Below are 106,571 nucleotides of genomic sequence, written 5' to 3' on the forward strand. Positions count from 1 at the left end.
AACGTCAACGGTGGTAGTGATCAGGTCACAAGCAAGTTCCTCGGCTACAACAGCGTCGTAAGAAGGTACTTCCATACAGTCACCGGACTCATCGGTCGGGAAAGTGATGCGGTAGTCGTGGATACCGATCACGTCGATGATCTGGCTACATACGTTGGTGTTGGTGAAACCAGCTCCGTCGGTAGAAGTGAAGCGACGTGTGATGCGGCCTACGCCACAACTGTTGATCGTTCCGGATACCGTCTGAGTGATGGTTGTACCACAGTTGTCTACACCCGCAGCCTGACCAAACAGTGCGTCGAGTTGAGCGAAAGATGCGTCGGTGATGTCGTTGGGCAGGCTTGCGTTGTAGTCAACACAAGTGATGGTGGTGTTACCAGGAGCAACACAGGTAGGCGCAAGCTTGTCCTCAACGAGAACGTCTAGCCAGCAGAAGTTGCTGTTACCAAGAGCGTCAGTCACTTTGAGGCCAACGCGAACAGTACCAAGATCGTCACAGGTAAGGGTGATCTGAGGACCGTAAAGGCCGATCGGAAGGTCGCTGTCGTTCACACGGGCGATCTCGAGGGTCACACCGGAACAGTCATCGTAAGAACCATTGTCGATGTTCTCAGGCGTCAGTACAGCGAAACCGTTGTTCGCACCGCTGCCAGCGATAGAGATGTTCAGGCCATCCTCACAGATAGCAACAGGAGGAGTAAGATCTTCCACGCGGAAGTCGTAGTCGGTTACACCGGTGTTACCACAAACGTCAGAGTAAGTGTAACGGAGGATGTGAGTACCGGCAGGGATCGCAGAGCTGAGCTCAGGGTTGCCGCCAGGAACTACGGTGAAAGCACCGATTGGAGAAGCAGTGAGGTCGCCGTTGGGGAAGATCTCGGCAGAAACAGTAACGTCACCGTTACAGTTGTCAGACACGCTCACGTCGTCAAGGCGGATGTAAGCAGCACAGATGTTACCGGCGTTGGTGCCGTAAACGAGGGTACCGTCAGCATCAGCTGGAACGTTAGGACCAACGAAGGTCGGAGCGGTAGTATCGCCTACTTTCACCACCTGGGTGAAGGTGCGGATGTCGCCCGGCTCACACCAGTCGATGACAGTGTAGGTACGAACGAATTTGTACGTGTTCGGGCAGGTAACGATGCTCGGTCCGTCGGAGTAAGTAACGCCGATGTTGCATACAGCGGTACCGCTGGAGAGGTTGAAGGTACGGTCACCAATCGCCAGGAATGGGTAGTCGCTGGCACGTGGAGCAGGACGTACTGATGGGTCAGCGCCACAGCTCTCGATCTCAACAACGTCTTCGATGTTGTCACCGTCCAGATCGTCAAGGGTCGGACGATCGAAGGTGATGGTGTAAGAAGCAGTAACTGATGGGTTTTCTTCGCCGGAAGCAGAAGCACAAACAGCGATCTCAGTAGCAACGAAGGTGCGCGTGATTACCACGTCGTCACAGTCAGCGTCATCACCATATGCGACAGCGTCGCTTACACATACTTCAATTTCTTCAGAACATGCATCGGTGAAGGTTGGTACAACCGGAGCGGTAGTACGAGCCAGCAGGCGTGCGCGGAGCGCAGGAGCCATGGTGCCGGGAACGGTGGCGCCGGTAGAGGCGTCAACAGTGTAGCAGCGGCTAACGCTGGTAGGCAGAGTAGCGAGGTTGTTGCCGTCGAGGTCAACACAAAGCAGGTCGATGTTGGCCGGAGTAGTAACTACTGCAGGTGGTGTCTTGTCTTCAGCGCGAACAACACCCCAACAAGTCTCGAAGTCAAGACCAACAGAGCTGCCGCCAGAGAAAACAAAGTCGCTGACAGTCACGAAGCTCTGCTGACCATCGGTAGCGAAGCCATCACCCTGAAGGGTGATCATCAATGTGTTACCAGGCATTACAGCCTCTTCGATGTCGATAGTACCAGCGTTGGTTACAACTTCATCATCGCTTGTTTCGAAAACAACGTTGCCATCGAAGTCGATGATCAGGAGGTCAACGATGATGTCAGCGTCAAGGCTGTATTCGGTGGTGAAGGAAACAGTACCTTCTTCAGAGAACTGGTAAGAAACTGAAGCAACGTCGTCGAGGCCAGTACCAGAGGTTACGTTAGGAGAAACCATGTTGATTTCGTCATCAGTGAAGATAACGTCAGCATCGTCACCGGATGTTACTGTCCAGTTGCCTTCGGAGAAATCTCCGGTAAAACCGTTAGTAGTAGTACCAGAAGAAGTGGTAGAAGTGATCATGTAGTTGAACTCACCACAACCGTCGATGATAGGACCGTTAGAAGGGTCGCTGTCCTGAACTACGATGTCGAAGTCGAATGCGTCAAGAAGGCCTACGTTACCAACCAGTACCATTTCAGGAATCACAAGGCCCTGACACTGGTCGTTGAGTGTAAGGTTGATCTCACCGATACAAGCAAGGTTTGGCTGATCGAAAGTAACAACAACAGATGCAGTTACCTCAATTTCGTTGCCGTTGGCGTCAGTGATAGTGAAAGTTACAGTGTTGTTACCGATGTCATCGCCGTCGAAAGTAAGCGGACGATCAGATACAATAGAGATCATGTCGTCGCCACAGTTGTCGGTTACAGTTACGAGGTCTTCAGCAACCAGTGTCTGGCTGACGTTACCGTCGTTAAGTACAATAACCTGACCGGTTACAACTACATCAGGAGCGATGTTGTCCTCTACTGTTACAGTTGAAGTACAGGTAGAAGTGTTACCAGCAGCGTCAGTTACTGTAAGGGTAACGGTGTTTTCGCCAATATCAGCACAAGTGAAGTCAGTAATGTCTTCAGAGAAAGTCACGTCGCCGCAGTTGTCGGTAGAACCACCGTCAAGTACAGAACTCGTTGCATCTTCTTCATCGTCATCCTCTCCTTCAAGAATGGCCATGCCGCCATTTTCGCCGGAAATAGAGATTTCGTAAGATCCGACAGCCAAACCACCGGCAAAGGTGGTGGTAACCAGGCTGTAATCACCAGGAACGAGAGTAAGTTGGATCATCAACTCAGGATCGAGTGAGCCAGAAGCATCATCATCACCTTCGAGGAAGTTGTCACAAGGGGCAGCAGCATCGAAACCTCCTTCGTAAAGTACGAAGAAGAAATCACCATTGGAGTTCGGAGTCATGCTGATAGTGTACATGTCTTCTGAATCGATAGTGAAGTTGAGCACGTCGTAGTAGTGGTCATCTCCAACTGAAGTGGTACAAGTAGTTCCGTTAGCATTGGGGCGGGCGAACTGAGGATCAGTATCGTCCAGTGAACCGGTTACAACCACAGCGGCAGTTCCGGTACCAGCACCTACACCGTCGAGTGAACCAAGACCCATAGCGTCGAGCTCAACAGTTACATCCGCACAAACAGCGGTAGGAGCAACTGCGTCAACAGCAGTAAGTCCAACCATACAAGTAGCAGTGTTACCGGAAGCGTCAGCAACGGTCACAGTAGCAGTACCTGTCTCGTCGCAACCGAGAACCGGAGCGTCAAGAGAAACTACAATAGCAGCAGAATCTGTGCAGTTGTCAGAAAAGGTAAGGAGCAGAGCAGCGGTGTCAGTAACACTAGCATTGCCCATCTCGTCAACCAAAACTTCAATCTCAGACTCACAAGTGAGTACTGGGTCGATGTCATCAACAAGAATAATGGTAGCAGTGTCCTGAATGCTTTCGTTACCTGCAGCATCAACCAAAACACCGTAGACAACGATACTGTCGTTGCCATTTTCAAGTGGGAAGTGGTTTACTTCAGTAACACGAACAATGATGTCCTCATCTGCCGTACAGTTATCTTCGAAGATACCGAGGAAGAAGGGAGCAAGGTCCGGGAAGAAAACATTACCGAAATCAATGATGTCGCTTACCAGGAGATCCTGACCAAGCGCGTTGTCTTCAAGGAAGGTGCTTCCGGGACAAGGGCAGGCTGGGTTCTGGCTGGAAGAAACAGATACATTGATAAAGTTGGTCTGCATAATGGCCGGGGCTTCGGTGTCCATTAGGCAAGGGTCCTGTCCAAACAGGTTAAACCCGCTGCAAAGCAGCAAGCATAACAGGCCTATTCGGCCCGTAAAGAAGTAGAAATTTTTCATAAAGTCGTCAGTCTGAGATTAAAAACGAAAATACCAGTTTATGGGAAAGTCTGGTAGTTGCCGTAAAGGTACTAAGTCTTTTTCTAAAGTTTAGCTGCTTTTGCACAAGAAATATCACACTTTTTTGTGATTCTCCTCAATTTAACACTTTATCTCTTCTCTTCAGCAACCTGCCAATTACGTTCTTCTGCCGGCCAACTGATTTTTGCACCCGCGTGGCAGCGCCCCAAAAAAATCAGGCAGGTATATGTGTAACTGTAATTTCGCATCAGAAAAACAACATTTCATCCTCTACATACTGATGCCTAGCCAGTTCGGGAACAAGACCACTACGATGAGCAAAAAGACCTGAATCACCAGGAAAGGAATAATCCCCTTGTAAAGATGTACGGTTTTCACTTCCGGAGGGGCAACTCCCTTGAGGTAAAAAAGAGCGAAACCAAAAGGTGGAGAAAGAAAGCTGGTTTGCAGATTAATGCCCAAAAGGATGCCTAACCACACCAAATCTGTACCATAACCGATGAAAATCGGCGTCACGACGGGAACAATGATGAAGACAATCTCTATGAAGTCGATGAAAAAACCGGCAACGAAGACTACAATCATTACAAACGCCAGAAACTGATACTCCGATAAACCTCCCTGATTTATCAGCCTGACCAGAAACTGGTCTCCGCCCAGTTCCCGGAACACCAGCGAAAAGGTTGTGGCCCCCAGAAGAATCATGAAGACCATTGCCGTCAGGTGTGTCGTGTCCTGGCAGACGTCCCTGACCGTTGCCCATTTCAGTTTCCCCTGAGTCAGGGTAAGCAGAACAGCGCCGAAGGCCCCGATGGCAGATGCTTCAGTAGGAGACGCCTTACCTGCGAGGATAGAGCCAAGCACAGCAACAATCAGCAGTAAGGGCAGCAAAAGGCTTTGCAGCAAATCCTTGAAGAATGCCGGGGTCCAGCCTTTAAGATCATTGTCTCCCCGCGGGAAGAGTTGAGGTTTTAAAATTCCAAGACCTATTATATATAGTACATAAGCTCCAACGAGCAATAAACTTGGCCAAAGAGCAGCAGAAAACAGCTTGCCCACCGAAACGCCCAGCACGCTGCCCAGTAACACGAGCACCACCGACGGAGGTATGATTTGCCCAAGCGTCCCCGAAGCGGCAATCACTCCGGTCGATACCGTAGCTGGATAGCCTCGTTTGAGCATCGGAGGTAAACTGATGAGCCCCATCGTAATTACCGTTGCACCGACGATCCCTGTACTTGCCGCCAGAAGAGCCCCGACGATGATGACCGAAATCGCCATGCCGCCTCTGACACGACCGAACAACTCGGTCATCGTTCGTAACATACGCTCCGCGAGGCCGCTTTTTTCCAGCATGATCCCCATAAAGACAAAAAGAGGTACCGCAAGCAATACAGAATTATCCATCACGCCCATTACCCGGTTCGGCAGCAGCGTCAGCACGACCGGATCAAGGAAACAAAAAGCGTACAGGAGAGACAGGCCTCCGAGCGTGAATGCAACCGGGTACCCATACAGGACAAGCAGAAAAATACTTACGAAGAGGATAAGGGCAAGAATGGCCAGGCTCATAGACGATTGCGTTCGGGAAGGAGGAAAGAGTCAATGCGTTTAACAGAGGCTCCCGATTCCGGGGGTTAATCAATTACAATAAGCTTATTCTTCAGGTGGCTGGCCGGAGTAGGCGCGAACGCAGGATGCAATACCCTGCAGAATGAGCAAGGCAGCGGTAAGCGGGATCATTGCTTTAATCGGGAAGAAACTGGTAATACCGTTTGGGTTAGGACTCCCCTCTCCACTAGCCAGTGCTTCAGCCGCAAAGTTCCAACCCGTAAAAAGCAAAACAATCGCCCAGGGGAGCAAAAACAAAAGGGTGCCGACGAGGTTAACAAGCCGCTGGTTGGCAGGGCTGAATTTCTCGTAAAACAAATCGACCCGCACGTGCCGGTCCTGTTGAAGCGTATAGGGAATCCCCAAAAGAAAAATCATCGCGAAAAGGTGCCAGGAGAGCTCTCCTACCCAAGCCGCAGTCTGGTTAAAAATTGCGCGGAGACTGACGTCGACCACTATCACGAAAATGAGGAGTAGATTCAGGTAGCCTGCGGCCTTCCCGATGGTGGCGACAATGGATTCTATCAGAGCTACTGCTTTCATGAAGGCGGAGTATACGTGATCGAGCGGGTGAATTCAGTTCGTGTCCGCAAACCACAGGCCAACTCATGGGTTAGTGAAGTGTAATGATTGCGTGACCGACTCACAGTCGCCAAAATACCAAATCAGCAACGAATCAAAGTACCATTTCTCATGCACCACGCAATTACCGGAAATATCGGCTCTGGCAAAACCACCGTTTGCCGCATCTTCGAACGTATGGGCATCCCTGTGTACTACGCCGATGCAGCCGCAAAGCGGCTGATGCTGGAAGACGGACAACTAAAGGACAACCTGATTGCAACCTTCGGTGCAGAAACCTACCTGCCCGATGGGAACCTCAACCGGAAATGGTTGGCCGAAAAAGCTTTCTCCAACGATGAAGCGCTGGCCACTCTTAACGGATTTGTCCACCCCGCAGTCCATCAGGACGCCGAACGCTGGAAGGTGGAGCACGCTGCTGCTCCTTATACCCTCTACGAGGCCGCTATTGTTTTTGAGATCGGCGCTATGAGTCGCTTCGATCAGGTGATCGTAATCGCAGCCCCGGAGGCTACCCGTCGTGAGCGCGTCATCGCTCGTGACCAAACAACTCCTGAGGCATTCGCGGCCCGTGCCGCGAAGCAGTGGTCCGATAAAAAAAAGGAAGCCGCCGCCGACCATATTATCATAAATGACGGTCAGCGGTTACTTTTGCCGCAGGTGCTCCGCTTGCACCGTATTTTAAGTCAGGGTTTCAACGGTCATGCAGTACACCCGTAACTACAGATCGTACAACTACCTGGTTACTTAATCACCTGATTATTTCCCCTTGCCTTCTAAATTTAAACAAGACGCTTGTCCTATCCTCCGAACGATTGACGAGGAATGGCTCCTTTCCGGAACGAAAGATCTGAAAAACACTACGCTGGTTGACATCGACCTGCGTGCTGTAACCGTAAAATGGGACAAATACGAAGTCGATGATTCCACCCTCTTCATCGGGTGCGAATTACCGCTGGAAACTGAGATCGAGCTGCGCCGCCGTGGAGCAAATTTTCTGCACGCTCCGGCCAATCTTCCTTACCGGCCGCTGCGCCGAAACCTTTACACCTGCCTGGAACTCATGGTTGGCTATTCGGTCGAGGAAGACAATAGCAAGGATCTTGAGATTTACCGCCATTTCGAGTTCGGTAAGCAATGCCCGAGCATCAACGAGGCGCTCTGGCAACGAATCCATGACTTCAGCATCGACGAGGGACTGCGGCGCTTACTGAGCTTTGGGAAAGATGGCCTGCCAAAACGCAAAGCCGTAGGCTTTATGGGCGGGCACGGTACCGGCCGGGATACGGAAGATTACCGCATGAGCCTTCTTACTGCGAAAAAACTGGCCGAAGCAGGCTATTTCGTAGTCTCAGGCGGTGGCCCCGGGATAATGGAAGCAGCCAACCTGGGGGCTTACCTCGCCGGCCGAACAGACGAAGAACTTACATGGGTGTTCGAAACCCTGAAAACAGCCCCGACCTACAGAGATAAGGGCTTTCAGGATGCCGCAATGAAGATTTTGAAAAGGTTCCCGGAGGGAACCGAAAGCCTGGCCATACCGACCTGGTTTTACGGCCATGAGCCGAGCAACCTTTTTGCGACTTACATCGCTAAATACTTCAGTAACAGCATCAGGGAAGACACCCTGCTGGCCATCGCGGTCTACGGCATCGTCTATGCGCCTGGAAGTGCAGGAACTACCCAGGAAATATTTATGGACGCCACCCAAAACCACTATGTTACCTTCGACTACGTAAGCCCGATGGTATTTTTGGGGAAGCACCGGTACAGTGTAGAAACCCAGCTTTATCCGGTACTGACCCAGCTCGCGGAAGGAAAAGAATACGCTGACTACCTGCATTTAACGGATGATCCCGCCGAAGTTGTTACATTTATTGACAAACACCCACCGCTGCTCGTCCGTTAAAGCAGCAGACTGTTAGTTCGTTAGGCTTTCAGACCTTAGTGCTGGCCCCAAAAAACAACCAACTATGCGTTACACATTCTTGCTCCTGATCTTTGCCCTGTTTGCTTCCTGCAACGTATTCAAGTCGGGAAACAGCACCGAAACCGCGGCGATACAGGCTCCACCAACGGGGCTTGAAGGCCCTGCATATGACCCAAGTACAAGTCCGCAACCAGTAAGTATGGCGCCGCCGATGACAACGTCTCCACAGCCGATTCAGGCGGGGACGCAGGTGCAAAGATCCGTTCCCGCAGGCACGGATCAGCCCCAGGCTTATGGCTCCGTACCAATGAATCCGCAACAAACCGGTAAGGGTACAGATGTTGCTCCTTCAACCTATTCAGCACCTGCGGCCGCGCAAGCTGCGCCCCAGGCTTATAATTCTACTGCAGCAGCTCCTTCAACGTACGCAGCTCCGGCTCCCAACACAGCGGAAGCAGCTCTGGCTGAGGTACTTAACGGCGCCTGGGTGAACAGCACCGACTCCGACGAAATAGTGGCTTTCACCCCGGATCACTACCAAACTTACTACCGCGGTGAACTGCTCGTCGAGGAAGATATGACGTACCACGCTGCCTGCCCCGGCGATTGCAATGGAGGAGAACCTATGGAGATTGCCTGCTTTACCATTTCCGGCCCCGCCGGAACAGACTGCTATGGCATCATCCGTCTCACTCCCGAAGTATTGGAGTTGAGTTTGCTCGGTATTTCTACCGAGCCTATCGTTTATTATAAGCAGCAATAAAGCGTTGTTCCCGAATCTACTACCTGATCTGCAGTAAGCTCCATACCAGCTTGCTGCAGATTTTTTATTGTACAATTAATCTTAGGAAATTTAAGGATGAGTAAAAACTGATGTATTTTGATGATCGAAGTTGTGCCTGAAATGTCGTGTGGCCGCTTAAGGGTGGGAAAACAGTACACTAATTTGAGGGTCTTACGGATAAAGGGTGACCTTACAGTGTTAAATCACAAGACATTTTCGCTCTCCGCTGGATGACAACTACTTAAGCTATCTTTGCGGGCCCAAACCAATTCACACCAATGAAGCACTTTTTGCTCCTTAACCTTCTGGCCCTGTCCACCACATTATTTTCACAACTGAACAGCACACTTCGTTCTCAACTCGACTATGATGTAGCCGTGAACGACGTGTGGGGCTACGTTGCTCCGGACGGAACAGAATACGCCATCATCGGACTCGACAATGGTATTTCGTTTGTAAGCCTTGCGGACCCCGACAATGCCGTTGAAGTGGCAAGAATCAACGGTGATAATTCTATCTGGCGGGACATGAAAACCTACGGCGAATACGCTTACAACGTTGCCGACCAGGGCTCCGAAGGAATATCCGCTTTCGACCTGCGTTTCCTCCCGGACAGTGTCCCTTTCAAGAAAACCACGTACCCTGACATCATCGGTAACGGGCGGGAATTCATCCAGGCCCACAACCTGTACATCGACACCAATCGCGGACGGTTATACACTGCCGGTGGCAGCCGCCAGATCAACGATGGCGGCATCCTCATTTTTGACCTCACTGCCGACCCGATGACTCCGACGTACATCGGTAAGGGGCCAGCTACGTACAGTCACGACGTTTACGTTGTAGAAGACACCCTCTATTGCTCCGAGATTTACGACGGAGAACTTGCGCTCTACGACATTTCTGACCTCGACAACCCGATCACTCTCGGTACCACCCGTACCCCTTTCAACTTCACCCACAACGCCTGGACGACCGACGACCAGCAGTACATCTTCACTACCGATGAGAAGGCGAATGCTCCCGTAGCAGCCTATGACATCCGTGACAAATCCGACATCAAGGAAACCTTCCAGTTCCGGCCCCTGGGCTCCATCAATACAGGGACCATCCCCCACAACGTGCACGTCATCGATGATTACCTCTCCATCAGCTACTATACTGACGGACTGGTTGTTGCGGACGCGAGCAAGCCCGACAACATCATCGAGATAGCCAATTACGATACCTGGCTGGGAAGCAACGGTGGCTTCAACGGAGATTGGGGTGCTTACCCTTTCCTCCCTTCGGGCCTCACCCTGGTTTCTGACCGGGCCACCGGACTATACGTTGTTGATGTTGACTACAAACGCGCAGCGCGTCTGGAAGGAATCATTACCGACCTCGACCTCGGCACCCCCATCAACGGTGTAAGCGTGAGCATCAACTCCACGCAGCCAAACGGAACAACAACCAGTGCAATCGGCGAATACAAAACAGGTATTGCCGACGGAGGCAGCTTTGAAGTGACCTTTACGGCCGAAAACTACCTTCCCCTGACGGTACCGGTAGACATGGCTAACGATGTTTGCCTGCGCCTCGACACTACCCTCACACCGGCCGTTCGCCGGTACGATATCAGCGTCACGGTAGTAGACGATGAGACCGGAGAGGCTATCCCTAACGCAAGCTTCGTATTCAAAAACGAAGAGGAAGACACGTCGGTCGACATGCTCACCAATGCTGACGGTCAGGTTATCATCGACAATGTATTTGAAGGTGATTACGACCTCTACGTTGCGGAGTGGGGCTACCTCACCATCGGCGAAGAAACGATCAGTCCTTCAACCCTCGAAAACCGCGTTTACCGCCTCACCAGAGGGTACATGGATGACTTCGTTTCCGACGAAGGATGGACGGCTTCCGACGAAGGTGCCACATCAGGATTTTGGGTGCGTGGAATTCCCGTCGGGACTTTCTTTGGTAATATACCCGGCAGCCCCGGTTTCGACGCTGCGGGAGACTTCGGCAGCGAAGCCTACGTGACCGGAAATGGCGGCGGTGGCGGCGGAGACGATGACGTCGATGGCGGTACGGTTACCCTTACCTCCCCGATGTTTCAGGACCTCGGCCTTGCTGACCTTAAGGTCAGTTACCAGTACTGGTTTGCCAACGATGGCGGAGATACTACGCCCGATGATAACCTGACCATCAAGATCAGCAACGGGCGTGAAACAGTAGTAGCCAGGGTATACGAAGCCGACGGTGATGCCAGTTGGACTGCGGACTCATTCCTAATTTCCGATTTCGTAGAAATCACTGACTCTCTGCAGATTATCGTCGAAACTGATGATTCTGCCCCCAACGGACACATTGTTGAAGCAGCCTTCGACAACTTCCTTGTGTATGGCCGTACCATCCCGGTAGGAACAGACGATTATGACGCGGCAGGATTCACCGCTTCGGTGTTTCCCAACCCTGCCAGCGAAAGCTTCCAGCTTACCTTCGATGGCCGTACGTTGAACCAGGCAACGCTCCGCGTTACGGACGTCAACGGTCGCCTCGTATCAGAACAAAAGGTGGACGGAGAAAGCGTTGTATTTGGTCAGGCGCTGCCCGCCGGAGTTTACTTCGCAGAAGTGTTGGAAGGCACCCGACGGATTTACACCACCAAACTCGTGAAAGAGTAGTAACGCCCGTAAGAAGTAGTTACATTCCAGGCCTGCAGCCTGGTGGAGGAGTTGCCCTCCGGGATGACCAATAGTTAGGCAATCCCGGGAGGCAACTCCTTTTTCATTTATCCTAACTCCATCAACTGGCGGGCGACCTCGGCGGGGTCCTTACTTACCGCCTGAACGGTGGCCACGACCCTGGCTTGTCGTCGTTCTCCGTAGTGGTGATAGGCTTTATCGTAGTACACCAGTGCGATGCGTGCAGCAGCGGCAAAATCGTTTTCTTCCAGGTATTCGATTGCAGCTTTCAGGTGTTGGCCTCCAAGTTTTTTCCGGATACGGCTGAAAGAATCCATCAGGTCTTCTTTGGGGTACCGGGCGTAACTTTTAACGAGGTGGTTCACCCGCCATTCCAGCGGTTGATCGAGGGAGTAAACCGGTGCGGCGCAGAGTCGTTCGTAGAACTCATCGGGCATGTACACGTGGCCGATCATCCGGCTTTCATCTTCCATCCAAACGACCTCGCCCGGAGGGATGGCCTTCAGCGCGGCGTAGAGCTGATTCTCGAACTCTTCCGAGCTCGGCTGGGGGGCTTCTCCCAGGGCGCCGAACGCAGAACCTTTGTGGTTGGCCAGGCCTTCCAGATCGACTACAAAAGCTCCCTGCTGCTGCATGGCAAGGAGCACGGGTGTTTTACCCGAGCCGGTGGGGCCGCTCAGTACCCGTAGCTGGTGGTTATTTTGGGCCAGATACTTACGAATATGATGACGGGCGGCTTTGTAACCTCCCGTAAGCTGGGCTACCTCAAAGCCCGCCCGCTCCAACAACCAGGCGACACTGCCACTGCGCTGTCCGCCACGCCAGCAATGGACAACCACCTTATTTCCGGGAGCCAGGCGGCGGGCTTCCTCTACGAGCCAACGCATCTTCCCTCCGGCTATTTCGAGGCCGGAGAGCAGCGCGGCATCCGGGCTGGTTTGTTTGTACAGCGTGCCTACCACGGCTCTTTCCTCGTCCGTAAAAAGTGGAAGGCTCTTTGCCGCAGGCAGCTTCCCGACAGTATGCTCTCCGGGGGAACGGACATCCAACAGTACATGGTTCGTCCAGTAGGGGTTGGTAAAATATTCTTGAGGAGTAAGGGTTTGCATCAGGGCGAAGATAGAACAACAGAGGTGGAGTTTCCTTCCGTACCAGCCCTGGTGATCCTGATACTTACGACATCAGGGTCGTAGAAAAGGTCGGTGAAGCTACTCTTGCGGGGCCGCAGGTGCCAGGCAGGTTGGAAGAGCAACGGCCCTTAAATAAGCCTTGCCCTGCACCTGCGTGTGCGCCTGAAAAACATTGATTTTACGCAATATTCTTTACGGTCAACGGATCTGATTTTCGATAAAGAACAGGTCCGGAGCCTTGTGATTGGGATGTCGGAAAATGTCATAGTCGCCATCCCCCTCGAAATCGGCAACCCTACCGTTGTAAATCCCATCGGTTTCGATAAGCTTACGTTTCCAAACACCATCGCCTTTATTCAACATCACCAGAAGAGGGAAGCTTGTGACCTCAGGATTCAATTCTGCCGCCCCGGAAGGATTAACTCCTGTCACAACATCCATCCGTCCGTCCAGATCCATGTCGACAACCTGAAGGGTGTGTACCGCCGGGAGGGCCTCAGCAATTACATGCTTCTCCCAACTGTTTCCAGGCTGTTGCTGATAGTAACTTAACGGGTGACCAGCCTGGTCACTTCGGGTAATGAAGACCTCCGCTTTGCCGTCTCCATCCACATCTGCGACGGTCACCCGGGTTCCTTCCTCCCCCTCCTGGCCATTCCATTCATCATCGATGATCGCAGAGGACCATTCCTCCCGCAAACCGGCTCCGGGGTTCGTGAATACGAAACCGTTTGCAACGATATCCGGCCGGCCGTCCCCGTCGATATCACCAACATCCATTCCTTCCAGCAAGGTTTTCAGCTTTATATCAGCAACCATTGCAAAGCCCCCGTTTTCGTCCTGGCGGTAAACCTTCAGTGCCTTTCCGTTCATGGCCCGAACGGCCAGATCGGGGCGACCGTCACCGTCAAAATCTGCAACGGAAAAGTTCGTAGCGTTACCGCTCATTTTTGCGATAGAACGCGGATTCCATTCAGGGTTTTCGTACCATATGAGTTCGGATTCATCACGCGAATTCAAGTACCTGACCGCCACAATGTCGACGTTACCATCCCCGTTGATATCACTTGCTTCCGGGCTTTGAGCTATGAAATTCCCACTTCCCGCAGGTATTCTGGCAACAATGGTCTCTTCCCATAGTTTTCCTTCATTACTTCCCGTTCGGAACGCCAGGTAATTACCGCCGGGGTCCTCACAACTATAAATCAGGTCCTGCATACCGTCGTTGGTGACATCCGAGACCGTAAAGCCCTGCCAGCCCTGGGCGTTGTCTACCACGCGGTGAGCGACAAAATTGAGACGCCTGTTTTTCTTTTGTTCCGGAAGAACTTCCTTTCCGGCATCCGGATCGGAATGCACGTTCTGATCGCTGCCGCAAGAGACAACCAGTAGAAAGAGGGATGCAAACAGTAACGATTTATAGATCATAGTAGCCGGGAAATTTGAATAAGAATGGAAAGATAGAAAGTTTGCAAGCTATCAGCCCGTTAGCCGAACAATGAGGTACATTCAGTAATACCCGTAATGGCCGACGGTATAAAGACGCTGAGAAAGTGCTTATTCTTTTACTCGCTGTGCTTCGTAACTTTTCGCCTTCTAAAACGTCCTATTTCCGGATGCAGCATCAAAAGCACAACATGACTACCTGGGCACTGCGCCTGAACGAACTTGGTACGAACAGGCACCCCTTTTTTTTTGTGGTCGACTTCGAGCAGAACGATCCCCGCGTCTGGGCTGAAGGTTCGGATGCAGAGGACGTCCCCCGTTTTTCATTCCGGGACTACCCCGATCCCGGGCCTGCACCTCAGGGCATGCTCCCTCCAAAATTATCAGCGGATCACATAGCAGAAGCCCGGTTCCGAAAAGCCTTTGACACCGTGCAGGCCGGGCTTCACCGGGGTGATAGCTTTTTGACCAATTTAACCTTTCCGGTACCCGTAGACATCAACTGCACCCTGGAAGATATTTACTGGCAAAGTGAAGCTAAATACCGCATTTTATGGCCGGGTAAATTTGTTTGTTTCAGCCCTGAGACCTTCGTCACCATCAATGCCAGTGGTTACATCGAGAGCCGGCCCATGAAAGGTACAGCGCTCGACACCGATAAGGCCCGTGCGGCCCTGCTCAACAGCCGCAAAGAAATCGCTGAACATGCTACCATTGTCGATTTGATCCGCAACGACCTCAGTCAGGTTGCGAAGAAAGTCAGGGTAACCGATTATCGCTATTTCCATAAAATAGCCACCAGCCGCCGGGGACTGGTGCAAACGAGCAGTAAAATTGGCGGTCAATTGCCCGCAGCATGGCAAAACCAACTGGGTGATATTCTGGCTACGCTGCTTCCGGCAGGCTCGGTATCCGGAGCGCCAAAGGCAGCCACTTTAGACATCATCAGGCGGGCCGAAGGCCAGCCGCGGGGCTATTATTGCGGCATCGGCGGGTATTTTGACGGCACAACATTAGACACCTGCGTACTGATTCGATTGATCGAAGAGCGCCCCGACGGAAGCCACTTTTTCCGCTCCGGAGGAGGCATTACGGCTCGTAGTAAATGGGAAGAAGAATACACTGAACTCAAGGCAAAAGTGCGAATTCCATTGTCTGTTAGCCAATTTTCCCTACATTAGAGTCAACAAGCCGGTACTAACGTGCTGGTAAATCGTTGTTATAAGGGCTCCAAATCCATTATAAACGCTGAGAGACACACTCATTGGCAAAAAATAAAGTCACTCCCCCAATCCTTCTGGAGTCGATCCGTATTATGGATGGGCAAATCAATCTGTTGCCTTATCACCAGCGGCGCGTAGACCGGTCGCGGAGAACGTATTACGCTAAATCCCCCGCTCTGAAACTCGACAAGGTCATAGAAGGGTTGGATCTTCCAGGCAAGGGACTCTACAAATTGAGAATCGAATACGGAGCAGAGCTGGTAAAGCATGAAATCCTGCCCTATCACCCCAGGAAAGTAGAAAGCCTCAAGCTCGTAAATGCCGAGAATGTCGCCTATGGCCGTAAATACGCCGACAGAAGCAGTATCCGTAAATGCCTCGAGAAAAAAGGTCATTGCGACGATATACTTATGGTTCAGCGCGGCCACCTGACCGATTCGAGCTACGCAAATATTGCGCTCTACGACGGTAGCCACTGGTATACTCCATCGTGGCCGCTGCTACGGGGTACCCGGCGGGAAATGTTACTGGAGAAAGGAATCATCCGCCCCTCCGTTATTCGTGTTCGAGACCTCAGGTCGTTCCAGTCAATTCGCCTGATGAACGCAATGCTACTATGGGACGAAGGGCCAGTTATGGACGTTAAAAGCATAATTGGGCAGGACGGAAAGTGGTGACAGAGAAATAACGGACCTTATTAACCCTCTTTGCACCTGCGTTCCCGCTACTTTATTCCGAAAACGAGAATAATAACTCGTTTTTAAAAGTATCAGGACAGTACATGACAGCATAATTCTAAAGGTTTCTTACCTTTTCGCAAAATTCGACGCATGCAAAAACTTACTTTAATCTGTTTAACTTTTTTTTTCAGCACACATCTGTGTGCACAAGACACAGATTTCAAACCATTGTTTAATGGTAAAGACCTTTCCGGATGGGAACAGTACGGCGGGACGGCGACCTACGAAGCCGTTGACGGCGTACTGGTAGGGACAGCAACCAAAAAGACCCCAAATTCGTTTCTGTGCACCGACCGCCCCTACGGTGACTTCGTTCTCACCTTCGAATTCGAAGACAATCCCAACCTGAATTCAGGGGTGATGTTTCGTGGCCAATGGCGCCAGGAAGAGGACATTCGCCGTATTTACGGTTACCAGATGGAAATTGACCCCAGCCCCAGAGCATACACCGGCGGTATATACGACGAGCGCCGCCGGGGTTGGCTCTACCCTCTTCACTACAATCCCCCGGCGCGGAAAGCCTATCGTCAGGCAGGCTGGAATACGGCCAGAATTGAGGCCATCGGCAATGAATTACGCACCTTCATCAACGGCGTTCCTGCGGCCAATATGGTCGATGATTTTGATGAATCAGGCATGATTTGCCTGCAGGTACACAGCATCCCCGACAAGCTGGCGGGAACGCAGGTACGGTGGAAAAATCTCAAGATCAAGGAAGGTGCGACCAAAGCGGATCAATTGCCGGGCGCTAAATACGCTATGCAGGTAAACAACCTCCCCAATACACTCAGTGAATACGAAAAGCGCCACGGATGGCGCTTGCTGTGGGACGGAAAAACCAGCAAAGGATGGCGAGGAGCCAAACTCGACGAATTCCCCCAAAAGGGTTGGAAAATTGAAAACGGAGAGTTGAGTGTGCTCGCCAGCGACGGAGGTGAAAGCACCAACGGCGGAGATATCATCACTACCGATCACTTCAGTGATTTCGAGTTGCAATTCGAATTCAAACCCACTAAGGGCGCTAACTCAGGAGTGAAATATTTCGTAGACCCCACGCTCAACAAAGGAGCAGGATCGGCCATCGGCCTTGAATTCCAGATCCTTGACGACAAAGTACATCCCGACGCGAAAAAAGGAACCAACGGCAACCGCACCGCCGGTTCCCTTTACGACCTGATCACCGCTCAGACGCTTGATACTCCGCGCAATAAGGAAATCAGGATTGGAGACTGGAACCGTGGCCGGATAGTTGTGAAAGGCGGCCACGTCGAGCACTGGCTCAACGGCTATAAGGTAGTAGAATTCGACCGTTTCAGCCAGATGTTTCGCGCGCTTGTAGCGTACAGCAAGTACAAATACTGGGAGAACTTCGGCCAGTGGCCCGCAGGGCCGATCTTACTGCAAGACCACGGAGACCTCGTCTCGTTCCGGTCCATCAAGATCAGAGAGTTCTAGCTTTTATCCTTAAGCTGCCCGCGGGCTGAGGACGATATACGGGCACAGGCCCGAAAAAATCCGTAAGCCTGTGCCCATCAGAATTATTTCAACAGAAAAGCGCAGCGCCGCTGCGCTTTAGATAGCAAGATCATGTCAACAAGAAGAAAATTTTTAAAAACGGCCGCCCTCACCGGGGCGGGGCTCACCATTGGAGCTCCGGCGATAGGTAAAAACATTCTCGGCGCCAACCGCCGCGTCAATGTGGCGATGTTTGGTGTCAACGGCCGTGGAGGTGCCCTCACTAAGACCTTCGCCAAGGCCACCGATTCGTGGATTCACGGGATCGGAGATGTCGATTCCAGAGCAGTGGAGAAAACCCAGAAGGCTGTATACGACCTCAAAGGCCACCGCCCTACGGGCAATCAGGACTTTCGCCGGTTCCTCGACGACCGCGATGTAGATGCCGTAGTAATTGCAACCCCCGATCACTGGCACGCTCCGATGGCCATTATGGCCCTCGAAGCCGGAAAGGATGTTTACCTCGAAAAACCCTGCAGCCACAACCCTCAGGAGGGTGAATGGCTGGTAGCCAAGCAAAAAAAGACCGGAAAACTGGTACAAATGGGTAACCAGACCCGCAGCTCCGTAACCCTGAATAAGATCGTCAAAGAAATCAAGGAAGGCCTGATTGGCGAAGCTTACGCGGGCAAAGCGTGGTACGCCAACACCCGGGGAGGAATTGGGTCCCCTAAGAAAACGTACCGCCCGGAATGGCTGAACTGGGAGCTTTGGCAGGGCCCTGCCCCCCGAAAAGACTACCATGAAGGCTATGTTCACTACAACTGGCACTGGTACTGGGATTACGGTACCGGAGAAATCCTGAACAACGGCACCCACGAAATAGACATGTGCCGCTGGGCCCTTGGCGTGGACTACCCCACCCGGGTGACCAGTTCAGGAGGTCGCTTTCACTTCAATGACGGATGGGAAGCCTTCGATACGCAGAACGTTGGCTATGAGTTTGCCGACAAGAAAACCATCAACTGGGAAGGCCGCAGCTGCAACGGGATGCCGTTCTGGAACCGGGGCCGGGGTTCATTGATTCACGGTACCGAAGGTACCGTTCTGATGGATCGCCAGGGGTACTGGGTTTATGACCTGAAGGGCAAAGAGATCCGTAAAGAGATGGAAGCTGCGAAATCGGTCAGTATGGATGTACGCGGTGGCGGTGGACTCGATGACCTGCATATTCGCAATTTCATATCTGCTATAAACAGCGGCGAGGCCCTCAACAGCCCCATCGACGACGCAAATACCAGCGTCACGATCTGCCACCTCGGCAACATTGCTCAACGAACGACCGGATCACTCGATCTGGATCCCAAAACAGGAAAGCCTCTCAATAACCCCGCAGCCCTGGAACTCTGGGGACGGGAGTACGAAAAAGGATGGACGCCTAAAGTGTAATGCTGCACTTTCCGCACAAAAAAATGCCCCGGAGTATCGCTCCGGGGCATTTTTTATGAACCTCCGCCCGTACCGGATCCAGGCGCGGACGCAGGTGCATGGTCCGGATGCTGTGCTTAGTCGCACCAATCCCCCACAAAGTCGAGAACCATACCGGTGTACTCCTCTCTGCGCCAGATGATGTTATGGGCGTGCCAGGCTCCCCAGTCCAGTTTACGCGCAGTAACCACTCCTGGTTTGAAAGCCTTTGCCAGCTCGTCGAACTGCACCGGATACGTCAGCGTATCGGCAGCGGAGTGCACAAGTAACACGGGAACGTCGATCTTCGGTGCTGCAAGCACAGGACTGACTTCATCGAAGTCAACTCCCGCCCGCAAGCTGGTCCAGGCAAATGCGCCGGGCGTTAGTGCATTCAGGCCGGCTCCGTACTCTTTGAGGCCGCGTTCCATCACGGCGCTTTCCCAGTCGGCAAACGAGCTTTCGCTGACTACCCATGCTGGCCGTGGAGCTCCCTGGCGGGCAGCAGCCAGTAAAACGGTTGCTCCGCCCCAACTTTCGCCAAACCAACCGATACGCTCCTGGGCCAGTCCCGTCGTCTGCCGCAGCCAGTCGTTCGCAGCGATCAGGTCGGTAGCTTCGTGGTACCCGCCGGAGCCGAAGGCCTCCGGTGCCGACTCTCCGTGCCCACGGTGATCGTAGAGCAGCAAAGCACAACCGCAGCTGTCGAATACCGGAGCGTACTTGAGCATATTGGCCCGGTTGACACTATACCCGTGAGCCATCACAACCCCGCAACGTACGGTATCGGGCCGGTAGAGCCATCCCTTCAGCGTAATTCCGTCTACAGGGCTGGCAAAGCTCATCTCCTCCCGTGGAGGTAAATTACGCTGCAAACTGTCCAGGTCCAATTGCCAGCGGTCCTGGTTCATTCGGTAAACCGTAGCGATGTCGCGATCGGGAGTATTGAGAATAAGGCCGCTGAAAAACCAGGTAATGCCAAGGTATACTACCAGTAGCGCGGCGAGGGAGAACAGTAATTTTCGCATGACTTAACTTAAGCGGGTAAGTTAGAATATTCAGCGCACCCAATCATCATCTCAGCAACATTACAGCGCCCGCAAGGAACCTTTCTTTGCCGTCGTCCATGACAACGACGACCGTGTAAACATACAGACCCGGCGCAGCGGCTTCCGTTCCGTGGCGCCCGTCCCAGTCGGTGCCGGTGGCGAGAAGACTGCCCCAGCGGTCGTAGACCCTGAGGTCGCGGACTTCGACCAGATCTGCTCCTCCGGCGATCATGAAGCGATCGTTGATTCCGTCTCCATTCGGTGAAAACGCCGTAGGCTGATACACCTCGTAGTAACTGAGGTTCAACATAACGATGCTGTCGCAGCCCAGACCAGAAACCAGAGGTAAATCATAGGTTCCGGCCACGCTTACCGAATGATAATCAATCGCGTAAGTTTCGTCAGGAAAGATTCTGGCGTCGACCGTATCCCGAAGTTCCTCCAGAACGGTCAGCTCCAGCCGTACAATACTGTCACACCCCTGAAACGAGGATAGCGTATCCACGTAACTCCCGGATTCATAAATTTCCCGGTCGCCTAATCTGAAGAAATCTCCCGGGCAGAGGGTGGCGCTGACGGGAGCGTCGATAACGGGGATTACGTAAGTAAACTCATCAGACTTCCGGCATCCTGTTCCATCATCGATGACTGCCTGGTAGGTTCCTTCTCCGTAATTTTGGCTGAGGCGAAAACCCGTTTCTCCTGGCAGCGCAATTCCTTCTTTATACCACTGGCAGGTGAAATTTTCGCGAGCGGGCACCTCGAGTCGGTAATTCGGTGAGCAGGGGTGGTCCGTCCCGTTAATGCTGAAGTTGAACGACTCCAGTTCATCCAAAAGCAAGTTGTCGAAAAAATAGTAATAGTGCACGTTACTGGGTCGGAGCTGGCAATCGGGGCCGATAGCGATGGCCGCAATGTTTTCGGTGGGTGTTACTTCGATGAACGCTTTTCTCCAGCCTCCGCCAAAGACAGTAATCACCTTGCGGGAGCCCAGCCTCACCCAGCCGGGCCCGTTGGTTGGGCAACCGAGCTCTTCGTTGTCCTGCCCGAAGGGCAGGTTATTGCAGTCCGTAGTACCGAAAAAGGAGATGTTGATGTCTGGAGAGTTTTCGGCTCCCACAAAGCCCAGGTCGAACTCAAAGCGGTAGGTTGTACCAGCCTGGAGAGGTCTCAGCAGGCAGGCTCCGGCGTATTCCTTCCACGTTGCGCGCGGTTCCGTCTCATCCATGCCGGCGGGGCGGCCGTCGCGGAAGCCTAAGATTCCTTCTCCGTCGGGAAAAGGCCGGGGCGGAGGCAGGTTGTCCCAGCCCGTCCATCCGCAATCATGGATAAAGTCAGTGGTGGGTTGCGACGCCTGAATCCAAACGTCAGCGCAGTACAGTTCACTCCGCCCGCCGGGGCAACACTCGATGTCTTCGAAGGAAGGATTGGGGATCAGAGACACCGGTTCGATAACCGCGCAATCGCAATCGGAGTCATTCAGGTCAATTAGTCCGTCCTGGTCATCATCGATTCCGTTCGCACACTGCTCAGGAGATGCGGTTTGGGCGATTGCCCTCCCTGCGGTGCCAAAGAGCAGCAGAGCGGCGAAGAAAAGTATTGCTTTGAGGTTCACCCGAGTAAGGTAAGTATGATTTTTAAATTCTTCCGGCGCGGTCGCAGGTACACTGAAGGCTTTACGAAATGCGGACAATCGATCCCTGCTGTGCCCCTTCGGAGCGCCCTCCTTGAACCGCTCCCCTGCACCTGCGACCGCGCCGCGTGATTAACCCGACACCCCGATTATTTTTTGCGCTGCTCCCCTCCGAAAAAGCCATCCGCCCGTCAAAACCCGGTTTAAGGTTCGTTGGGGTAATCCCTGTTTGTATCTTCGCGTTCTCTTAGAACTTATGGCTCAACTCGAACACAAACATCGTACGCAATCATTATTGCAATTCGGACTGGCGCTTGCTCTGCTTGTCATCGTTAATGTACTCGCCAACGCCCGTTTTGGCGACACGCCTCTGTACGGCGCGCTCGACCTGACGGAAGACAAGCGTTTCACGCTGACCGATAACACCATTGAGCAACTCAATGCCCTGCAAGAGCCCCTTTTTGTGCGGGTCTTACTGACCGGTAATTTACCTGTGGATTTTCAGCGGTTGGCCGATAAAGCCGAGGAAACACTTATCGATTTTGCTGGCCACAACGATCTGCTGGAATATGAATTTGCCGATCCGCTGTCCGGCACACCGGAGCAACGCACCGAGCGGCAGAAGAACCTCGCTGAAGAAGGAATTGTCCCCGAAACCGTGTATTCCGCCGAAAGCGCCGCAGAACGCTCGGCAACCGTCGTCTACCCCTACGCGATCTTCTATTACGGTGGCCGCACCCGCATCGTGCCGCTTCTTCAGCCTTCACCCCGCGGATTCAATCAGGTTCGCAGATTGAACAAGGCAGAAGCACTCATGGAGTACAATTTCAGCCGCGCCATCGAAAGCCTTACCAATAACGATAAGCCGCTCATTGGCTTTACGGTAGCCAACGGAGAAATCCCCCCAGCCAACACCGGAGATTTGGTAAGCGTGCTCCGCAAAGATTATGAAATCGGTCCGGTTGTTCTCGACAGTTTCGTTTCGATTCCGCAGGACATCAAACTGCTCATCGTTGCCAAACCTACCGTTCCGTTTGAAGATTTCGAGGTATTCAAACTCGATCAGTACGTGATGAACGGTGGCAAAATCCTGTGGGCTATCGACAACATCGGGATGGACTACGACTCCCTGCAGGGCCGCAACGAATTCTACCCTTTACCACGTGAACTGGGCCTCGATGAGCTCTTCTTCAAATACGGCATCCGGATGACACCGGTGCTAGGGCTCGATCTCAGCAACACCCAGATCCCGATCCGGACGGGCACACCCGGAGGTCAGCCTAAAATTGAGATGACCCCTTTCCCCTACCACGTTCTGGCCGTGCCGCAGGGCGAACACCCGATCATAAAAAACCTCGACCCGGTCGATCTCCGTTTCCCAACCGTAATCGAAACGGTTAACGACGAAGATCCGGACATCACGAAAACGCTGTTGCTTAAGTCCAGCCCACGGTCGCGCCGCAAGCGCCTCCCCTCTTCGATTGACCTCGATGCACAGAAGTACCAATTAGATCTGGACCGATTCAACGAAGACGGCCTGCCGTTCGCTTACCTTCTGGAAGGCCGCTTCAAAAGCCCCTACGCCAACCGGCTCAGCAAGGCCAACGAGGAGGCCCTGCGCCAGGGAGGTCTTCCTTTCCGGAAAGAATCCGACCCGACCCGGATGGTAGTGATTGCCGACGGAGACATCCTGTCTAACCCCGTCATAAAAAACCAGACTTATTCGATGGGCTACAACATCTGGCAGCGGTTCACCTACGCTAATAAGCCCTTTATTCTTAACGCAATCGAATACCTACTTGACCCTGAAGGTGTTATCAGCGCCCGGGGGAAAGACGTTAAACTTCGCTTACTCGACCGCGAGGCGGCCCTGGCTGACAGCTTTAAATGGCAAACCATCAACATCCTCGTTCCATTGTTTATTCTGGCTCTTTTCGGGCTGATATTCAACCTGCTTCGCCGCCGCAAATACGCGAGAAAATAATCTTACCAAATGAACAGAACTCTGATCCTTCTCCTGGCTGTCCTTCTCCTCGGAGGCATTGCCTGGTGGGCAACCTCCTCCGCCCAAAAACCTGCCTCTGCCGAAGAACGGGCCGAAATCCGTCGCTTTGGTTACCAGAACTTCGACGAGGTCCACAAGATTTTCGTCGCCGACCGTAAGGGGCACAACGTCACCCTGGTTCGGGGAGGCATCAGTGGTTGGCTTGCCGACGGCAAGCCCGCCAACGACAACATCATGAAAAACCTGAGTGATGCGGTACAGAACATGGACATTCGCAGCCTTCCTACCGAAAAGGCCAAGCCAAACATGGTCAAAGACCTCGCCACCAACGGCATCCTGGTACAGTTATTCGATAAAGAAGGAAAGAAACTACGGGGCTACTACCTCGGCAGCGGAACTTACGACGAGCTTGGCACAAACGCCATCGTAGAGGGCAGTGAGGAGCCCTACGTGGTGCACCTGCCTCACTTTACCGGCAACATCCGCCAGCGTTTTACGCACTGGGACGATGAATGGCGCGACAAGGTATATTTCCGTGTTGACCCGGAAAACATCGAGTTGTTCAGCATCGAGTACCCCCGCCAGAGAAACAAGAGTTTTAAAATTACCCGCGACGGAGACAAATACGTTGCAGCTCCGTTTTACGAGACCGGCCAACCGGTACGGGAGGTTTCCCGTGCTGCCGTGGAAAGCGCTCTTGTCCGCTACGAAAAATACTACATCAACCGGTATCAGAACAACGACAAAGAAGGAATTGAAGCGGTGAAAGGCATCCTCCCCTTTGCAACTATTACCGTGAAACAAGCCGGCTCTGAAGCTCAGGAAATGCGGGTTTTCCCCAAGTACACCAACCATACCTTCACGCAGGACCCCAAAACAGGAGCAGTAACTGAACAAAACGGATTGGAGTCTTACAACGCATACATCAACAACGGGGAAGACTGGGTGCTGCTAAATGTCGAAACGGCCCAGCAACTGTTTATCGGCTTTGATTCCTTTCAGTAGGCAGAGCACTATTCTGATAGAAAAAACGACATTTGCTACCTTTGCATTGACAACCTGTTAACAAGAATTCAGTATCCATTGGGCGAGTTCTCACGTTTGTAGGTTGATCTTTGCATCGACGACAACGAAAATACCCGTACTTTCGCAGTCTCAAAATTAACTAACGGATCAAATAACTATCCACTATGCTTAAGCAATTCCTTTCCATCACTGCCGTGTGCGCGCTTGCTTTTACCACTTTCAGCTGCCAGTCCGGTGGTAACGACGCTGTTCGCGACGCTGCCCGCCAGACCGTTGAGACGGTAACTCCTCCTGCTGCACCAACTGCTCCTCAGCCGAACGTAGCTGTGCCATCCGGCCCCGTTACTACTGTTGCTTTCGCAGACAACGGCACGTTCGATTTCGGTACAGTAACTGAAGGTGAGATCGTATCTCATACTTTCAGCTTCACCAACACCGGTTCCGAGCCCCTGATCATCTCCGACGCTAAAGGTAGCTGTGGTTGTACAGTACCTTCTAAGCCAACCGCTCCTATCGCTCCGGGCGAGGATGGCGAAATCACCGTTCAGTTCAACTCTAAGAACAAGAAAGGTGCACGTAACCAGAAAGTTACTGTAACTGCCAACACCAACCCTGCGCAGAGCTTCATCTACCTGACTGGTACCGTGAACCCCGACCCCAACGCCGGCACCCAGAAGTAATTCTTCCGGGCCACAAGGCTAACGACTGAAAAGCGCTCCGTTCGGAATTTCCGGGCGGAGCGCTTTCTTTTACCCGGCACAGTACAGAGGCAACAAGTTCTTTTATTTGGCAACTCCCGTCCAAAACCGTACGTTACAACCCAACAATACTCCGTTCATGAAAAAACCAATCAAAACCGGCACCATGCTTTTGGCGGAACCATTTATGTTGGACCCCAATTTTAAGCGCGCCGCTATCCTCCTAGTTGATCACGGCGAAGACGGAAGCATTGGCTTCATTCTGAACCGTGAGAGCGAGGTGAGAATTGATCATCTCGTTGATGACTTCCCTGAGTTTGAAGCACCGGTTTACATCGGCGGCCCGGTGGGCCGCGATACGGTACATTACCTGCACCGCAGAGGTGACCTGATTGAAGGTAGTGACCCCGTTGCGCGGGGGATTTGGTGGGGTGGAGATTACGAACGCCTGAAGTTCCTAATCCGGCAAGGGCTGATGACTCCCTCCGACGTGAGGTTTTTCGTCGGCTATAGTGGCTGGTCTGAAAACCAACTGGAACAGGAGATGGTTAACGGAAGCTGGGTTCCGGCGGCAATGGACCCTAACTACGTTTTCAGGTCTCCCCCAGACACCCTCTGGAGCCAGGTGATGCACCACAAGGGAAACGCCTTTTCAGTAATTGCTGATATGAAAGACGAAGCGAAATTCAACTGATTTACTGAGATTGGCTCTCAAATCGTGTCAGCCAGAACATCCTTTACCGTCTTCTTTTTTTCTGCCGGAACTTTGGCTTAGTCCATTCTTCTTTTTGTGCGAACTCTACAATCGCCTTCATGAAGGCGGCCATAGATAAAAACACGAGGTACCCAAAAGTGATGACGAAGTAAATCCACTGGTAGCTGCCTGCTTCCCTGATGCTCATTCCGCTGAACGCCCAGGCCAGTAGCCCGGAACCCAGCGCAAGCCCCAGAAACGAGTAAATGCTCCGCCCCCAGTATTTCATCAGGTTCTCCGCTGATGCACTCATGATAGCATTCAGAAGGGAAAAAAACAGGAGAAAACTCGCGGCACACATCCACGGCCATTTACTCGTAATCGCATCCTCGGCGGCCAGAGAAAAGACAGAGCCGAGGAGAATGAATACGAAAACGGCAGCCAGCGCACCGCCTGCCTGATATAAAGGATCTATTTTTCTCTCGAAGATCGACGTGTTGTCCGTCATAACTTATTTTTGCCCACCTAACACGGAAGGTCGATTATTGTTATGAAAAAACCAACTCCACTGCTCACCACCACTGCTTATTTCCCTCCGGCTCATTGGCTTACCGGGGCGCGGGACGCAGGTGCATGGTTGGTTGAAGGGCACGAGAACTACCAGAAAGGCGGCCAACGTAACCGTTGTCTTATCGCCGGCCCAAACGGCACTCAAACTCTGAGTGTTCCGCTTGAGAAAGGCAAACATAACCGCAAACCAGTCCGGGAAGTCCGCATCAGTTACCGCAATGACTGGTGGCGCGAGCACGAGCAAAGCATCCGTACCGCCTACGGTCGTTCACCTTTTTACGAGTATTACGCCGAAGAGATATTTGCCGTCCCCCGGAGTCATCCGGAGACGCTATGGGAGCTCAATCAGCAAATCACCAGCACCATTGTGCGCCTGTTACAATGGCCGGTCCTTCCGGAAACGACCGAAGACTTCATCTTCCCCGATACTCCGGGATACCAACGCCCCGGGGAATTACCCGCCGGGCTCTCCCCCTACCCCCAGGTATTTACCGACCGGCACGGGTACCTGGCCCGGTTATCGGTGCTTGACGCATTGTTCTGCCTCGGCCCGGGGCTCACCACGAAGGTGTAAATAGCAAATTGCACGAACGAAAACACAGGAGCCCCTGTGCTACGAGAGATGGACCTCCGACCCTGGACACTCGCCACATTTGCGTCGATTCCTGCAATTTGTTGTTCATACATCACGAAGTAAGGTCCGATCGTTGTGTCCGGAAATAATTACCTTACCCTCCAACAACGACCACTGTATGCGCTTACTTCTCATTTGTCTGCTTTCTTTCGGCCTCCTTACCACTTGCCGGGAAGTACCTCAACTCGATTACACCGCCGAGAAAACCGGAACGTTTGCTCAGGCGGCCATTGCCGGCCCTCACCCCAAAGCAACCGAAGTAGGTCTCGAAGTCCTTAAGAACGGAGGAAATGCAATCGATGCAGCAGTAGCCGCGCAGTTCGCTATGGCCGTTGTGTACCCCAGGGCAGGCAACATCGGGGGCGGTGGTTTCCTGGTGTACCGCGACAAAGACGGCAACTCAGAAACGCTTGATTACAGAGAACGTGCTCCCGCTGCCGCTGATCGTGATATGTACCTCGACGAGGAAGGCAACGTCATTCCAGGCCTCAGCACTCTTGGCCACCGGGCCGTCGGCGTCCCCGGAACCGTAGCAGGAATCGAAGCGATGCACCAAAAGCACGGCTCCAAACCATGGGGAGAGCTCGTCTCCTATGCCATTGATCTGGCCGAAAACGGATTCCGGCTCAGCCAGGCTGAGGTAGACCGCCTGAAGCGCTACCACGACGACTTTGTGAAATTCAACGACAACAGTCCGTTTCTTGACACGCTTTCGGTGGAAGGGACTCTTGTTCAGCAACCTGAGCTTGCCGCTACCCTTTCCCGTATTCGTGATAACGGTGCAAAAGGCTTCTACACTGGTAAGACCGCCGACCTCCTCGTTGCCGAAATGAAATCGGGCGGCGGGTTGATCACCCACGAAGACCTGGTAAACTACGAAGCCACCTGGCGAACGCCCATCCGCAAAGCCTACAAAGACTACGAGATCATCTCCATGCCGCCCAGCAGCAGCGGCGGAGTTGCCCTGGCCCAAATGGTCGAGATGCTCGAAGCCTATCCGCTCGCTGAATATGGATTCCAGTCAGCCAAAGCGGTACAGGTGACCGCCGAAGCAATGCGCCGTGCTTACGCCGACCGCGCCGAATACCTTGGCGACAGCGATTACTACCACGTACCAATCGACTCCCTGCTCAACGACGAGTACCTCGCCGGCAGAATGGCCGACTTCAGAACGGATTCCGCCGGCTCGTCTGACTTCATCGGTGCTGGCCTGAACGCGGTTCGGGAGACCTACGAGACAACCCACATCAGCATTATCGACGCCCAGGGCAACGCCGTATCGATCACGACTACCCTGAACGGTAATTTTGGCAGCAAAGTAATCGTTGATGGTGCCGGTTTTTTCCTCAACAACGAAATGGACGACTTCAGCGCAAAGCCCGGCGTGCCAAATATGTTTGGCCTCGTGGGCAAAGAAGCAAATGCCATTCAGCCTGGCAAACGCATGCTTTCCAGCATGACCCCCACCATCGTCGAGAAAGACGGTGAATTATTTATGGTTCTCGGTGCTCCCGGCGGGTCCACCATCATTACCGCAGTCCTGCAAACCTTGCTTAACGTGGTAGAGTTCGAAATGCCGCTTGCCGAAGCAGTCGATGCTCCCCGGTTTCATCACCAGTGGCTACCTGACGTGATTCTCCACGAGAAGACAGCACTCGGCAACGGCGTCAAAGAAGAACTGGCGGATATGGGCTACGAGTTCCGCGAAGTAAAGTACATGGCAGTCATTAAAGCACTCCAGCGGATGCAAGACGGCTCCATCTCCGCAGCGGCAGATAAGCGTAATCCCGACGACGACGTAGCAGGCTATTAAAAGCATCGTCGGGCTCAGGTGATCGCCACAGCCACAACAGGAAAGCAAGGACTTCAACGCCGCAAAGACAATCGCCATTTCCCAAAGAACCATCACTCCTCTCCTGCACTTCAGGGATCTTTCCCTGGCCCGGAACAATACCACTGTCCTTCATCAGATCAACTGGACGGTACGGCCAGGCGAACACTGGCTCGTTTCCGGAGGAAACGGAGCAGGTAAAAGTACCCTCGCGGAAGCCATCACGGGCAAGCACCGGATACGCTCAGGTATCCGGACCTGGCCCGCCATTCAAAACCGATACTCCGGGGCAATCCGCCTTATCTCCTTTACCGACTCTTCCCGCTTGTTCAGCAACGCCAACGCCGTTCATTATTACCAACAAAGATTCAACGCTTTCGACTCCGATGGCCACCTGACCGTGCGCGACTATCTCCTGGCTAACGGGCACGACGACAATTCCGCCCGTGCCACCCTCGCCAGTCTTGGCGCTGAGCATTTACTGAACCTGGAACGGATCAAACTCTCCAGCGGGCAAACCAGAAAATTGCTACTCGCTAAAGCGCTTGCCGGCCAACCTGAGCTCCTCATCATCGACAACCCCTACCTCGGTCTCGATGCGCCCAGCCGGCATCAGCTCAATGAGATTCTGACTGCACTCACCGCAAAGAACAAGACCAGTCTCATCCTGATTGCCAATTCCGAAAATCCCCCTGCCTGCATCTCGCATCGCCTTCATCTGCATAAAGGACGGGTAATCAGTTCAGGTCCGGAATCAAGTTCTCCCGGGCAAGCGCCTTCTCCGGATAAAGACATCTTCATCGACGAAGCGATACTTCGTCGTTTCAGCAAGGAACCAACTTCGCCGCCGTATGATTCAGTGATAAAACTGCAGGACGTCAGCGTCAGCTACGGCGACAAACCGGTGCTCGATAAGCTCAACTGGGTCGTCGGCACCGGAGAAAAATGGCTCGTATCGGGCAACAACGGCAGTGGTAAGTCGACTTTGCTCAGCCTCATTTATGCGGATCATCCGCAGGCGTACGCCAACCAAATATACCTTTTCGACCATCGCAGGGGACGAGGAGAAAGCATCTGGGACATTAAGCGGCGAATCGGATTTACATCTCCGGAGTTACACAGTTTCTTCGACGGCAGCCTTACGGCCCGTCAAGTGATCCTCAGCGGCTTAAATGATAATTTCCGTCCGCCCGCACGGGTAACGCCCCAACAATCTGAACTGCTGCAGGGTCTCCTCGACTTCTCCCGGCTCGATGACACCGATACCAAAACCTTCCGCCAGTTCTCCACCGGTGAGCAGCGCCTCCTGCTCCTGCTGAGAGCTTTGATAAAGGTCCCACCCGTGTTACTGCTGGATGAGCCCTTCCAGGGGCTCGACCCGGCAACCATACAACGCTGCCGCCACCTGTTGGATGCAGTGCTCACCCCCCAACAAACACTCATCTTCATTTCGCATTTTCGCGAGGAAGTTCCGGAAACGGTCACGAAAGAATTAAAACTGTAACCGCAGTCCGGGAACGATTCAACATTTACCTCAAAAAAAAAGTCATCCCGGGTGGCTTGTGCCAGACCGGGATGACTCATCTTTATCTACGTTGCCCTTAGAACCAAGGCCTCGTTTTGCGGGCTCGGTTTAAGACAGTGCTTCAAGTGCCTTCTTGATCCGGGCAACAGCTTCCGTCAACTGCTCTTCAGAAGCAGCGTAGCTGATCCGGATACAGGTAGGAGCTCCGAAGGAGCTACCGCCTACGGTCGCAACGTGCGCTTCCATCAGAAGGTACTCGCTGAGATCATCGGAGTTGGAAATGGTAAATTCTCCGTTAGACTTACCGAAGAAGGCAGCGACGTCGGGAAATATGTAGAAAGCCCCTTGTGGGCGGTTAACTTTCAGACCTTCGATGGCGCTCAGTCCTTCGATGATGAGCTCGCGGCGCTTTTCGAAAGCGGCACGCATATCTTCGGTTGGCTTCAGGCTCGAGTTCAAAGCGTGGGCACCGGCGGCCTGCGCAATACTGTTTGCTCCGGAAGTATTCTGTCCCTGGAGCTTGGAGCAGGCTTTGGCGATCTCGAGTGGAGCACCGATGTAACCAAGTCTCCAGCCGGTCATTGCGAAGCCTTTGGAGAAACCGTTTACGGTGATGGTACGGTCTTTAACTTCTGGCATAGTGCCGATGCTGGCATGCTTACCGGTGAAGTTGATGTGCTCGTAGATTTCGTCAGCCACCACGTAAACGTGGGGGTACTTACCGAGCATGGTTGCGATGGCGGCGAGTTCGTCTTTGGTGTAGACCGAACCGGTCGGGTTACACGGAGAAGAGAACAGGATGAATTTGGTCTTGTCGGTAATGGCCGCCTCAATCGCTTCGGCGCTCACTTTGTAGTCGTCTTCGATGCCTGCGCCTACGACGAGGGGAACACCTCCGGCCACCTTCACGATAGCAGAGTAGCTCACCCAGTACGGGGCCAGGATGACAACTTCGTCGCCTTCGTTGAGCATAGCCATCGCTACGTTGGCCAGCGATTGCTTGGCACCCGTGGAAACTACGATCTGGGCCGGAGCATAGTCCAAACCGTTTTCCCGTTTGAACTTGTCGGAGACAGCCTGACGCAACTCGGCTGTACCGGGTACTGGGGTGTACTTTGTGTCTCCGGCATCAAGTGCTGCTTTGGCAGCATCTTTGATGTGTACGGGTGTATCAAAATCGGGTTCTCCGAGACTGAGACTAATCACGTCGTGCCCCTGGGCCTTAACCTCACGACCCAGCTGAGCCATTTTCAGGGTAGCGGATTCTTTCATGCGCAAAACGCGGTCGCTCAGAGGAGAAGTTTTTGTAGTAGACATTTTTATTTCTTGGGGGGAGTGTGGTAAGATTTTAAAACTGTGCGAAGTTAGTGTTTCTGACTCCACATTTACGCACCACTATTTCAATATTTGTACGGTGGCTAATTGTTTTTTTGGCGCGGCCGCGGGTGCAAAGAAGGTTGAGAGCAACCTCTCCCCTGCCCACGTGTCGTTTCAGGATATCCACCCAAACCGGAGTGTTTCAGGACAATTAGCGCGAAACTAGCGCGGTTTCCGGCGAGGCAAAAAACGCAGGTGAAGCCTTAGCTTCGGCGAGGCTTTTCAACGAAGTCAGGAGCAGCGCTGGCAAGTTTTGAAGTCCCCCTCGAAGGAGCAACGAAGTTAAACCACTCTGACTTGGGAATCACTGGCTGAGCGCTCCTGCCCGATCATCCTTGTGGGTCAAAATGGATGTTCTGCTAGCGCAGCAGCACGAAGTCTCCCAATTTGCGCATTACCGTACCGTCTACCAGCTCCAGTTCCAGTTCCCAGATGAAAACCTGAGGATTCATCAGCCGGCCATCGAGCCGGCCATCCCAACCAAAGTTGTCGGTCTCCCGCAGGGGGTCGGTGTTGAGGTCGTACATCAACTCTCCCCACCGGTCGTAGACCTTGAAATTCAACAAACCCTGCACCTGCGATCCCGCATAAGGCCGAAACAGTTCGTTGCTCGTATCTCCATTGGGGCTGAAGGCCGTTGGTACGTAAACGTCTACCTGGCCATCGACCGTAATGACTACGAAGTCCGTTGCCGAGCACCCTTCTTCATCGAGAATCTGCAACCGGTAAGTCTGAGACTCCAACGGGCTCACACGGATGAAACTATCATTCGTAGTTGGGGGCAGCGGACCGCTGCTGGTCCAGAGCAAGGTGTCCCAGTTCTGGAACGTAGTGATAAAACTGAGGTCGATACTGTCGCCAAGATTGATGGTGGTGTCTTCCCTCAGATTCACTTCAGGGTCAGGGCCCATCAGCACCTCGAATGTTTCCAGAAATGAGCAGCCATCGGCACCTATAACTTCTAACGTATAACTCCCTACGGGCAAGCCTTCGTAATTGGTTCGTTCCGTAAGCAGTCCACTGTCCAGCCGGTACCGGAAAGGTCCGGTTCCGTTCTGAACCCCGGTAATTTCAACCGCTCCGTCCCGGTCCTGTTCGCAGGCGGGCTGGTCTACCTCCAGCGAGAGTCCTGCTATCTGAACCGCCTCCCGCTGCAACTCTATGCTGTCCAGGGTTTCACAACCGTTCACTTCATCGGTGACTTTAAGGTAGTAATACCCCGGCTCCCGGCCTCTGACCAGATAAGGATCATTGGTTGTGATGATGTCACCAGCTTCGCTGGTCCAGACAGGATCGAACCGCGGTCCGTTGCTGCTTCCCCGGCCATCAATTGCAGCCTGCACCCGGTCACAATTCAACACCTCCGGCTCCCGCAGGATCACAACCGGCTCCGCAAAATCAGACCCGACCAGAGTAAAGGTCGTATCCTGGCAACCGTTGCCCAGGTCTACTGTAATCAGGGTATATTCTCCATCGGCGAAGATGACCTGTTCGGTTTCTCTGCCCAATAAACTATCCGCCGCGTTGAACCATCGGTAGCGATAATTGATTGCCAACGAGGCCGGGTTTAATTCCAACGCGAAACTGTCGCGCAGGCAGGTAAACTCAAGCGGAGGCTCGATAACGGGCGACGGAACGGTAAAGTCTTCACTGACAACTGCCACCAAAGTATCGCGGCAGCCGTTGCGCTGCTGAGTCACGACCAGTTGATAAGGCCCCGAAACAGTTACGGGCAGATCATCAGGTCTCGTCTGGGGTTCGAGTGTAAGGTCGCCCGGCCCTGTCCACTGGAAATCGACCGTACTTACAGCCTGATTTGTCCGGCCATCCAGTAATACTTCCTCGCGGTTACAATCGAGTCGGGTGCCCAGAGGGGCAGACACCGTAGCCACGGGAGCGATGGTGTCTGCAGTAACGAGGAGAATGTCGGCGCCGGTACAGCCGCTTACAGGATCGGTAACGGTGAGCAGGTAGCGCCCCGTAGCGGCCACCACGGGCGTTTGGTTGAACGTGCCGGATACGATCCGGCCATCCATTGTGGTCCATTCGTAAGTGCTCAGCCCGCTGATGGTTGTTCCCTCGCCAAAGAGTTCTACCTGGCTGCGCGAGCAGGTCAGCGTCGTATCGTTACCAGCGGTAACGATGGGTGCTGACACGTCGCGGAAGATGATAACACTGTCGGTAGCTGAGCAGGAGTTTCCGGGATCCGTTACGGTAAACAGGTAGGTATCCGGTTGGAAGATCGTTGCTACCATCGAATCGGCATTGCCGATAAAAAAGCCCGTCCTCGACATCCATTCAACCTGAGGCTCGCGGCCGTTTACAAGGTCTGCTTCTCCGGTTACAAGCAAAGAATCCAGTTCGCAGAAAAAAGTATCCGCAGCGCTGATGGTCAACGTGGGCACATCGAGGTCTGCGGTCACGTCAACCGTAAAGTCGTTTTCACAGCCGTTCAGCGTATCCTGAATGTAGAAGCGGAATGTTCCGCTCCCGGTAACTTCCAGGATTCCTGGCCCTACTTCGGGTAGGGATTCGTTGCCGGTAGCAAGCACTTCTTCCCAACCGTAGTTGATGTTTGGCCGGGTGATGTCCTCGCCGTAAAGCAACAGTGTATCCCGGGCGCAATTGACGCTTGTGTCGGGATACGGAATTACCACCGGTAGCGCTTCGTCTACTTCTACCCGGACATCAGCAACCGAGCGGCATCCATTCACGGTATCCATTACCATAAGCTGGTAATCTCCGCCACACCGGACGATGGGATTGAGTACGTTTGTCCCCTCCAGGCACGCAACGGAAGGGCCACCGCTCCAGCGGTAAACGTACCGGTTGCCGAGGCTGGAGTTGATGCCATCCAGCACCCTGCGCTTATTGTCGCAGTCCAGCAATCTTTCGGGTCCGGCATCAGCGATTGGGACAATGGTATCGTAGCGTACCATAACGCTATCGATCACCACGCACGAGCTGAGGGTGTTCGTGGTCTCAAGCTGGTACAAGCCTCCGATCGAGACCCGTAAGCTGTCGCGGTCAGCTCCCACCAGTGTATTCCCGTTGGGGCCGATCCAGCGGTAGGTAAAAGGGAAGGGAGGCTCGGGAGCAGGTTCCCAAAGCAGGACATCGGTGATTTTACAACTAAGTTCCTGGTCGGGGCCGGCGTTGTCGGCTGGTACCTGTCGGCTGTCCGTTACGGTTGCCGTCGCCCGGCCCTGCAGGCCAAACTGATTGATCACCACGATGGTGTAGTCTCCGGTTTCAGTTACGGGCAGGCGCGTTTCTGTTTCCCCGGGCACAACCGATTCGTTGCGGCGCCAGGTGTAGGTACACCCCTGGCATGGGTCCCGGAAAGTGGCTTCTAAAAACACGGTGTCCTGAACACAGCTCAGGCTCGTATCCCTCAGACGAGGAAAGGGCGGACAGGGCAAGCGCGTGGCCTCCACCGAATCAGTCACACTGCAACCGTTACCTGTATTGGTTACCTCTACATTGTATACGCCCTGGTGTCCGATCCTGACGGTATCGTAGTCTGCATCCGCCACCAGAGCGGGACCCATCCACGCGAAGGTGTAATCACCGGGAATGTCCGGAATAACGGCGAGCTTGAAGTCCGTCGTATCGCAGGGGATAACGGCTGAAGTAAAGTCTAAACCAGGAACTGTCAAGTCGTTGACTATCCGAACATTACTCACACTGGAGCAACCGGTTTCACGCTGGGTAACGCGTAGCAGATAAATCCCACCACTGGTTACCTCGGCGGTAATCGATTGGCTGAGGGTATCATCGGCCGTATTGGTCCAGACATAGTCGAACAGCGGGCCGGAAGAGCTGCCCGCTCCGTCCAGGGTTACACTCGGGAAATAACAACTTACCGTATCGCGGTCTCCGGCTTCGGATACAGGACTGATCAGGTTCCGCGTCACCTCTACGAATGCGGTATCGGTTTGACCAGAGACGAGATTATTCACCACAAAAGCGTATTGCCCCGGGGTAAATACCGTGAGTTCCCGATCGGTAGCTCCGGGCTGAGTTGTTGCTCCTGCGGGGATGATCCATTCCGTCATCACATTCGGCCCGGGCACCGGGAATGATACAGTGGCATCCAGTTCGACCAACGATCTTGCACAAGTGATACTATCGGGTGGAACGACGATGGCCAGCGCGGGGCAATCGGCGGAGACAACAATGCGGGCAGTATCGAGGCAACTTTCGTTGAAATTACCCAGCACAAGCGTGTACTCTCCGGGCAGGCTGACGGTCGGTCGCATCCCGACCAGGCCGACGGGTTCCCCGTCCCGAAACCAGCGCACGACCGGAGCATCGGTACCTGCGCTTCGGTCGAGGCGGGTGAGCCCCGTCTCGCAGTCCAGAAAGGCAGAGTCCGGCAAGAGAGCGACCACGCTGTTGTCGGCGAGTTCAATCGTGACCGAATCCCGCGTCTGGCACCCTGTTTCCAGGTTGACGACCGAGTAATAGTAGGTTCCCGGACAGTAAGCCCACGTCAAATTGGTGTCCCGGGCCGGAGAGAGACAGGGCCCGGACCAATTTTGCAGGTTATCGTAACTCAGGTTAGTGGCCCTTGCGTCCAGGGCCACCGAATCGACGAAGCAGTCGAAGTCGAGCGGCAGCTCGATCCGGATACGCGGTGTATCGAGACGGGAGAGCACCCTTGTCCGGTCGGTTGATACACATCCGTTGTCGGTGTCCGTCACTGTGAATTCAAAATAACCACCGGGGTCTTCTACGAAAAAGCTGACCAGGCGGCCCAGGGTGTCATTCGGTTCGCTGAGGCGAACCCAACTGTAGCGCATTTCCGGTCCGATGCTGGAGGAGCCTCCTCCCAGCAGGAATTCGTTGTTATAGCAGTTTATTTCGAGGGTGTCCGGGCCCGCTGCGGCCACCGGCCGCAGTGTATCGGCGGGCGCAATTATCGTTCGCGTTGCTGCGCAACGACTGATGGTATCCACCGCCGTAAGGGTATAGCTTCCCGCCCGGGTGGCCACGTACGTACTGGCCGTTCCGATCGTATCCGCGGCATTCTCATAGGTCCAGTAAAATTCCTGGCCGTTAGCGGAGGAGCTGCCAGAAGCATCGAGCAGTCGTTCCGGGAAATAACACGACAGGGGCGCGGTCGCAGGTGCAAGGGAGAGGTTGGAAGGAGAAATATCCTGAACCACGGTAAACATTGTATCGTTGCTGCAACCGCTACGGCGGTTCGTAACCGTCAGCGTATAGGTTCCCGGGCAATCGGTCACAAACACCGGACCGGAAGCTTCGCCCGGTAAGCATCCGCCCGACCAACGGTAATCCAGGAAGCTATTGTTCGGTTGCAGCGTATCACCCACCAGGGTAATTTCGGTCGTTTCGCAGTTGAGCAATTCGTTACCGCCGAAGAAGGTTACTGGTGTCAGGGTGTCGATTCCCATTGCGAAGAAGGTATCCAGCCGGCAACCGGAAAAGGCGTTCTCGATGGTGAGGTTGTACACGCCCGGGGCATCGACGGTGATTCCGGGCCCATCGGCTGCGCCGATGATGTTACCGCCGGCCGGGCTAACCCAGGTGTAGTCATACAGCGGCCCCAGCGAATCCGGCGTAGCAAGGATGCCCGGTGTCGGGTTCCGGCAGGAGATGAAGTTACACGGCTCGTTCAATCCGTCGCATTGCACCTGCGTCAGCGCCAGTTCTGCCTCTACCTCGAAACGAAAGTCTTCCACCAGGATGCTGTCTTTAACCGTACACCCCACCCCGCGGGTCTGATTGGACAACTCGTAGAAGTACAACCCGGCGGTATCTGCGGTGAAACTGCGTAGAAAACTCAGGTCGTTGCCTTCCACATCCGTCCATACTCCCCGGTTCAGGTATTCAAAAGTGCTCTGCGAGGCATCCATCAAAAGCGTCGGGCTGTCACAGGTAAGGCCAGGGCCAACCGGTTGAAAAACGATTTCAGGGTTGAGCACTACGAGGTCGAGCATCACCGTAGAATCGCAGCCGTTGGCTGCGGGTATGGTGCGGGTGTAGTTGCCCGTTGTGGTAAAAGCCTCCGCTCCGATCATAAAAGCGTCGCCTGCGCAAACGGCAGCCAAGGTATCCTTTTCGATGGGCGGAGCAACGCTCAGGTTTAGTGTAACCACGCTGTCACACCCCAGAAACGAAGGGATCGTGTCGATGTAAGTTCCCGGAGAGTTGTAAACGTTGCTCCCCTGAACGTACACGGCTTCGGCGCAAATAGTCGTGTCTTTGGTTTCGAACAGGGTTTCGACGATCTCAAGGTCAAGTACGACAACGCTGTCGCAACCGGCCCGACCGGCAAGTTCGATGGTACGTACTCCGGTGGTAAAATAATCCGTATCACCAACGCGGTAAACACCTCCCTGGCAAAGTTTCACTTCCAGCATGGTGGGCTCCGGAATCGGGTAAAGGTTCACCTCCTGGCAAACAGGAGTAAGGTCTCCGCAAAATGCCGGTTGCACGCTTGCAAAATCAGCCCGCAATTCATCAAAAGTCAGGCTTCCGTCCAGGGTAACCTGGTCCAGTTCACCGAGTCGGTAACTTAACCCGCAGATTTCATAGCTCCCAGCCGGGAGGTTGCCCAGGTTGACGTTGTCTTGCAGCATGAACACCGAATCGTTACGCGCAACCGCAAAAGTGTATCCGTACAACGCGGCGTCGGGTCGGGGCTGGCGGTAACGAGGGGTAAGGCCCAGCGGTATACTCATCGATTCTTCGCAAAATTCGAGATTAGGGATGGGTTCCAGTTCTCCGGCATTGGCAAAACAACACGGCCCTTCACTGTTGAGGTCGTCGCAAAACTCCAGCAAAATATAGGTAATCCTCCCCTCCTGCCCGGTCCGGGCGGTATTGAAGCTGAAGGTCCAGTCACCGTTTACCGGACCGTTGTTAAAGTCTTCGAAACAGCCCGTTGCCGGGAGGTAACTTCCCTGCGACAGCCCGAAGGCCGGCCAGTTGTAAGGATCGTTGTTGTTCCATTGGCCGGGGGCACTGCCATCCGGGTCTGCGCCTTCGGCGCAGGTGTTGAAGTCTATGAACCAGCGTGCCAGGTTGGTAGGTGGTCGTGTCTGACTATTCACCGGCCCAACCAGCTCGACTGACTGCCCGGCAGGACTCGTTACCGTCATCGTGAAGTCGTACACGTAGCTGTGCTGGAAGTAAACCGTGATGCCGCAAAGCCCCTGCGCGGGGTCGGCCAGATCATTGTTCAGGTAATTTTCGATCGAGACGGCTACCTCCGTTAATCCCTGGTTACCAATCGCGATGGTATCGGTGTAGCCACACCGCTGCCCCCAGGCAAAAGAGGACAGCCCGCAGAGCAGGAGGAGGTGTAGTAGTTTATGGGGCAACATTGGCGGTAAAACGCTTAGGATAAGGGATTGATTGTAAAGGTAGAGGTTAGATCTTTAGCTGATGAATGGCTTTGGTTATTTCACCGGGCTCACCTTTATACGTCCAGTTTTCAGCCTTACTTCCAGTTCTCCGTCCCTGACGTCGTCGGGGTCGACAATCAGGCGTCCTTCCTGGCTCACGAGAGCGTACCCACGGGCAAGCGTGGTTTCCGGTCTGAGAGCGGTCAGGAGTTGCTCGAGGTGATTGAGTTGGTCGCTGGCCGAGGCAAGAGCGGCCGGGGGAATCCGCTTCAGGTCTGCTTCCAACCGGTCTGTCCTGAAAGTTTCGGCGGTCAGCGCAGACCGGGCGGCCTGGTGGTTGGCCTGCGCAAGCCGGTCGAGCCGGGGCGACTCCCAACCAGTAATCTGGTGGCCCGACTGCGCAATGCGCCGCCCCAGTTGCAGAACCCTGCCCTCGGTCGCTACCAGTCGTTCGATCAGGAATACGGCCGCAGCAGTTGGTGTTTTCAGGCTCCGGTGAGCGATGCGGTCCAGCACGCTTTCATCGGTTTCGTGGCCGATTCCTACGATTACGGGCAGGCCGTGTTCCGCTACTGCCCGGCAGAGTTGTTCTTCGTCGAAAGCGGCGAGATCGGTACGTCCGCCGCCACCACGGACAATCACTACGGCATCAAAGCGATCAGACCAGTTTCTTCCAATTTCCCGGAGGCGACGGATAATTTCGGGGCTGGCCTGAACGCCCTGCATCGCGGCGGTGAATACTTTTAGTTTGAACTGATAGCCGTACGGGTTGGCTTCCAGCTGCTGGCGGAAGTCGGCGAGGCCCGCGGCCGTATCCGAAGAGATGATCGCCAGGCGCTGCGGAGCCAGCGCCAGAGGTAAACGTCCGTTACGCTCCAGCAGGTCTTCGGCCGAAAGGCGCTCAAGGGTCAGTTGCCGGCGGCGCTCAAGTTCGCCGATGGTGAAGGCCGGGTCGACATCCTCAACGGAGAGGCGCAGCCCGAACCGCTCGTGGAAAGTGGCGTTTACGCGTATCCTGACCGACATTCCTTGCTGGAAGAGCCCATCGACGAGCGGCTTGCCGTAGTTGAGGCGGAGGTCCCGGACTTTCGTGGCCCACACCACGCCTTCCATCTGGGCGACGATCTGATCGGTATCCGGGTCTTTTTGTACCAAACTCAACCACTGATGGCCACGCGACTCATTTACCTGCGCCAGCTCTGCGGCCACCCACACCGGCTCGGGCATATTCAGAGCAAATACCCTGCGGATGAAGTTAGTTAAGTCGGCTAGCTGGTAAGTTTCGGGAGTCAATTTGATGTTTTGAGAGGCAAACGCCACAGGTTAGTTCCGGCCGCCAAAGATAATCACCGAAGCAACTTTTAGCTAAACACGCTCACGTTGGTTTTCTCCTCCCCCACCGCATAAGGGTGAAATGTTCCTGTATGGGGTAAAAAAAAGGAAGCCCGGGCTCAACGCCCAGGCTTTCCTGTAAAACACCTAAAACCCATATTCATATCATGAAAAACCTAATTCTTTGTGTACTTCCCGGCAGATAGTTTGCTAAATAAGCTTTCTTCCTCCGGGAGACGCTGTTATGACGGCAGGTTTGAAAAAAGGTAACAGGTATTTTAATTTTTTTTTCCGGGCGGGGCCGCAGGTGCCGGGTAAAAGGATGAGAAGCAGAGCTTTTATAAGAGGCAAAAATGGCTCTTCCAACCTTTTCTGCACCTGCGTTGAGCGCCGTCGGTCGATACAATGCGGACCTTTATCGGATAAGCAGAAATATGTTTAAACCACATGGCCTCAGGAAACCTTATATTGCCACATCATTAAAACAATAAAGACCCATGGATTTACCCATTGCAGTACTTGGCTTTCTTGCCTTCTTTGCCTTCCTTATCTTTAACGGTGCATTTTTCACCGTCAAGCAACAGTCAATGGCTGTGCTCGAGCGACTTGGTAAGTTTCAAAGTATCAAAGGGCCCGGCCTTCATTTTAAAATTCCGTTTGTAGACAAAGTCGCGGGAAAAATGAGCCTCAAAGTTCGCCAGCTCGACGTAAACGTAGAGACAAAAACGAAGGACAATGTATTTGTAAAACTCAAAGTAGGCGTTCAGTATGTAGTTGGTGAAGACAGTGTGTTCGATGCCTTTTACAAACTAGCCAACCCAGACGAGCAAATCAACTCTTACATCTTTGATGTTGTACGGGCAGAAGTGCCGAAAATGAAACTCGACGATGTTTTCGAGCGTAAAGACGACATCGCCAACGCGATCAAATCCGAATTGCAAGACGCCATGGAGAGTTATGGCTACAATATTGTAAGAGCTCTCGTAACCGATATCGACCCGGACGCGACCGTTAAATCAGCAATGAACCGGATCAACGCTGCAGAACGCGAGAAACTCGCCGCTGAGTACGAAGCAGAAGCCGATCGCATCCGCATCGTTGCCAAGGCCAAGGCCGAAGCCGAATCCAAGCGCCTTCAGGGTCAGGGTATCGCCGATCAGCGTCGTGAGATCGCAAAAGGTCTTGAGGAATCGGTAGACATTCTTAACTCCGTAGGCATCAACAGCCAGGAAGCCTCAGCACTGATCGTCGTTACCCAGCACTACGATACGTTGCAGAGCATGGGCGAGAACGTGAACTCTAACCTCATCATGCTGCCCAACTCTCCGAACGCCGGCTCCGACATGCTGAGCCAGATGACGGCCAGTTTCATCGCCAGCCAGCAGATGGGCGAAGAGATGAAGACCGCTACCGATGCTATCAAAGCAAAAAAGGTGAAAGAGAAGATCGAACTTAAGCGATAGTACCTCAAAGCCACTTTACGAGCTCGAATGACCATTTTAGTTACCGGTCCTGAATCTTCAGGCAAAACCACCCTTGCCAGGGACCTTGCCTGGGCACTCGACGGAACCTATGTAGCCGAAGCCGCCCGGGACTATCTGGAAGAACGCGACGGTAAGTATTCCGAAACCGATCTGCCCGCAATATGGGACAGACAGAAGAAAGCCGAAGACGCAGCACGTGCGTCTTCGGCTTCTTTTGTGGTTTGTGACACCGGGCCGGAAGTGATCCGCATCTGGGCCGAGGTGAAGTATGGCCTTTGTCCTCATGACGTGCTGGAAGCATCCCTCAACCGGCATTATGACCTGATTCTGCTCTGTCGCCCTGATCTGCCCTGGGAACCAGATCCGCTGCGGGAAGCCCGGGACCAACAGGAACGCGAAGACCTGTTAGAACGTTACCGGAAAGTACTGGCCGACCGGCCATATCAGGAAATTTACGGCAAAGCACGGCTCTTCAGGGCGCTCCGAATTACACAAGAAATGAACGCCCGGATTTAGAAGCCTAACTTCATCACCTCGCCGTGGTACTCTCCGCGCAGGTTTGCCCCACGGAAGGACTCAAAATCGAAGCGGATACTGAACTCGTCTCCTTCGATGTACACAAGAGTTTCTCCGGTATCCATTGGTTCGTCGTCGAGAGCTGTTCCCGTCCTGAAGTCCATCTGGCGGCAAAAGTAAGAGCCAGTTACCTGCCCTGTGTTTATCTCTCTGAAATAACCGTTAAAGGTTTCAAACGTGTTGCTGATCTTATGTCGGCCGGATTCTAAATCTCCTCCGCTACTATTGGCAAGGGCCAACAGCATTACGTCACTCTCTCCCAAAAGATCTTCGGCATTGTGAACAGGTTCTTCCGTCAAATAGAGGCGGTAATAATTGCTGTATGGAACCAGGTATGCGTTTGTTAAAGCAAAAGATTCTTCGTCACGCAGCATATAATTCTCTCCGGAAAAATCTTCCGGGCTGACCTCCTCTGCTTCGGGGCTGACGGGGTTAACCGGTACCAGAGGTCCCGTGAAGGTTCCGCGAAAAGTATGCCGTGGATTCGCATTATGCAGAATATCTACCTCAACGAGGTATTCCCCATCCTGAGCGGAAATTGTGACGGTACTGCCGCTATCGAACCTCAGGTCGCGCAGCAAATAACTTCCGGCGGATACGATGTAACTGGTTTCGGTACCGGCATCAAGCAAAGAGCCATCGCTGACCCGGAACTCCCCTACCGGTACAGGGTTATCTGATTGCAACAGAATTGCTGCGGTAGGCTCGGGGACCTCGTTGCGGAGATTGTCGTTATCCAGAACATCGCTTTCGGTTAGTACGAGGTGATGCTGGAAAGTTTGCCCGTCGGGCATAGCAGTTGTGCGGACATAGGCATAAAATAAGTCTACTTCTATGTAGCCGAATTTGAAGTTGGTGGAAGCGGACGGTTCGTCGGGTTCTGTGATTTGCCCGGCGTCGCCGGGCGTTCGGATGATGAAATCTTCAGATTCCTCAATACAGGAAAAGGATGAGATGCAGAGTAGTGAGAACAGGATGGTCCGGGTAAAAAACGACATAAAACTGGGGTTTAGGTTTCTGAAAAAACTCAAGCCTGAAGCAGCAAGAGTGGTTTAGGATCAGGAAGTTAGTGGTTTTCGGTCTTTACACACAAGCACAAACCATGAATTTTCAATCATTTAAATAAATTTTAAGGCTACAGTCCTGATAATCTTTTCATTGATCGGAGCGGCGCGGGCGCAGGATGCAAACAAGGTTTCTCGAACAGGGTACTGATCAGATTATCGCTCAACCCCCACCCCAACCCGTGAGCTTCGCTGCTGCCTTCGGCGGTCCCACGGGGGATGGGCTAGTGAAAACGCTACGCGTTTTGGGTTGCAAGCTCTTAGGCGGTGACTATGATCTCGAGCTAAAAGCTTAAAATCGAATCCTATGCGTCAGCCCTGCCCCTCCCGGCCTCCCCACACCGCTGCGCTGGGGAGGAGCAATCTCGACAATCTGGTTTGCGCCCTTCTGAACAGGGTACTGATCAAGTGTAAAAACCGTGCCGTTCAACCAAGCCTGTACCTGCGATTGCGCCAAAAAATCCTCTTATTGGGAGGGGGGATAAAACAGGTTAGCGGGGTATACTCCATGTTTAGTTTAAGTTAATTTTTCTCATCTGCAACCAATCCGCTTTTTATCTCGTAAGTAAATGCAACAAATTTGCAACGCGGCTGCTCCTTGTGGAGAGCTGATGTTGACACACCCACACAATTACCTCATTTGATGCACCAATACATTATCCTCTCCCTTTCTTTTTTCGCCTGTTTGCCGCTCTTCGGTCAATCCGTTAACGGTGTTGTAACCGACGAAGCAGGCAACAGCCTGCCCGGAGCCTACGTTTTCTGGCACGCAGGTGACGCACATACCCATACCGACAATGCTGGTCGTTTTGACCTCCCCGGGGTGAGTACGGGAGATACGCTGCACATCAGTTTTATCGGCCATACGGGACGCGACCTTATCGTTCCCGAAAACGCAAACGATCTGGCTATCGTCCTGCAGTCCGGGAGCCTTGACTTACGGGAAATTGTGGTCGGCAGCTCTGACCGCCCGCAGCGTATAATATCCGGCATCGATCTGGCCGTGAGGCCTGTTAATTCCAGTCAGGAAATTTTGAGAAGCGTTCCCGGCTTATTCATCGGTCAGCACGCCGGAGGAGGAAAAGCAGAGCAGATTTTTCTGCGTGGCTTCGATATCGATCACGGTACGGACATCGCGATTTCGGTGGACGGGATGCCGGTAAATATGGTATCCCACGCTCATGGTCAGGGTTACGCAGACCTTCACTTTCTTATCCCCGAAGCTATTGGAGCCGTGGACTTCGAAAAAGGGCTTTACGATGCGAATCAGGGCAATTTTGCTACCGCAGGCCACGTAGACTTTCAGACAAAAGATCGTTCCGGTGGCAGTTTCGTGAAGTTGGAAGCCGGAAGCTTCGGCAACCTGAGGACCGTAGCGCAGCTCGATATCCTGTCCGGCAAGAATCACAATGCTTATGTGCTCGGAGAATACAAAGTGGCCGACGGCCCGTTTGAGTCTCCTCAGAATTTCAGCCGTGGCAACCTTTTTGCCAAATACACCGGTTTGCTGCGGGATGCAGATAAACTGAGTGTTTCCCTGAGCCACTTTTCCAGCAACTGGGACGCCAGCGGCCAGATACCAGAACGTGCCGTTGCCTCTGGACTGATCGGTCGGTTCGGTGCTATCGATGATACCGAAGGAGGCGAAACCAGCCGTAGTAACCTGATTGTGGGATACACCCGCGAAATTGACGGCGCAACGTTCATCAAAAATACTTTCTCGTACACCCGGTATGATTTCGAGCTGTTCAGCAACTTCACCTTCTTTCTGGATGATCCGGAGTTCGGCGATCAGATTCGACAGCAGGAGAGCCGTGATATAATTTACGCACAATCCGTCCTCCACCATAACACCAACCTTGGGGGAACGACCGTTGAAACCAGAATCGGCGCGGGGCTGAGAAGTGACCGTACCGACGACAGTTCGCTGGCCAACACCATTAACCGCACAACCGTACAGAACTACATCCAACGGGGCGACGTAAGCGAAGACAACTTCAACCTATTCGCAGATGCACGCTTTGAATTCGGAAGGCTCAGCTTACAGCCCGGGGTTCGGCTCGACCACTTCCGGTTTGGATACCGCGACTTGCTGGCGACAGAATACACCAACGCTTCGGTCAACAAAACGCGCGTTTCTCCCAAACTCAAAACCACTTACAGGTTGTCCCCGGACAGTCGTTTGTTTCTCAACGCCGGTACGGGCTTCCACTCCAACGATAGCCGCCTGGCCAACACCAGCCAGATAAGCGGCATGACGCCTCCTGCATACGGAGTGGACCTCGGTCTGGAAACCAAGCTGCTGCCCCGCCTGATCATGAACACCGCGCTTTGGTACCTTTTCCTCGAGCAGGAGTTTGTCTATGTCGGCGATGCCGGAATTGTTGAACCCTCAGGGAGAACCAGGCGCTTTGGAGCAGACATGAGCCTTCGGTACCAGATGACCGATTGGTTATTCGGAGACCTCGACGCGACCTACTCGCACGCCCGCTCGATAGACGATGAAGAAGGAGAGAACCTCATTCCTCTTGCGCCCCGGTTGACACTTGCCGGCGGTTTAAGCGTAAAAGCCCAAAACCTTACCAGTGGACTCCGTTTCCGCTTCCTCGGCGACCGCCCCGCAAACGAAGACTACAGCCTTACGGCGGAGGGTTATCTGGTCGCCGACGCAAACATTGCTTATACCCTGGGCAGGTTCACGTTTGGTGTTCTGGTAGAAAATATCGGCAACGAAAAATGGAACGAGGCTCAATTCGCTACAGAGTCAAGACTGTTTGACGAAGCTGTGCCGGTAGAGGAAATCCACTTTACCCCCGGAGCTCCCCGCTCGGTGCTAACCACCTTAAAATTGAGCTTTTAACAATTCATACATCATTGGAAAATAATTTTTTATAAAAAACACCGATTAGTAAAACCGGCCACTGCGGTCTTTACGTACCTGAACGAGCTACAGCTCTGGTTGTACGAATTACTCAAATAATTTACTAATCGCTTTAATCCAAATTCATGAGATTACCCATACAATTCAAATGGGTGTTGTCCGCAGTGGTCTTATCGCTCTCTTTCAGCCTGATGGCTTCTTCCCACCGGGAAGCTCCGCTGATTGCCGACGATCCGCTTGCCGACAATACCGACGTTTACGCCTTCCGCAGCCCTGATGACCCCAACACCATCACGATTCTGGCCAATTACATTCCGATGCAATTGCCCCAGGGAGGCCCGAACTACTACACTTTTGGCGAAGACATCCGCTACGAGATTCACATCGACAACGACGCCAGTACTCCTGGCGATGACGTTACTTACCGCCTGACCTTTACCCGGACAAACCAGGACCCGACGACATTCTTCAACATTCGTCTCGGAGCGCAGAACATCCGTGCTACCTACACGCTTGAGCGTAGCATAGCGGGAGGAGCCTTTACGACAATCTTTGAAGACGGTGTTGTACCGGCTTACAACATCGGCCCACGTTCGATCGAGAGCGCGGTTGGCCTTGACAGCACCTACGCTGAATTAATGGCGAATGCCATTGGCACAGCAACTACGGGTGAAACCGTATTTGCAGGCCCGGTAGACGATCCTTTCTACGTAGACCTTGGCGGCATCTTTGACCTGGGCGACAGCCCTCGCCAGGGAGACGACATCAACAGCCGTGATGGTTTGGCTCAGTTCAACTGTCATACTATTGCGCTCCAGATTCCGATCAGCACACTGCTGAAAACCGGCGCTGCTGCGCAGCCCGCCAACATTCTTGACGGCGATTACGTGATCGGTGTGTGGGCATCTGCCAGCCGCCCGGCAACAAAGACCCTCGTTGCTGCTACGGCAAACGTGCCCGGCAGTTCTTCCGTCGAAGGTGAGTGGGTTCAGGTATCCCGTCTCGGTATGCCGCTGACTAACGAAGCCGTAATTCCGGTAGGCATGAAAGATTACTGGAATTCCCTTTCACCTTATGATGAAATCAGTGACACTCTGCTCGATCAGTACTTCTACAACCCTGAGCTAGCGCTGTACATGGATGACGATCAGTTTGGCGGAGCCGTACCTGCTTTCGGCCCTCTGCGCATCCAGACAGCCAGCCCAACGGCTGTTGGAAACATTGACTTCACAAATGGTGCGGATGGTCTCTTCGCCCTTACTGACCCGGCATTTGCAGACCTCATCGCCGGCTCTGCTTTCGACCCTGCCGTTGGCTTCCAGTCACTGCTTCTTCCCGGCCCGGGTAAACCGCGTTCGGTTGATCTTTGGCCGATCTTCCACACAGGTGCTCCGAACCTTGCTCCGTACCAACTTGCCACGGGCAAGACCCCGGGCAACCCCTTCACACCCGGTAAGCCATTCATCAACAATTTCCTGCCTAACGGTGGCGACATGCTTCGCCTGAACATGGCAACGCCGGTTACCCCGCGCGACGATGAGAACTTCTCCAGTCTTGGCCTCGTACAAGCAGCTGCTATTGGCCTCACCGTAGCTCCGTTCAACACTACTACCGACCTGGAAATGATTCCGAACATGGACGGATTCCCCAACGGCCGTCGCCTTGAGGATGATGTAACCCGCATTGAGTTGCAGGCAGTTTCGGGAGTAGTGCTCGCGGCAGTAGGTCTGTTCTACGACGATTACGATCTGGCCGGAGGCGGAAGCCCCGTTACCGACAACCTCGTGGGTGTACTTGGTTACACTACAGAAGTTGAGGAGAACGACAAGCCCTTTACCGCTACGTTCCCCTACGTTGCTGCGCCATGGCGTGGAACCGTCGTTAACCACACCAATATCGGCAACTAGTAATAACCGTTTTGGGTCATTAAACTCCGGTTTCTGCAGTTTTTAATCGCTGCGGGCTGAAGTACAATTATCCTCACAGTGCATGAGGCCAGCCCTCAGGTTGCCGACCAAACCATAACATTGACCGCCCGGGCGCAAGTTTGCTTCCGCCCGGGCTCATCATAAAGAATAAATGAAAAACAATTATATCCACAAATGCGCATTCGCGCTGCTGGGGATGCTGATGAGCGTATCGCTCTTCGCCTCCAGCCACCGGGAAGCCCCCCTCATTGCGGACGATCCCGTTGCCGACAACGTTGACGTCTACGCCTTTCGTAGCCCCGATGATCCTGGCACCGTAACCCTGATCGCGACTTATATTCCCGGTCAGTTGCCTCACGGCGGCCCCAACTATTACCACTTCGGAGAAGATATCCGTTACGAGATCCACATCGACAACGACGTCTCCACCCCGGGAGATGATGTTCTTTACCGCTTCACCTTTACCAGAACGAACGAAGATCCAAGCACCTTCTTCAACATTCGTTTGGGTAAGGAAAACCTGAAGACGACTTACCGTCTCGAACGCATTACCAACGGCGGCAACAACGTCGATGTAATCGTAGAGAATGGTGTTGTCCCTGCTCCGAACATCGGCCCGCGCTCCATCGAAAGTGAAGTCGGTTTGAATCAGGACAGCTACGAAGCATACTCCAACAGCGCAATTACCACCGCGACTACGGGAGAAACCGTGTTCGCCGGCCCTGTAGACGATCCTTTCTTCGTTGATCTGGGAGGCATCTTCGACCTCGGCGATGCGCCACGTCAGGATGGTGACCCGATCGACGGGTTGGCTTGCTTCAATACCAGCGCCCTGGTACTGAAAGTTCCAATTCAGGCACTGCTGCCAGGCGAGGCTAACTTCCCGGCAGAGAGCATTCTTGACCCTACCCACGTAATCGGAGTTTGGGCTTCTTCCAGTCGCCCGGCCATTCGCACCCTGCAAACTGATGGTTCCAAGCCTGCCGTAGACGGCGACTTTGTGCAGGTATCTCGCTTGGGTATGCCGCTCACCAACGAAGCTGTCATACCGATTGGGATGAAGGATTACTGGAATGCTATTACGCCATACGACGAACTGGCCGACACCTTACTGGACCGCTACTTCTACAACCCAGAGCTTGCGCTCTATATGGACGACGATCAGTTTGGTGGTGCCGTACCGGCATTTGCCCCACTGCGCGTGCAGACAGCAAGCCCGACGGCGGTTGGCGACATTGACTTCTCCAACGGAGCTGATGGCCTCTTCGCCCTTACCGACCCTGCGTTTGAAGACCTCATTGCAGGCTCCGCATTTGACGCAGCGGTTGGCTTCCAGTCGCTTCTTCTTCCTGGCCCGGGCAAGCCCCGTTCCGTAGACCTTTGGCCGATCTTCCACACGGGTGCTCCTAACCTCGCTCCGTACCAACTGGCTACCGGCAAAACTGCTGGCAATCCGTTTACCGCTGGTAAACCTTTCATCCACAACTTCCTGCCCAACGGCGGCGATATGTTGCGCTTGAATATGGCCGTTCCCCCTACCCCACGTGACGATCCTAATTTCTCCAGCCTCGGTCTGGTACAAGCGGCGGCCATCGGTTTGACCGTAGCACCGTTCAATACCACCACCGACCTGGAAATGATCCCTAATATGGACGGTTTCCCCAACGGCCGTCGTCTTGAAGACGACGTGACCCGGATCGAGCTGCAGGCAGTTGCGGGGGTAGTACTTGCTGCCGTCGGCCTGTTCTACGACGACTACGATTTGGAGAACGGTGGCAGCCCGGTTACCCCCGGCCTTACCAACGTACTCGGTTACACCACCGGTGTTGAAGCCAACGACAAACCGTTCCGCAGCGACTTCCCTTACCTGGCCCTTCCGGCAAGTGGCAAAGGAGAATGTTCCGGTGCGATATCTACCGTTTCCAACGATTTTTTCGAAACCGGCATGGGAGCAAGTGCGCCTAACGTGGTGGGCGTAAACTTCCCCAACCCGTTCCAGTCTCAGACTACGATCAAGCTCCGGGTTCGTGAAACAACCGCTGTTTCCATTGAGATGTACGACATCAACGGTCGGATGCTGAAACAACTTGCCCGGGAAAGCTTCCCGGCTGGTGAGCACCTCATCCCCGTCAATGTTTCCGGTGTACCGCAGGGCACCTACCTGGCTGTGGTGAAGAGTGGTTCGGGTCGAATTCTTCAGACAATCCGAATGATCAAATCCAACTAGTACAGTTTTCCCGTATCTGAATCACCACCATAATGATTCAGGTATCACTACCAATTACAGAGGGGTACCAGGATACGATCTCCTCCCCCTCTGTTTTCAAAAACGACAACCTACTCAATTAGGCAGCGTGGCTAAATCTTTCAGATATGACTGATTTACCACGCTGTTATTTTTTGAGACAAGCAGTACCAAAATCACTAACATTTAAAATTGAGTAGAAAATGAAAAAAGTAAGTTTATCCTCCCTCTTCTTCCTCCTTTTGCTTGCCATCAGCCTGTCCTCATGCGGTGATGGCCAGGACGCGACAAATGGCAAATCCGCCGTTAACGACGTAGAGATCCCCGCTTTGCTCCCGCGCCCCGTCGCCCTTCAAAATGCCGTGGAATGGGACAAAACCCAGAGCAGTTACATGCAACTCAGCAGTGATCTGCGCCTGAAAGACGAATATGCCATCGAGCCCCGGATCACGCTGGCACAGATTTTTGCCAACGAAGCACGGGTGACCGGAGAACACGGGCACTACTACCCCGCCGCCCTGAAAATGGTGAATGAAGCCCTGGAAATCAACAAAGGCCTGAACCCCGATCAGGAATTTCTGGCCCTATCGACCAAAGCAAGCGTACAGCTTTCACAGCATGACTTTAAAGATGCACTCGAAACGGCGAAGCGCGCCATCGCCCTCAACCCTTACAACGCACAGATTTACGGTGCATTGATTGACGCAAACGTGGAACTGGGCAATTACGAAGATGCCGTTGCGGCATCCGACAAAATGGTCAAAACGCGCCCCGACCTTCGTTCATACTCCCGGGTTTCTTACCTCCGTGAAATCCATGGTGATATTCCCGGAGCGATCAAAGCCATGCAGATGGCCGTAAATGCTGGTGCGCCAGGTTACGAATCTACCGCATGGGCCCGACTGACCCTTGGCGAACTTTACCACCGCTACGGAGAGCCGGAAAAGGCTAAAAAACAATACCAGTCTATTCTGGTAGAACGCCCAAAGTACCCATTCGCCATCGCTGCACTTGCAGAGCTGGAAATGGACAATAAGAACTACGACGAGGCCGAAAAGCTGCTCGACGAAGCAGCTGGCATCATCCCTGAGGTTGGTTACTATATCCAGCTCGCTGAACTGTACAAAGCCACCGGACGGGAGGAAGAAATGAAAACCAAGGAAGAAGAGATCTTCGAGATGCTACAGGATGATGTAGACTCCGGCCATAACATGGATCTCGAATACGCTTTCTTTTACCGTGATCACTTTGGAGATTACGACAAAGCGCTCGACTATACTAAAAAAGAGTACGAAAAGCGCCCCGCGAATATTGACGTGAACCGAATGATGGCCAGCCTGTACCTGAAAAAAGGTATGGATTCCGAAGCCGCATCATTTCTTGAAAAAGCCAACGCCACACAGTCCAAGCACCCTGAACTCCAGGAATTACTGGCGGCCAGATAGTTTTCCCTATATTTATTTTTAAACAACACTTTTGGAGCACCGGAGCAATGACTACCTCATTATCCGGTGCTTTTCTTTATCCCTGTTACAATGTAACAGATAAGCACGAGCCTCGTAACCTTTCCCCAGGCTTTGTGCACCGGGGTGCAATTGTTTGTCTACTGTAGTTTTTGTTCCACCACCGCCCAGATCGCATCCGAAATATCGATCGGATCGCCGCTGGCATCGATGATGTGAATGTTCTCTCCTTCTCCAAAATGCTCAAAGGCAAGGTGAAAAGACTCCCGGACATGGGTTAGCTTTTCCCTGGTCTCAAAGAGTTCATGCTCTTCGCCTCTGGCGGCAATCCGCTGCATGCTTATTTCCGGGTCCAGGTCGAGAAATATGGTGATATCTGCGGGCAGTGTCCGCTTCGCAAGCATATTGAGAGAGGCGATCCATCCCGGATCGGCAAACTCACTCTGGTAGGCGAGCGAACTGAAATAATAGCGGCTGGCGATCACCTGATAACCTTCTTCGAGTTTCCGCAAAAGCCCTTCCTCCGGATGGTAAAGGTGTTCGATGCGGTCAGCGGCAAAAAGCGCAGCGACGGTTTTGGGGTCGGCTGCTACCTTTTTTTGAAGGATAGAACGGAGAAATTTCCCGGTCGGCAATTCAGTTGGTTCGGCAGTAAGGTAGCAGGCAGCTCCCCCACTCTGCAACCGGTCTTTCAGCATCTCGATCTGGGTTGTCTTACCTGAGCCATCGAGGCCTTCAATTACAATAAAGAGTGGTTGCATCAGCTGTCCTTGTAGTATAGAAAATTCCCTGCCGGCTTAGCGGGGGGGGGGGTATTTGCGAAATTATTCCTCTTCGGCAAATCGGTTCCGGCCCGAGCGGTCGACAAGAGTAGAACTGGCCTGCTGCGTTCCCTGAATGACCATATCAAGGATGTTGACGTGAGCTGGCTGGGTGATCATAAATTCGATAGCCCGGGCTACATCAGGGGAACGGAGAGGTTGAAAATCCTCATAGATTTTGGCCCGTTCCGCATCGCCGTCGTAGCGCACTACGGAGAACTCAGTTTCTTCCACCATCGCAGGACAAATCTGACCTACCCTGATGCCGTGTTTAACCAGATCGATACGCATCGCCCGGGTGAGGGCATCGACGGCGTGTTTGGTGGCGCAATAAACGTTTCCGTTGGGATAGACTTCCTTGCCCGCCGTACTGCACACATTGATGATCATTCCGGAGCGGCGTTCCACCATTACCGGGCTGATGGCCCGGGTGAGGTACAGTAATCCCTTCAGGTTTACGTCGATCATCTCGTCCCAATGATCAAGTTGCCCCTCATGAATCGGGTCTACGCCCTTGGCCTTGCCGGCGTTATTGACGAGCACATCGATGTTTTGCCACGCTCCGGCAAGGCGGGCCGGCAGGCTGCTCACAGCTTCCCGGTCGGTAACGTCAAGCGGAATCAGTAGCGTTTCCGTTTGGTGTGCGTTGAGGAGTTCTTCCCCTAGTTCTTCGAGCCGCTCGTTGCGGCGGCCGATCAGGATCAGACGAAAGCCCTCGACAGCCAGGCACCTTGCGGTGGCCCTGCCGATACCACTGGTTGCGCCCGTGATTAGAACGGTTTTGCCGGCTCCTTTAGGTGGCGCGGGCGCAGGTGCAGGGGTGGGTTCAGGAACCCGGTCCCGTTCGGCGATCATTGCTTCCAGGGAAGCGATGTTTTGTTTCAGGGCCGCGAGCGCATCTTCTTCAGCCGGGGTTGCAGCAGTAACCAGCGAAATAGCCGCAAATGCTTTGCGGTTAGCAGCCGTGTTGAATGCCGAATTGATGGCCGTAGCGGTTTTAAAAGCAATTCTCGCCCCCTCGTACTCTCCGCGCTGGTGCAACAAAACTGCGAGCTCGTACTGCGCGTAGGCGTGAGAAGGGTCGATCGCCAGGCCCTTGCGCAGCACCTTGATGGCTTTCCCCTGCCGGCCCACCGGGCCGGCGAGCAGGAGCGCGTAGCGATAGAATGCATCGGGGTTGGGCTCTTTGTCTTTTGTGGCGCGACGCAGGTAGGCTGCGGCTTCGAGGAAGTCTTCGGCGAAGTGATCCGCCAGCAGAATACCCAGGCGGTAGTTCAGGTCGGGGTAAAAGGGCTCGATGTCTGAGAGTTGCTCCCAGTTTTCGCGGGCGCTCTGGTAGTCTCCCGCACTGAGGTAAAGCTCTCCGTTGAGGTAAAGCGCATCCGGATGATCAGGGTGTTTGGCCAGCAACGCTTCAGTTTCGCGGCGGGCAGCCGCTGCGTCTTCGGTGGAAGTGGCCAACAGGAGAGCGTAGTGGTAATGCAGCTTGTGATGATCGGGCAGGGCGTCACGCCCTGCATTGAGCAGTTCGAGCGCTGAGGTGGCGTCACCTTCGTCGTGCATACTCCAGGCGCGCTCTATCCAGATGTTGGCCTGCTCGGCAGGCGACATCTCCTGAGCGGAAGCATCCGTTCCTTCCTGCTTTGCGGGCTCGCCGGTAATGCCGGAGGTTATTTCCGGTGCTTCAGCATCTAAGTTGTCGGAGGTCATGGGGTAGTTGGTTTGGGGCTGATCTGTAGGTTCGGGGATGTCCGCTTCGTCATCCTCACTTTGCACCTGCGGTTGCGCCTCATCATCCTGCCCGGCCATGCCCAGCATTTCCAGCCCGGGAATACCCGAGAGGTCCATCGGAGCTGCGTTTTCAAAGTCTTTCAATTCTTCCCACAACTTTGGTCGTTCCGCGAAGATGAAGAGCTGGTGGTAATGATCGGCTGCAAACTGAGCTTCGGTAAGGGCCCAGCCATCTTTGATCTGGCGCAGCAGTTCTTCCATCTGAACGCTGGTTTCCCTGATTTTGCGTTTGTACTTTACGAAAGCTTCGCCTCCTCCGAGGTCGTCGTCCGGCTTACGGAGTTTGATATAGCGGTCTTCCCAGTAATTAACGTAGTACATCAGTTCCTGCTGACTGGCCAGGCTCGTCTGGGTGGAAATAACTTCGTCCTGCAGTTCATCGTAGGCATGAGAACGGATGAAGACGGGCAAAACTTCACGGTCGGAGCCAAAAATCTCCTGTCCCCTCAACATGCAGTTCGAGTTGGTCAGGAAATCACTGGAGATAAGGACCACCACCGGCCCCTCGGTATCTTTCAACAAATCGGCCAGGACCGGGCCTTCGTTGGACTTGCCGACACTTACATGGACGAAACTGACATGACTAGCCAGATCCGCCGCAATTCGGTGAGCAGTTGTCTGGTTATCGGTAACGTAAGCGAGGGTGATGGTAAGCATGGGGCGCAAGATAGAATACGGGCGGGCATTATTGAAGATTTTAGGGCGACAATCGTGGCGGAACGATCAGGATTCCCCGGCAGACCACCGAGCGCTACCGGCAACCTGAATAAGGGATTTCATCAAACCGCACCGTCTCAAAGACTATACAAGCGATGAAAAAATCACGCTATCCACCAACGTTAGCTGAGTACAGTCCGTCTACCCCATCAAAGCCCGGACTTACACCAACCTACCAATCTAAAAAATCACCAATGAATCGACTATTTACCCTGGCCCTTCTGGCCTTACTCGCCATCACCCTTTCCGGTTGTATCGAAGAGACCTGTAACGAACGCCGCTCCGTCAGCAGCTTCGAACCGGTAACTACTACTTCGGGAGAATGGCGCAACAACTCAACCTTTGGTTGCTTCGCACCGCAGCCCGTTTGCAACACCTCCGGGTTCTACGTTTACGGCGATTACCTCTTCATGGTAGAGCAAAACGAAGGGCTGCACATCTATGACAATTCCGACTCCGACAACCCACGCCCGATAACCTTCATGGACGCCCCCGGAGGCCAGGGCATAGCTGTACGGAACGACATTCTGTACATCAATCAGTACACTGACCTTGTGGCCTTCAGCCTAGACAATCCCGAAAAACCCGAATTGGTAGGTCGTACCGAAGATGTGTTCGAGCCTTATAGTGTATTCGCTCAGGTTTTGCCGGACGGAGACTTCGTAATTGACTGGATCCCGACCGGTGAGCGCCGCACGATCGACTGCGACAACTTCAATTTCAGTCAGAATGTGTTCTGGGAAGATGACGTTGCATGGGGTGCGAACGTGGAAGCTGTTCGGGCTGACTTCAGCAATAGCGCCTTCGCTAACACCAGTACGGGTAGCCCCAGCCCGGATGTTGTCGGCCAAGGTGGTAGTCTTGCCCGCTTCACAATCAGCAACGGAACCCTCTACGCAGTGGATGATTCCCGCCTGAAAGTTTTCGATCTCTCCGACGCCGAAAACCCGGTGTACGCAGATCAGGTAAACCTCGGCTGGGGTATCGAGACCATCTTCCCTTACGAAGACAAACTCTTCATCGGGTCTACCACCGGAATGCATATCTACGATGCCTCCAACCCGACTGCGCCTGAGCACCTTTCCACCTTCGAGCACGTACTCAGCTGCGACCCCGTGGTTGTAGCCAATGACCTGGCCTACGTCACCCTCTGGGGCGGCCGCGACTGTGGCAGTGTTGGTGACCAACTGGAAATCATCGACGTCAGCGACGCCCGCAACCCGCGCTCCTTGCAGATTACACCTATGAGCAGCAGCCACGGCCTCGGCGTTGCCGAGGGCAAACTCTTCCTCTGCGCCCAGTGGGAAGGCCTCAAGGTATTCGACCTCACCGACGAGGGGCTGCTCGGAGAGCAACTCTCCGTTATAGACAACATCAACGCACGCGACGTCATCGTCCTGCCGGCCAATAACGAACTGATCGTCCTCGGCTACGCATCCGACGGTGTACAGCAGTACGACTACACCGATCAGGGACAGCTGACTCCGACAAGCAGAATAAACCTCTGCGATTAAACTCACCCGGAGGCGAGCTTCAGTCACTTCCATGTAGTGTTTCTCTCTCCTCCCAAAACAGTATTCAGCGTTCAGGCCGAGCAATAACCCGCCGCCTGAACGCTGAATGTTTAACTTGCCAGTCGAACTCAATTCTGTATGCGCACTCTCCTACTTATTTTCGTCCTTGGTCTGGTTTGCCCGACAGCCTCCGCACAACCTGCGGCAGAGCAGTATATCGATATCGTCCAACTTTTTAAGGGCGATCCGGTAGAAGGTACAATTCTTACGTACGAATACAACACAAAAGTGATCATCGTAACGGAAAACGGAACGGTACGTGAGCTGCCGTGGGAAAACGTAAAGCGGGTACAGTTCAGGCAGGACCACAGCCGAAAATCCGCCATCCGACAGAAAAGGGAGGAATATCTACCCGAAAAGGAACCGCTCAGCACGCCCTCCCGAAAGCTCAGGCACCAGATCACAAGTGCAGTCACTTTTGGCAGAGTTACCAACCCCAATCTGAATTTTGGTTTACCGTCAACTACGATCGGTGGCGGAGTTGCTTATCATCTGCTTTACGATATACCCGTTGCCACCCTAGGGTTTGGCCTGGACCTGAACCTGATGAACCACCAGCGGAGGGAGAACGTACTGGCGGCCACCCTACTTGCTGAAAGAGCACTGGGGCAAGGGCGCTTCCGCCCTCTCATCCGTATGGAGACAGGTCCCTCTTTCCCCTTCGGAGGAAGTGAAGAGGGAGGCGAAGAGATCACTTCACGATCAATCTCGATCCTCTACCATCCCGCGGTTGGCGTCGAGATCACCCCCCGCAACGGTGGTTGGGGTAAAATGACCATCGACGTGGGCTACCGGTTCCTCAACAGTAAGTTCGAACTTACCACCGCGAGCCTCGACGTGGTGGAGCGAAACGTGAACTACCGCAGGCTCACCCTTAGGGGAGGCATGCGGTTTTGACCTCGTAACGCTGGCACTGGCCAGCAATTTCATTAGCTCACTCCGAAGTCTACAATAACCATTCCGATTTGCTTTTCCCCGACGAAAAATCACTGGTAACAGCCTGTCTGGCCGGAGACCGCAGGGCCCAGGAGGCTTTTTACCGGCGGTTCGCGCCGGCAGCCCTGGTCGTTTGCCGCCGGTACGCAAACGGCCGGGACGAAGCAATGGAACTTCTCAACGGAGGGATGATGAAGGTCTTTCAGAAACTCGACAAATTCCGTTGGGAAGGAAGCCTCGAAGGCTGGGTGAAGCGCCTTGTATTCCGAAGCACCATCGATCAGTTCCGGGCGGGCAAACAACGGCCAACGTTGGAGATTGCTGACTGGGACACCCCTTCGGAGGCCACCGTCACTCAGTCGCTCTACGCCGAGGACCTCTGCCGGATCATTGATCTCCTGCCTGAAACGAGCAAAGAAGTTTTCTGGCTCTTTGCCGTAGAGGGCTATAACCATGCCGAGATCGCCAACCAACTAAATTTCAGTGAAGGCAATAGCCGCTGGCACCTGAACAAAGCACGACAAATTTTGCGCAAGAAACTGCAATCTCAATCATTTAAACCCAACCGCTATGCAGGCTAAAAAGGAACAGCAATGGACCGACGACGCCGCCTTCTGGGATGAAGCGTGGGCGGACATGAACGGACGGCTCGACGCCGCGCCGCCCTCACGCGAACGCAGCTTCGTCTGGTGGCCCTTCTTCCTCGTCTTTTCTGCAGCAATTGCGCTTGCGGTTTACTTGGCGGCCTTCCCTAGCGATGATCAGGATCAGCCGCTTAGCCCCACAACCAACACAGGGCCGGAGGTTGTGAATACCGATGGAGAAAATACCGTCGCAACAAAGCCCCTCAAGAAAACAATCGTCCGCAATGAGGAATTGAAGGAAAGAAGTTCAGAGGCAAGTATGAAGCCAGGTGAAAGCCAGGCCCTTGCCAGTTCGTCTTCGCCGGATCGCCCGGTCTTTTCAGCGCCTGAGCCCGCTGCGGCTTCCGCCCCGTCTTCGCCGGATGTTCTCCCTCAGCCAGGCCAGCCGGAAACCTTAAGGCTCCCTGCCACACGGGTAGCCTCCACCACCGAAACTGCGAACGGCGACAAGCCCGCACCACCGAATAGCAATGACGTGCAGGAGCAACGCAAGCCCATCGCGGCAAGCCCCGCTCTCCCTTCATCCGGGATGGTAGTGGAGCCAACCAAACAGGATCAAAAAGCATTGCTGCCCTTCAAAAGCGAACCGCATCGTTACCGTAATCCGCTGACATTTGCCATCGCCGGCACCACTGGTCTGAACCCAGTACCACCTGGTATTTCATTAGGGTTTGGTTACCGCATTAAGAACGGCGGAAGGGTTTCTTTTCCCCTCTCCGTACGGTACCGTTTCGATGAGATTGAGGTTAAGGACTCCCCCCTCAATGCACTTCTTGAGAGTGATTTATCGGTAGGAAGCCCGGTGAACGGAAGTTCTGATTTATTGCTGATTCCAGAGACGATCAGTTCGCATGCGCTGGAAATCAGCGCCGGAGCCGCCTGGGAGGCCACCCCACGCCTGCGATTCGTTTCTGGTCTTGCAGCGGCTTACCACATGGAGAGCTTTATCAACTTCGCGGGAAATACCAATTCATCCTTCAACGGCCAGTTGGTCTCGTTCGAAAATTATGATGTTTACAGCCTGAATTCATCCCGCAGTGCTGACCTGTTGGAATCCCTGACGCAAGACGGCGTAGCACCCGATTTCAGCCGGTGGGCCTTTCGGGCCCACCTTGGCGTAGCTTACGACCTTACGCCCCGGTTCGGGGCGCAACTGAAGCTGACCCGGCTGATCGCACAACCCGACCGTACAGGAATCATTCAACTGCAGAACAACCAGCTTGAATTCGGGGTGAGCTACCGGTTCAGGTAGTCAGGTAAACCGGTTTACCGGCACTGAGCCAAGCCGTTCAACCACCCCTGCATCCTGCGTTCGCGCCGCCTTCTTATTCGGGCGCGTACGCAGGATGCAAAGATTGTTTTTGGAGGAGCAAAGTTCGGCAGGCCCGGCAGGAAAGTCCCATCTTCGCGTCCATGCCGATTGATCATAACGCCACACCGGCCACCCGGGCCTTGTACGACTTCCTGCTTCGCAACGCCAAAGGCCCTACCCTTTTCGGGCATCAGGACGCACTGGCTTACGGCGTAAACTGGAAAGACTTTCATGAGTTCCGAACCGACGTTCACGACGTATCGGGCAAACATCCTGCGGTTTTCGGGTGGGACATCGGCAAGATTGGCCCCCGGCCCAGCAACCTCGACCTTGTCGACTTCAGGCAGATGCGTTTCTGGATGCGCGAAGTTTACCGCAGGGGCGGCATCAATACGGTAAGCTGGCACGCCAACAATTTCCTGGGCGGAGACGCCTGGGCGGTGGGTACGCCCACCGTTGCGGCCATCCTTCCCGGAGGAAGCCATCATCAAGCATACCGGGACAAACTTGAATTGATCGCCGGGTTTCTCCGCAAGGTCTCCTCGGGGCCACCGGATTACCTGCCTGTACCCATCATTTTCCGACCGTTCCACGAGCATACGGGCCACTGGTTTTGGTGGGGAAAACCGCACGCCTCTTCAGCTGAGTACATCAGGCTCTGGAGGTTCACTGTCCGGTTTTTACGCGACGAGCAGCAGCTTCATCACCTCCTCTGGTGCTACTCTACGGACATTGTCGACAACGAAACTGAATACCTCGAGTACTACCCCGGAGACGACTTCGTCGATATCCTTGGCCTCGATGATTACCACGACGTCGGGGAAAAAGAAGACACCAAAAGACTCACCGCCCGCCTCAATATGCTCGTCGGTCTGGCAGAACGAAAAGGGAAAGTAGCCGCACTCACCGAAACGGGCTACGAGGCAACCCCGAAGCCCGACTGGTGGACGCAGAGCCTCCTAAAAAGCATCGTAGCCGATCCGGTCGCCTCCCGGATCGCATGGGCCCTCGTCTGGCGCAACGATAACAAACAGCACCATTACGCGCCCTACCCTGAGCACCTCAGCGCCGAAGATTTCAAGGTTTTTGCCGCCAATGAAGAAGTAATGATGCTGGATGAACTGCCAGTAATTTATCCGCAGGATAAACCAGTGTGAGATTCGTCTCCAGGCCAGTTGGCACCATCAGGCTCAACGCTCGTATATGCTGGCCCAATCAGGGCTTCAGGCTTTAATTCAGAGGGTTGTCGATTCAGCTGTCCAGGAGATCATCGTAGAGATCGACCTTCACTTCGCGGGATGTCCCGAATTGGTAGAGCCCCATGATGAAGAGCAGTTGACCGACAAAACTCGTGAGCCCCGTGAGGCTGAACAACCAGGTGACCGGGGAAATGTCGAGACTTCCATTCATCATCATCACCCTGATCATTGCGTTGACCAGCGAGCCTACCATCAGCAGTGCTGATCCCGCCACCAGAATCGAAACACCTTTTTTGCCTTTATGGCGCCCCTGAACTTGTGTGCACACCACGAAGGTTGCGATTGACAGCACCGGCCAGAGAAACTGCATGGCGGATGACAGAATATTCAGGGAGTCCATAGTATTGGGTTTATGTAGTTTGTCAACTGTGTGTCAGGGTGTCGGCAATGTCCGTCCGGGCGGCCTGCACCGCAGGAATGACGGCGGCGAGAAAACCGATGAAGAGCGCTGCGGCGAATAACCAAACTTCCTCGGTCAGAAAGCGGGTTGCAGAAACAGTGTACCTGAAATCATCCTGCACGTTGGCGGCCAGCAGGGCCATAATGGCATGGCTCAGCAGAATGCCGAGCACGTAACCGATCACAGCGACCATCAGTCCCTCCATTACGATGAGGAAGAAGAGCTTTTTACGTCCTGCGCCCATCGTTCGCATCAAAGCAAGTTCGTAGCGTCGCTCGCGGAGAGAGGTGAACAAGGCGATGAAAATGCTAAGCGCTGAAACTACCGTTATGGCGAGCACCAGAATACCGAGGATGCGTTGCCCGGAGTCGAATTGCCGGCGTACTTCGCTGATTTCGTAGGCGGGGTTGGCGGCCAGCAATTCGGTATTCTCGTTCAGGTTACGCGGGAAGTTCAGGGCCTGAAAACTGCTGGCATTGCGGTACCTGACCAGCAGGCTGGTAATTTCCTGCTCGGGGTCTTCCTCCGTCAGCGGCGTGGGTGCGTGGTCGTGGGTATGATCGTGCCCGGCGTGGTCATGGTTCTCGTGGTCTGCATCATCTCCGTTGTGTGTCTCGTGAGAATGCCAGTAAGTTTGGTTCGTTGTCAGCACAAGCTGGTCCATTACCGTACCGCTGGGAGCCAGGATTCCCACGACGGTGAAATCATCGTCGTGTTCGATGTTGTTCTCATCGCCTTCATCGATGATGCCGTGATTCGATTTGAACTTACTGCCCAGGGTAAGCCCGTTGACCCGGGCAACTTCCTCTCCTACCACGACTTCGAAATCGTGCTGCCAGAGCCCGCCTTCGGCCAGTTCGGCGCCGTACCAATCGAGTATCTTGGGGATCGTTCCTACAATGCGGTAGCCACGGTAGCTGTCTCCGACGGAGAGAGGAACAACGTCTTCAACGATCGGATGTTTGGGATTGAAAAAGGCCTTTACCTGGCCGAGTTTGATGTTACCGGTTGCGTAACCGACGTGGTACATACTGTTCAGGGTGAGCTCGAGTGGACTCCCTTTGGCACCCACGACAAGGTCGATACCTGCGAGGTTGTTATCGAACTGTTCATCGGCTTGTTCCCGCAGGGAAAGGAGCAGAGAAATCAGCCCGATACTGAGGGCGAAGAGCAGCACACTCAATAGTGCGTTGAGGGGCTTGAAGGTGAGATTTTTCCAGCTGAGGCGTAGCAGGTTCATAGTTTCGTCTGTTGGGGGATGATGCCCGTTAGGCGATTATCATGAGTAACGATGAGCAAAGTGGCCTTAACCGCTTCGGCCTGCCGCTGCAACAGCTGAATAACTTGCCGGGTGTTGTCATCATCAAGGGCAGAGGTAGGTTCATCGGCAAAAATGACGGCAGGCTGGTTAATAATTGCCCGGGCAATGGCTGCCCGCTGCTGCTGACCAACGCTGAGCTTGCCGGGCAAAGCGTTTCCTTTGCCGCCCAGATCCAGCTCTTCCAGTAGCCCATCGATGCGCGGCCGGTCGATGGGTTTACCGGCAAGTTGCTGCGCGATGGCCAGGTTCTCCCTAACGCTGAGTGCGCGGATAAAATGAGCCGTCTGAAAAATCATCCCGACGTTCTGGCCGCGGAAGTAATCCAGCTCAGCGCCCGATAGTTCGTTGAGATTCTGGCCATTGATGACAACGGAGCCCGTTGCGGGCTTCCGCAAACCGGCAAGCAACTGAAGCATGGTGGTTTTTCCGCTTCCCGACTTACCAAGCAGCAGACGAGTCTCTCCGGCCGGGCAAACCAGGTCGGGAAATTTCAGAACCTCACCGCCAGGATAGGTAAAACTTAAATTGGTAGAACTTAACATGATTTTGATTGGGCGAGGCAAGATAGGACAAGCATTTAGCATTTAGCAATTATGCCCTCTTGATTTCAGGGTATGTCCGCCAGAACCCGGTTGTTCAGCTCCCTGCGGTAGAGCGCCCGGTGGTTGGAGGCCCTAAGGTTTAGAACCACCGGTGTTGCCTAATTCAACCCTACCGGCTATCTTGACCCGCACTTAGAGTAACCGATCAAACTAATCAACTATGGCAAAGTCCAGAATTACGAAACCAAGCAAGCCGAAGAAAAAGTCTGATGTCAGTGCCGAAGACGCTGCAGCAAACAAACGTTTTTTCACCATCACTGCCGTCTGTGTGGTGTTGTTGCTGGTCATCATTTTTATCTTTTACAAGAACAGCTAAGCGCGCTTCAAACCGGACACATCAGGAGAAGTTACGCACCAGGCCCGCAATTTCCGTTGCCGAAGGCGACGATGCCAGTACTTCATCGACCATTGCCGGCAGCATAAACCGGGCTCGGCCGTTGTTGCTGAAGGGCTTCACGTTCATGTCCCGCAGCCCGGAATCGCGGATTTCGACGATGCGGTAGATTCCGTCGGCGATGGTATACGTAACGATGAGTTCGGTTTTATAAACCGTAGGTGCAAGGTAGAGTATGAGTGCTGCGTCGAGCATCTCCATCTCCGAAGTCTGGTAATGGTAACAAGCGGTATACGACGGGTATTCAACCAGTCTGCCGGTAAGCCCGTTGCCCGCCAACGCACTTTGCACCTGCGTCAGCGCCGCCTCGATCAGATCGTAGGGGTCTTCAGGGTGTTGGTCGTCGTAGGGCAGCCATGAGCCGGTGGAAAGCTGGAAGAATTCCATCTGTCCGAACTGCATCTTGTAGTTGAAGATCGGGTAGCGCGGCGCTACGTAACCAGGGTGGTAAAATAGTACCCCGTTGTTCTGCAGCCACTGAATTTCCAACACCATGGTGTAAATACCGAGGCTGTGGGCTGCGTAATCGGGGTCGTAGATTCCCGCCTTGGAATAAGCCGTTTTCCGGCCCAGATCGAAATAGCTGAACGCAATCAGTTTATCGCCATCGTAGATGCGGATGATTCGCGTGTCGAGGGCCTTGATCCGGTGTTCACCGATCACGTGGTGATCCAGTGTTTCCCGGGTTTTTTCGGGGTGGAGCGCGAGATAACGCTGGTTCAGGGCTTCCAGTTCAGCATCGGGGGTCGTAGCACGATCGACGGTATGCCGGAAGCGTTTCCCGTTGCGGTTAAGAAGTTTGCGGTGGCGTTTCTTGAAACTGAACCCGGTTAGCGGCAGCCGCAATTGGATGCAGCCGTAAATCTGTTCGTCGTCGGCGCGGAGGAACTCCGCGGTATAAATCCCCTGTCCGGCCGGTCTCCATCCCTTGCTCAGGTAAGCATCGAGTTGTTCGGGAGCAATAGGACTTTTAGGGTGATGAATACTTGTAGCCAACCAGGAGATTATTTTCGGGACGTAAAGGTAGGAATTTTGACCTTTTAGCCAGTGCTTTCTCTGTATTCGGTGATCATGGCTTCAGCCGCCGGCACATCAGTTTGGGCCCGCGGCTGAAGCCGGGCCTACAGTTTCCCCCCGAACCGCTCCTCTACCCTGCTGGTGATTGCTTCGTCTTCCACCAGGCCGGGTGCGTGCCATGGCTTCACGCGCGCATCGATGACGAGCGGCCCGGTGCAACCCCAGTGCTTGTGCTCGGTGAACGCGCCAATGCCGTGTACATCGTGGCTCGGGTTCGAGCGCGTGAAGGTTGCCCACACGAAGTTGCTGAAATCCTCGGCGAGGAACTGGCTGTCGTCGCAGACGACAATCAGGGCAATCCCGGCCTCCAGCAATGCTACGGGTTCGATGCCCAGCTCAGCCGTGGTGAACCGGTCGATGTCGGCGTAGCTCGTTTCGCCTTCGTTGCGCGGGCCGCGTACCGCGAGGATACCCGGCGCGACAAAATGAGGGTCGCTGAAACCAGAAGGAAGAACAAAACCTACGGGCAAAACCGAGCTCAGTTCACGGCGTTTTTCTCCGCGTACGGCCCAGATAAGTTTGCTGCCACCGTTCCAGTCGGAGCCGCTGTAATCGAGGGTATCGATGGTTGTACGGGTCTGGAAGTGTAGATCGCGGGCAGGATCGTAGCGTTCGAGCACGTGCCGGAAAAAGTCCGGTTGATCGTCGGCATCCAGTTTGGGATCGTCGCCGGCGGCGGCGATGATGCAGTATTTGGCCAGGCTCGTCTGGCCACTCCCGATGATGCGGTTGGCCTGGGTGATTATCTCTTCGGGCACCCGCATCTGTCCGTCTTCCCGGAAGGGCATATACCGCTCGGAACCAATGGCGAGCAGTAGCGGATGGACGCCTGCTTCGTCGACCGCGTTGATCTGCCGGATGCCGGGGAATTCCCCCGGCGTAAGGTCCTTTACGATCTGATGGATCAGGTAGCCAAACTGAGAATCTTCGGCGGGCGGGCGCCCAACCACAGTAAAATGCCAAATCGGGTCTTTACGGTGCCACACGGTCTCGACGTCCATCACGGGGAAGGGATGCTCCAGGCTGTAGTAACCAAGGTGGTCGCCGAAGGGGCCTTCGGGCATCATGCCTTGTTTACGGATGGTCCCCGTAATGACGAAATCGGCATCGGCGGAGAGGAGCCAGTCGCGGTCCCAGGCGTAACCGAAGCGGCGCCCGGCCAGCATTCCGGCAAAGGTCATTTCACTCAATCCTTCGGGCAAAGGCATAATGGCGCTGAAGGCGTGGCTCGGCGGCCCGCCCACAAAGATCGAAACACGGAAGGGTTCGTCCGATTGCAGGTATTCCTTGTGGTGCACGCCAATCCCGCGGTGCAGTTGGTAGTGCAACCCGGCTTCTTTGTTGGTGATGTAATCGTTGCCAGTAAGCTGGATGCGGTACATACCGATGTTAGAATCCATAGCCTTTTTGCTTCCCGGCGGTAGGGTCATAACTTGCGGCAGGGTAACGAAAGCTCCGCCGTCCATCGGCCACGATTTAACGAGCGGGAGCTGATCGATCGTTGTTTGGCCGTACTTGACAGCGGGGTTCATGTGCTTGCGGGGCAAGGCACTCAGGGCGGTAAAAGGAGCTCCTGCGTACCGAAACGGGCTCTTGGCCAGGTTGGCAGGATCGGCCTTCAGTTCGACCACCTTTTTGACTTTTGGCAGTGTTTTCCGGAACAGAAAATCCGTCCTTTCCTTAGTGCCGTACAGGTTAGAGAGCGCCTGAAAGGGGCTTCCCTTTACGTTTTCAAACAGGATGGCCGGACCACCCTTAGCGAATATGCGACGGTGGATTTCGGCCATTTCGAGGTTCGGGTCCACCTCTTCGCTGATGCGGAGGAGTTGGCCGTTTTTTTCGAGGTCCCGGGCAGCTTGACGGAGAGAAGAATACATGGTCGGTGAGGCTTTTAATCGGTTGGTACGGTCGTTGGTGGTGAAGCTACCAGGCTTTTCGAGGCGCGAACGCCGGTGCAAGGTAGGGACGTTTAAAGAGCAAAGTGGCACATAAGGTTGTCGACTTCGTGTCATGAAAACAACGCTTTTACCTAACCTGACCCTGCACCTGCGCTCCGCGCCCCGAATAATGTTGGTGTGCACTTCTTTTTCCTGGTCCGCTAGCGGGTTTGGAACGGACGACGGTAAAACAGAACTGCCGTGCCAACCAAATGGTCAGCACGGCAGATCAGTAAAGGGGGCAGACGGTTGCGTCTGGCTATTTATTGAGGAATGAACTGTACATCCAAACCAGTTTTTCCTGCTCTCTGATGTAATCACTCATCAAAGCGTTGGTGCCTTCGTCGCCGGCATCGCCGGAAAGATCCAACAATTCGCGTTGCAGGATGATGATAGTCTGGAAGGAAGAAAGAATATCGCCGACGGCTTCGATACCGTTGCTCACCTTCTCACTTTCTTTGATCTTCGATACCGCTCTGTAGTCGGTGTAATTGTGTTTTGGTGCGAAGCCGAGGGTCAGGATTCGCTCGGCTACATCGTCGATTTTCAGGAGGAGATCATTGTACAACTCCTCGAACTTTACGTGAAGCTCGAAGAATTTTTCACCCTTGATGTTCCAATGAAACCCTCTGGTGTTCTGGTAAAAGATCGAATAATTGGCCAGAAGCTCATTGAGCTTTCCCGCCAGTTCTTCAGCTTTATTACAGTCAAGTCCGATTGCATTCTTGTTTGCCATTGCTAATGGTATTTTGGTTATGTAAGTATAATGTTATACATATATAACACCTGATAGCGGCCTGTGTTCTGTAAGAATAATGGTACAGAGCAACTAAGACCAAATGGGCACATGTTTTTTTGCGTCAGTCTGTTTTTATGATTTTTTTCTCAACGGTAGAGCCATCAATGGTGAGCCTGACGAAATAGACACCCGCAGCGAGGCCATCGAGCCCCAAATACGCTTGGTTGATGCTCCGGCGAAGTAACCTCCCCTGCGCATCGAATAGCATTACCACGATATTTCGATAAGAAAAATCAGTCCGGACCTCAAATCCTCTGCTCGCAGGATTGGGATAAATGGCAACCGCACCTCCGAGTCTTGTTATCTGATTCTGAGAAGTGACAAGGTTGCAGGTATCCGAAGGGGAAAACCTGGCGTCGGCCCACAAGTTGAAATCCTGGATTAAGTCGTCGGCCGTATGGTTAATGAACTCGTACGGCCAGGGTTCTATGTAGCGGATACCGAGCAGTTTCGCCTGCTCAAAAACAGAACTGTACAACTCGCCCTCGAACCGTTCGGTTTGATCCGACCGTCCAATCACCTGCGCGTATTTGTCGCCCTGGTAATTCAAGATGAAGTCGATCAGGTCAGGCTGATAATTTGTTTTTCCGGACAGCCACCACATCCCGAGGCCGACCCTGTTGCACAGTGCAGGGTCGTTGGTCAGGTCATTGATGATAGTTGTGGGGATGAGCGTATCCTGATTGATCTCATGGACCTCGAACACAATCGGTTTGCCGGGAAAGGCCGTGGCAAATAATGCCGTGGTAGCCTTAGCGGCTGTTATCCATTTCTGATCCGTGAAACCAGCGGCAGTGAACGCCGGGATATTCACCCCGTTCAGGTGCCCCTCTACCCCATTGACAGTCATCTGGGTTACGTACACGTGCGAAAGCAGGCTGTCGGCAGCGTAACGATCGCCGAGCTGGGAGATGAGCCCTGACAAGCGTTGGGCACAAACGTTATCCCACCATAAGGGGAGTTTCCATTCCTGGCCCTGGTATTCGAAATCGTGGTGAGCAACGTTGAGGGATTCCGTCAGCCAGGCCGGGCTGCCGAAGGCACCGGCCGCCACCGCGAGAGCATACGGCAGCCCCGCCGCCTTGACCGTATTGATCTTTGCGTCGAGAAGACTGAAATCGAATACGCCAGGCGAGGCTTCCACATCGGACCATTTTTCGGTCAATAAAACACCCCTCGCCCCGGGGTGAGAAAGTGCGCCCTCCGAAGTACCATTAGTGCCGGCGTAGCAACCTATGGGCTTGGTGATAGTTTGCGCAAAACCTGCCATTGGCAAAGACACAACTAAAAAGAAGAATAATCTGATCATAAAATCGGGTGTTACCAGCCTTCCTTCCCAAAGGTCAACCGACCTTTTTCTGCCAGGCAACCTCAATAGATTTTGCCCGACAGAAAACAAGCCGAAGACTTTCGGACCAGCAAACTGCGGTTAAGATTCCTTTATATGATCGACTATAATCGGTTCTGCAACTGAAACAAATCAGCTGATCCTCAAGATAGTACAGAAAACCGTCACCTCGCCAACCCACAAGGGCAGGTTGCATAACCGAAGGAAAAACGTCATCACTCGTTCGGATATGATCGCAGTAGCTATGGTGATTAAGCAATCGCCTTCAGGGCCTCGATGATTTCATCGGGCTCAGACCGCGTTCTGTAATCGACATCCACGTAGTTCCATTTAACCATTCCGTCGCTTCCCAGTACAAACGTAGCGGGAATAGGCATAATATCACCGTTACCATTATTGATTTTTTTCAGGTCGAGGTTACGACCAACCTCCATGTGCTCGATCAGGAATTCGGGCACTTTCCAGGCAACACCATAGTCTGAAGCGACTTTCGCATCCTGATCAGAAAGGACGATAAAATCCATTTTCTGGATTTCGTTTTTGGTCATTGATCCATCAGGTACTTCAGGGCTGATGGCTACCAACGAGGCTCCTAACTCCCTGATTTCGCTTAACCTGTTCTGTAAAGCCCGCAGTTGTAAATTGCAGTAAGGGCACCAGCTACCACGGTAAAAAGTGACAACTACGGGGCCTTCGGCCAATAAATCAGCCAGTGAGATTGATTTCCCTTCGGGATCGGGCAGATCAAAACCCGGAGCTGCTTCGCCCACCTTGATGGCTTTTTCTCCCTTGTTAAACGCTTTCGCTTCGGCGATAATGGCATCAACGCCCGCCATGAATTCAGGGTTAGCCTTTCTTCCTGCGGCAATTTTTGCGTCAGTTTGTTCTCTTAGTTTTGTCATCGTTTTTCTATTATTTCGCGTGATTGAATTCGGCTGCATGCTGAAGAGTTCTTCAACGTACACCATTTTGAATAGTTTCGGAAGGGCAGGCATCAAACAAAGTTGCCGCTCTCCGATCCCTGACCCGAAGGTGGAAACCGAAGAGCGACAACATGGCCCAACTTGGTGCTCTTACACCAGGCCCAGCAGACGAAAACTATACCGTTTAGTTATTCTATCTGATTAGTGAGAATGACTGGCGGTGGTTCCGTGGACGTGTGTATGGGGAATCTTCACGCTGTAATCGAAGTTCATTTCAGATGCTTTGTGGTGATCTGCGGATGCATAGTGTTCGTACAGAGTTCTTACGCCGTTGCCATTGATCATCTGAGCGAATATTCCGTAATCGCCCCCATCATCAGTCGCCGGATTATTGGGAATTCTGGTGATGGTATGAACGTGGTTGTAATCCGGAATTGTTGCAGCGTTTGCTCCGGTAGATCCTTCAGTGTTGAATTCCGACCACAAGTAAGGGTTATAAATCCGGTAGTAAAATTCGGAGGTGGAAGTAGGCGAAGTGTTCGTATCGTTGATCCAGACGAAGTAGGTATCGTCGATATTTGTCATGATGTCTGCCCACCACGCATCGGCAAAGGAAGTTGTCATATTGTACACGTATTCCTTCATGACCAGAACGAGATTGGCCTGTGCTGTGGCAGACATATCGGAATACTTCAATCCGGTTTCAAAACCGGAATAGTCGTAGGTGCCGATGTATGGATCCGTATCACCGTTTCTATCGGCAGGACCAACTTCCAGGGAGTGCGATGATGAGGTGGAGGAAGCCGAAGCAAGTTCCGTCGTCGAAAGACTGTTATACAGGCTAAGGGCCAGCTCCCGTTCGTCGGAAAAAATGTCGAAATCTATTCCGTTGTAGGTGTTAGCGGCTGGCTCACCCCCCAGGAAAGCAGGAACGATGGAGATATTATCTCCATGAACCAGAAAGTTAACGGCACAGTGATGGCCATCCAGCTGAAAACCCCAGGAGCCGCTTGTTTCAGGGTTTCCAAACATATCGATAGAGTAATAGTCCGGACTCCATACATTGCTCATGACGTCGCTTAACCAGCCTTCCGACAGTTCCGTAATCTCATATACCTTTTGATATCCGTCTGAGCTGAGGAAGAGCTGCAAAATTTCTTTGAAGGCAGCCAGTTGATCACTGCTCAGATCACCGTAGGTGATCCCATCCCGGTTGTCATTGTTCGCTGGTGTGTTATGCCAGAGATAAAATCGTTCGTCGTCCAGACAGACAGAACCTTCGCTCAGCAAGGTTGACGACAAGGAACTCCTGAAATCAACCATAGCCTGTCTCATGGCCTCTATCTCTGCGTTGGTTGACTGGGGTTCCTCCCCATCGGTGTTACAAGCAGTGAACGTTCCTGCGGCATCATCCGTATCCGAATTGTCGGCAACGTAACCATCTGGCTGTTCGCAGGCTAACTCGGTTACATCCGGAATACCGAGCCCATCTCCGTCGGCATCTTCGTACCAGATCGTTTCGGTACATAAATCTTCATCTGAATCGCAAGACGAGACGGAAATAAGCGTTCCTGCAAGCAGGAGAGCCAAAAGTAAGATGTTTTTCATTTCTCTGGTTTTGTGCTTTTCCGAAGCGAACGCCTTCAGTGTATCTGTAGGCAAGGGTGATGTTCTCTTCCCCCCGGGTGGGGATCAGGACTCGAAAAAAGCGACTATCGGGTTTTGTGCCCTCAGCCCTTAGACTGTTAAAACCCGGAAAACCTTCGGGGAGTTCCCTTTTCCGGCAAGCCGGGAGTTTGTCAGCCAAGATTTGAATGGCGTTTCCAGAAATTATGCTTAGAGCGTCGGAAGCCGCAGGAATGCGTCACGAGCCAGAGTGAAATCCGCTGTCATCAATTCATCTTGTACTTGGCGCGGTATTCCGACGGGCTTACCCCTACCCGTTTCTTGAAGAGCCTCGAAAAGTATTGTGGATACTCGAAGCCCAGCTCGTACGCTACTTCAGAAATGCTCTTCTCGGGGTTCAGTAAAATATCCTTTGCCTCATCCACCAGATAAAGCTGTAAGTGCTCGGTCGTTGTTTTGCCGGTTTCCTTTTTGAGCGTATCGCTCAGATAGCGCTGCGACACCGCCATTTTATCGGCCATTTGCTCGACACTTGGAATTCCTTTCCGCTGCAGCTCACCGGAGTCGAAATAATCAACCAACTGCCGGTTAAATTGCTCCAGAAGGTCGTTCGAGAGCTCTTTCCTGTTCAGGAACTGCCTTTCGTAAAAGCGGTTGGCATACTTGAGCAGAGTATCCAGGTGAGAAATGATGATGTCCTTGCTGAACTCGTCCTGGTTGTTGTGGTACTCCATTTCGATGTTCTCGACTATCAATTCCATTTGTCTCTCCTCGCGGGGTGAGAGATGAAGCGCCTCATTAACAGAATAGGAAAAGAACCCGTATTTTTTGATTTGATGAGCCAACTCGGTCCCTTTCAGGAAATCCTCATGAAAGTTGATGGAGAATCCCTTCTGCTCAAAGGTCACGCTGTCGTCCCATTGTATGACTTGCCGGGGAGCAATAAAAATCAGTGCTCCGTTAGTGAAATCGTACTTCGTCCGGCCGTAATTCAAATCACCACTGACGAACTTCTTGAGGCTGATGGAGTAACAGTCGACAATAATAGGAGGTGAACTTGCCTTCGGACAGGGCAGAAACCCATCGCCAGTAGCAGAAAACACACTCAGCATCGGATGTTCCGGGCGCGGAAGCTCGATATATTCGAGGTAAGAAGATAACGTCTTAAAATGTTTCATGGTATCAGGGGTTCAATTCTAAAGTTCCTGCTCTGCCTGCAGTAATTCCTTATTGTAGTTATCAATTCTTGCGTAAGCCATGCCATCGATCAACAGAATTACAATCAGCATTCCGATGGTCGTGATCATACTTGCCCGCCAGCCGGGCTTATCGACAAACATTATAACGAAAGCACAAGCAGCAATGATTAGAGGGATGGCGGTGAACACTACGTTTTGGTATTCTTTCAGGGTTCCCTCTACTCTTTTGATCTCTGAATCCACGAAGGCCGAAGGGTCGGCCTTCCAGGCCGATTCAAACTGATGAACCCTAGCCTTATTAGTGAAGAAAAGCCCCAAACCGATGGTCATCAGCAAAGCCCCTGCCACCAAAGCAGGAATAATGTAGGCCCTCGCCATATCTGTTTTCCCCAGTTGCCAAAAACCTATCCCTGCCGCAACAAAGAGTGCCCCGAAAAGAATAAAGAATTGAGTTGAGAAAACTTCGTCTTTCGCCCAGTTAGTAGCTGTTTTTAATATATCCATCGCTATCGGCTTTATTATATATGAAATTAATAAATAAGAATGTTTTGCAGGACCTCAACAGCAGTACTGCATTTAGTTATCGGTTTTACAGTTCCCAGTTGATTCCCGTGGCTTGTTCGGATACAGCCCATAATCTTTCAGCGACAGCTTTGTCTTTGGCGTGTGGCTCCAGGTGGTGTGCGCCAACGGGACCAACCCAATTGTTGCGGCCCGTGGGACCGTAGAAAAGAATTTGGTCCAGGTTATCTTCGGTGGCACACATCAATTCAGGGTAAGCGCCATTCTCTGCCGGTTGGGTCAATGGCGACAGTTTCATCAGTCCAAAAATAATCCTCATCATTAAACTGCCACTCGTAGAAATCAACGATGTCCGGGATGATCCGGGATGACAAGCGTAAACCTTAACGCCGGTTTTGCCGGCCGCTTTCAGTCGGTCCTGTAATTCGTAGACAGACATGATTTGCGCCAACTTACTTTGGCTGTAGGCATCGTTGGGGGTGTAGTCATTATCCCAGTTCATATCGTCGAACTTGATGGTCTTCAGTCCCATATCATAGCCCATACTTCCTACAGTAACGATCCGCCCGTGGGACTTTTCGATCAGCGGAAAGAGTAACCCCTGCAGGGTAAAGTGGCCGTAATGATTCACACCAAGCTGGCTCTCGAAGCCATCAACCGTGAGTTTCCGGGTAGGTACCTGAGCGATAGCGGCATTGCACATAAGGGCATCGATCCGGGACACTTTTTCAAGTACCTCAGCTGCAGCGCGTTTTACCGAAGCCTGCTCACCAAGGTCCATAATTACGGACAAAACGTCGATGTTACTTCCCAGGTCTTTCTTCAGGGTTGCAACGATTTCATCTGCTTTTTGCGGGTTACGGTTCAGCATAACCACTTTCGCTCCTTTGCTGAGCAATATCCGCGCTGCTTCGAACCCCGTGCCGCTGGTTGTTCCCGTTATCACAAAGGTTTTCCCGTTTAGGTTTTCGATTCTGTCAGGCGTCCATCCCGACTTACCAAATTGTGTAGTACTCATGATTGCTTAGTTTTAATGTTTAAAAGCATAGTGCAAAATTAGGGCAAGTAGCTTTTCGCCTCTTACACAGATTTTCGAATCCTGTATACTTTTAAGTAAAATGTATAGGCAAGGCGGGCGGGTTGCTGAGTTTTAGCCCGGGCCGTTCGGCATAAGCAGGCGCGGACGCAGGTGCAAGGCTGGTGGTTAAGAACAGGGTAACGGAGTCGGGATGCAGTACGCCGGTTGACTATCCCCTTAGCCAGCCAGCGGAACAGCAGAGCACGCCCTTGCACACGGGTAAAAGACACAGTCCTGTTATCCCTGTCATTGCACCCGCGGCCGCGCCGGAAAGAAATTTACAGTTCACCCCCAGCTTTGTAACAGACGATGGACTTGGGGTACCAGCGGGCCCAGGCAGAGGATGAAACCTACACCGGGAAGAAGCTCCTGCTAAAAGACGTAGATCCTTAAAAACCCAGCCGTTTGCAACGACCTGATTTCCGGCAAATAGCAAGGAACAAACAGCACGGTTTTATGATCAGGCAAGGGTGCTTCCGTGAAGTCACCCGGTACTCTTTATTATACGGTTCGCATCAGGCGCCATCACTATAAATCAAGACTAAATCCTGAAGGGTGCAAATCAGATTGTCGCGACTTCTCCTCCTCAGCGTAGTGATGTGGGGAGGCAGGGAGAGGTTTGAGCGACAATCTGGTTTGCGCCCGCCCTGAAAACACTTGCAGTCAAGCAGTGAATCGTACGAAAAAGCATATTTATCAAGGCCCGGCGCATCGGAATTCTGATCAGGGATTCGGTCACAACTTACTTGCTATCTTCTTTGAGGCCTTCGAGTTCATCTCCAGCGGTACATTTGCACTACACCATTATTGAAATCACATTCAAGCGCACCATAAATTGGTGATGAATTGCTAAATCTCGTAAGCATACAAATCACAACACCTGGCCGGGGCTGGCCCGATTGTGCCTTAGTTGATGCAACCAACTGAATCAATCAGTTCAAGTTCAAATTTCACTACCGTCTTGTAAAAAAAACTCACAGGCACTTTTTTGCGCAGAAATCCTTATTCAGTGTTACTTGTTTATTTCTTATATTTGCTTGTGAAGTGTAAAATTTGATAATATCCTGACCTGACTTAACTGTTTGTATTTAGAAATGATGGCCATGCGTTTACCATCGCTTAGGTGCGCAGTTATTGGTTTTATTAAGAAGTTTACGCCATCTACACTTTATCCTCTGAAAGTGCTCTCTCAGCATCCTTATTTTACTTTATTTTATCTAGTTTTTCATGAAAAAATTGTACCTATTGCATGCAACAAGCCGGGAGGCTTGTGTGCCTCACCGTCTATTCTCAACGCTGCTTATCAGGAGTGTTTTACAACCCTGGCTGGTAGCATCAGTATTAGCTGTCACCCTGTCCTTTGTTGGGTCAAATCATCAGTTAATAGCCGGTAGTTCTCCGGTCATGTCCGATCCCTGCGCACCCCGGCACTATATAGATGCCAGCGTTGCGGATCCTCTTATTCTCGCCGAAGCTGCTAAGTCTGTTTCCGGTACGGATTTTCATTTATTCTCCCACGGCCGTTCCGGGGAACTCTTCCTGAATGGGAGATGGCGTGGTCCTGAAGCCCTTGCAAAGTGGTTGACGGAAGGTAATCATCTCGTTGGGGTAGATCAGCTCAATATTTACGGCTGTTCGTTCGGCGAGGGGCAAAGAGGCCGTGCTGCGGTGGCACACCTTACAACCGCTCTGGGCATCCTTGTTGCCGCCTCCGATGATATTACCGGCCGCGACGGTGACTGGGAGCTGGAAGTTGGCTCTGGTGGAGATGCGCTGGCCTTCCCTGCTTACAAGCACAACCTGCAGGGCTTTTATGACTGCGCTTCGATTCTGGAGATTCCGAGTTCTGACATCTTCACGGAGCCTGCCCGCTACAGTCATACCAAAATCGTCGATGGCACAACCTATGTTGTTCAACTGGTACAAGATCCGTACAACCTGCCGATTATTAACGGTAGTCCTTCAAATAGTACTGGATTCTCTGAGGTTTATATAGCCATTTTTGACGAAAACTGCAATCAGACCTTAGGAACCTTCCTGCCCGGAAGTTCAGCTAATGAGTTTCCAATGGACATGACCGTTGATGCCGACGGAAATATTCTCGTGGTTGGCGTAACAAATTCAAATGGTCCGACTCCTATCCCAACCACCGACGCTACGCAAGCCAGTGGTGAGAACAGGTTAAGTGCTTACTTGAGCAAGGTCACCCCTACCGGGAATCTTGTTTTTCAAACCCTGGTTACTTCGGATGTGGGCAATGTCACCCCTATTTTCGGTAACTTCGACAGCCAACATATAGCTGTGGGGGACGACGGTTCTGTATTTATTTCCCTAATTGGGCAGACGGGGGCATCCGGAATTCTCACCACCGACGGCAGTACCCCCGGGGCGGGGGAGCAATTCATTATTGCCAGGCGCTATGATCCGAACGGGGGGCTGGTATATTCCAGAATCATCGATTATAGCGGTCGTGAATTGGTCTCGGGTATGGTTGTAACGGGAACCAGTATGTGGATTGGTGGAGATACACGGTCATCAGATTTCATGACAACGGACGGCACTACCTTCGCAGGAGGGCCGGATGATGTCTACCTCATTAAGCTCAACCCTGACGGAACAACTGCCCTAAGCACTTTAATTGGTGGTAGCGGTGATGATGCGCCACCTTTTCTCATTACTGACGGGAGTGCCGTTTATGCTGTTGAAGAAACCAACTCCAGCGATTTCGTAACAACGACCGGCGTAACCTATGACGGTGCAGATGACTCGTTCTACGCTATCAAGTATAACAGCGATGGTACCCTTGCTTACACTACTTTGATTAATGCCGATCAGGATGTCTCCTTCAGCGGCACTTCAGGATTATTTGTGCGAGACGGAGCTTTGTACTTCTCCGGCCAGGTAAACGGCGACCCGGGGGCGCTCTTTCCCGCTAATGCTTGTACTCCTTTCGTGGGAAGTGACCCTGCGGCAGCCAATACGGCAGTTGTGAAGCTGGACGTAAACGGCAACGTTGCCTACGCCAGTTTGCTGGGGGGCGCTGACGCAAAAATTTTCGTAAATGCCGCTGGTGAGGCCTTCATCCTCTCCGAAACGGGTGATATCACCAACAACTTTACCACGGACGGCTCCGTAGGAAGATCGGGCACCGATGATATTTACCTGGCTAAGTTGGACGCCAACGGCTGTATTTGTCTGGGTAGCTACCTCAATGATTTAGGGAGCGGTGATCCGGGCGGAAGGGCCAACAATTCCGACATCTACGTTGACGACGAAACCGTTTATTTCACCATCCTGGACAGTGATCTAAGTACGGACGGAACGGTGAGCTTCCCCGATCAGAACAACCCCGCCCTGATCAAGTACAGTTTCTGCCCGCCAACGCCTACCTTGACTCCCAGCCCACTGACCCCAGATAACCAGTCAGTTTGTATCAATGGCTTAGTGGAACAAATCCTTGCAGCCCCCCACGAAATTGATGCTTCCGGAGAAGTTCCCATTTTCATAAATGGCGCACGACGGAGCCAAAGCGATATCCCTCTCGTTTACCAATGGCAATTTGCTCCGGGCCCGACAGGCCCCTGGTCTGATGTTGAGGGGCCGCTGGGGCTGGGACAGAACTACTCGCCGCCGGTCACTGGTCTGGACATCTACTACCGGAGACTTACGAGCAATTTCGAATGTTGTGGTGGCGAAGTAATATCAATCAGCGAAACTGCATCGATTCTGGTCGGTACTGACGAAGCCCCCGACGTCGATGCAGGCGGTGTATTCTACACCTGCCCCGGTACGCCGGTAATGATCGGAGGAGCACCTACTGCCTCGGGTGGCTCGGGAGGCGGCTACGTTTATGATTGGAACGATGGTGCCTTTACAATAGCAAACCCAACGGTGAGCCCCACGGAGAGTACAATCTACACAGTCAGAGTAACCGACGGAGCTGGTTGTATCCAGGCAGATCAGGCCACAGTTGTCGTTTATACCGCAGATGCCGGAGAGGATGAGGGCATCTGTAACGGTGAATCGGTTACTATTGGAGGCCCTGCAGTGATGGGCCTCACGATAGTGGATGAAGGCAACCCTGTTGCCAATGAATACAGCATTGCGTACACCTGGACGGGAAATACCGCAACCCTTAGTTGTACAAACTGCCCTAACCCCGTTGCCTCACCGGGAGATGGTACCACCGAAACCTATACCCTGACGGTGACCCTGTACTACCCCAATGGAACCTCATGTTCCTCTACGGATATGATGAACGTAACGACTACTGAATCAACAATTCCATCCGGCTTTGCGGGTCCGGACATCGTCGCTTGTGTGGGGGAAGAAGTAGTAATTGGTTCCGCCGCTGAGCCTGGCTATACTTACTCCTGGGCACCAGGTGTTTTCCTCTCTTCAACCAGTGGAATGCTGGATCAATCTATGCTGACGTTTAGTGTTCCAATTCCGGATGATGATGATCCAACCCTATTTCCGGATGATATTCCCAACCCCATCACCTATACGGTTGCAGCAGAAATCAATGGCTGTGTTACCTATGATCAGGTGTCGGTTTACGTGATCGAAGCACGCGCTGATGAAGTGATAGAAAGCGACACCATGTGTGGACCGAGAACGCTGGGAGAAATTGACCGTACACCTGATATAGACGAAACCTACAGTTGGCGGGTCATCTCGTCTACTGGGGACAACAGTATGTTTTTAGGCCCTACGGATGGCCCGCGGGTTCCTGTTTCAGGCAACAACGCAGGAATGACGGCTTACGAACTTACCGTAAGTTATACGTCTCCTTCAGGTGCTATGGGAGTATGCCGTGACACTAGTTATGTTCCACCTTGTGGGTGTGTTGTTGAGGCTGAAGTAGAGGACGGAGGTTGTGCTGACTTTGACTCCGGAAACGTAGGTATACTCGCTTATGCGTCTTCTTCAGCCGACGGGCCCGGGCCCGCAGATTTTGATTACACCTGGACACCGATGGCGGGCCTGAACCGCTATGACAGTAGTTACGTAGAACTCACAGACAATGTAGCGCGAACCTACACCGTTCAGGCCGTTAGTAAGACAGATCCTAATTTCAGTTGTACCGTGGAGGTTCCGGTCAATCAGGTGAATTTTTCTACGCCGACTTTTAACGCCACCTCTCCCATAATCGGCTGTCCCGACGAACCTGTAAACATTGGTGATCCGGTGGCCCTCCCGGGCATCCTCTATGAATGGTCTCCCGCCCAGGGCTTAAACGATCCCAATGTTTCGAACCCGGAAGCAACGATTGTGGTCAGTACTGAATACACCGTAACCGTGACCGACGCCGTTACCGGCTGTGAATTTCTGGACACTGTTTTTGTCGAAGTAGGCCAGGCAGCTGCGGCAGGTGGAGACATTTATGTTTGTGATAACGGAGTCGTTACCCTCGGTACAAACGAAGATCGCTCTGCTGAAGGGTATTCCTACAGTTGGACACCGATCCTTCCAGCAGGAGATTACCGTAACGGAACCAATCAAAACAGTGCTCAGCCCGAGGTATTCATAACGACTAACCAGACCTTTACGCTGACAGTTACCGGGCCGGCACCTACCAGTTGTATGAGTACAGATATGGTAAACGTTATCGTTGAGCCAACTCCCGGTTCGATAACTTTATCGGACATAGAATTCTGTCCATCCAGCTCAAACATAGTTCTGGGGTACACGGGTGGGGCCACATCCGGCACGAATGAAGTACCCACAGGCTTTGGCTACCAGTGGTCTCCCGGAGCATTGCTCAACGATCCTACCTTGAGAAACCCGACGGTAAATTCTCCACTGCCTTCCAGTGACATCACATTTACCCTGGAACTGAGGTCCGCCAGCGGTGGTTGCTCGTCCGAAGCAACCCAACAACTTCTGCTGTCTTCGTCTATCGTTCCACCCGAAACGACAAATGGCGTTGTTTGTGTTGATGAATCAATAAGCATAGGTTCTGCGGCTAATACTACCGGCCCAGGTATCAGCTATCAGTGGTTGCCGAACGATGGCAACCTCTCTGATCCGAACTCTCCAAACCCAAGCTTTTCCAGTTCTACCACGGGTAGGTTTACCTATACTGTTACCCGAAACGACAACGGATGCGCTACTACGGGTGAGGTAACAGTCAACGTAGTGGAAGTGAATGCACCACCGCTGCAAAATGAGGTGATTTGCCAGGGCGATCCTGTAGTACTGGGTCCAGCCATTCCGGAAGCAGGTGTATCCTACGAATGGTCTCCCGCTACCGGGCTGGATGATCCGTTCATTGCCAACCCGACATTCACCGGTACTATGACAACCACGTTTACTTTAACGGTTGTCAACTCACAGGGGTGTACCGATGAGGCGGTCGCTACGGTAGTCGTCAATCCTCCTCCCACCTTTATGGTTTCCCTGCCGGACACCACTCCGGTGTGTGATCCGACCACAACCACCAGCATTGTACTGGACGCATCCGTAGAACCTGCGGGAGACTATGCTTACCGTTGGACACCAACCGCCAACCTGAGCAGCGCCAGCGTATTGAACCCTACTTTCTTCGTCCCGGGCCCCGGCCAGTACGAATACGTACTGGAAGTTATTGACAATACAACAGGATGCTCTATCAGGGACACTACACTGATTCTGACGGATGCCAGTTTCATGACTCCAATGGCCACTATTAATGACCCCGATGATCAATGTGTCAATGGAACCGACATGGCATTCGTTGGCGGCCCCGCAGTGGGTACTGTTGCTGGTGATATGGGCGTATTCAGCGTAAGTCCTGCTACAGCGGCATTTACCGATGCCGGCGATGGCACAGCGATTCTTGATGTAAGTGCTGCCGCGCCCGGAACCTACCAGGTCAGCTATACTTACTTTACCGAAAGTGGTTGTGATGACGTAGCAACAAGCACTGTGGAAGTATTTGGTCTGCCCACCGTTACGCTCAATGATCCCGCCGATCAGTGTATCGACGGAACGGATATGACTTTCATGGGAACCCCTGCCCCCGGCACAGTTATTGGTGATATGGGCGTGTTCAGTATAAGTCCTGTCACGGCGGCATTCACCGATGCCGGAGATGGTACAGCAACCCTCGATGTAAGTGATGCCACCCCGGGAACCTACCAGGTCAGCTACACTTACACCAACGAAAACGGCTGTGACGACGTCGCCATGAGTACCGTGGAGGTCTTTGCGCCCCCTGTCGTTACCCTCAATGATCCGGATGATCAGTGTATTGACGGAATGGACATGATCTTCACCGGTAGTCCCACTGTTGGTGCAGCAATTGGCGATATGGGCGTATTCAGTATAAGCCCCGCTACGGTAGCATTTACGGACGCCGGAGATGGTACAGCAACCCTCGATGTAAGTGCGGCAGGCGCCGGAGCCTACCAGGTCAGCTACACTTACACTAACGAAAATGGTTGTACTAGTGTGGCGATGAGCTCAGTTGAGGTCTTCGCGCTGCCCGTGGTCACCCTCAACGATCCCGACGATGAGTGTACTGACGGAACCGACATGACCTTCACGGGCAACCCCGCCGTAGGTACCGGAGCCGGAGATATGAGCGTATTTGCCATAAGCCCCGAAACGACGGCATTTACCGATGCAGGAAACGGTACGGCCACCCTTGACGTAAGCGGTACGGCTCCCGGAACCTATCAGGTCACCTATACCTATACCAACGAAAACGGTTGTGTAGGTATGGCCACAAGCTCCGTAGAGATTTTCGCACCTCCGGTTGTAATCGTTGCTCCTCCGGCTACAATTTGTAGTACACAGCCCATCGACCTGACGGTTGGAGCATCCATTTCGCCGAATACTTTAGGAGGAACCTGGAGTAGTTCCGGTAACGGAAACTTTACCTCGGGAACCGACTTTGCTACTGCAACCAGCTACATTCCTGGTTCAGAGGATATCGCAGCGGGTGAGGTTACGCTTACTCTGACGAGTGATGATCCGGCCGGGCCATGTGGAACCTCAAGCGAATCGGTAACCTTCCAGATTCTCAACGTGGATTGTGGCCAATTCCTTTGGGACGGTAATTAGAACCAACAATCATCATCGTCCTTCCTGAGAGGAAAAGAGAAATGGGTCCGGAAATCTCCGGGCCCATTTCTGTTTACCTCCTAAGTAAAGTCTATTATGGAATCAGAATAGCAAGTCATCACAAAAAGACCAGCTTTCAGGCCGCCACCGGATTGAGCCTTTGTCTGGCAGTGTCCCGAAAACCCTTCTTTGCACCTGCGACCGCGCCTTTTCATGAGTCATGAGTCAGGAGTTGACAGTACCCCGTCGCTTCTTCCTCCTTGGGGGCCAGGAGGCAATAGCGATGTACAGTGCTAATGGCCCTAAAAACAACAATTTCGTTTCGGCCCTTCAACCCTCCCCGCTCCGGCGCGTTTTCGTCAGGCACACTCCACCATGCGGCGGTGTTACCCGACCAAATTACCAACTGACCAACGAACTACCCATCAATATGCTCCCTCCTAAGGCCAAGAAAATTTCCAAGACCCTCACCGCTCATCAGCACGACCGCCAAGACGATTATTACTGGCTCAACCAACGTGAAGACCCGGAAGTGATTAAGTACCTGGAAGCAGAAAATGCCTATTTCGAGGCGCGCACGCAGGTGCAAAGTGGGTTGAGAGAAGAGCTCTTTCAGGAAATCAAGGGCCGCATCAAAGAGGACGACAGCAGCGTACCTTACGTAAAAGATGGTTACGAATACCAAACCAAGTACGAAACCGGCGACCAATACCCCCGGTACCTCCGCCGCAAACTCGACGAGACCGAGCCAGAAACAATGCTCGACGTCAACGAAATGGCCGAGCCGTACGATTTCTACAACGTTGGTGGCCTCAGCATTACCGACGACAACCGGTACCTCGCCTACGGCGAAGACACCATCAGCCGCCGCATCTATACTATCCACATCAAGGACCTGCTCACCGGCCAAAACCTGCCCGATCAGATCCCCAACACCACCGGCAGCTCCGTCTGGAGTGCCGATGGCCAGTACCTCTTCTATTCCGTGAAGGACGAAGCCCTGCGCCCCTACAAAATCATGCGCCATAAGCTCGGTACTGCACCCCAGGACGATGCCGTGATCTACGAAGAGCCGGATGAAACCTTCCGTGCCTTCGTCGGCCGTTCCAAATCTAAAAAGTGGATCGTGATCGGTTCTGCTCAAACGGTTTCTACCGAGTACCACCTCCTGCGTGCCGACGACCCGCTGGGCGAGCTCCGTGTTTTCCAGCCCCGCGAACGCGACCTCGAATACAGCATCGCTCACATCGACGAGCGCTTCTACATCCTTACCAATAAGGACGCCAGGAACTTCCAGCTGATGGTCACTCACGAAGACCAGACCAGCAAGGAGCACTGGCAGACCGTTATCCCCCACCGCGAAGACACTCTGCTCGAAGACGTCGACCTGTTCAAAAAATTCCTCGTCCTCAGCGAACGCACCAACGGGCTCACGCAACTGCGCATCCTCTCCGACGACGGCAGTAGCAGCAGCAGCAAGTCTGATATCGCATATCAATCCGATCACTACCTCCAATTCCCCGACGAGGCCTACATGGCGTACACCTCCGTCAATCCCGAATTCGATTCCGAAACGCTCCGCTTCGGCTACCAGTCAATGACTACTCCGGCCAGCACCTACGATTACAACATGATTACACGGGAGCAAACGCTCCTGAAACAGCAACCCGTTCTCGGTGAGTTCGATTCCGCCGACTACGTCAGCGAGCGCCGCTTCTCCGAGAGTCGCGATGGTACGAAAGTTCCCCTCAGCATTGTTTACCACAAAGACACCCCGAAGGATGGTTCTGCGCCTCTGCTCCTCTATGCCTACGGTAGCTATGGCCACAGCATGGACCCCTACTTTTCCGTTGCGCGCCTGAGCCTGCTCAACCGTTGGTTCATCTTCGTAATCGCCCACATCCGCGGCGGTGAAGAAATGGGTCGCCACTGGTACGAAGACGGTAAACTGCTGAAGAAGAAGAATACCTTCACTGATTTCATCGACGCCGCCGAATGGCTTTTGGCGAACGATTACACTACCCAATCCGGTCTCTTTGCCATGGGCGGCAGTGCCGGCGGACTCCTGATGGGCGCGGTCGCCAATATGCGCCCCGACCTCTGGAAAGGTGTTGTTGCTCAGGTTCCCTTTGTCGATGTGGTTACAACAATGCTCGATGATTCTATTCCACTCACTACCGGCGAGTACGACGAGTGGGGTAACCCCAACGAAAAGGAATACTACGACTACATCCTTAGCTACAGCCCCTACGACCAGGTAGAAGCCAAAGACTATCCTAATATGCTCGTTACCACCGGCCTGCACGACAGCCAGGTGCAGTACTGGGAACCCGCCAAGTGGGTCGCCCGCCTCCGTGAACTCAAAACCGACGACAACGAACTGCTGCTGCACACCGACATGAAGGTCGGTCACGGTGGTGCGTCGGGCCGCTTCGACTCCATCAGGGACGTGGCGCGGGATTACGCCTGGATCCTGTCTAAAGTGTAGAATTCCGGTAGAGAAACTATTTTCCGGCTCCCCACCAGCTATGTGATCTGAGGTCGCTTACATCTGCTTTCACCGTAGGTAAATGCGATCGGCAGGGCCACCATAACTACCCAACGCGGGGTTTCACCTCCCGGCCGATCAGCTCTATAGCCCGGCAGAGATCTTCGTGGCCGATCCCGGCGTCCATCTGGAAGGTGAAACGATCAATTCCGCCAAGCGCCTCGGCGTGGCGTCGGATTTTGGCGGCAACTTTTTCCAGGTTGCCCACCACCAGAGCGCCGGTCTTTCCGGTCTGGGCCATGTAACTGTGCATCGTTACCGGCCCGAAACCGCGCTCTTCTCCGATTTTAGTGAACATTTCCTGGTAGCCGGGGAAATAAGTTTCGTGGGCCAGCTCGGTGGTTTTCGCTACGTAGCCCAGAGAGTGCAGCCCGACCTTGAGCGTTTCGGGAGCGTGCCCGGCCTCGGCACCAGCAGCCCGGTAAGCATCGATAAGTGGCCGAAAGCGGTGGGTTTCACCACCGATCACAGCAACCATCAGCGGCAGGCCAAGCGTTCCTGCCCGCACGAAGGATGCGGGCGTACCGCCTACTCCCAGCCAAACCGGCAATTTCTTTTGTACCGGCCGGGGGTATACGGCCTGTTCCTCGAGGGGAGCACGAAACCGGCCCGACCAGGTGATTGTCTCCTCATCGCGGATACGAAGCAATAGCTCAAGTTTTTCACGGAACAGCGGATCATAATCACCGAGACGGTAACCGAACAGCGGAAATGCCTCCGTGAAAGAACCGCGGCCGGCAACGATTTCAGCACGGCCGTTGCTGATCAGGTCCAGTGTCGCATAGTTTTGAAAAACCCGGACAGGATCGGCGGCACTGATGACCGTTACGGCCGATCCCAACCTGATCCTGGTTGTTTTGGCTGCTGCTGCCGCAAGGATCATATGCGCCGCCGAATCAAGAAATTCGGCGCGGTGGTGCTCCCCGAGACCGAAGTAATCCAGTCCTTCCTGATCGCTCAGAACAATACGGTCAATAAGCTCCCCGATGGCCATGGCCCGGTCAGAAGCGGGAGGAGTAGCGGCAAAAGAATCGATTCCAATTTCCATAATATGATAATGAGTTAACGCCCGGCATGAATTCAGTTTCCAGAGCAGGACTGTTTTCTGACGTTACAGGCCGTGAAAAGTTCAATTGGTCACCCACCGGTCCTCCTCGTCCCCCCACCCTTGCATATTGCCCAGCGAACATCCCCGGCGGTCCCTTCCGTTTAAAAGAATAAAAACGTTATGCTAACTATCCTGCTCCAATCCAACGAATTAGCCGAAGATGCATACTGGCTTGCCGGTGCCGCGGTCATCATCCTTATTGCTGCGCTCTACTTCCGCAAAATTCTCGCGGACCGCGCAAAGCGCAAAGAAATTCTGCACGATCCCCGCTCCCACGTCGTCAATGATTCCAATTACAACATCAACCGCGAAGGCATCGATGGTCACCGTGATCAGGCCCTGAACGCCAACGAAGCCCGTCAGGCCGTCGAGACCCTCAAAGAAACCGAGGAGATACCCAGCCGGGAAGAATTCACAGAATTACGTAAAGACATGGATAAAGAGGCAAGGTAGAAAACTTAAAGACTGTACTTTTGCAGATTCAGAAACCAAAACACCATCAGGCAACGTTTCTGTCTGACCACCGTGTCATTGTATTACGCATCAATAAATTCCAGTCTTTATTCCCTTGCTTACCAAGTTAGACAAACTGATGGCAAAATCTTTCGCAGGGCCCTTCGTGGTAACCTTCGCGATTGCTGTCTTTGTACTCATGATGCAGGTGCTATGGCTTTACCTCGACGATATTGCGGGCAAAGGCCTCGGTTTTTTTACGGTCATCGAACTGATGTCCTATAAATGTGTCGGTCTCGTACCACTCGCTCTGCCGCTCGCCTTACTCATTTCGTCCGTCATGGTACTGGGCGGGATGGCCGAACATTACGAGCTTTCGAGTTTCAAATCTGCCGGGGTAAGTTTGCTGCGCGTCATGCGGACCCTCATCATTTTCGGGGTAATTTCTTCGGCGGTCAGTTTCAGCATTGCTGATTACGTAATCCCCGCAGCGAACCTGCAGTTCGGAGCCAGGATGTACGACATCCAGCAAAAGAAGCCTACGCTGAACATGGAACCGGGTGTGTTCAACGAAGACTTCAACCAGTTCGCGATCCGGCTCGGTGGCCGGGAGGAAGACGGCCGTAACATCAGCGATGTACTTATTTACGACCACACCAAGGCCGCTACGGGTGAGCTGGGCCAGATTACCGCCAATACCGGAGAGATGTACTCCGCCGACGACGGGCGCCTTTTTGTGATGAAGCTCTACGATGGTGTACAGTACTCCGAGCAGCGCCCGGGAGGGAAAAACGGGGAATCCCGCCCTTTCGTCCGTACCTCTTTCAAGAGTTACACCAAAGTATTCGACCTGAGTGAGTTTAACCTCGGCGTCACCAACAGAAAGCTTTTCAGCACCAACCGGTCGATGCTTGCTACCTGGCAGTTGCAGATTGGGGTAGACTCCATAGATACCGATATCGCCATCCGGAAACAGACCATCAGCAACCATATGGTCAATTACCTCCCGATGCTAAAAAAAGACACCATTACCTACCGGGAGAAGCCTCCCGAAGTGGAAGATGACCCGGACAAATACGGGACCCGGCCCGATGATGAGTCCGAAAATGAAGCAGCCGCCAGGCGGGATTCTTCCCGCAGAGCCGCCAATGCATCGGTTGCCCGTGGCACCACGATCCAGCGTGTTAGTACCCGGGCCGAAACCGAAGAGAAGCCTGAAGTTGAAGACAGATCACCGGTGATCCTCAAAGACCGACGTACGGAAGCCCGCGAAAAAGCGCTTGCTCATCCGCTCGTTACCGGTGCAGAAAACTGGAACGGCATCAACAGCCTCATCGACAGTGTGAGCACTACCGTCAGCGACCGGATGATGAACCGCGCCCGCTCTGCGGTGCGTTCCATCAGCGGCCAGGCTAAAGCCGCCGAACGTATTTTGCCGGGTATTCGCGAAAGCAGGGTCAAGCACATCTACGACCTGCACATGAAGTATTCCATGGCGCTCGTCTGCATCATCTTCATTTTCATCGGCGCTCCTATGGGCGCCATCGTGCGCAAGGGAGGCTTTGGGTATCCGATTCTGGTCAGCATCATATTTTTCGTCATTTTCATCATCCTGACCATCTTCTGCCGCAAACTGGCGGAGAGTTTTGTGGTCGACGCCGCCGTTGCGGGCTGGCTGCCGTGCATTATCCTTTTCCCCGTCAGCCTGTACATTACTACCCGGGCAATGAAGGACGCCAAACTGGTTAATCTGGATGGCATCAAGAGCGCCTTTTCAAAGCTATTCAGCAAAATCAGCAGCAAATCCGAAGCCTGATCACGGATCATGATCAGGCGCGGACGCAGGTGCCGCGTGAGTTTTCAAAAGGAAACCGTTGTGCCTCTCGCCGCTGTTCTCCGGCAGTTATCCACTATCATTTATGACCTAAGCTTCGCAGAACGAGCAATGCCCTACCCCACCCGGCACCTGCGTCAGCGCCCCCTCATCCATGCAGAAAAGACGACTAACGAAAATTTAAAATCAATCCATCTTCTCACGGCAACGGAGTAAGCACGCGAAATTTCCGTTATATTAACGGCGTGTTAGTAAATGTTCTCCTTAAAGTCACTTCATCACTATTATCGAACGTCCCGCCCCCTGGCCGCCGGACGAGAGCAACGCCGCGCCGCATTTTTCCTACGGCCCGCCCCTCACGATCGTCCACCACAAAGAGACACCGACGCCACGGCCTGCGGATGATCATCCTGCCTATCCTCCTTTTTATTTCCCAGGCCGCCGGCCTGGCCCAACGGACCGATCTCAAGATACTGGGCAAACACAAGCGCATCGAATTGCCCTTCTTCATGGAGAACGACTTCATTGTTATCGAGGTACTACTGGATAATATAGTCCCCGTCAGGTTTATCATCGACACGGGTGCCGAAAACACGATTCTCCTGGAGAAAAAACTTACCGATATGCTGAACGTCGATTACCGCCGAACCTTTCAGGTTCGCGGATCAGACGTAGACAACCTCCTGACGGCTCACTTGGCTACCGGCGTAGACCTCCGCCTGGCCGACCGCCTCCTGGCCCGCAACCGCTCTATTCTCGTCCTGGGTGAGAACTACTTCGACTTCGAGCGCCTGACCGGAACCAGCATTCAAGGCATTCTCGGAGCCGACTTTCTTATGCGCTTTACGGTAGAATTCGATTTCCGCCGGCAGGTCGTGATTCTTCATGAACCCAACGACTGGGACCCCAGCAAACGACACGTTGAAGTTCCTGCAGAGTTTGTCCGCAACCGGCCTTACCTCCACATTCCTGTCAGTGTAACCGGAACGGATTCATCCCCGCGAAGGCTGTTGCTCGATTCAGGTGCCGGCCTTACGTTGCTTATGCACACCTTCGGCGACAGTACCGATGTTGATCTGCCCCAGCTCACCGTGCCTACGTACATTGCCAACGGCCTGGGCGGAAATCTGCAGGGCAGCGTTGGCAGGGCCAGGAAAATTGCTTTGGCCGACAAACAACTCGAGAACGTAATTACTTATTTCCAGCCCCTGGACACCATCGGCCTGCGGTACCTCAACGGGCGCGAGGGCATCATCGGTAATCAGATCCTGCGACGATTCAACGTTGTGATCAACTACAATTTCCAAAAAGTATGGCTCCAGCCCGAAGGTTCACGGTGGCGGAATAAATTCCAGTTTGATCGTTCCGGACTCACCGTTTTGGCGGGGGGGCATAATCTGCGGACGTACACCGTGGCCAGCGTGGTCCCCGGCAGCCCAGCCGACCTTGCCGGTTTACAAGTACGTGACCGGATCGTTGCGGTCAACGGCAAATCGGTTGGCTTCATGACGCTGAGCGGCATCCTCAAAAAACTGGTCGGCAAACCGGGAAAGCGGGTAAAAATCCGCTACGCCCGGGCGGGAGAGTATCAGGTTGTTCGTTTTAAGCTGAGGGACCTTATCTGACGTTACGGGCCAGGGCTCAGCCGGGCAAATCCTTTACACAAACTCAGGAAGCTCATTCACCAGCCTAAATTACCGGTTCGCGTAGTGCCGGTGGCGTGGTAATACCGGGGGGAGCAACTTTGCTCCGAACCCAAAACTAAAACCACGTTCACATGAAATTCCCAGCTACCTTCGCCTGGCTCGGCGGGGCGGTACTCACCGCCACCCTCATCGTTTTCTGCTTTACGAGCATGTTCTCCTCCGCAGGAGCGAACCCCGCCCCGCCCCAACCAGTAACTGCACCTGCGCCCCCGCCGCTGAATTCTGCTCCGCCGGTCAACGCCGCCACCAGCAGCCGGATTCAGATCGCTTTCCTGCTGGACACCTCCAGCTCGATGGACGGCCTGATCGACCAGGCTAAAGCCCGCCTCTGGAACATCCTCAACGAAATTCTCAAAGTCGAAAAAGACGGTACGACCCCAGACATCGAAGTAGCCCTTTACCAGTACGGAAACAGCAGCTTGCTCCCCGGTAATGGTTATATCCAGCAAGTCGCCGGTCTTACGACCGACGTCGACCTCATCAGCGCAAAGTTGTTTGGGCTTACCACCGGAGGTGGCGATGAGTACTGCGGTCAGGTAATCCAGACGAGTACGAACGAACTACAGTGGGACGACAACGACAACACCATCAAACTCATCTACATTGCCGGTAATGAAACCTTCCACCAAGGTGACGTAAAGGCCGGTGATGCGTTGACCAAAGCCCGTGCCAGAGGCATCCGCGTGAACACCATATTCTGCGGAGATCCGAACTCGGCGGATGGCCGCACCTGGGCAGCGACACTGACCTCCGGCGACGGCGATTTCTTCTTCATCAATCAAGACGAACGGGTAGTTTACATCCCCTCCCCGCACGACGACCGGATCGAAGAACTAAACCAACAGCTGAACCGAACCTACATACCCATCGGCCACAATGGTGCCGCCCTGCAGGCCAATCAGCTTGCCCAGGACAACAACGCGGCAAGCTACAGCAAGGCCAATCTTAGCAGCCGTGCCAAATTCAAAGCCAGCAAAAAATACAAAAACACGAGTTGGGACCTCGTCGACGCCGAAGAAGCAGACCCCCAACGCATCCTGAAGGAAAAAGCAAGCCTTCCCGACAGCCTTAGCCGACTGACGGACGAAGAACTCTCTCTGACAATCAAACGGTTAAAAACCAACCGCGAAAACCTCCAGGAAGAAATAAAGGACCTCACCCGGAAGCGCGACCGCTACGTTGCCGAAGCGAAAAAGGCCGCTGCAGGAGCACAGAAAAATACGCTGAGCGATAAGATCAACCAGAGCGTCCGTAAAACACTGATCGAAAAAGAATACACGATCAAAGAATAGGGGCGAAGGCAGTCGGATTAGCTGCTGTACCTACCCCAAAGTGGTTAGGTATAAACTGGACTCTGCTTGTAAATATCTCCTTCCGGAAATTATCTGAACCCGAGATCACGGGTATAGATGCCCGCTTCGAGGCTATCGAGGCTGCCGTTGTCGAACTGAATCCCTTCCTTCAGCGCCGAAGTGCTGCTGGTTACCAATCCCAGGCCACCGATGAGGTTGCTGTAGCGGGGAAGCGACTGTGAACTGGTGATGCCTGCGTTAGCGTTTTCGAGCGTTCTGCGGTCAAGCACTTCCTGGCCGGCAGCCGCGACCTGAATGTCGAAGAACTGGAAGCGGCGGGTAACGCCGGCTTCTTCCTCAAGCGCACTACCGATAAACTGGAAGAACGACTCACTCTGAATGTCGTAACTCACCAGGTTGCTCGAGCTTTGCTCGGGTCCGGGCACAAAGCCGGACACAACCGGCCACTCTAACTGTACGGTCCGGTTGCGGTCGGGGTCACTGGGGTAAAGTTCGCGGATGGTGAAGAAGATGGTGATGTCGTAAATCGCCGCTTCTTCTTCTTTAGACCAAACTACGGCCACCGGGCGGGGGTAATCGTCTACCCGAACCATTTCTCCCGGGCGGGAGATCTCGATGGCCGGGATGAGGTTGGTTTCGGCAACAGCATCCTCTTCGCCGGGGCGCTGGATGGTGAGCCGAACCGTGTTGCCGCCGAAAAGCGGAAGCTCCTGATCCGTGAGGCTGTAAGCGATGTTGGGCGACTGGGCAAAGATGCCGTCGGTGCGCTCTAAGCCGTAATCCTGGGCGTTTACCCGCTCCATCTCACGGCTTGTGTTTTGCGTGACATTTTCCAGAATGACCGTTACGTCTTCAGCTCCGTAGTAGATCGAATCGGCGATACCCGCCACGGCCTCGGCGTTACCTCCAGCTTCCAGGAAAGCCTTTTCCACCCGGATGAAGTGGCGGCTGTCGTCGGGGTTCAGGTAAGCGTAGGCTACCGGGACATCCTGGTAGTCGGCCTCCAGAGAAAAATCATCACGGCATCCCGCCAGAGCGAGAGCGGTAAGTACGAGCAGGGTAAAACGTAGTTGCATTTGTAGGGGCTTGGATTGCATAGGCGGCAAAGATAAGTGCAGGCTTTTGTATCCACTACAAGTTAGATCGCCGCTTTTACTGCTATTAACGGTTTGGTCCGTTGGCCGCTAAGCTTTTGTTTTGATCCTCCGGGCAAACTCCTTTAGAGCGACTCCCAGATTTCCAGCAGGCGGGGAATTTCATTTTCCCATACCAGTTCGGCAGCGGCCCGCTCCGATGCCGCTACCAACTGCTGGTAGGCGGTCGGGTGTGCTATCAGGCGTTCTACAATGGCCACCAGTTTAGAAGGCTCCAGGCTTTCAAGAAGGGCGTAGCAACCGTACGTATCCTGGATCGAGCAGTATTCCGGAAACGCCATCTGTACCGAGGGTAGCCCGGCCTGAATATAATCGAAGGCCTTATTCGCAAGACTGTAGTAGTAACTGGGGCTCACGGCATCGAGCAGATTGAGGCCGAGCCAGGCTTGTTCCGTAAGTGCTGGCAACTCGGCAGGTGGCCGGAAACCGGCAAACCACACGCGGTCTTCCACGCCAAAATCACGGGCACACTGCCGGAGGTGCTCCATTTCCGGGCCGTCACCGATTAGCCACAATTGGCAATCCGGTAAATCCGCCAACGCAGCAAGAGCCGTCACCAGCCCCCGGCCGGGGTTGAGCATTCCCTGGTAGATTAGTGGGTAGTTTGTAGTGGGTAGTGGGTAGTGGGCTGGATGCGAGGCAGATGCGGCAGACATCGGAGGCGGGGCCGCAGGTGCAAGGTTCGTTACGGGCCGGGGATCCGCAGCGGAGCTCCGGCGGAGCGGCAGGTTGCGGACCGTCCCGAAGGGTGCGCCATACTCTTCGGAGAGCTTTCCCGCCAGCATCGGCGCAACGGTATACCTGGCGTCGGTTTTGGGGACCAGCGCCTTGGCCATTCCCCGCCAGAAGCCCCTGATGACTGTACGGTTTACCACCTCCGGGGTTTCACTGAACCATTCATGGGCGTCGAAGACAAGCTTATGGTGCTCTGCGGAGGTAAGCCATACTCCCGCCAGCAGCGTATCCAGATCGACCGCACAGATGGCATCGTACCGCCACGACCGCAGTTCGCGGGTGAGCAGGTAATTGTACTCAACGTAAAACAGCTTTCCTTTGTGGTACCGGCACCGAATGCGGTGCTGCCGGTACACCTTGTCCGGTAGTTCTTTGCTCGTGGGTAACAACCGACCAACAAGGGTCACTTCATGCCCTGCCGCTACGAGCGAACTGCAAATCCGGTCCATTCGTTGGTCCTGGGCCAGGTCGTTGGTTACAAGGCAAATGATGGTCATGGCAGTCTCAGGTTACGACCGTCCTGTACGATGAGGCCTTCGTTGATGAGGTGCTGAATCGCTTCAGCGGTTGTTTTTTGTCGGACGGCGCCGTAGGCTTTGCTGGCGTCCTCCAGGGTGAGGTCGCCTTCCTGCAGGCGCGTAAGGATGTCTCCGTAGAGTTTCTTCGGGGTCAGCGGAGGGTTTACCGATGTCTTGCGCTTCCGGCAATTGTCGCAAATGCCACAATCGGCAAGTGCCGGCTCTCCGAAGTACTTGAGTAGGGTACGCGACCGGCAGAAATCACCCGAATGCTCCGCGTAATTGACCATCGTCTCGATTCGTTCAAAGGCCCGCTCCCGCAGGAAGCGGTATTGTTTTTCGTCGATTCGCACGTGGTCCGGATCAATCCGCGGAGTAAGGAAAACCACCTGCGGTAAGTCTTTCTGCGGGAAGTAATCGATGATGCCTTCGCCCGCAAGCTTGCGGAAAGTACGGTGAAGATTTTCCAGCTCTATGCCCAGGAAATTGGCCAGTTCTCCTTCTTCCACTCTAACGGGATTCAGGAAGGCTCCGTGGCTCGTCCGCAGGATGGTTTTGATCAGTTTGTCCATCTCCCGGTGCTTGATCTGGAAGGTGTACAACTGTTCTTTAGTCGCGATGAACTGCAGCCTGGCCGGCTGGTGGATAGCCTCGGTGAGCAGGATGAGCCCGGCTCTTTCCAGCGCCTTCATGCTGCTGTACGCCTCCCGGACATCGAAGCCGAAGTTGTTGGAGAAGGCCACAAGGTCAAAATCGTAGCTCTCCCCTTCTCCCCCGCCGATGGCCAGCTGAAGGTAGCTGCCCAGCGCACGATAAGCACGCTTCACTTCGCTGATTTCAGGGTAAGACAACGCCCAGTTTTTACGCAACCGCTCGCCGTCGAAAGGGTGATAAAGCATGATGCCGAAACTCATCTTTCCGTCCCGGCCGCCACGGCCGGCTTCCTGAAAGTAAGCCTCAGGGCTGTCCGGTGGGCCATAATGGATCACGCTGCGCACATCGGGCTTATCGATTCCCATGCCGAAGGCATTGGTAGCAACAATTACGCGCAATTCGCCTTTGATCCATGCTTCCTGACGGCGGTCCTTCTCCTTCGGGTCCAGACCGGCGTGATAGCTGGCAGCGGCAATGCCCTGCCGCTGAAGCCTGAGTGCAATCTGCCGGGTCAGGCCACGGCTGCGAACGTAGATGATGCTGGTACCCGGTACCCCTTTCAGGATTTCGAGGATCTGTTTGTCTTTACTCTCAGGCACACGTACGACATAGCCGAGGTTGTCGCGCCCGAAGCTTTGCTGCAAAACAAACCGGTTAGGTTTGAATTCGAGGCTCGCCTGGATATCTTCCACTACTTCCGGAGTGGCGGTAGCGGTTACAGCGATGACCGGAACCTGCGGGTGCAGCTCCCGCAATTCTGCGATTTGCATGTATGGCGGACGGAAGTCGTAGCCCCACTGGCTGATACAGTGTGCTTCATCTACGGCAATCAGCGCCAGGTTCATCTTCGCTATACGCACCCGTGCCAGATCAGTAAGCAACCGCTCAGGGCTCATGTACAGCAACTTCGTGTTGCCGTACACCGCGTTGTCGAAGATGCGGTCAATGTCCTGCCGGCGCATTCCGCTGTAAACAGCATCCGCTACAACACCCCGGTCTTTGAGCTGACGGACCTGGTCTTTCATCAGCGCTATCAGCGGCGAAACAACAATGGTTACGCCCTCCTTAGCCAGCGCCGGCACCTGAAAGCAGATGGATTTTCCACCACCGGTAGGCAGCAGCGCGAGGGTGTCGCGCCCTTCCATCACGGCGTTAATTATCTCCGCCTGGCCGGGGCGGAAGTCGTCGTAGTTCCAGTATTTCTTAAGTACCTCTCGAGGGGTCAATTATCGTAATTTGAGCGGGGCTAAGGTAGTCAATTTGCACCTTAGACGTAAGGGTATAGGTTGGAGAAACAGCATTAGTGAGTTCCTGCCGCTGACTGAGTTGAAGAGTCATTCTACATAGTACTGGACATTTTTGTTTTTCCACCTCACCCTCCGCCCTCTCCAGCAAGGTTTGCTTCGCAGTACTTCGTGCTCGCCTAAGGCTCAGCGGAGAGGGAACCAAACCTCGAAGAAGCCGCGAAGCGAAATATCCAGTAGTATGGTCACTCTCTCACTCCGAGCCCAACATCTTCCCGTACCCCACAATGTGCTTGTAGCCTTCTTCCCGGACTACCACTTCGAGATTGAATTTCTTTGCGATGTCAACCATTTCTTCAGCCTCCATGCTACCGCTGCTCAGCAGCGCACGACTGAGTTCTTTAAGGAACGTCATCTTGCCTACCAGTAATTCTTTCGTTTCCGAAACCATGCGGACCATCAGTTTTTCGATCTTCGAATCGGTAATGGAGTGCTTCATCTCCGCCGAAGGCAGGTCCAGATTCCATACGGACTGAAACTCATCATCAAAACCGTACCTGCGGACGAACTCGACGGCTATTTTGGTAGCTTCCTCACGGTCGTTTCGGCGGCCGACGCTCGCATTTTCTTTCCCGAAAACAAGCTCTTCGGCAATACCGCCCGCGAGGTAAATGCGGATTTTATCGAGCATCGCCTTTTTAGTTACGTGAATCTGGTGGGGGAAGGTAAAGCCACCGGCGTAGCTGCTGGCGACTTTGCTCTTCAGTTGCAGCGGGGCCATCCCCGTCAGGGTCATGTACGCTACTGCGTGACCACATTCATGAACTGAGATATTGGCCACCGTATCGTGAAGGTTCGACTGGCGAATTTTGTCGATCCGGCCTACGTAAGGCACCTCAACGGTTTTGCCGCCGTAGTCGGCAATGATGACTTGTTTTTCACGGTCATAATCCACCTTTATGGTAGGCGCCGATGCCATTATGGCCGCGTACATAAACTTGCTCAGATTGGCCTCGAGAATATCGATTATCGAGCTGAATACCGGCCGGACGCCCTGCACAGGAAAGACGCCGTTTCGGTAAATCAGTTCGTTCACCGCCTTTCCAACTTCCAGAGTTATGCCTACTTTTTTCTTCATTCCTTCGGCAATCCGGTTTATTTCTTTCTGGATCAACCGCTCAAAATCCACCCTCCGCAGAGAGTTGTAAATCAGGTGAATATTACCGAATCTCGCCACTTGCTCGGGGCGGAATTTGAACGCCAGCGCGTTCTTTATATCCACCATAGTGATCTTTTTCGTGAAGGCGTGGTAGATATCGGCGTCGATGTCCGCTTCGCTCGTTTGGTTGGCCATTTCGAAAGCCTCGTCAAGGTTTCCGGAGATGATGATCAGGGTTTTAGAGTGATCTACCGGTTCGTAGATGTTCTTATTCTCTTTGGCCTCCAGGATCATGGCGATCATCTGCTCCTCATCGAGGTCGACCAATTCGGAGATCTCCATATCCAGGCCGAGGTTAGACTTGAGCGAGATGGCGTCCCAGCTACTCAGTCCGTTGCTTTCACTCACTTCTTCCCCCTTCGCTTTGGCGCGGGCATTGCTCTTCTTCTTGCTGAAAAAGTCGAACAGGAAGGTGTCAAAATCTTCCTTCGACTTGCGGCTCAGGCGTCCATCACTCAGCAGTTCCCAAAAGTCGGTGTATTTGGTTTGCTGCAGTGGCTTTCCCTCGGGGTCCAGGGTGTTGAAGCGCTGAATTTCGTCGAAGAGGACAATCGCAGGTTTTTCGTCATGCAGCCCGTTCTGGCTCAATATCTGGGTAACGGTATTTACCCATCCTGTTTTTTCGCTGTTGTTCAATTCCACTTCCGTAAAGCGGTCCTGAAACTCCAGGAATTTGACCATTTTACGTACCAGGTCGGTTTTTCCGACCCCCGTCATGCCCCACAAATTGATAATAACCGGCCGGGTGAGAATGTCGGGCATCAGGTACCAAACCTGAAGATAATCGAGCACATCATCGATGATGTTATCGATGCCGATAAACTCTTTTTTCAGATAGTCGCTACAAGCTTCGAGTCTGGCTTTCTTGGCTTTAATCTCAGCTTTGTCAATAGTAATCATATGGAGGTTTTAATGTGCGGATTCAGACAATATGAAGGCGGGGCCGCAGGTGCCGAATCGGGGATGAATGAGCAGGGGTTGGAGGGCTAAACAATATAGATGCGTTGGTAGTTGCACACTAATGAAATGCCCTCGGTATTGGTTCCTGCGTTTTTGCGGTTACCTAATTGCCCCGGGCCGCCGCCCCTGCGGGGCGCGGGATATATAATTGCCTCGGCTACCCACAGGTGATTTTTGGCGACTGCTTTTATCATCTGGCCAAAATTTCACCTTTGATGACCGAGGTAACTCTAATAATGGTACAAAAAAGCAGACATCGAGATGCAGGACCAACTTCAGTTGGCGCACAATTCACCTCGTTCTCCAATGCACTATGTACCTTTGTTCAAAATTTAAGCAAAGATGCTAGCTCAGCCCCTGAATGTATTCAAATTCGGTGGCGCTTCTCTCAAAGATGCCGCCGCTATTCGTAACGTTGCCAATATTCTGAAAGCCTATAAAGGCAAGCGGTTGGTCATAGTTGTTTCAGCAATGGGCAAAACGACCAATGCGCTGGAAGTGGTAGCCCGGGCTTACACCACGGGTGACACCGAGACCGCCCGCCGCAAACTCTCGGAACTCCACAACTCGACCATGACGACGGTGAAAGAACTCTTCGGCGATACGCCGGAAGAACTCGCTGCGTCTCTCAACGATCTTTTCGTCAGCGTGGAATGGGTCTTCGAGGACGAACCCAACGAAAGCTACGATTACGATTACGATCAGATTGTCTCGCTTGGCGAATTGGTTTCCAGTCAGGTAGTCGCGGCCTATCTCAAACATGAGGACTTGCCCACAAGCTGGCTCGATGCCCGCGACTGCATCATCACCGACAATACCTACCGCGAAGGCTGGGTACAATGGCCTGAAACTCAATCCCGCATCTCCAATGCGGTACCACCTCTGCTCGACGAGGGCAACTTCGTCCTCACACAGGGATTCATCGGTTCTACGACGGAGAACTTCACGACAACTCTTGGCCGTGAAGGCTCAGATTACTCGGCCGCGATCTTCAGCTACTGCCTCGACGCCGAGGCGATGAGCATCTGGAAAGACGTGCCCGGCGTACTCACCGCCGATCCGCGCTTGTTCGAGAACGTCTCCAAAGTAGACCGCCTGAGCTATAAGGAGGCCATCGAGATGACGTACTACGGTGCCAGCATCATTCACCCAAAGACGATCAAACCGCTCCAGAACAAGAGTATCCCGCTGCATGTACGGAGCTTCATCGATCCACTGTCTCCCGGCACAGAAATCACCAGCGAAGCTGGTGACACCTACCCGCCCATGGTTGCCGTTGAGAAAGAACAAGCGCTGGTCAACATATCTACCCGCGATTTCAGCTTCGTTGCCGAGCACCACATCCGTGAGCTCTTCGAGCACATCACCACTACCCGCCTGCAGGTAAACATGATGCAGAACACGGCGATTTCCTTCAACGTCGTCGTCAACGACATCGACGACCGGGTCGAGCGCTTCTGCAAACTGATCGACAAGGACTTCAAGACCACCGTCGATCGTGACCTTGAGTTGATCACCGTACGCCACTACACCAACGAAGTGGCCGAAAGCATGCGCCGGGGCAAAGTACAATTGCTCGAAGGCCGGATGCCGCTCACCCTGCAGATGGTCGTGAAGGAGATTCCCGTCATCCGGAGGAAAAGGTAAAACTGGAAGCAGGGCGAGTTAGCCACGGTCGAATCGCTCTCCGAGCGACGAGCAGCAGTCTAAAGACTGCCGAACAGTACTGACGGCAGCCTTCAGGCTGCTATTTTCCAGGCTTGAACCCGAACGATTGACGGAGAACAAATTTGATCGCGTTGGCCTGATTCTTTTTTACGCTAAAGCACGACGAGCAGCAGTCCAAAGACTGCTGAAGGACTGTTCGGCAGCCTTCAGGCTGCTATTTCCCAGGCTGGGGCCCGAACGATTGACGGAGGACCGATTTGACCGCGTTGACCTGATTCTTTTTTACGCTAAAGCAAGACGAGCAGCAGTCTAAAGACTGCCGAACAGTACTGACGGCAGCCTTCAGGCTGCTATTTTCCGGGCTGGAGCTCGAACGATTGACGGAGAACAAATTTGATCACGTTGACCTGATCGTTTTTTACGATAAAGCACGATGAGCAGCAGTCTAAATACTGCTCAAGAACTGTTCAGCAGCCTTCAGGCTGCTTTTTCCCGGGCTGGAGCCCGAACGATTGACGGAGAACAAATTTGATCGCGTTGACCTGATCGTTTTTCACGATAAAGCACGACGAGCAGCAGTCTAAAGACTGCCGAACAGTACTGACGGCAGCCTTCAGGCTGCTTTTTTCCGGGCTGGGGCCCGAACGATTGACGGAGAACAAATTTGATCACGTTGACCTGATCGTTTTTTACGATAAAGCATGACGAGCAGCAGTCTAAAGACTGCCGAACAGTACTTACGGCTGCCTTCAGCATACTATTTTCCGGGCTGGGGCCCCAACGATTTAGGAAGGACCGATTTGATCGCATTGACCTGATCGTTTTCACGATAAAGCACGACGAGCAGCAGTCTAAAGACTGCCGAAGTACTGTACGGCAGCCTTCAGGCTGCTATTTCCCGGGCTGGGGCCCGAACGATTGACGGAGGACCGATTTGATCGCGTTGACCTGATTCTTTTTCACGATAAAGCACGACGAGCAGCAGTCTAAAGACTGCCGAAGTACTGTACAGCAGCCTTCAGGCTGCTATTCTCCGGGCTGGGGCCCGAACGATTGACGGAGAACAAATTTGACCGCGTTCACCTAGTCGTTTTTACGATAAAGCACGACGAGCAGCAGTCCAAAGACTGCTGAAGGACTGTTCGGCAGCCTTCAGGCTGCTATTTTCCGGGCTGGAGCCCGAACGATTGACGGAGAACAAATTTGATCGCGTTCACCTGATCGTTTTTCACGATAAAGCACGACGAGCAGCAGTCTAAAGACTGCCGAACAGTACTTACGGTCCGTGGACCGGTTTCAACCCGAGGCTGCTTCCACCGGGGCGACCTTTAAAACCTATTTTGCACCTGCGGCCGCGCCCCCGAAGACTTCTTGACGTTCTCGGCATTCATGCCTTCGCTGAACAAAGCCAGGATCAGGCCTGCTCCAGCTCCTCGCCTGTTTTTCGGTTTTTCCACCACAAAATTGCGATGGTACCGATCAGGATATACGGCATGCCGAGCATGTAAAGAATACCGTTGTTGAGTCCTTTACCTTCGGTACCACCGTTAGCAAGGTTGGTTTCGGCCGTAGCACGACACATCGGGCATTGCGCCAGCAGTTCGCTTCCGAGACCGGAAACAAGCAAAATCATTACAACGGTAAGAATCAGCATTGACTTTTTCATGGCTCTGTATTTTTTACGCTTCTAAGGATAGTACACGCGCAGCATTAAGTAAACCACCGGTCCGGTGACCGCAACGTACAGCCAGAGCGGCCAGACGATGCGTGCCATTTTACGGTGCAGATCGTACTTCCCTACCAGTGCACGCAGGGTGGTGAGAAGAATAAACGGCAAAAGAACACCCGCAAGGATGATATGTGAGAACAAGATAAGCAGGTAAACCGGTCGAATGCCGGCTACGGCCGCGGTTTCTGTGGCCGAAAGCAAGCGGTCATGGTTAATGTCTCCGAAAACAACCTCGGGAGTAGTAAAGTGGTACACAACGTAGCACAGCAGGAACATAACCGAAAGCCCCAGGGCGACCGCGTTTGCGTTGCGGTGAGCAACAACCTTCTTCTGCTTGATAAAATACAACGAAAAGAGAAGCGCAACAGCGGTCAGTGCGTTCAGGATGGCGTTAACAGCCGGCAGGAAACCGACGTCCCAGCCTTCAGGAACGGGAAGTTTGTACTGTCGCATTGCGCCCACAAGCAGTAATACGACTACGGAGACGACCCAGATGACAATTTTCAGGGTTTTCTCGCTGTTGGGGTAAGTTTTCAGTTGGGGGTAAGCCATAGCTATAATTCTTTAGATCGGTCCAAAATCAGGTCGCGGCGAACAGGAAGAGGAATGATTACAGAAATGAGTTGTACCAGGCCGATGGTTTCATTGCGGCTGCTCAGATCATAATGCTTCACGATAGTCAGTGAGCTGTCCACCAGGGCAACAATGGGCGCCTCGCCGGGCATATTCCCTCCCGTCAGTGGCAATTTGAAATCGCGGGCAGACTGAGCAAAAGCCGCATCATCCGTTGCCAGAAAGTTAATCATGTCCGTATCCGGGAGGTTGTACTGATCGGCAAACTGCGCTGCGGTTGCCGCAGCATTCTCTCCCTTCACGAAGTTTGTAAAGTAAAGGTTCGGGCTGTCCTCGAACTGTGTGTACAGGCTGTCCAGCATCATACCGTACTGCTTAATGGTAACGGGCTTTCGGGGATCGAGCCAGCTCACTACCGTCATCGCGCCACGGTAGGTAGTGGGGTGCTCACCACGGACAGAAGTAAAAGCCCCCAGGTCGGGCATCTTACCGAAGTCGCTCTGTGTCTCGATAGCAGCTTTGCGGTACGCAAAGCCCTTCTCCAAATAGTAGTAAGAAACAAGCGGCAGTCCGATCAGTAAGAACAGCACAACGATTACCCCAAGGGATTGCTTTACTTTAGCCATTTTATCATTTAGTTGGTGCAAAGGTAAGCACGCTCGCTGCGCTTTGTTCAGAATGACACACATTTTGACGCAGGAGTGATCGCACGATTCTTCGGCACTTATGTTGTAGCTTAGGCCTCAACTACTATTCTATGTCCCGCTTCCTACTGGTTTTGCTCCCCCTCGTTGCCCTGATCACCCTTGCCGCAGACCTTCCCCCTGCTGATCCGTTCGACACGATGATGGACGTGGTCACCCACAAACGCTGTATGAACTGCCATCCCTCGGGCAACAAACCACGCCAGGGAGAAGACAGCCACCTGCACTATTTCAACGTGCAGCGCGGACCAGACGACCATGGCGTTGCCGCCGTACAATGCGGCACTTGCCACCAATCGAAAAACAACGATTACTCCGGTGTACCCGGAGCTCCCCACTGGGGCCTCGCTCCGCTAAGCATGGCCTGGGAAGGCCTCAGCCGGGCCGAAATTGCCCGCGTCATCCTCGATCCCGAGAAAAACGGAGGCAAGAATCTCGAAGAAATCGTTAAACACATGACTGAAGACGAACTCGTACTTTGGGCCTTCGAACCGGGAGTGGACAATGAAGGTATTGCCCGCGAAAAGCCACCGGTCTCCGAAGCGGATTTCAAAGCCGCCGTAAAAGCATGGGCCGCGAACGGAGCCCCCATCCCGAACGATTGAACCCTCTTCGGTAAACCAAAGTTACTGTCAGCGCCTGCCTTCCGGCTAAACCCGAAGCGGTCAGAATTAAACCAAACAGCTTATGCCAACCAACTTCAACCTAAACGGTAAACCGGCCTCCACCAACGCAGACCCCGACTCTCCCCTTCTCTGGGTCATCCGGGACGAAATAGGCCTGAAGGGCACCAAATTCGGCTGCGGCAAAGCCGCCTGCGGCGCCTGCACCCTTCACGTGAACGGTAAAGCAGTGCGGTCCTGCTCCTACGCCGTTAAGTTCGTTGAAGGCAAAGAGGTCACCACCATCGAAGGCCTCGGCACCGAGGACAATCTTCACCCTGTTCAACAGGCCTGGAAAGAAGAAATTGTGCCGCAGTGCGGCTACTGCCAGCCCGGTTTTATGATGGCTACCGCCGCGATGCTCAAGGAAATCCCTAACCCTACGGATGAGGATATCGACAGCAATATCGTTAACGTTTGCCGCTGCGGAACCTATTACCGGATGCGCAAGGCTATTCATCGTGCGGCACACCTTAGTAAGTGAATCGCAGGAGGAGTGGATGACTCAGAAACTTCCTCACCAGATGAACGCAGCAAACGGAAACAGCGGTAGAATCCCGGCAACTCATAAAATCAATATTAAAACCAGCCCTTATGTCTCAGTCAAGAAGAAAGTTCCTTATCAAAGCCGGTATCGGCACCGGTCTGCTGTTCGGAACCGCCTATTGCCTGCCCATTCGCCGCAAGATTGCGGGCATGGTGAATACGGCCGAATCACCGTATTTAGGGCCTACTAACGATCCGAAAATATGGTTTGAGGTAACACCCGACAACCAGATCATCTTCCACAGTCCTAAAATGGAAATGGGCCAGGGTGTCTTTACGGGCCTGGCGCAGATTGCCGCCGACGAACTGGAAGTAGGCGTCGAGCAAATCAAGGTAGTCCACGCATCTACGGGATCAGGAAATATCGATAAATTCGCAACCGGCGGAAGCACCAGCATCAACAGCCTCTGGAAACCGCTTCGTGAGCTGGCCGCTACTATGCGGATGATGCTGATCAACGCAGCCGCCGACCAACTCGGCGTGGCAGCTTCGGGCCTGAGTACCTTGAACGGCGTCATCTCCGGCGCCGGAAAGTCTATTACCTACGGAGAGGTCGCCGCTGCCGTCACGGATTGGGAAATACCCGATACGCCCGAACTCAAAGACCCTAAAACATATAAGTTCATTGGTAAGCCAACGCCCCGCGTGGACCTTATGGACAAAGTGACCGGAGCCCCGATCTACGGCATGGACGCCGAAATGCCGGGGATGTTGTTCGGTTCGGTGGCCCGGCCCGAAGGCCTCGACTCCAAATTCACCGGTGTGGATACTTCGGTTGCCGAAGGAATGCCCGGCGTAGTAAAAGTTATCGTCGAAGATGATTTCGTAGGTGTGGTTGCCGACTCCTTCGTTAATGCCGAAAAAGCAAAAGAGAAGCTAAACGTAAACTGGGAGATCAATCGAAAATGGGATGATTTCGACGTCGAAGCTGCCATTAAAGTCGGCCAGGGCAAACCGATCGAAATTCAGAAAGAGGGGAATGCGAAAAAACTCCTGAAAGACGGAGAAGAAGGCATCATCCAGTCGGAATACTTCAGCCCGATCGGCGCGCACGCTCAGATCGAGCCCAACGGGTGCCTGGCCTACGTCGAAGACGATAAAGTCACCCTTAGAATGTCGACCCAGGTGGCTGAAATCACCCGCAAAGAAGTAGCCAGCCGGCTCGGGTTCAGTAAAGACGAAGTTATTCTGGAGCCAACCTTTCTGGGTGGTGGATTCGGGCGGCGTTTGCATACCCCAAACGCGATCCAGGCGGCGGTGATGAGTAAAGCGGTCGGTAAACCCGTGAAATGCTTCTTCAGCCGGAAGGAAGAGTTCCAGAACGATACCTTCCGCCCACCTACCCACAACGTTCTCAAAGGTAAACTGACCGCTGATGGCAAGATCGAAGCCCTCAGCCACGACATTTCCAGCGGTGATGTGATGTACGGCTCTCCGCTCGTACCCGGCATCCTGCAAAAAGTGATCGGGGCTGATCTCGGAGCCTGGCGCGGGGGAATGATTCAATACCACGGCATCCCGAACTACCGGGCAGTGAGCTGGCGCGTGAAACTGCCCTTTGCTACCAGCTGGTGGAGAAGCCTCGGCCTGCTCGCCAACACTTTTGCCGTCGAAAGCTTCATGGATGAACTGGCCGAAGCTGCCGGCAAAGACCCGGTTTCTTTCCGGCTCGACCACCTCTCCGAAACAAAAGCAGATGTTCGCCTGGCCAAAGTGATTGCGAAAGCTGCAGAAGTAGCGGATTACCAAAATGAGCCCTTTGGCCCAACGGACGAATCGGGCAACTATGACCGGGCCATGGGCTTCGCCTGCAGCACCGACGTAAACACACCCTGTGCGCACGTGGCGGAAGTCTCCATCGTCGACGGCGAAATAAAAGTGCACAAAGTAACCTGCGTCATGGATCCGGGCCTGGTCATCAACCCTGATCAGGTTCGTGCGCAGTGCGAGGGCAGCATCATAATGGGTATGAGCGCGGTGCTCTACGAAAAAATGACCGTAGAAGACAATGCGCTCTACCCTGTCATTTACGGTGCCTACGAAATGGCCCTGATGAAAGATGCACCAAAGGAAATCGATGTCGTTCTACTGGAAAACGACGACAACCCCGGCGGCGTCGGAGAGCCGCCCATGGGGCCCATCGGAGCAGCCATTGCTAATGCCGTTTACCGCCTGACAAAAAAACGGGTACGGAGGATTCCGCTGAGAGTTTCGTAGTTTTTCAGGGCGCGGCCCTTTAAGTTTGTGCTGAGGCAATCGGCCTATACATAGAGAAAGCAAAAATGTGTAACTTGAATTGATGAGCCGCCGCCGTTAGGAGGATGGCGGTCATCAATCAAGCTACACATTCGTAAA

At 53.4% G+C, this 106,571-nt stretch carries 71 protein-coding genes; 37 read left to right on the top strand and 34 right to left on the bottom strand.

Annotation, left to right across the window (positions count from 1 at the left end; translation table 11 throughout):
* The 3 genes from FUA23_RS14660 to FUA23_RS14670 form a co-directional block, all read right to left on the bottom strand.
* Positions 1–3,996, bottom strand: a 3,996-nt coding sequence (locus FUA23_RS14660) for a hypothetical protein (RefSeq protein WP_147931504.1), incomplete at its 3' end; no start/stop codon positions are given.
* 384 nt (positions 3,997–4,380) lie between these two features.
* A complete protein-coding gene (locus tag FUA23_RS14665; RefSeq protein WP_147931505.1) occupies positions 4,381–5,682 on the bottom strand; it encodes a TRAP transporter large permease in 1,302 nt (433 codons plus the stop codon).
* Positions 5,683–5,766: 84 nt separating this feature from the next.
* Positions 5,767–6,264: a TRAP transporter small permease subunit gene (locus tag FUA23_RS14670; RefSeq protein ID WP_147931506.1), complete on the bottom strand. Its 498-nt coding sequence runs from the start codon at positions 6,262–6,264 to the stop codon at positions 5,767–5,769.
* Between the two features lie 150 nt (positions 6,265–6,414).
* On the opposite strand from FUA23_RS14670, the gene coaE reads away from it, so the two are divergent.
* The 4 genes from coaE to FUA23_RS14690 all read left to right on the top strand — a co-directional run bounded on the left by coaE (position 6,415) and on the right by FUA23_RS14690 (position 11,686).
* Positions 6,415–7,023: a dephospho-CoA kinase gene (coaE, locus tag FUA23_RS14675; RefSeq protein WP_147931507.1), complete on the top strand. Its 609-nt coding sequence runs from the start codon at positions 6,415–6,417 to the stop codon at positions 7,021–7,023.
* Positions 7,024–7,072: 49 nt separating this feature from the next.
* Positions 7,073–8,212 carry an LOG family protein gene (locus FUA23_RS14680; RefSeq protein WP_147931508.1) on the top strand — a complete coding sequence of 380 codons (1,140 nt, stop codon included), beginning with the start codon at positions 7,073–7,075 and terminating at the stop codon, positions 8,210–8,212.
* A gap of 64 nt (positions 8,213–8,276) precedes the next feature.
* Positions 8,277–8,996: a hypothetical protein gene (locus tag FUA23_RS14685; protein ID WP_147931509.1), complete on the top strand. Its 720-nt coding sequence runs from the start codon at positions 8,277–8,279 to the stop codon at positions 8,994–8,996.
* A gap of 299 nt (positions 8,997–9,295) precedes the next feature.
* Positions 9,296–11,686, top strand: coding sequence for a choice-of-anchor B family protein (locus tag FUA23_RS14690; RefSeq protein WP_147931510.1), 2,391 nt, complete (start codon positions 9,296–9,298; stop codon positions 11,684–11,686).
* 107 nt (positions 11,687–11,793) lie between these two features.
* Here FUA23_RS14690 and mnmH read toward each other — a convergent pair whose 3' ends face one another.
* Both mnmH and FUA23_RS14700 read right to left on the bottom strand, forming a co-directional pair.
* Positions 11,794–12,816, bottom strand: coding sequence for a tRNA 2-selenouridine(34) synthase MnmH (gene mnmH / locus FUA23_RS14695; RefSeq protein ID WP_147931511.1), 1,023 nt, complete (start codon positions 12,814–12,816; stop codon positions 11,794–11,796).
* A 219-nt stretch (positions 12,817–13,035) separates the two neighbouring features.
* Positions 13,036–14,265 carry an FG-GAP repeat domain-containing protein gene (locus tag FUA23_RS14700; protein ID WP_147931512.1) on the bottom strand — a complete coding sequence of 410 codons (1,230 nt, stop codon included), beginning with the start codon at positions 14,263–14,265 and terminating at the stop codon, positions 13,036–13,038.
* 209 nt (positions 14,266–14,474) lie between these two features.
* On the opposite strand from FUA23_RS14700, the gene FUA23_RS14705 reads away from it, so the two are divergent.
* From FUA23_RS14705 to FUA23_RS14720, 4 genes are all read left to right on the top strand, one after another.
* A complete protein-coding gene (locus FUA23_RS14705; RefSeq protein WP_147931513.1) occupies positions 14,475–15,464 on the top strand; it encodes an aminodeoxychorismate synthase component I in 990 nt (329 codons plus the stop codon).
* A gap of 83 nt (positions 15,465–15,547) precedes the next feature.
* A complete protein-coding gene (locus FUA23_RS14710; RefSeq protein WP_147931514.1) occupies positions 15,548–16,183 on the top strand; it encodes an aminotransferase class IV in 636 nt (211 codons plus the stop codon).
* A gap of 153 nt (positions 16,184–16,336) precedes the next feature.
* Positions 16,337–17,701, top strand: coding sequence for a 3-keto-disaccharide hydrolase (locus FUA23_RS14715; RefSeq protein ID WP_147931515.1), 1,365 nt, complete (start codon positions 16,337–16,339; stop codon positions 17,699–17,701).
* A 132-nt stretch (positions 17,702–17,833) separates the two neighbouring features.
* The gene (locus FUA23_RS14720; RefSeq protein WP_147931516.1) at positions 17,834–19,150 is read left to right on the top strand and encodes a Gfo/Idh/MocA family oxidoreductase; all 1,317 of its coding nucleotides are present in this window, start codon (positions 17,834–17,836) and stop codon (positions 19,148–19,150) included.
* Positions 19,151–19,266: 116 nt separating this feature from the next.
* On the opposite strand, the gene FUA23_RS14725 is transcribed toward FUA23_RS14720, so the two are convergent.
* Together FUA23_RS14725 and FUA23_RS14730 are read right to left on the bottom strand one after the other, a co-directional pair.
* Positions 19,267–20,196 carry an alpha/beta hydrolase gene (locus FUA23_RS14725; RefSeq protein WP_147931517.1) on the bottom strand — a complete coding sequence of 310 codons (930 nt, stop codon included), beginning with the start codon at positions 20,194–20,196 and terminating at the stop codon, positions 19,267–19,269.
* Positions 20,197–20,242: 46 nt separating this feature from the next.
* Positions 20,243–21,832, bottom strand: a complete 1,590-nt coding sequence (locus FUA23_RS14730) for a T9SS type B sorting domain-containing protein (RefSeq protein ID WP_147931518.1) — start codon at positions 21,830–21,832, stop codon at positions 20,243–20,245.
* Positions 21,833–22,106: 274 nt separating this feature from the next.
* On the opposite strand from FUA23_RS14730, the gene gldG reads away from it, so the two are divergent.
* From gldG to FUA23_RS14750, 4 genes are all read left to right on the top strand, one after another.
* Entirely contained in the window at positions 22,107–23,834 is a 1,728-nt protein-coding gene (gene gldG / locus FUA23_RS14735) for a gliding motility-associated ABC transporter substrate-binding protein GldG (protein ID WP_147931519.1), read from the top strand.
* A gap of 9 nt (positions 23,835–23,843) precedes the next feature.
* Entirely contained in the window at positions 23,844–24,860 is a 1,017-nt protein-coding gene (locus FUA23_RS14740) for a hypothetical protein (RefSeq protein WP_147931520.1), read from the top strand.
* Positions 24,861–25,045: 185 nt separating this feature from the next.
* Positions 25,046–25,561 carry a DUF1573 domain-containing protein gene (locus FUA23_RS14745; RefSeq protein WP_147931521.1) on the top strand — a complete coding sequence of 172 codons (516 nt, stop codon included), beginning with the start codon at positions 25,046–25,048 and terminating at the stop codon, positions 25,559–25,561.
* 157 nt (positions 25,562–25,718) lie between these two features.
* The gene (locus FUA23_RS14750; protein WP_147931522.1) at positions 25,719–26,273 is read left to right on the top strand and encodes a YqgE/AlgH family protein; all 555 of its coding nucleotides are present in this window, start codon (positions 25,719–25,721) and stop codon (positions 26,271–26,273) included.
* Between the two features lie 43 nt (positions 26,274–26,316).
* Here the strand turns inward: FUA23_RS14750 and FUA23_RS14755 are convergent, their stop codons facing one another.
* Entirely contained in the window at positions 26,317–26,781 is a 465-nt protein-coding gene (locus tag FUA23_RS14755; protein WP_147931523.1) for a hypothetical protein, read from the bottom strand.
* 42 nt (positions 26,782–26,823) lie between these two features.
* Here FUA23_RS14755 and FUA23_RS14760 point away from each other — a divergent pair, with 42 nt between their 5' ends.
* From FUA23_RS14760 to FUA23_RS14770, 3 genes are all read left to right on the top strand, one after another.
* Positions 26,824–27,417 (top strand): WbqC family protein, encoded by a 594-nt coding sequence (locus FUA23_RS14760; protein WP_147931524.1) that lies wholly within the window; start codon positions 26,824–26,826, stop codon positions 27,415–27,417.
* 178 nt (positions 27,418–27,595) lie between these two features.
* Positions 27,596–29,290: a gamma-glutamyltransferase gene (gene ggt / locus FUA23_RS14765; protein WP_147931525.1), complete on the top strand. Its 1,695-nt coding sequence runs from the start codon at positions 27,596–27,598 to the stop codon at positions 29,288–29,290.
* Between the two features lie 157 nt (positions 29,291–29,447).
* Positions 29,448–30,812: an ATP-binding cassette domain-containing protein gene (locus FUA23_RS14770; protein WP_246144242.1), complete on the top strand. Its 1,365-nt coding sequence runs from the start codon at positions 29,448–29,450 to the stop codon at positions 30,810–30,812.
* Between the two features lie 129 nt (positions 30,813–30,941).
* On the opposite strand, the gene FUA23_RS14775 is transcribed toward FUA23_RS14770, so the two are convergent.
* The 3 genes from FUA23_RS14775 to xseA form a co-directional block, all read right to left on the bottom strand.
* Positions 30,942–32,150 (bottom strand): pyridoxal phosphate-dependent aminotransferase, encoded by a 1,209-nt coding sequence (locus FUA23_RS14775; protein ID WP_147931527.1) that lies wholly within the window; start codon positions 32,148–32,150, stop codon positions 30,942–30,944.
* Between the two features lie 419 nt (positions 32,151–32,569).
* Positions 32,570–39,565 (bottom strand): gliding motility-associated C-terminal domain-containing protein, encoded by a 6,996-nt coding sequence (locus FUA23_RS14780; protein WP_147931528.1) that lies wholly within the window; start codon positions 39,563–39,565, stop codon positions 32,570–32,572.
* Between the two features lie 75 nt (positions 39,566–39,640).
* Entirely contained in the window at positions 39,641–40,879 is a 1,239-nt protein-coding gene (gene xseA, locus FUA23_RS14785; protein ID WP_187271064.1) for an exodeoxyribonuclease VII large subunit, read from the bottom strand.
* A gap of 536 nt (positions 40,880–41,415) precedes the next feature.
* On the opposite strand from xseA, the gene FUA23_RS14790 reads away from it, so the two are divergent.
* Positions 41,416–42,381 carry an SPFH domain-containing protein gene (locus FUA23_RS14790; protein ID WP_147931530.1) on the top strand — a complete coding sequence of 322 codons (966 nt, stop codon included), beginning with the start codon at positions 41,416–41,418 and terminating at the stop codon, positions 42,379–42,381.
* 27 nt (positions 42,382–42,408) lie between these two features.
* Positions 42,409–42,918 carry an AAA family ATPase gene (locus tag FUA23_RS14795; RefSeq protein WP_147931531.1) on the top strand — a complete coding sequence of 170 codons (510 nt, stop codon included), beginning with the start codon at positions 42,409–42,411 and terminating at the stop codon, positions 42,916–42,918.
* Here the strand turns inward: FUA23_RS14795 and FUA23_RS14800 are convergent.
* Entirely contained in the window at positions 42,915–43,976 is a 1,062-nt protein-coding gene (locus tag FUA23_RS14800; RefSeq protein ID WP_147931532.1) for a hypothetical protein, read from the bottom strand. The two genes, FUA23_RS14795 and FUA23_RS14800, sit on opposite strands and share 4 nt — an antisense overlap.
* 709 nt (positions 43,977–44,685) lie before the next feature.
* Between FUA23_RS14800 and FUA23_RS14805 the strand changes: the two genes are divergently transcribed.
* The 4 genes from FUA23_RS14805 to FUA23_RS14820 all read left to right on the top strand — a co-directional run bounded on the left by FUA23_RS14805 (position 44,686) and on the right by FUA23_RS14820 (position 52,541).
* Positions 44,686–46,902 carry a TonB-dependent receptor gene (locus FUA23_RS14805; RefSeq protein ID WP_147931533.1) on the top strand — a complete coding sequence of 739 codons (2,217 nt, stop codon included), beginning with the start codon at positions 44,686–44,688 and terminating at the stop codon, positions 46,900–46,902.
* A gap of 146 nt (positions 46,903–47,048) precedes the next feature.
* Positions 47,049–48,830 carry a DUF4331 domain-containing protein gene (locus FUA23_RS14810; RefSeq protein ID WP_147931534.1) on the top strand — a complete coding sequence of 594 codons (1,782 nt, stop codon included), beginning with the start codon at positions 47,049–47,051 and terminating at the stop codon, positions 48,828–48,830.
* A 172-nt stretch (positions 48,831–49,002) separates the two neighbouring features.
* Positions 49,003–51,078 (top strand): T9SS type A sorting domain-containing protein, encoded by a 2,076-nt coding sequence (locus FUA23_RS14815; RefSeq protein WP_222707041.1) that lies wholly within the window; start codon positions 49,003–49,005, stop codon positions 51,076–51,078.
* A 221-nt stretch (positions 51,079–51,299) separates the two neighbouring features.
* Positions 51,300–52,541 (top strand): tetratricopeptide repeat protein, encoded by a 1,242-nt coding sequence (locus FUA23_RS14820; protein WP_147931535.1) that lies wholly within the window; start codon positions 51,300–51,302, stop codon positions 52,539–52,541.
* A gap of 158 nt (positions 52,542–52,699) precedes the next feature.
* Here the strand turns inward: FUA23_RS14820 and tmk are convergent, their stop codons facing one another.
* Positions 52,700–53,320: a dTMP kinase gene (gene tmk / locus FUA23_RS14825; protein WP_147931536.1), complete on the bottom strand. Its 621-nt coding sequence runs from the start codon at positions 53,318–53,320 to the stop codon at positions 52,700–52,702.
* A 63-nt stretch (positions 53,321–53,383) separates the two neighbouring features.
* Positions 53,384–55,828, bottom strand: coding sequence for an SDR family NAD(P)-dependent oxidoreductase (locus FUA23_RS14830; RefSeq protein ID WP_147931537.1), 2,445 nt, complete (start codon positions 55,826–55,828; stop codon positions 53,384–53,386).
* A gap of 254 nt (positions 55,829–56,082) precedes the next feature.
* On the opposite strand from FUA23_RS14830, the gene FUA23_RS14835 reads away from it, so the two are divergent.
* The 5 genes from FUA23_RS14835 (at position 56,083) to FUA23_RS14855 (ending at position 61,511) form a co-directional block, all read left to right on the top strand.
* Positions 56,083–57,402, top strand: coding sequence for an LVIVD repeat-containing protein (locus tag FUA23_RS14835; protein WP_147931538.1), 1,320 nt, complete (start codon positions 56,083–56,085; stop codon positions 57,400–57,402).
* A gap of 138 nt (positions 57,403–57,540) precedes the next feature.
* A complete protein-coding gene (locus tag FUA23_RS14840) occupies positions 57,541–58,359 on the top strand; it encodes a hypothetical protein (RefSeq protein ID WP_147931539.1) in 819 nt (272 codons plus the stop codon).
* 68 nt (positions 58,360–58,427) lie between these two features.
* Positions 58,428–58,979, top strand: coding sequence for an RNA polymerase sigma factor (locus tag FUA23_RS14845; RefSeq protein ID WP_187271066.1), 552 nt, complete (start codon positions 58,428–58,430; stop codon positions 58,977–58,979).
* Entirely contained in the window at positions 58,969–60,294 is a 1,326-nt protein-coding gene (locus tag FUA23_RS14850; protein WP_147931541.1) for an outer membrane protein, read from the top strand. Before FUA23_RS14845 ends, FUA23_RS14850 begins: the two co-directional genes overlap by 11 nt.
* 161 nt (positions 60,295–60,455) lie before the next feature.
* The gene (locus FUA23_RS14855; RefSeq protein WP_147931542.1) at positions 60,456–61,511 is read left to right on the top strand and encodes a glycoside hydrolase family 26 protein; all 1,056 of its coding nucleotides are present in this window, start codon (positions 60,456–60,458) and stop codon (positions 61,509–61,511) included.
* A gap of 94 nt (positions 61,512–61,605) precedes the next feature.
* Here the strand turns inward: FUA23_RS14855 and FUA23_RS14860 are convergent, their stop codons facing one another.
* From FUA23_RS14860 to FUA23_RS14870, 3 genes are read right to left on the bottom strand one after another with little or no spacing between them, the layout of a single operon-like run.
* Positions 61,606–61,953, bottom strand: coding sequence for a hypothetical protein (locus tag FUA23_RS14860; RefSeq protein WP_147931543.1), 348 nt, complete (start codon positions 61,951–61,953; stop codon positions 61,606–61,608).
* A gap of 22 nt (positions 61,954–61,975) precedes the next feature.
* Positions 61,976–63,253 carry an ABC transporter permease gene (locus tag FUA23_RS14865; protein WP_147931544.1) on the bottom strand — a complete coding sequence of 426 codons (1,278 nt, stop codon included), beginning with the start codon at positions 63,251–63,253 and terminating at the stop codon, positions 61,976–61,978.
* Positions 63,250–63,876: an ABC transporter ATP-binding protein gene (locus FUA23_RS14870; protein ID WP_147931545.1), complete on the bottom strand. Its 627-nt coding sequence runs from the start codon at positions 63,874–63,876 to the stop codon at positions 63,250–63,252. Before FUA23_RS14870 ends, FUA23_RS14865 begins: the two co-directional genes overlap by 4 nt.
* Before the next feature lie 220 nt (positions 63,877–64,096).
* Between FUA23_RS14870 and FUA23_RS22385 the strand changes: the two genes are divergently transcribed.
* Positions 64,097–64,252 carry a hypothetical protein gene (locus FUA23_RS22385; protein WP_187271068.1) on the top strand — a complete coding sequence of 52 codons (156 nt, stop codon included), beginning with the start codon at positions 64,097–64,099 and terminating at the stop codon, positions 64,250–64,252.
* 21 nt (positions 64,253–64,273) lie between these two features.
* Here FUA23_RS22385 and FUA23_RS14875 read toward each other — a convergent pair whose 3' ends face one another.
* From FUA23_RS14875 to FUA23_RS14915, 9 genes are all read right to left on the bottom strand, one after another.
* Positions 64,274–65,326: a GNAT family N-acetyltransferase gene (locus tag FUA23_RS14875; protein WP_187271070.1), complete on the bottom strand. Its 1,053-nt coding sequence runs from the start codon at positions 65,324–65,326 to the stop codon at positions 64,274–64,276.
* 125 nt (positions 65,327–65,451) lie between these two features.
* A complete protein-coding gene (locus FUA23_RS14880) occupies positions 65,452–67,284 on the bottom strand; it encodes a UbiD family decarboxylase (protein ID WP_147931547.1) in 1,833 nt (610 codons plus the stop codon).
* A 319-nt stretch (positions 67,285–67,603) separates the two neighbouring features.
* Entirely contained in the window at positions 67,604–68,080 is a 477-nt protein-coding gene (locus tag FUA23_RS14885) for a Dps family protein (RefSeq protein WP_147931548.1), read from the bottom strand.
* 124 nt (positions 68,081–68,204) lie between these two features.
* Positions 68,205–69,452 carry a T9SS type A sorting domain-containing protein gene (locus FUA23_RS14890; protein WP_147931549.1) on the bottom strand — a complete coding sequence of 416 codons (1,248 nt, stop codon included), beginning with the start codon at positions 69,450–69,452 and terminating at the stop codon, positions 68,205–68,207.
* 290 nt (positions 69,453–69,742) lie between these two features.
* Entirely contained in the window at positions 69,743–70,393 is a 651-nt protein-coding gene (locus FUA23_RS14895; protein ID WP_147931550.1) for a peroxiredoxin-like family protein, read from the bottom strand.
* 222 nt (positions 70,394–70,615) lie between these two features.
* A complete protein-coding gene (locus FUA23_RS14900) occupies positions 70,616–72,022 on the bottom strand; it encodes a DUF3500 domain-containing protein (protein WP_222707042.1) in 1,407 nt (468 codons plus the stop codon).
* 284 nt (positions 72,023–72,306) lie between these two features.
* Positions 72,307–73,218 (bottom strand): helix-turn-helix domain-containing protein, encoded by a 912-nt coding sequence (locus tag FUA23_RS14905; protein ID WP_147931551.1) that lies wholly within the window; start codon positions 73,216–73,218, stop codon positions 72,307–72,309.
* 18 nt (positions 73,219–73,236) lie between these two features.
* Positions 73,237–73,743: a hypothetical protein gene (locus FUA23_RS14910; protein WP_147931552.1), complete on the bottom strand. Its 507-nt coding sequence runs from the start codon at positions 73,741–73,743 to the stop codon at positions 73,237–73,239.
* A gap of 85 nt (positions 73,744–73,828) precedes the next feature.
* A complete protein-coding gene (locus FUA23_RS14915) occupies positions 73,829–74,779 on the bottom strand; it encodes an SDR family oxidoreductase (protein ID WP_147931553.1) in 951 nt (316 codons plus the stop codon).
* A gap of 1,464 nt (positions 74,780–76,243) precedes the next feature.
* On the opposite strand from FUA23_RS14915, the gene FUA23_RS14920 reads away from it, so the two are divergent.
* The gene (locus FUA23_RS14920; RefSeq protein WP_187271071.1) at positions 76,244–82,888 is read left to right on the top strand and encodes a DUF4347 domain-containing protein; all 6,645 of its coding nucleotides are present in this window, start codon (positions 76,244–76,246) and stop codon (positions 82,886–82,888) included.
* Positions 82,889–83,318: 430 nt separating this feature from the next.
* On the top strand, positions 83,319–85,376 hold the full coding sequence (locus FUA23_RS14925; RefSeq protein ID WP_147931573.1) for a S9 family peptidase: 2,058 nt from the start codon (positions 83,319–83,321) through the stop codon (positions 85,374–85,376).
* Between the two features lie 106 nt (positions 85,377–85,482).
* On the opposite strand, the gene FUA23_RS14930 is transcribed toward FUA23_RS14925, so the two are convergent.
* On the bottom strand, positions 85,483–86,484 hold the full coding sequence (locus tag FUA23_RS14930; RefSeq protein ID WP_147931555.1) for an LLM class flavin-dependent oxidoreductase: 1,002 nt from the start codon (positions 86,482–86,484) through the stop codon (positions 85,483–85,485).
* Positions 86,485–86,664: 180 nt separating this feature from the next.
* Between FUA23_RS14930 and FUA23_RS14935 the strand changes: the two genes are divergently transcribed.
* The 4 genes from FUA23_RS14935 (at position 86,665) to FUA23_RS14950 (ending at position 91,829) form a co-directional block, all read left to right on the top strand.
* Positions 86,665–86,997, top strand: coding sequence for a hypothetical protein (locus tag FUA23_RS14935; RefSeq protein ID WP_147931556.1), 333 nt, complete (start codon positions 86,665–86,667; stop codon positions 86,995–86,997).
* Positions 86,998–87,136: 139 nt separating this feature from the next.
* Positions 87,137–88,813 (top strand): LptF/LptG family permease, encoded by a 1,677-nt coding sequence (locus FUA23_RS14940; RefSeq protein ID WP_147931557.1) that lies wholly within the window; start codon positions 87,137–87,139, stop codon positions 88,811–88,813.
* A gap of 419 nt (positions 88,814–89,232) precedes the next feature.
* Positions 89,233–90,456: an aspartyl protease family protein gene (locus tag FUA23_RS14945; protein ID WP_147931558.1), complete on the top strand. Its 1,224-nt coding sequence runs from the start codon at positions 89,233–89,235 to the stop codon at positions 90,454–90,456.
* A 152-nt stretch (positions 90,457–90,608) separates the two neighbouring features.
* Positions 90,609–91,829 (top strand): vWA domain-containing protein, encoded by a 1,221-nt coding sequence (locus FUA23_RS14950; RefSeq protein WP_147931559.1) that lies wholly within the window; start codon positions 90,609–90,611, stop codon positions 91,827–91,829.
* An 89-nt stretch (positions 91,830–91,918) separates the two neighbouring features.
* On the opposite strand, the gene FUA23_RS14955 is transcribed toward FUA23_RS14950, so the two are convergent.
* The 4 genes from FUA23_RS14955 to FUA23_RS14970 all read right to left on the bottom strand — a co-directional run bounded on the left by FUA23_RS14955 (position 91,919) and on the right by FUA23_RS14970 (position 98,274).
* A complete protein-coding gene (locus tag FUA23_RS14955) occupies positions 91,919–92,926 on the bottom strand; it encodes a DUF4249 family protein (protein ID WP_187271073.1) in 1,008 nt (335 codons plus the stop codon).
* A gap of 143 nt (positions 92,927–93,069) precedes the next feature.
* Positions 93,070–94,236 carry a glycosyltransferase family 4 protein gene (locus FUA23_RS14960; RefSeq protein ID WP_147931561.1) on the bottom strand — a complete coding sequence of 389 codons (1,167 nt, stop codon included), beginning with the start codon at positions 94,234–94,236 and terminating at the stop codon, positions 93,070–93,072.
* A complete protein-coding gene (locus tag FUA23_RS14965; RefSeq protein WP_147931562.1) occupies positions 94,233–96,137 on the bottom strand; it encodes a RecQ family ATP-dependent DNA helicase in 1,905 nt (634 codons plus the stop codon). Before FUA23_RS14965 ends, FUA23_RS14960 begins: the two co-directional genes overlap by 4 nt.
* 271 nt (positions 96,138–96,408) lie before the next feature.
* Positions 96,409–98,274, bottom strand: a complete 1,866-nt coding sequence (locus FUA23_RS14970) for a peptidase M41 (RefSeq protein WP_147931563.1) — start codon at positions 98,272–98,274, stop codon at positions 96,409–96,411.
* 402 nt (positions 98,275–98,676) lie between these two features.
* On the opposite strand from FUA23_RS14970, the gene FUA23_RS14975 reads away from it, so the two are divergent.
* Entirely contained in the window at positions 98,677–99,981 is a 1,305-nt protein-coding gene (locus FUA23_RS14975; protein ID WP_147931564.1) for an aspartate kinase, read from the top strand.
* A 1,435-nt stretch (positions 99,982–101,416) separates the two neighbouring features.
* Here the strand turns inward: FUA23_RS14975 and FUA23_RS14980 are convergent.
* Genes FUA23_RS14980 through FUA23_RS14990 form a run of 3 tightly spaced genes read right to left on the bottom strand, consistent with a single transcriptional unit; the run spans position 101,417 to position 102,930 of the window.
* On the bottom strand, positions 101,417–101,668 hold the full coding sequence (locus tag FUA23_RS14980; RefSeq protein ID WP_147931565.1) for a hypothetical protein: 252 nt from the start codon (positions 101,666–101,668) through the stop codon (positions 101,417–101,419).
* A 21-nt stretch (positions 101,669–101,689) separates the two neighbouring features.
* Positions 101,690–102,283 (bottom strand): DUF420 domain-containing protein, encoded by a 594-nt coding sequence (locus FUA23_RS14985; protein ID WP_147931566.1) that lies wholly within the window; start codon positions 102,281–102,283, stop codon positions 101,690–101,692.
* A gap of 2 nt (positions 102,284–102,285) precedes the next feature.
* Positions 102,286–102,930 carry a hypothetical protein gene (locus FUA23_RS14990; RefSeq protein WP_147931567.1) on the bottom strand — a complete coding sequence of 215 codons (645 nt, stop codon included), beginning with the start codon at positions 102,928–102,930 and terminating at the stop codon, positions 102,286–102,288.
* 131 nt (positions 102,931–103,061) lie between these two features.
* On the opposite strand from FUA23_RS14990, the gene FUA23_RS14995 reads away from it, so the two are divergent.
* The 3 genes from FUA23_RS14995 to FUA23_RS15005 all read left to right on the top strand — a co-directional run bounded on the left by FUA23_RS14995 (position 103,062) and on the right by FUA23_RS15005 (position 106,433).
* Entirely contained in the window at positions 103,062–103,613 is a 552-nt protein-coding gene (locus FUA23_RS14995; RefSeq protein WP_147931568.1) for a hypothetical protein, read from the top strand.
* Between the two features lie 82 nt (positions 103,614–103,695).
* Positions 103,696–104,154, top strand: a complete 459-nt coding sequence (locus FUA23_RS15000) for a (2Fe-2S)-binding protein (RefSeq protein WP_147931569.1) — start codon at positions 103,696–103,698, stop codon at positions 104,152–104,154.
* A 110-nt stretch (positions 104,155–104,264) separates the two neighbouring features.
* On the top strand, positions 104,265–106,433 hold the full coding sequence (locus FUA23_RS15005) for a xanthine dehydrogenase family protein molybdopterin-binding subunit (protein WP_147931570.1): 2,169 nt from the start codon (positions 104,265–104,267) through the stop codon (positions 106,431–106,433).
* Positions 106,434–106,571 lie beyond the last annotated feature (138 nt).

This window comes from Neolewinella aurantiaca (genome assembly GCF_008014675.1).
In the GTDB taxonomy this organism is placed as follows: domain Bacteria; phylum Bacteroidota; class Bacteroidia; order Chitinophagales; family Saprospiraceae; genus Neolewinella; species Neolewinella aurantiaca.

Coding starts and splice junctions, on each gene's coding strand:
- FUA23_RS14830 (WP_147931537.1), bottom strand. CDS start 55,828: ATGCTTACCATCACCCTCGCTTACGTTACCGATAACCAGACAACTGCT.
- FUA23_RS14690 (WP_147931510.1), top strand. CDS start 9,296: ATGAAGCACTTTTTGCTCCTTAACCTTCTGGCCCTGTCCACCACATTA.
- FUA23_RS22385 (WP_187271068.1), top strand. CDS start 64,097: ATGGCAAAGTCCAGAATTACGAAACCAAGCAAGCCGAAGAAAAAGTCT.
- FUA23_RS14665 (WP_147931505.1), bottom strand. CDS start 5,682: ATGAGCCTGGCCATTCTTGCCCTTATCCTCTTCGTAAGTATTTTTCTG.
- FUA23_RS14935 (WP_147931556.1), top strand. CDS start 86,665: ATGCTAACTATCCTGCTCCAATCCAACGAATTAGCCGAAGATGCATAC.
- FUA23_RS14885 (WP_147931548.1), bottom strand. CDS start 68,080: ATGGCAAACAAGAATGCAATCGGACTTGACTGTAATAAAGCTGAAGAA.
- FUA23_RS14745 (WP_147931521.1), top strand. CDS start 25,046: ATGCTTAAGCAATTCCTTTCCATCACTGCCGTGTGCGCGCTTGCTTTT.
- FUA23_RS14715 (WP_147931515.1), top strand. CDS start 16,337: ATGCAAAAACTTACTTTAATCTGTTTAACTTTTTTTTTCAGCACACAT.
- FUA23_RS14865 (WP_147931544.1), bottom strand. CDS start 63,253: ATGAACCTGCTACGCCTCAGCTGGAAAAATCTCACCTTCAAGCCCCTC.
- FUA23_RS14925 (WP_147931573.1), top strand. CDS start 83,319: ATGCTCCCTCCTAAGGCCAAGAAAATTTCCAAGACCCTCACCGCTCAT.
- FUA23_RS14760 (WP_147931524.1), top strand. CDS start 26,824: ATGAAAAAACCAACTCCACTGCTCACCACCACTGCTTATTTCCCTCCG.
- FUA23_RS14850 (WP_147931541.1), top strand. CDS start 58,969: ATGCAGGCTAAAAAGGAACAGCAATGGACCGACGACGCCGCCTTCTGG.
- FUA23_RS14750 (WP_147931522.1), top strand. CDS start 25,719: ATGAAAAAACCAATCAAAACCGGCACCATGCTTTTGGCGGAACCATTT.
- gldG (WP_147931519.1), top strand. CDS start 22,107: ATGGCTCAACTCGAACACAAACATCGTACGCAATCATTATTGCAATTC.
- mnmH (WP_147931511.1), bottom strand. CDS start 12,816: ATGCAAACCCTTACTCCTCAAGAATATTTTACCAACCCCTACTGGACG.
- FUA23_RS14840 (WP_147931539.1), top strand. CDS start 57,541: ATGCGCACTCTCCTACTTATTTTCGTCCTTGGTCTGGTTTGCCCGACA.
- FUA23_RS14800 (WP_147931532.1), bottom strand. CDS start 43,976: ATGTCGTTTTTTACCCGGACCATCCTGTTCTCACTACTCTGCATCTCA.
- FUA23_RS14880 (WP_147931547.1), bottom strand. CDS start 67,284: ATGTATTCTTCTCTCCGTCAAGCTGCCCGGGACCTCGAAAAAAACGGC.
- FUA23_RS14990 (WP_147931567.1), bottom strand. CDS start 102,930: ATGGCTAAAGTAAAGCAATCCCTTGGGGTAATCGTTGTGCTGTTCTTA.
- coaE (WP_147931507.1), top strand. CDS start 6,415: ATGCACCACGCAATTACCGGAAATATCGGCTCTGGCAAAACCACCGTT.
- FUA23_RS14985 (WP_147931566.1), bottom strand. CDS start 102,283: ATGGCTTACCCCCAACTGAAAACTTACCCCAACAGCGAGAAAACCCTG.
- FUA23_RS14955 (WP_187271073.1), bottom strand. CDS start 92,926: ATGCAACTACGTTTTACCCTGCTCGTACTTACCGCTCTCGCTCTGGCG.
- FUA23_RS14900 (WP_222707042.1), bottom strand. CDS start 72,022: ATGAAAAACATCTTACTTTTGGCTCTCCTGCTTGCAGGAACGCTTATT.
- FUA23_RS14720 (WP_147931516.1), top strand. CDS start 17,834: ATGTCAACAAGAAGAAAATTTTTAAAAACGGCCGCCCTCACCGGGGCG.
- FUA23_RS14975 (WP_147931564.1), top strand. CDS start 98,677: ATGCTAGCTCAGCCCCTGAATGTATTCAAATTCGGTGGCGCTTCTCTC.
- FUA23_RS14835 (WP_147931538.1), top strand. CDS start 56,083: ATGAATCGACTATTTACCCTGGCCCTTCTGGCCTTACTCGCCATCACC.
- FUA23_RS14980 (WP_147931565.1), bottom strand. CDS start 101,668: ATGAAAAAGTCAATGCTGATTCTTACCGTTGTAATGATTTTGCTTGTT.
- FUA23_RS14855 (WP_147931542.1), top strand. CDS start 60,456: ATGCCGATTGATCATAACGCCACACCGGCCACCCGGGCCTTGTACGAC.
- FUA23_RS14805 (WP_147931533.1), top strand. CDS start 44,686: ATGCACCAATACATTATCCTCTCCCTTTCTTTTTTCGCCTGTTTGCCG.
- FUA23_RS14755 (WP_147931523.1), bottom strand. CDS start 26,781: ATGACGGACAACACGTCGATCTTCGAGAGAAAAATAGATCCTTTATAT.
- FUA23_RS14700 (WP_147931512.1), bottom strand. CDS start 14,265: ATGATCTATAAATCGTTACTGTTTGCATCCCTCTTTCTACTGGTTGTC.
- FUA23_RS14930 (WP_147931555.1), bottom strand. CDS start 86,484: ATGGAAATTGGAATCGATTCTTTTGCCGCTACTCCTCCCGCTTCTGAC.
- FUA23_RS14740 (WP_147931520.1), top strand. CDS start 23,844: ATGAACAGAACTCTGATCCTTCTCCTGGCTGTCCTTCTCCTCGGAGGC.
- FUA23_RS14815 (WP_222707041.1), top strand. CDS start 49,003: ATGAAAAACAATTATATCCACAAATGCGCATTCGCGCTGCTGGGGATG.
- FUA23_RS14820 (WP_147931535.1), top strand. CDS start 51,300: ATGAAAAAAGTAAGTTTATCCTCCCTCTTCTTCCTCCTTTTGCTTGCC.
- FUA23_RS14795 (WP_147931531.1), top strand. CDS start 42,409: ATGACCATTTTAGTTACCGGTCCTGAATCTTCAGGCAAAACCACCCTT.
- FUA23_RS14670 (WP_147931506.1), bottom strand. CDS start 6,264: ATGAAAGCAGTAGCTCTGATAGAATCCATTGTCGCCACCATCGGGAAG.
- FUA23_RS14685 (WP_147931509.1), top strand. CDS start 8,277: ATGCGTTACACATTCTTGCTCCTGATCTTTGCCCTGTTTGCTTCCTGC.
- FUA23_RS14895 (WP_147931550.1), bottom strand. CDS start 70,393: ATGACAAAACTAAGAGAACAAACTGACGCAAAAATTGCCGCAGGAAGA.
- tmk (WP_147931536.1), bottom strand. CDS start 53,320: ATGCAACCACTCTTTATTGTAATTGAAGGCCTCGATGGCTCAGGTAAG.
- FUA23_RS14705 (WP_147931513.1), top strand. CDS start 14,475: ATGACTACCTGGGCACTGCGCCTGAACGAACTTGGTACGAACAGGCAC.
- FUA23_RS15005 (WP_147931570.1), top strand. CDS start 104,265: ATGTCTCAGTCAAGAAGAAAGTTCCTTATCAAAGCCGGTATCGGCACC.
- FUA23_RS14920 (WP_187271071.1), top strand. CDS start 76,244: ATGTCCGATCCCTGCGCACCCCGGCACTATATAGATGCCAGCGTTGCG.
- FUA23_RS15000 (WP_147931569.1), top strand. CDS start 103,696: ATGCCAACCAACTTCAACCTAAACGGTAAACCGGCCTCCACCAACGCA.
- FUA23_RS14915 (WP_147931553.1), bottom strand. CDS start 74,779: ATGAGTACTACACAATTTGGTAAGTCGGGATGGACGCCTGACAGAATC.
- FUA23_RS14970 (WP_147931563.1), bottom strand. CDS start 98,274: ATGATTACTATTGACAAAGCTGAGATTAAAGCCAAGAAAGCCAGACTC.
- FUA23_RS14870 (WP_147931545.1), bottom strand. CDS start 63,876: ATGTTAAGTTCTACCAATTTAAGTTTTACCTATCCTGGCGGTGAGGTT.
- FUA23_RS14790 (WP_147931530.1), top strand. CDS start 41,416: ATGGATTTACCCATTGCAGTACTTGGCTTTCTTGCCTTCTTTGCCTTC.
- FUA23_RS14890 (WP_147931549.1), bottom strand. CDS start 69,452: ATGATCAGATTATTCTTCTTTTTAGTTGTGTCTTTGCCAATGGCAGGT.
- FUA23_RS14910 (WP_147931552.1), bottom strand. CDS start 73,743: ATGGATATATTAAAAACAGCTACTAACTGGGCGAAAGACGAAGTTTTC.
- FUA23_RS14775 (WP_147931527.1), bottom strand. CDS start 32,150: ATGTCTACTACAAAAACTTCTCCTCTGAGCGACCGCGTTTTGCGCATG.
- FUA23_RS14960 (WP_147931561.1), bottom strand. CDS start 94,236: ATGACCATCATTTGCCTTGTAACCAACGACCTGGCCCAGGACCAACGA.
- ggt (WP_147931525.1), top strand. CDS start 27,596: ATGCGCTTACTTCTCATTTGTCTGCTTTCTTTCGGCCTCCTTACCACT.
- FUA23_RS14940 (WP_147931557.1), top strand. CDS start 87,137: ATGGCAAAATCTTTCGCAGGGCCCTTCGTGGTAACCTTCGCGATTGCT.
- FUA23_RS14995 (WP_147931568.1), top strand. CDS start 103,062: ATGTCCCGCTTCCTACTGGTTTTGCTCCCCCTCGTTGCCCTGATCACC.
- FUA23_RS14945 (WP_147931558.1), top strand. CDS start 89,233: ATGATCATCCTGCCTATCCTCCTTTTTATTTCCCAGGCCGCCGGCCTG.
- FUA23_RS14780 (WP_147931528.1), bottom strand. CDS start 39,565: ATGTTGCCCCATAAACTACTACACCTCCTCCTGCTCTGCGGGCTGTCC.
- FUA23_RS14725 (WP_147931517.1), bottom strand. CDS start 20,196: ATGCGAAAATTACTGTTCTCCCTCGCCGCGCTACTGGTAGTATACCTT.
- FUA23_RS14860 (WP_147931543.1), bottom strand. CDS start 61,953: ATGGACTCCCTGAATATTCTGTCATCCGCCATGCAGTTTCTCTGGCCG.
- FUA23_RS14810 (WP_147931534.1), top strand. CDS start 47,049: ATGAGATTACCCATACAATTCAAATGGGTGTTGTCCGCAGTGGTCTTA.
- FUA23_RS14950 (WP_147931559.1), top strand. CDS start 90,609: ATGAAATTCCCAGCTACCTTCGCCTGGCTCGGCGGGGCGGTACTCACC.
- FUA23_RS14905 (WP_147931551.1), bottom strand. CDS start 73,218: ATGAAACATTTTAAGACGTTATCTTCTTACCTCGAATATATCGAGCTT.